The organism is Leuconostoc sp. XM4 (assembly GCF_055698815.1).
Genome location: NZ_CP134507.1, coordinates 665,819 through 781,161 on the forward strand (window position 1 = coordinate 665,819; position 115,343 = coordinate 781,161).

Sequence of the window (115,343 nt, forward strand, 5' to 3'; positions counted from 1 at the left end):
ATGGGGGTTCAGGTTTAACGCCGAGTGCTCCTTTTCAGGAACCAACGGCTGTTGAGGCATTGTGGCATGTTGCTCCGAATGTTGAGCGTCCTAGGGTGTCTTCTGATTTAGTAATTGTTAATTATGGCACAAACGACTATAATTATGGTGCAACGGTGCAAGATTTTTGTTTTGGGTTACGGGTGTACTTGCTTGAGCTAATTAAACGTTTCCATGATGCCAAGATAGTGCTCCTAGTGCCTTTCAACGGTGCGTTTAAAAAAGTTTTTGAGCAAGAGATAAAACGCTTCGATTGTTTTGTTTTATTGGATACTACGCCGTGGAAAATTTCGCCACAACAAGTGCATCCGAATATTTTGGAGCACGAGCGCGTGGCAAAACTACTTTTAGGAGGATTGATTTAAGATGGTATATGCAGCAGATGAACAACGTTACGAAAAGTTACCTTATCGCCGAGTTAGTGATTCTGGTCTTATTTTACCGGCAGTTTCGTTTGGATTGTGGCGTAATTTAGGTGATCAAATGCCACTTGAAAATTCCAGGAATGTGATTTTAAAAGCGTTTGATAGTGGTATCTTTAGTTTTGATAACGCATCAAATTATGGGCCAAGCAATGGCACAGCCGAAGTGACATTTGGAAATGTTTATCGTAATGATTTAAAACCTTATCGTGATGAATTGGTGATTACGACGAAAGCCGGTTATCATATGTGGCCTGGACCATTAGGCGAATTTTCTGGCAAGAAAACATTAGTTGCCGCGCTGGATTTGAGCTTACAACGGATGGGACTAGATTATGTTGATATCTTTTATGCACACCGTTGGGATCCAAACACACGTTTAGAGGAAACTGCTCGTGCGTTAGACTTGATTGTAAAACAGGGTAAGGCGCTTTATGTTGGTGTTTCGAACTACACTGCCGAGCAAACAAAAGCAATCACTAAAATATTCGATGAACTTGGTACACCATTTATTGGTAACCAAGTATCTTATAACATGTTGAACCGCACAGCTGAAAAGGATGGTCTTTTGGATGTCTTGGATCAAAATCATGCGGGTCTTGTAGCCTATGGACCACTTGCTGAAGGCTTATTGACTGATCGTTATCTGAAAGAAATTCCTGCTGATTATCCAATCCATCCAACAAACCAATTCTTATTTAAGAACGGTAAGGATGCCTTAATTGCCAAGCTAAATGCTTTAAATGCAATTGCGCAAGGCCGTGGACAAAAATTGTCACAAATGGCGCTAGCTTGGTTATTAAAGGATGAACGCGTTGCAACAGTCGTCATTGGTGCAAGTAAGGTTGAACATTTAGTTGACAACTTAAAGTTTTCCGATAATTTAGATTTCTCTGCGGCTGAACTTAAAGAGATCCAAGCTATTTTAGACAAATAAATACTGAATGTATCAGGAATCAGTTTTGTACTGGTTCTTTTTTGTTGTCCAAAAAGAAACCGTTTACAATCCAAACGTTCGACAAATTTTGTCAGATCGTGAAAATACTTATCAAAAAACGAACTATATCTTTATTTATTATAAAAATATAATTTAAAAACATACAAAATTGTCAATATAATTGTTAAACTATAGTTATTAACAAACAAAGAGGCCAGTCATGACAAAAGTTTTGATTATCGGTTCTGGTGCACGTGAGCATGCGCTAGCACAGACATTTTTAAAAAGTCCACAAGTAGATGAAGTCATTGTTACACCCGGAAATGATGGGATGACAGATGACCATTTACGACGAGTTGAGATTCCAGTGACGAATTTAATTGAACTAAGGGATTTTGCAAACCAAGAACACGTTGATCTAACGTTTGTTGGCAATGAAGAGCCGTTGACACTAGGTATCGTTGACGTATTCACAGAAGCCTCCTTAAAAATATTTGGTCCAACAAAAAAAGCAGCTCAACTTGAAGGTTCTAAATCATTTACGAAGAACATTCTTCAAAAGTACAATATTCCAACTGCGCAATCAATGACCGTAACTTCTTTTAATGAAGCGAATCAAGCTATTGCAAAATTTGGTTTTCCAATTGTTTTTAAGCTAGATGGATTGGCTTTGGGCAAAGGGGTCACTATTATTGAAAATGCCGCTGATGCTCAAGAATATTTGGAAAAGTTATACACGCAAAATGTTGATGTCAAATTGGTTATTGAGGAATATCTGAAAGGAGTCGAGTTTTCTGTATTTACATTAGTGGGTCAAAACGGTGCAATGACTCATGCGCCTTTAGCACAAGACCATAAACGTCGTTTTGATGGTGATGAAGGACCTAACACCGGTGGAATGGGGGCTTATAGCCCAGTGAAATGGATTTCAGATCAAATTCGTCAGGAAACTATTGAAACTTTAGTTAATCCAACAGTGAAAGCAATGGTTGAAGAGCACGCGTCATTTACTGGTGTCTTATATACAGGCGTCATGTTAACTGAAGAAGGTCCTAAAGTCATTGAATTCAATGTACGCTTTGGTGACCCTGAGGCACAAGTAGTATTACCTCAATTTGAGGGTGATTTTTATCAATTAATTTTGCAGCTATTGTCAGGTGAAAAACCAGCGTCACATTGGCAAGAGGAAGAAGTGTATGTTGGGGTTGTTCTAGCAGCGAAGGGTTATCCTGAACGTCCTCAAAAAGGAGCAATCGTTCCTCAAATCCCATTAGTGACTAATTATGCTGGCGTCAAATTGGCGAACACGGTGTTGCATTCAAATGGCGGGCGTGTAGCCACTGTTATTGCTCATGACAAAAATGTGAAATTGGCACAAGAAAAAGTTTATAATGTATTAGATAAGACACCGATGGATTTACAATATCGTCACGATATTGCTTATCAAGCTGTTCAAAAATTATAAAGGGAAACAAACATGCAAACAGATATTGAAATTGCCCAATCCGTTGAAATAAAACCAATTACCGAAATTGCTACTGCTGCAGGGCTGCAGGCTAATGAAATTGAACCCTATGGATACGATAAAGCAAAAATTAATTTGGATCCATCTATCGTGCGTAAGCAAGAATTGGGTAAGTTGATTTTGGTTACGTCAATTAATCCAACTCCCGCCGGCGAAGGAAAATCAACAGTAACGGTTGGTTTGGCTGACGCGCTAAATTTGGCCGATAAAAAGACGATGATTGCGCTACGTGAACCCTCCTTGGGGCCTGTGATGGGGCTTAAAGGTGGCGCAACTGGTGGTGGCTTTGCACAAGTCGTTCCAATGGCTGATATTAATTTACATTTTACTGGAGACTTCCATGCATTAACATCAGCTCATGATACACTTGCTGCATTATTAGATAATAGTATTCACCAAGGAAATCCATTAAATATTGATCCACGTCGTATTTTGTGGAAACGCGTAGTAGATATTAATGATCGTGAATTGCGTCATGTCACTGTCGGATTAGGTGGACCAACTTCAGGTGTTCCGCGTGAAGATGGTTTTGACATTACTGTAGCTTCTGAATTGATGGCTATTTTAACACTCTCAACTGATTTAATGGATATGAAAGAGCGTATCAAGCGTATTGTTGTTGGTTATACCTACAGCAAAGAACCAGTGACTGTTGCTGATTTAGGTGTTGCTGGCGCCTTAACTGTTTTGTTGAAGGACGCTATCAAACCCAATCTTGTCCAAACACTGGCACACACACCGGCAATTATTCACGGTGGTCCATTTGCTAACATCGCTCAAGGAACTAACTCTATTTTGGCAACCAAAACAGCTCTGAAATTAGCAGATTATGTTGTAACGGAGGCGGGATTTGGTGCAGACTTGGGTGGCGAGAAGTTTCTAGATGTTAAGGTGCCGTTGCTTGGTAAAACGCCAGATACAATTGTTATTGTCGCTACCGTACGTGCTTTGAAACACCATGGTGGCGTTGCATTATCAAATTTGAATAATGAAGATGTCACTGCGCTCAGGAACGGCTTAGAAAATTTAGGTCAACACCTGACAGCGATGAATCGTTATGGCGTACCAGTGTTGGTAGCCATTAATCGCTTCACCTCGGATACGGAAGCAGAGTTACAGGTTATTAAAGACTACGTCCAACAATTTGGCGCAATAGCTTATACAACAGAAGTTTGGGCAAAAGGCGGTGCAGGGGCACAAGAGTTGGCTGCAGCTGTCATTAAAAAATCAGCTCAAGAAGCAGATTTTACACCACTATATCAAGCTGACGATTCAGCTATTGATAAACTAAATACTATCGTGCAAACAATATACGGTGGGACGGGTGTTGAATTATCAACTAAGGCACAAAAACAATTACAAGATTTTGAAAAATATGGTTGGGACAAGTTGCCAATTATTATGGCAAAAACGCAGTATTCATTTACAGATGATGCTAAAAAACTTGGGGCACCTAAAGATTTCAAAATTTATATCCGTGAATTCGTACCAAAACTTGGGGCTGGATTTTTAGTCGCATTAACGGGAAACATCATGACAATGCCTGGATTACCAAAACATCCAGCGGCATTGGATATTGATATTGATGAGAATGGTACAATTACTGGTTTGTTTTAGACTAAAAAATGGCCTTTTGGCCATTTTTTTATTACTTATTTTCTGGCTCGACATGGATTTCAACGTCAAAAATTTGGTACGCTTCAAATAATTTTTTTTCAATAAGTTTTGTGATGGCATGACTTTCTGCCACAGTCAGTTGTGGGTTCATTGTTACGACAATATCCAGGGCAATGTTTTCACTATAAGATCGACCTCTTATCTCTTTTACAGCGATGACACCAGGAATTCTGTTAACTGTCAAACGATACTGATCCAGTGTATGCTGATCAAAACCATCTGAAAGCATAAACACACTGTTTTTAAAAATATCAACTGCCATGTTAAGGATTAATAGAGAAATAATGATTGCCCCAGTAGCATCAAGCCATGAAAAATGAAATGAGGATGCGAGGATTGCCAACGTGGTGGCTATACTAGTAAAAATATCACTGAGGTTGTCCTTAGCAGCTGCAAGCAAAGCTGTGCTATGTACGTTTTTGGCCAACTTCTGGTTGTGTAAGTACAAAAAGCTAAGTAGGATGGCTGAAATAATGCCAACAATTGCGCTGAGGGGGCTAGGTGTGACTATTTGACCACTTAGGATATTTCTAAAAGCACTAAATAGAACTTGTAACGCAACGATTAACATAATTATTGAAGTAATCATGCTGGCGATGTTTTCTGATTTCCAGTGACCGTATTGGTGGTTTTTATCAGGTGGTCGGCGCGAAAAATGAAGCCCAATCAGCACCGTTAGTGACGCTAAAATGTCAGTTGAATTATTGAATCCATCAGCGATTAAGGCTTCCGAATGACCAATATTTCCAACTAGCAATTTCATAATAGTGATCAGACTATAGGCAGTAAGGCTGATAATAGCGCCACCTTCAGCGGCTTTAAGTTGTTCATAGCGTTTATTGAGCATTTTGGTACCTGCATATCAATGATAGATACATGTGCAAGAGTTCACTTTTATTATACAATGAAATACAGTTGTTCCACCAAATTTGACTTTCATTTTTGGTGGAGAATAAGCTCCTTTTAACGTTGTGCTTGAACCGTGTTAAACGAACAATATAAAGGTGTGTTATACTATATTTATGAAAACAGGAACAGTAAAAATTTGGCAAAAAGAACGTGGATATGGATACATTACACCCGATGAAGGTGGAGATGATGTCTTTGTTCATTTTAATGGTATTGATATGGATGGCTTTAAGTCATTGATTCAAGGCGAAAAAGTAGCGTACGTACTGGTACAAGGGTATAAGTCTTATCAAGCAGCCCAGGTTCGTCCACTTTCGGTTGAGGCAGCAGACGTTTAATGGTGGCATATCGTGAGACAGTAACATCGTCTAAGATAATTTATGAGGGGCCAATCTTCAGCGTTGAAACGCAAGATGTTGATCTTTATAATGGAAAAAAAGCTAAAAGAGATATTGTTCGGCACGTGCCTGCAATTGGCGTTTTAGCTTTTGTTGATGATGAACATATTATTTTAGAGAAACAATGGCGTGCCACAATTGGTGATTTTATTTTGGAAATTCCCGCTGGAAAATTGGATCAACGTGATTTTGACGAACCTCATCATGCAGTTGAGCGTGAACTAAATGAAGAATTACGTATGGCAGCGGGTTCTATTGAAAAAGCGTTAGGTTTTGTTGAAACAGTTGGTTTTTCTGATGCTTATATGCATTTATATGTTGCGAGAAATTTAACACCCATTGAACAAGATCAACAATTACCACGCGATTTAGGGGAGACAATGGATTTAGTAACCATGTCTTTTAGTGAAGTGAAATCGTTGTTTGATTCAGGAAAATTAATTGATCAAAAAACTGTCACAGCCTTTTTGTATTGGAATTACTTGCGGGGTTAATTTATGGATAAAATGTCACGTAAAGCAGCCAAAAAAGAGCAAAAGGCGCGTGAAAAAGAACGTATCAAAGTTGAAAAAGACTACGCTAGAAAACATCCAACTCAAGTTGAAATTGTCCAGCCAGAAACTCGAGAAGAGATGCGGTTAACACGTAAAGGACGTTATGAATTAGGGTCAGATGGTAAGCTAACAGCGAAAGGCAAATCAAAACGCTTAACGCATCGTTACAATGTAATTATTATTATTTTGATTTTATTAATTATTGCAACGTACGCTGCCTTTTTTTTAATTAACTAGTAAATTTGGAGAAAAAAATGAAAATAGGAATTATCACGCCAATGGCGGAGGAAAAGATTGCATTGTCTGCAATTCTTGAAAATACAGAAACAAGACAGCACGGCAGCACAACGATTACTTCAGGAACTTATAAAAATCATGAAGTAATGCTCACTGAGTCTGGTATTGGTAAAGTGGCTGCAGGTTCTGCTGCTACAGTGATGATTGATAATTTTAATCCTGATTTGATTGTTAACACTGGTTCTGCTGGTGCATTAGACCCCGATTTAAAAATAGGGGATGAAGTTATTGGCACACGTATTGCGTATTCAGATGTTGATGTGACAGCATTCGGATATGCTTATGGTCAATTGCCAAACAAGCCCTTATATTACGAAGCTGATCCAGCAGTGGTTGCTGATTTTAAGAATTTGACAGCGGGCAAAGAAGGCTTAATTGTTTCTGGTGATCAATTTGTTCAAGATGATGGTAAAAAGAAAATTTTGTCCCATTTTCCAGAGGCATTAGTTGCTGAGATGGAAGCAGCAGCGGTAGCACAAGTTGCTACACAGTTTGGAACCCCATTTATTGTATTACGTGGTGTTTCCGATTTAGCTAATGGAGAATCTAATATTGTCTTTGATGATTTCGTAGTTGAAGCTGGTAAGGCTTCAGCCCAGTTATTAATCAACTATATGGATCAAAAGAACTAAGCCGACAGGCTTTTTTTTGTACTGTGAAGTCAGTGCAGTGCTAGATATAGCTGATTTCTATGGTAGTTGGTATAGAGGTTAGTGTGCAAGCAAGTTAAGAATAATGTAAAATAGAAAATATATTAAATTTAAGGAATATAATAAAATGATTACTTCATATAACCAAAAATCTTGTGGGGACATACTTGTTGTTACACTTGCTCCTAACGCGGAAAAACAAATTGTGACTACTGTCGGAAACGTGACACGAATAAGTAATGCTGAAACAGGTCAGGCCACTGGGTTTAACATTGCTAATGTAGGTGCCGAATTAGGGATTATTGGAGAAAATGGTCAAATATTCTTAAACGAAGAGCAAATAAATATTCTTAACGCCAACATCAAATCAGCTGGATTTGATGAAATTATGAAGGTTTCACCTTCAAAACTTGTTATTGGTTTCGTTGAAAACCTTTCGAATCATCCAGATTCAGATCATTTACATATCACACAAACAAAAGTTAGTGACCAAAAAAGCCTTCAAATTGTCTCTGGATCGCCAAATATGAAAACAGGGATTAAAGTTGTGGTAGCTCAGCCTGGAACTATGATGCCTTCAGGCGCCTTGATATGGGATGGTGCATTACGCGGTGTGCCATCTTCAGGGATGATTGTTTCTGGACGAGAGTTACATTTACCGGGCGCTCCTGAAAAACCAGGTGCCTTGGTTTTACCAAATGATTTTGGTGAAATTGGCGATGTGTTTGACTTCGAAAAGGGTGCAACGCTCTATACAGATGGATTAGTTGATACAAATTATTAAGACAGGGGAAGTACAGCTCGTGTTGATCAATTGATTAATGCAGCTGAAAGTGTTGATAAGATGGTAGATAAAATTAGAAACGCACCTCATGTTTATCGAATATTCAATGATGAAAGTACAAAGTATCGGAAATTGGTGTTTGAGTTGCGAAAAGGTGAGTTACAGTATTTCACGTTTGTGATGGAGATCGTAAAAAAATGAGTAAAAAATATTATTTTATTGGCATCAAAGGTACTGGAATGGGACCGTTAGCACAAATTTTGCATGACCAAGGAAATGAGGTGCTTGGTTCAGATATTGATACGTACACATATACGCAAGCTCCATTAGAGGCAGCAGGTATTAAAATATTAACATTTGATGCAAGAAATATAGATGCCAATCAAGATGCTATTTTTGTGAGGGGAAACGCTTTTAATAATGATCAAATTGAAGTGGCTCGGGCATTAGAAATTGGTGTAACCATGGTTTCGTATCCAGAAGCTGTTCAAGAACAAATATCACAAACTACATCCATAGCAGTTGCAGGAGCCCACGGCAAAACGTCCACAACCGGATTACTAGCTCACGTGTTGAAGAATATTGCTCCTACCTCATATCTTATCGGAGATGGTACAGGACGAGGCGTGCCTAACTCACAATTTTTTGTTGTTGAGGCAGATGAATATCGTCGTCATTTTAAAGATTATGCCCCGGATTATGCGATTTTAACAAATATTGATTTTGATCATCCTGATTATTATACTGGCATTGAAGATGTAACGTCTGCATTTGCTGATTTTGCTAATAATGTTAAAAAGGCTATTTTTGCTTGGGGTGATGATGAGCACTTGCGTTCTTTGAAACCCTCAGCAGATGTTTACTACTATGGCGTCAATCCAGAAAGAGATGATTTTGTAGCGACTAATATTCACAAATCAACTCAGGGGTCGCATTTTGACGTTGTTTTTCGTGGTAAAGACTTAGGCGAATTTGCCGTTCCTTTATTTGGGCAACATGGTATTTTAAATGCGTTAGCAGTGATTGCTGTATCTTATATGGAAGAGGTTGACCTTGATTTAATTCGTCAATATTTGCTGACCTATCAGGGGGTTAAACGTCGTTTTAGTGAAAAGCAAATTGCTGATATTACAGTGATTGATGATTATGCTCACCATCCAACAGAAATTACAGCGACATTAGACGCGGCACGCCAAAAGTATCCCAATAAAAAAATTATTGCCATTTTCCAACCGCATACTTTTTCACGCGTAATTGCGTATAAAGACGAATTTGCTAGCAGTTTAGAAGCGGCAGATCAAGTTTATCTAGCCAATATTTTTGGCTCTGCACGAGAACAAGCCGGAACGATTACTTCCAAGGACTTAGGATCTGAAATTAGTAAGTTTGGTGGCATCATTGAAGAAAACGACATGAGTCTGTTAATGCCATATGAAAATGCTGTAATGGTCTTTATGGGCGCTGGTGACATTGAAAAATATGAATTTGCTTATGAAAAGCTACTTGGCCAATTGAGAACAGACTTGACTTAATATCTATTTAATGTGATTTCTGTTATAATTGATATAACCAGAATTGTTTAGAATACTGGAGGTAAATAGTAATGGATAATTTTAATATGAACGCTCGTCGTGATGTGACGGGTGTAGATGAGGGAATGCGCGCATTCTTTAAACAGACATATAGCTTTATGGGTATAGCAGTTTTACTTACCGCAGTGACAGGCTTTATAGTACAAAACTTTTTTTTGGAACAAGTTGCTAAGTTGCTTGTAGGTAATGTTATTGGTCTTTTGGCACTGTTGGGTATTCAGATGTTGATTATAACGATGATTGGTCGTGCAACTTTTAAAAATCCTGCTCGTGCTTTTGGCTTGTTGATGGCTTTTGCAGTGGTTGAAGGTTTGACGCTTGGTGTCTTGTTAGCTGTTTATACAGGAGCTTCTGTGATGATGGCTTTCGTTTCTGCATCCGCGGTTTTCGGTGGAATGGCAGCTTATGGTGTTTTCACAAAACGTGATTTAACGGGACTAGGTTCGATTTTGTTTGGTCTGTTAATCGGTTTGCTGATAGCATCAATTGCTAATATGTTTTTCTATAGTGGAATCGTTTCGCTATTGCTCTCATGGGCTAGTGTCGTTGTCTTTTCCTTATTTACAGCATATGATAATCAGAACTTGAAGGTAATGTATTCACAATTTGCTGGTCAAGCAGATACAACAGGACTTGCAGTAAATGGCGCCTTGAGATTATACCTAGACTTTGTCAATATTTTCTTCGCGCTGTTACGCATCTTCGGCGTTGTTAGTGGTTCACGCGACTAATGAAGAAGACCCATATGGGTCTTTTTTTTGTGAAAAAAATTTAGTTATAAACTAGAAACAAAAATTTTAATTTTAAAAAAATAATCACGTATAATGAAATAGTTGGTAAAATATGAAAATTATTGTTGAGGAATATTATGAATTTGAATCGGAGAAAAAGCATTATTTTGGTGTCAATTATCTTGGTATTACTGGCTATTGTTTTTGTGCAAGCAGCACGTTATTATCATGATACATATGTAACAGAAGTCGGCTATGCCAAAACATCTGCACATGTTCCTAAAAAAGAAAAAACTACAGATGATAACGGGAAGGTTATTGCTCATTCACATAGTTATATATACAAATTTCATTTTGTTACCAAAAAAGGTGAAAGAAAGACACTCAATTATGAATTAAGTGGTGAAAATGTAAGGCCATTGAAAAAGAATAGTTTTGTTAAAGCCGATATTAGTGATAAACGGGTAGTAAAAGGTCCATACATCATTAGTAAGTCAACAATTCCAGATAATATTATTCATAAGCTGAAATAATACTTTTGAACACTTTCACAAATACTGACTAGTATAGTCCATTGCTTTCAAAATGTTATCGTTTTAAAATATTGTATGTGATTTTCAACTCTACCGAAAAATGCACACTCTTGAATGTGGGATCACATGCTTACCTATTGTGTGGCTCTTTTTTATTTAGTTAAAATGACTAACGTTTGACAAATAAAATGTTTCAGGTAAAATAAATCTTATGCGCAAATTTAAGGGAGAGAGTATTTTTATGACATTTACAAGACTACTAAGGGTAGCTGGAGCAGTATTTTCACTGTTTTTCATCAGCACTTCACCTGTGCTGGCGGGGACTGTGACATCAAATGAGTATCAACAATATTATCACCATAATATTGAGCAAGGGCTTATGAATGACGTACAAAGTATTTGGCAGGATTCATCGGGATACTACCATATTTACTATTTAGCTGATTTGAATTATAAGCATGATGACGATGGCACGGAATGGTATCATGTTAAGACAAAAGATTTCGTACATTACGAGAAACTAGGTATCGCTATTCCAAAGTTTCAAAATAAATGGGAAGCAGTTGCGACTGGATCAGTAATTAAAAACACGAATAAGTTCTTTTCTGATTTGCCAAAAAAAGCAATCATCGCTTATTTCACTAGTTATACACCAACGGGACAAAAACAATATGTGGCTTATTCTATCGATAATGGTGTGACCTATCAACCTTATTCTGACGGAGCCATTATGTCTGCATCATCTGCAAAAGCTCACTTTAGAGATCCATACGTCTTTTTCAATAAAGAAACGAAAAAAATGACGATGTATCTTGCTGAAGACGATAAAATTGGTGTTTATACTAGTGGCGATGGTAAAAACTTCAACTATGTAGGTGCTACACCATTGAACAGCGGTGCTTTAAATGGTAAGGATCTGGGATTGATTGAATGCCCAAATCTAAAAACAATGTGTGATACAACTACGGGGACAACTAAAACGGTGATGTTTTTCGGTGCTAATGGCTACAATTACGGTCAGACTAGTGGTTCTTATTATATGGTTGGGCACCTTGATGATAATGGTGTATTTGTTGCTGAACAGCAACCAAAGCGTGTTGATGATGGTTCAGATTATTATGCTAGTAACTATTTTCAAACATCGGATAACACGAATATATTGTCAATTGGTTGGTTAGGTAATTGGGAGTATTCATGCAAAAAAATAGTTGATGCGAATAATGAACAATCATATAAGTTGGGATCATTATCGTTAGCGCACCAATTGAATTTAACCAAAGTTAATGGTGAGTACACAATGACATCTTCACTGGTTAAGCCCTATGATAGTTTGACAAAAACAGTTAAAGATACGATTAATACAAGTCAATTATCTAAAGATAACGAGGGCTATTATCAACTATTGGATACCCAACGCTGGACAAGTCAAAACTTCTATGTACAAATGACAAATAAAAAGAAGGAAACTGTCTGTGGAAACATTCATTTGTCATTCAAGCAAAAGGATTCAACCATTGACTTAAATTATAATGCAGATACCGGATATTACACGGTATCACGACAAACAAAAAATATCGCTGATAGTGATGCAAATACTGAATATAATAAAAAATTTGTCGAACAAAGCGGTGTCGTTAATCCAAATGTGTTCAAGCTACATGTATACACGGATAAAACAAGTGTTGAGTTTGAATTTGAAAATAGCGGACGCACTTATTCATTATTAAAGTATTCGACAGAAGAAAATTTATTATTTAATATTGAAACTGACAGTGAGAACGACTTGTTTTATTCGATGAGCAATATTGATAATAAATAATCTTTGCTAATTAGCAGCATTTTTAACTAAATAAAAAAGCACGTAGAACTTTTAGCTGGTGAATTTGGCTAAAAGTTTTTTATCTTTTTGACTAGTAACAACATAAAATGCGTGCAAAAACTGGTTCATAAGAAATTACTATACTTAAGTGATATATCAACGTGTGTTACACTTAATATAGATAAATATAAGATGGGACATTAAGATGACCAATAAAAAACTATTACTTATTGATGGCAATTCGCTGGCTTTTAGAGCTTTTTATGCGATGTACAATCAGTTAGATCGTATGATCTCGCATGAAGGATTGCATACAAATGCATTAGTGGCTTTTAATAACTTTTTAGATAAAATTGTAGATCCAATGGCTCCAGATTTAGCATTAGTGGCTTGGGATGCTGGTTCTGGAAAAGAAACGCATCGTGGGAAGTTATTTCCTGAATATAAGGATGGCCGTTCTAAAGTACCAGAGGAATTTAAAGAACAGTTTCCATATTTACGTGAAATGGTTATGTTGCATGGATTGCGGAATTATGAACAGGCTGGATTAGAAGCTGACGATATCATTGGAACTTATTCACGTATGGGTGAAGCAGCAGGGTATTCTGTCATTATTGTAACTGGCGATCAAGACTTGACGCAATTAGCCACGGAAAACGTTACTGTAAACGTGACTAAAAAAGGTGTAACAGATATTGAAAGCTATACACCAGCTTATATAAAAGAAAAATTTGGGCTTACACCGGATCAAATTATTGATAAGAAGGCGTTAACGGGCGATACATCTGATAATTACCCTGGTGTTACAAAGGTCGGTGAAAAGACAGCATTAAAACTTCTTGCCGAATATAATAACATTGATAATTTGTATGATAATATCGATAAACTGAAGCAGTCAAAAATGAAGGACAATTTGATCAATGATCGTGAATTAGCCTTCCAAGCACGTGAATTAGCTACAATTTTAACTGATGCTAACTTACCTTTACCGCTTGAAGAAATGGAATATAGAGGTGTCGATTTTGAGAAGATTATTCCATTCTATGAAAATTTGGATTTCAAACAACATTTAGCGAAAATAAAAGCATTACGTAAATCTGGGCAGCTTGAGAATACAAAAGAATTTGATAATGGTATAAATTTTGTCGAATTAAAAGAAAATAATTTAAGAGCAATTGCGATGCTAGGTGATAAGATATCAGTTCATATTGAATTTGTGGGTGATAATTATCACGAGGGTGAAATGATTGGTTTCGCCATTGGTAATCCAGAAGTTGGCTACTATGCTAGTCGTGACATCTCCTTGTTACAAACTGAAGAGTTGAAGTCGGTGATTGAGAATGAGCAGATTTTAAAAAATGTTTTCAATGTTAAAGCACAGCTTGTATTATTTAAGCGACTTGGTTTGGCACTTAAGGGCGTGAATTTTGATTTTATACTGGTTGCATATTTGCTTGATACGGTAGCTAATGATAATGTTTTGTCCACTTTGGCACAGCGTTTTGATGTTTATTTGGCACCTGATGAAGATATTTATGGTAAAGGCGCCAAATTCACTGTGCCAACCGATACCAATCTTTTATTGTCGCACATTGCTCATAAAGCGGATGGACTTTTCAAATTAGAAAAACCAGCGTTCACAGAATTAAAGCAACACGAACAAACGCACCTATATACGGACATTGAGCTACCATTAGCGTTTGTTTTAGCTGATATGGAATATCAAGGGATTAAGGTCAATCCTGAATACTTACGAAATAAAGGCAAAGATTTATCCGAACGAATAGCTGATATTCAATCAGCCATCTATATTGAAGCTGGTGAAGAGTTTAATCTAAACTCACCAAAACAATTAGGGGTATTGTTGTTTGAAAAAATGGGTTTACCTGTAATTAAAAAAACAAAGACAGGCTACTCAACGGCTGTGGATGTTTTAGAAAAACTAGCACCGCAAGCGCCTATAGTTGACCATATTTTGCAGTATCGTCAGCTGGCGAAACTAAAATCAACTTACATTGACGGCCTGCTTTCAGTTATATATCCTAAGGACAGCAAGATTCACACACGATTTTTGCAGACTTTGACACAAACTGGTCGATTGTCATCAGTTGATCCTAATTTGCAGAATATTCCAATGCGTTCAGAAGAAGGGCGCTTAATCCGAACAGCATTTGTTCCTAGCCATCCGAATTGGCAAATATTTGGTGCCGATTATTCTCAAATTGAATTACGTGTTTTGGCCCATGTTACGGGTGATAAAAACATGCAAAAAGCCTTTCTAAATGGCGAAGATATCCATGCCGAAACAGCTCGAGCTGTCTTTGGCTTAGCCGATGATGCAGTAGTTGATCCACTTAAGCGTCGTACGGCTAAAGCTGTGAATTTTGGTATTGTGTATGGTATTTCGGATTATGGATTGGCTAATAATTTGGGGATTTCACGTGCCGAGGCGAAACGTTTTATTGATACTTATTTCCAAGAGTTCCCTCAAATTCATGAATGGATGAATACAATTAAGACTTTTGCACATGAACATGGTTATGTAGAAACAATTGCCCATAGGCGACGTTATTTGCCAGATATTCAAGCAAAGAACTTTAATTTAAGGTCATTCGCTGAACGCACTGCGATGAACTCGCCCATCCAGGGTTCAGCAGCAGATATTATCAAAATTGCGATGATAAAGGTTAACGAGGCTTTACGAGAGAATAATTTACAGGCGAGAATGTTGCTTCAAGTACACGATGAATTGATTTTTGAAACCCCCGTAGACGAAATTGATGAATTGACCGAAGTTGTTACGAATGTTATGGATTCAGCCGTTGCATTAGATGTACCATTGAAAGTTGATGCACATCATGGTGACACTTGGTACGATGCAAAGTAGGGATCACAAGAATTCAGGTGAGGACGGATTATTATGATGATAAAATTGCCTTCAGTATTAGCAGTGGCGTCTAGTGGCGACATGACAGTATGGCAGATCATGCAAAAAATAGGGATATATGTTGCAATTTTTGTGATGATCTTTTTGTTAGTTGCTGCTAGTCAACTCGTAATTTCTAGACTGCGTCATAAGAAGTTTAGTCATCATCATTTGTTTTATGATGCACTGTTTGTTACAAGTTTCATCTCGTTGCTTGTCCTTGGAGGTTCTTACTTATACCAAAAAAATGTGGCGGGCATCAAAACAGTTATTTTGAAACCAATTCATGAACAAGAACGCAAAACGGCTAATAAAAAAGCATCAGAAGATACAACTTCGCGCGCCCTGATTCGAAAAATGGTTATGCGAAATGCAACAAAAAATTTTGAGAAACAAGGATTTGTATCAATTCCAAGTACAAATATTTTATTGCCAATTTATAATGATGCCTATAGTGATGAAGGACTGAACCTTGGTGCAAATTACGCGAATAAATCTGAAAAAGATCCGGAGGGGAAACAAAAGCCAGTTATGGGACAAGGAAACTATGGGTTGGCAGCCCACAATTTTAATGATGGTCAGACTGGATTTAGCGCGTTGCAACAGACAACCAATAATGATTCACCGTATTTGCAAGATGGCAAGGTGAAGGGTTCATCATGGTTAAACGGGAAAAGCGTTTTGTTGGCTAATAGCAAGGGGATTTACCAATACGAAATTACTAGCCAAAATACAGTTGCATCAACAGAGGTATCAGTGTTAAACCCAACTAAGAAAGCACAGTTAACAATTATTAGTTGCCTTTTCCCATCAACGGCATATCGAATTATTACACATGCTGAATTGAAAAAAACATATACGTGGCATAATGCACCCGAAAAATTGGTTAGTGAATTTAATTTGAAAGTACGCAATACTAATGCCCGTGTGAGTTGGTGGAATCCAGGAATAGAAGAAGGCGCAAATGGTGATGCTGGTGGAACAAAATAAATTGAATTGACTGAATAAAAATGGTTTCAGATAATGAAACCATTTTTTGATAAATAAAATTCATTACCATTTATTTATACAGTGAACAGCGCTATAATAAGCGAAAGCATAAAAATAGTGTCAAAAACTTTTCATTACATAGGAATAAAAATGATAGATAAACAAAAACGTAAGGATACCTCACTAATATTTAAGCGACAATTTTTCGATGTGAAAGCACAAGAATATTTGCCTATTTCTGCTGATGAATTATTATCTCAGCACTTGCTAATTACTGGTGTTACTGGTAGCGGAAAGTCTTCGACTGCGCTAACCATTATAGAAGAACTCAAAAAGAATCAGCAGAATGTTATTGTATTAGATCCAACAGGTGAATTCCGTACAATACCAAATGTACAGCGTATCGTGTTGGGGGATGATGGTTTCTTTGATGTTACTCACTTGACGAGTGATCAAATTGCTCATCTATTAAATATTACAGATGAATCGCTGCTAGCCAATTTACCCGCTGCAATTGAAAGTTTGCAAATACAAAACAATGTTGTAGCAAAACCAGGAATCTATAAAAAGATCAATAGAAGCCAAATTGAACATGATAACCTAGTGGAGCAGCTTAAAATTAAGGATAAATACTTTGATTTAAGCTTGCTGGCTAATCAGTTGCAAGAAGAATTTATTACGCCTTATGTTGATGAGCGTGCTGATTTTTCATTATTAGGACAAATTTATGATAAGGAAGCCATTGCCAAAGCATGGTCAAGTCTTGCTCAATTAAAACAAACCTTAAAAAATAAACAAATACGTACTTTATTGTTAAGATCAACGAAACAAGAAATTGTGCACTATGATGTCGATTATTTACTGCGATTGTTTATAACACGTCGGGCGACGAAACAGAGTTTGATCATCGATTTATCTTTGTTTAGTCACGAACAAAAATTAAATCAAGTACTTGTTGAAATTCTGACTCTGCAGATGATGAGCATAGCAAAACTTAATGGACTAAGCTTTCCTGTAACAATCTTTATTGATGAAGCACATCGATACTTGTCTAATGATGGTCATGGCAATTACGGCATCTTTTCGTTAATTCGTGAGGGACGAAAACTAGGATTGGATTTGATGCTGAGTACACAAAGCCCATTAGATGTTCCTGTTGAGTTACTCGGGCAATTTGGTAGCTTTATCGTGCAGCGATTAAACACACGAAATGAAATGAAAAACTTATTAATCATCAAAGAGGACCTAATTGACCAAGTAGCACATTTAGCAACTGGGGAGGCGCTTTTAAAAACAATTGGTCGCCAGGAGTTGAAAAAGGTCAAAGTGGAACTGAGTACAATTAGCCATCAAACCGAAAATATTCCATTTGGTCTATAACTAAACTTAATGTTAGAAAACCTGACACATAATTTGCAAAGGTTATTAATTTCGTTTAGAATAAAAGTATCTTAAGCGGAGGTATTGTGATGAGCGAACGCGAATTGAGACGTAATTTATCAATTTTACCAATTGGTACTGTACGCGAGCTCACGTTATTGACTGATCGTCAGATTAGATACTATGAACAACAGAAATTAATTGCGCCGGGTCGCGGCAAAGGTGGCCAGAGACGTTTTTCATTAAATGATGTTGATCGTTTGCTCGAAATTCGTGATTTCTTGGATGCTGGAGACTCTATCAAGGATATTCAAGAAATTTTTGCCAAGCAACGCCGTAAAGCACAAGAAAAACAAGATTCAGAAGCAGCACTACGCCGTTCACTACAAAAAGAATTCGCCCAACTTGGACGATTCGGGGCTCATTAAGAAAGGACAATCATGGCTCGCAAAACTTTTACCAAAGAAGAAATTAAGCAAATCGTGGCAGACGAAAACGTGGAGTTTATCCGCGTAACATTTACAGACGTCTTGGGCGCTATTAAAAATGTCGAAGTGCCCACATCACAGTTAGATAAAGTGTTAGATAATGATTTGATGTTTGACGGTTCATCTATCGAAGGATTTGTGCGTATTAATGAATCAGATATGTATCTATATCCTGATTTGTCCACATTCATGATTTTCCCATGGGCGACTGACGGACACGGCGGTAAGGTGGCACGATTAATTGCTGATATTTATACAGCGGATCGTGAACCATTTGCTGGCGACCCTCGTCACGCACTACGTACTGTGTTAACAGAAGCACGTGAAGCTGGATTTACTTCATTTAATGTTGGTACTGAGCCTGAATTCTTTTTGTTCAAGCTTGATGAAAAAGGAAACCCAACCACTGAATTGAATGATAAGGGTGGCTACTTTGATTTGGCACCTTTGGATATGGGTGAAAATGTTCGTCGTGAAATCGTCTTGACATTGGAAAAGATGGGCTTTGAAATCGAAGCAGCTCACCACGAAGTTGCTGAAGGTCAACACGAAGTTGATTTTAAGTATGCATCAGCATTGGAAGCGGCAGATAACATTCAGACATTTAAGCTCGTTGTTAAAACAATTGCGCGTAAGAATGGTTACTTTGCAACATTCATGCCAAAACCAGTTGCTGGCATTAATGGTTCAGGTATGCACACAAACATGTCTTTGTTTACTAAAGAAGGCAATGCATTTGAAGATGTTTCTGATGAAATGGGACTTTCAAAAGCAGCTTATAACTTCTTGGGTGGTGTTTTGGAACACGCTACAGCCTTTACAGCTTTGGCAAATCCAACCGTTAACTCATATAAGCGTTTGACGCCTGGCTTTGAAGCACCAGTTTATGTTGCTTGGTCAGCTTCAAACCGTTCACCAATGGTACGTGTTCCAGCATCACGTGGGCAATCAACACGTTTGGAACTGCGTTCAGTAGATCCAACGGCCAACCCTTACACATCTCTTGCAGCAATTCTTGCTTCAGGATTAGATGGTATTAAGCGTGAGTTGGAACCATTGGCTTCAGTTGATAAAAACATTTATTTGATGGATGAAATTGAACGTGAGCGTGCCGGTATTACGGATTTGCCAGACACATTGTTGGCGGCAGTTCGTGAACTTGCAGCTGATGACGTTGTCCGTGCAGCGATTGGTGAACATATTGCTGACAAATTTATTGAAGCAAAGAAGATTGAATATACATCATATCGTCAGTATGTTTCTCAATGGGAAACAGATTCATATTTAGAAAAGTATTAATCTCGTAGAAGCAGAAATGCTTCTTTTTTATTGCTCAAAATTTTAGACGAACGTTCAGTTTTAATGTTTTTGTAAACGCATACATCGCTAACGTTCGGATAAAAACAAATAAATGTCAAAAACGTTCGTTATATACGAACTCTTTTTTGATTATTGTGAATTTTCTTATTTTAAAACGAACACAAATGTATAAAAATCTGTTAAATTGTAATTGTAAACGAACGATAACCTTGCAAATCACAAAAATTGTACACATTGGAGAAAAATATGCCTCAAGTTGCAGTTGTCATGGGATCAACTAGTGATTGGTCCAGCATGAAAAAAACGACAGAAATTTTGGATATATTAGGTGTTACTTACGAAAAACACGTCATTTCAGCGCATCGCATGCCTCAAGAATTACAAGCATTTGGCACACAAGCAAGAGACAATAAGATTCAAGTAATTATTGCTGGTGCCGGCGGCGCAGCTCATTTGCCTGGTATGCTGGCAGCTAATACAACGCTACCAGTCATCGGCGTGCCGATGCAATCACGGGCACTAAATGGACTGGATTCTTTACTCTCTATTGTTCAAATGCCAGCGGGGGTTCCCGTTGCAACAGTTGCAATAGGTGATGCAGGTGCAAAAAATGCGGCAATTCTAGCTGCACAAATTATTGCTTTAAATGATAATGACGTATTGCAGGCCTTGAATGAATATCGAGAACGCCAAACAAAGACTTCTATTGAAAGCGAGGCAGAATTGATATGACGGGAGTAATTTTACCGCCGGCAACGATTGGTATTATTGGTGGTGGCCAACTTGGTCAAATGATGGCTCTTTCTGCAAAAGAAATGGGGTACCGTGTCGGAATTTTGGATCCCACGAAAGGCTCTCCAGCTGGGCAAGTATCAGATTTTCAGATAGTTGCTGATTATGATGATGTCGAAGCATTAAATGAATTATCACGACGAAGTGAAGTGTTAACATATGAATTTGAAAATGTTGATCGAGATGCATTGAATGAGCAAAGCGATGCAGAATTGCCGCAAGGTACAGAACTACTAAGAATTACAAGCGATCGCATTACTGAAAAAAAGTTTATTCGGGATGATGCTAAAGTACCAGTCACAAATTTCATTGAAGTAAATTCACCCGAAGATTTACGAAAGGTAACTTTACCAGCTATCTTAAAAACAGTGAGTGGAGGATATGATGGCCACGGTCAGTGGTCAATTAATACAGTGCAAGATATTGTTAATATTGAAAAAGATTTTCCAGATACGCAATTAATTTTAGAACAAGTTGTGAATTTTAAACAAGAGCTAAGTATTATGGTTTCACGTTCCCAAGATGGGCAAATTGTGACCTGGCCGATTGTCGAAAATGTTCATGAAAATCACATTTTAAAAACGACAACAGCACCTGCTGACATCTCATTGACACTCAAGAATAAAATTGAAGCAATTGCTGAGAATATCGCTGAGTCACTTAAATTGCGTGGCGTACTTGGTATTGAGTTATTTGTCGCTGACGAGGAAGTATGGGTTAACGAATTAGCACCGCGACCACATAATTCTGGACATTATAGTATTGAAGCGACAAATGTATCACAGTTTGAAGGACATGTTAGAAGTATTGTCGGTCTACCTATACCAAAAATTGAGTTGCAAAGCCCTGCTACAATGTTAAATTTGTTGGGCGATGAGTTAACACAAGCTAGAGAAGATTTAATTCATCATCCTGAGTGGCATTTTCACGATTATGGTAAATTGGCTGTTAAACTTAATCGTAAAATGGGACATATTACGGTACTAGGAACAGAAAATGGTCGAAAATTAAAAGAATGGGGTGACTTGCATGAGCAGCGCAACTGAATACGAAGACAAAACAGTGACTCGCGGAGAACTGAAATATCAAGGCAAGGCGAAACAAGTTTATTTCACAGATAATCCTACAATTTTGTGGGTTCATTATATGGATCAAGCAACAGCTTTAAATGGTAAGGTACATGAAAATATACCAGAAAAAGGCCAATTGAATAGTGCAATTTCGCATATATTATTTGAACATTTAACACGTCAGGGCATTGAAAATCATTATCTTTCTTCGGTTTCTGAAACAGACGAATTGGACTTAGCCCTTGAGATTTTGCCCATTGAAGTGGTTACGCGAAACTACGCATCAGGGCATTTTGTAAGTAAATTTAACGCAACGCCAATGCAAAAATTAACACCAGTTGTTCAAGAATTTTACTATAAATCAGACGAGCTGGATGATCCCTTCATGAATGATTCTCAAATTTTAGCTCTTGGTTTTGCCACATTATCTGAACTCACAAAATTACGTGCTTATGCCCAAGAAGTTAATCAAGCGCTCACAGAAATATTTGATGAAATTAATATTAACTTAGTCGACTTTAAATTAGAATATGGTCGTGATAGTGAGGGAAAGTTAATCTTGGCTGATGAATTGTCACCAGATAATATGCGTTTGGTCGACCAAAAAACAGGTAAGTCACTTGATAAAGATGTGTTTCGAAAACATGCTGGTGATGTTACTGTTGGTTATCGTGATGTTCTATCACGTTTAGAAAATTTGGAGAAATAATATGTACTTAGCAAAAATATATGTCACATACAAGCCATCAATCCTTGATCCACAAGGTGAAGTGATTAAAGCTGCGTTAAATCGTATGGATTATAGCGGAATCGAGCAAGTATCACAAGGAAAATATTTTGAAATTAAGCTGAAAGCGACCGATGTTGATGCTGCTACTTCAGAAGTTGAAAGTTTCACTGATGCCCTATTAATCAATCAAAATACCGAAACCTACCGCTTTGATTTATCTTTGGTAGATGAGGACGAGGTACTATCATGAAAGCTGCGGTTATTAGTTTTCCAGGATCAAATTGTGATTTTGACATGTTACATGCATTGCAAGAATTTGGTGTTGACGCAGAAATTGTTTCTGCAAAACATAATAATTTGAAAGCATATGATGCAATCTTTTTACCAGGGGGTTTTTCATACGGAGATTATTTGCGTACAGGAGCGATTGCCCGTTTTTCACCAATCATGAGTGCTGTGACACAGGCGGCTAATGATGGCAAGCTTATTGTTGGCATTTGTAATGGATTTCAAATTTTGACAGAAGCTGGTTTGCTACCTGGACAACTATTAACAAATAAAAAACCAGGATTTATTTGCGATGAGATAGCACTTTCAATTGCAAATCCAAACACCGCTTATACAAATGCTTATGATTCTGAAGAAATAATTAATATTCCTGTGGCACATGCAGAAGGAAATTATTATGCCGATGCAGAAACATTGACGAAACTTGAAGAGGATAATCTGATTGTTTTCCGATATGTGGATAATCCCAATGGATCAGCACATGATATAGCGGGGATTATGAATGAAAATGGTAACGTCTTTGGTATGATGCCACACCCAGAGCGTGCAGTTGATGCAGTGACTGGTAACGAAGATGGTAAGAACTTTTTCAAAAGTATTTTGAGCGGCATTCTAGCAGGAGCCTAATATAATGACAACAAATGAATTATCACCCGAAGAAGTACGTGACAGTAAAATTTATATAGAGTGGGGGCTTACAGAACAGGAATATGATTTGATTGTTAAGGAGTTAAAGCGTCTACCTAATTTTACTGAAACAGGCATTTTTTCAGGAATGTGGTCGGAACACGTTTCTTATAAGAAATCAAAGCCAATTTTGCGCAAATTCTGGTCATCCAACGAACGTGTTTTACAGGGACCAGGTGAAGGGGCTGGAATTTTAGACATTGGTGACAATCAAGCAGTTGTTTTTAAGGCTGAAAGTCATAATCATCCTTCATTTGTTGAACCGTATGAGGGGGCAGCAACCGGAGTTGGCGGTATCTTACGTGATATTTTTTCAATGGGTGCCCAACCTATTGCTGTACTGGATTCGCTACGTTTTGGTGAATTGGACAATGCGCATACAAAACATATTGTTGACGGTGTCATAGCAGGAATTGCGGGATACGGTAATGCGATTGGTATTCCCACAGTGGGAGGCGAAATTGGTTTCGATGGCGTTTACGCTGGCAATCCATTGGTAAATGTTATGGCTGTTGGCTTGATGGACCAAAATGCTATGCAAGTTGGACAAGCTAAAGGCATAGGAAATTCAATTATCTATGTTGGTGCTAAAACTGGTCGTGATGGTATTAATGGCGCCTCATTTGCTTCTGCTGAGTTCTCAAGTGCAGAAAAATCTGATCGTTCGGCTGTTCAAGTTGGCGATCCATTCTTGGAAAAGTTGGTGATGGACGCAACGCTCCAAGCAATACGTGAACATTCTGATATTATTGTTGGCATTCAAGATATGGGTGCAGCTGGACTCCTATCCTCGAGTTCTGAAATGGCTGCTAAAGCAGGCATGGGTATTCACTTGAACTTGGATATGGTCCCTCAACGTGAAACAGGAATGACGCCATATGAACTAATGTTGTCAGAGTCGCAAGAACGCATGGTGCTGGTTGTTAAAAAGGGTGAAGAACAAGCTATTATTGACTTGTTCCAATCGGCTGATTTAGATGCTGTAATCATTGGTCAAGTTACCGATGATGGTCGTTATCGATTAAACTTTAAAAATGAAGTAGTTGCAGATGTGCCTGTTGATTTCTTAACGCATGCGCCAAAGCAAGACTTACCAATGATTGAACCGGCAAGATTGGCGAACTTTACAGATGAACAATTTGAGCCAGACATGGGTAACGTCAAAGAAACAATATTAACATTACTCGCACAACCAACAATTGCTTCTAAAGCATCGTTGTTCCGACACTTTGATTCTCAAGTGCGCGCTGATACGGTTATTAAGCCTGGTGGAGATGCGGCGTTGATTCGTATTCGTGATACGCAAAAGGCATTAGCGATGACAACAGATGTCAATGCTCGTTATTTATATCTCAATCCACGTGTGGGTGCCAAAATGGCAGTTGCTGAAGCGGCTAGAAATATTGTATCCACAGGGGCAAAGCCAATTGGCATCACAGATGGCTTGAACTTTGGTTCACCGGATAATCCAGAAGTTTATTATGAGTTGGATCAAGCTGTTGCTGGGATTAATGACGTGGCTAAACAGCTTGACACACCAATTATTTCTGGAAACGTGTCTCTTTACAACGAAACAGATGGGCAAGCAATTTATCCCACACCAATGATTGGCATGGTTGGTTTGCTTGAAGATATCACAAAAGCAACACGAACGGCATTTCAAAAAGCAGGCGATAACATTTATCTTGTAGGGCGAACGAAAGATAGCTTTAACGGTTCAGAAATTCAAAAGATGCAAACAGGACATATTGCCGGTCAATTATTTGATTTTAATGATGAGGACGAGTTAGCAGCGCAACAGGTCATTCTAGATGTCACTGATCAACGTCTGCTTAATAGTGCGCATGATTTATCTGAAGGTGGATTAATCGTTGGTCTTCTTGAGAGCGCCTTTGCTGGAAATCTTGGTTTTGATATCTCGGTAGACTTAGCCGATAAGTATTTATTTTCGGAAACACCAAGTCGTTTTGTAGTCAGTGTGTCACCTGAAAATAGGACAACATTTGAATCACTAGCCGGTGACCGAGTAATAAAATTAGGTGTGGTTACAGCAGATGATACGATTAATATTACAACGACAACAAGCGATATTCAATTGTCATTAAGCGAAACGAAGAAAATCTACCAGGAGAGTATCGCATGGAAACTAAACGCGGAGTAACGATGATGAACGAACAAAAAAATGAAACATCACGTCTTAATGTGCGTAGTTTGAATGAAGAATGTGGCATTTTTGGCGTCTGGGGTCGATCCGATGCGGCGCAATTAACATACTATGGACTACATGCATTACAACATCGTGGTCAAGAGGGTGCTGGTATTGTTGCTAACAATAATGGTCATTTGTGGCAAGAACGTGGTTTAGGTCTATTGAGTGATGTTTTTCGAGATACATCTCGCATTGAAGCATTAGCTGGGAAAAGTGCTATTGGTCATGTGCGTTATGCCACAGCTGGATCTAATGGGTTAGAAAATATCCAACCTTTGATGGTGAATTTTCATGACATGCAAATCTCATTAGCGCACAATGGTAATTTGACAAATGCCCTTACATTACGTGAAAATTTGGAAGAAGAAGGGGCCATTTTTCAATCATCTTCTGATTCTGAAATTTTATTGCATTTAATTCGCCGATCTAAAGCAGACAAATTTATTGATAAACTAAAAGAAGCTTTAAACATTGTACATGGTGGATTTGCGTTCTTGCTATTGACGCCACATGGAATGTTTGCTGCGTTGGATCCACACGCGTTTCGACCTTTTGTCATTGGTCAAATGCCGGATGGCCACTACATTGTTACATCTGAAACAGCTGCTATTGAAGTTGTTGGTGCCAAGTTCGTACGCGATGTACAACCTGGCGAACTAATCGCGATCGACGACAATGGTTTAACCATCGATACATATACTGATAAAACCACTTTAAATATTGACTCGATGGAATATATCTATTTTGCTCGCCCTGATTCAATGATTTATGGTGTGAATGTACACAAGGCACGTAAGCGGATGGGGGCAGCTTTAGCAGCAGAACAGCCGGTTCCGGAAGCAGACATTGTTGTTGGCATTCCGAACTCTAGTTTGAGTGCAGCCGCTGGGTTTGCTGAAGCCAGTGGTTTACCAAATGAGATGGGGTTAGTAAAAAATCAATACATTGCGCGTACATTTATTGAACCAACACAAGATAAAAGAGAACGAGCCGTTCGTATGAAATTAAGCGCTGTTCGTGACGTTGTTGTTGATAAAAATGTCGTTTTGATAGATGACTCAATTGTTCGTGGAACAACATCTATGTTTATCGTGCGAATGCTGAAAGAAGCTGGTGCTAAATCAGTTCATGTAAGAATTGCGAGTCCTATATTTAAATTTCCGTCATTTTATGGTATTGATATGCAAACAACAGAAGAACTGATGGGCGCAAATCATTCATTGCTTGAAATGACAAAAATGATTGAAGCTGATTCACTTGGATTTTTGTCAGTTGATGCACTGGTTAAGGCAATTGACTTACCATATGATGGAGAAGGAACTGGGCTAACGACCGCTTACTTTGATGGGCATTATCCAAGTCCAATTTATGATTATAAAGCCAGTTTAGACCAATTTGTTCGTTCTGGAGAAGTTGATTTCGTTCCTGAACCAGTAACCACTTATCATCCCCGTCAAGTGGCTTCATTGCGACATCAGGAGCTTTTGTCAGATGGCACTATCCATTTAGATTCACAAACAATTCAGGGGGTGGAAATATGAGTGAGAAAAATGCGTATCAGAAAGCTGGCGTCGATATCAAGGCTGGAGAACGTGCTGTTGATTTAATGAAAGATGCAGTTGCAGATACATATAATGACCAAGTGCTTGACGGTATTGGTGGTTTTGGCGCTGCATTTGCTTTAGGAAAAGGATACACTGATCCGGTTTTGATTTCAGGCGCTGATGGGGTAGGAACAAAACTACTGTTGGCTATCGCTGCGGATAAACATGATACAATTGGACAAGATTTAGTAGCGATGGTGGCTAATGATATCTTAGCTCAGGGCGCAAAGCCAGCTTTCTTACTGGATTATTTAGCTGTGGACAAGATGAGACCAGAAGTTGTTGCTGAAATTGTCACTGGCATTGCCAAAGCCGCCAAAACATCAAATATGTCTCTAATTGGTGGTGAAAGTGCTGAACTACCAGGATTGTACGCGGAAAAACATTATGACTTAGCAGCTTTTGCTGTTGGTATTGCAGAGCGGCAACAATTATTGTCTGCAAAAAATGTCTCTGAAGGAGATGTTTTGATTGGTTTGCCATCTTCTGGAATTCACTCTAACGGCTATTCGCTAGTACGTCAGGTTTTTGGTGTTCAGTCGGATGACGACTTTAATCAATTATCTCCTGAGACCAAGGCAACCTTACTGACTCCAACATCTTTATATGCTCAATCTGTTTGGCCGCTTGTTGCAGCCAACCTTGTGCAGTCCATGGCGCATATTACTGGTGGAGGAATCATAGAGAACTTACCTCGAGCATTGCCCGATAATGTTTCTGCTGAAATAAGCTGGGGTTCATGGCCGATTTTGCCTATTTTCCACGAACTACAAGCTAAAGGACATTTATCTTTAGAAGATATGCTATTGACGTTCAATAATGGATTAGGTATGATTCTGATTGTAAAGCCACAAAAATTAGCAGATGCAATGACCTTATTAACTCATCAAAATCAAACAGCCTACGTGCTTGGTAAAATAACGCCTGCTCAGAACGATCGAGTTGTCTTTACAGGTAATGAACCATGGTGAGAAAAGTAAATTTAGCAGTTTTTGCGTCTGGTACGGGGACCAACTTTCAAGCATTAAATGATGCTATTTTACAAAGAAATCTGAATGCTGAAATCGTACGTTTGATTGTTGATAAATCAACTGCTGGTGCCCTGAATTTAGCAAAATTATTCGGTATTCCTGCTACAGCAATCAAATATTCTAATTATGAAACGAAGACCGAAGCGGAACAGGTCATTATTAATCAACTTAAAACAGATCAAGTTGATGGTATTTTATTGGCTGGTTATATGCGTATTTTGACGCCAAAGTTAATCGATGCCTATTCAGGGAAGATTATTAATCTCCATCCGGCCATGCTGCCTAAATTTCCGGGACGACACAGCATCCTAGATGCCTTTGAAGCCGGTGTTTCAGAGACCGGTGTAACCGTTCATTTTGTGGATAATGGCATTGATACCGGTGAGATAATTGCTCAAGAAGCTGTCCCAATTTTGGTGAATGATACCATTGATTTACTTGAGACACGTATTCATAATGTTGAACATGTGCTGTATCCCAACACACTTGCAAAGTTAATAGATGAAGGAGTATTTTTAAAATGACACGAGCATTACTTAGCGTTTCTGATAAAAGTGGTTTAATCCCTTTTGCCAAAAATTTAGTTGAATTAGGTTATGAATTGGTATCTACTGGCGGTACTCATAAAGTGTTGGTCGATGCCGGTTTAGATGTTATTTCAATTGATGAAGTAACTGATTTTCCAGAAATGTTGGATGGCCGTGTAAAAACTTTACATCCTCGTGTCCATGCTGGTTTACTTGCTCGTCGTGACTTACCAGAGCACATGGCTAAATTAGCAGAATTTGATATCACACCGATTGATATGGTAGTTGTTAATTTATATCCCTTCAAATCAACCATCCAAAAAGAAGGTGTTACTGAGGAGGAAGCAATTGAAAACATTGATATTGGTGGACCCTCAATGTTACGTTCTGCAGCTAAAAATTTTGCATCAGTTTTGCCAATTGTGGATCCAAAAGATTATGATGTTGTTGCCAATAAGCTAAAAGCTGGTGAAGTGGATCGTGAATATCGTAAGTCATTAGCCGCAAAAGTGTTTCAACATACTGCCAGTTATGATGCCTTGATTGCCAATTATTTGACGGAAACATCATTTCCTGAAAATCTAACATTAGCTTACGAAAAATTTGATGATATGCGTTACGGTGAAAATCCTCATCAATCGGCAGCTGCCTATAAGACAGCCTTACCTGAATCTTATTCAGTTTTGAATGCTGATATTTTACATGGTAAGCAATTGTCATATAATAATATTCGTGATGCTGATGCTGCCCTTAGAATAATTGCTGAATATGAAGAAACGACAGTTGTTACAGTTAAGCACATGAATCCAGCTGGAATAGGGCAGGGACAAACTTTGGAAGCTGCTTGGGATCAAGCTTTTGCTGCTGATGATATTTCAATTTTTGGTGGTATTGTTGCGCTTAATCGTGAAGTTGACGCAGCAACTGCCGAAAAGATGCATGCCATTTTCCTTGAGATTATTATTGCACCAAGCTTCACACCGGAAGCATATGAAATTCTAGCAGCTAAGAAAAACCTTCGTTTGCTAACATTACCATTTACAACAAGTATTCCACAAAAATTGGAAGTCACTTCCGTATTAGGTGGGGTGGTTGTACAAGAGCGTGATTTGGTTGGTGAGTCTGAAAATAATTTTACCGTGGTTTCAAAAGCACAGCCTACTAAAGAACAGTTACAGGCAATGATTTTTGCTCAAAAAGTAGTGAAACATGTGAAGTCAAATGCTATTGTTGTCGCTCGTAATGGTCAAACATTGGGTATCGGTGCAGGACAGCCGAATCGTATTGATTCAGTTGTTTACTCAATCCAAAAGGCAGAAAAAAAGCCAGGGTTTGATGAAGCAGTATTAGCTTCAGATGCATTTTTCCCAATGGATGATTCTGTTCAGTATGCAGCAGAACATGGTATTAAAGCGATTGTTGAGCCTGGTGGATCTATAAAAGACAAGGATTCAATTGCCAAGGCTGATGAATTGGGCGTTGTCTTAATCTTCAGTGGAACACGTCACTTTAAGCATTAAAATACTGACAAAAAGCGCTGTTTAGAGCGCTTTTTTAGTTGAATCACATTATTTTTTTAGGTATACTTATCTATACGAACAAATATTCGCTTAGGAGATTATATGAAATTTATTCATGCAGGTGATGTGCATCTTGGCAATCCTTTTTCTGGTCTGGATAAACAGTTGCCATTTACTCTAAAAAAAACAGTTCAAACAGCAACAATTAAGGCATTTGAGCAATTAATTGATGATGCTATTTCTGCTGAGGTTGATTTTATCTTATTCCCAGGAGATTTATATAATTCAGCGGAGAATAGTCCATTTATTCAAGAAGTAGTGAGCAAACAATTCAAACGACTTTCAGATGTGAACATTGATGTTTTTTTAAGTTTTGGGAATCATGACTTTGAAGCAGATACGAGAAATCATCTGCCCTGGCCAAACAATATCCACGTTTTTCATCAAGAAGTAGAAACAAAAATTAAAATACTTCATTCTGGAGAAAAAGTTGCGCTGACGGGCTTTAGTTACCAAACCCAACGTCAAACTGAAAAAATCATTGATGATTTTCCTAGCAAGGGAGATACTGACTATCAAATAGGCTTGTATCATGGTGCACTTGGTGTGGCTGGTGATCCTTATGCTCCTTTTTCCTTGAGTGATATGTTGCAAAAGAACTATGATTATTGGGCTTTGGGTCACATTCATATACGTCAGACGCTAAATGAGCAGCCGTTTATTGGTTATTCTGGTGTTTTACAGGGCTTAAATCGTAAAGAAACCGGGGACAAAGGTTATTACTTGGTTCACTCTGAGAATCAACGTTTAATTCCAGAATTTAAAAATATTGCACCAATTAATTGGAATAGTACGACGATTTCGTCAATGACAGATGAGACTGACCTAATTGATCAAATTATCAGTCTCAAAAATGACAAAATAACTTTTTGGTCAATCACTATAACTGCTCAGATTGATGCAACCATTATTGAAAGAATTAATAGCGGTGTGACATTAGACAAACTACGTGATCAATTACCAACTAACATGTGGGTCGTTCGTTTAAGTGTTGCTAATGCTAGACAATTATCATTAGTTTCTGACAATATTGATCAACAATACTGGACGGGGGCGCTTGACAAGGTGTTTGAAGAGTCTAACATAACTGATTACTTGCCAAGTCAAGTTCCTGTATTTATTCGTGAGCATTTCATGAGTGATGATGGTCAGGAAGAACTTCAAAATGCTATGGAACAATTAATCGCAGAAAGGCGACAAAACAATGAAGATTAAACGCTTAGAAATTAGCGGATTTGGCCGTTGGTCGCAAGAAGCTTTTGATTTATCGGATGGTTTGCAGGTTATTTTCGGACAAAATGAGTCGGGAAAAACAACCCTAAGAGCATTTATTGTAGGTGTCTTGTTTGGCTTTCCAACGAAAAAAAATGGTCATAATGTTTACGATCCAAAGGACGGAAGCCAATACGGTGGTAGCCTAATTTTAGAAACCGATGAGGGTGATGTCAAAATTACGCGTTTGAATCGTACCAAAACAACTTTGACAATTACACGCTTAATTAATCAAACGGAAATTATTGATCCAGAAAAGTGGTTGAAACAAAAATTATCACCACTTACAAGAGAAGCATTTGACGATATTTTTAATTTTAACCAAGAAGACCTAACCCGAATATCTCAAATCAAATCAGTGGATTTTCAAAAGTTGCTACTAAATATTGGTGCTGTAGGGAGCACCGGTTGGTTAGATGTCATGGCTGAATTTGATAAGTCTGCTGATAAACTATTTGCTCCGCGGGCAAATAAAAGGCCTTTAAATATTGCCATTAAAGAATATGAAAATGCCACGGAAGAATTACATCAAAAAAGTGCTGAATTAGATGACTTTATGTTGGCAGAACAAGCACTAACTGATTTAGAAAGTGAGCAACATGAGCAAGAAGAAAAAATTCTTACTGCTAGTCAACAACTACAAGAAACACAACAGTTAGTACAACAATACCAATTGTTTGAATCAGCTAAAAAAATAGAAATCGAAAATGTACCCTCTGTTGATGAAAAGCAGGTCGTGCAAGCACGACGATTACAAATTGAAATTGACTCTTTGAATGATAATATTTTGCGGCATAATGAAGCGTTAAAAAATATTGAAGTGCCTCATGAAGTGAGTGATGACAACACCGACCAAATGGTTTTGACAAAAGCACAAGTAGCGCAACGAAATTTGGCAGTGAATACTGAGAAGCGAACTAATTTGCTAAAGCAGAAGGAACAAATTGAAGCTCAGTTTGAGGGGGATGTGCCGAAAGGATTAACAGACAGTGAATTGCAAAGTTTATCCTCTTCAAATGTGTATTTGCTGTCAACTGGTGCGTTAATTTTAATCTTATTCGTTAGTATTTTTATAATGCACTGGCCTGCCCTGTGGATGATTATTTTGTCACTAATTGTAACCGCAGGTCTCTTCTATAAGCGACAGAAGAAAAATCAAATACGCCAAATGATTCAAAAGGCTTACAGCCCCCTTAATATACAAAACATTAAGAAGATACAGCCTGAGGTGGATCAATATGAACAACAAAAAATGGATATTCAAAGCTTAAATGAACAAATTGAAGGCCAATATGACAGTCTTATTCAAATGATACAGCCAATTGCATTGAAGCTTGATATTCAGATTCTTTCAGATTCGTTAGAATTAACCATTGCGCAATTAATAAGTGTTCAACAACAAGAAAGTCTTTCAGAGCAAAGTAAGCGAAGTATGTATGTGCAACAGCAAAATCAAATTGTCACTGAAATACAACAACAACAGGAAAAGTTGTCTGAGAAGTTGAACGAACAGAAAACAATTTTTAAAGAATATCATGTCACAGATTTGCACGAACTGCAAAACACATTAGATCAATATAATAAAAATGAACAATTAAAGCAGCGCTATCAAGATATCATGAACCAAATTGATGAAAGTACGCGCCAAGAACTGTTAAAGTATGATAATGAAACTCAACTGCTTGAACAGAAGGAAAAACAACAAAAATACTTAACGATACTACAAAAACATGCCTTTGAATTGCAGAGCGACATTGCACATTATAAAGCGCAGCAAGAGCAAAGAACTAGTAACGATCAGTTCATGATGTTACAACAAGATCTTGCTAACCAAAAAACAGAACTGACACAACAATTTGGCGAATATTTAGCAAAAAAAATGAGCGTAAAATGGATAAATCAAGCCTTGCAAGATGCATCTCAAAATCGCTTTCCAAAGATGCAGCAGTTAGCAACGGACTATTTTCAAAAACTGACAGCCGGTCGATATGTAAACATTCAATTCGATAAAAATACGTTGCAGGTCGTGAGAAATGATCGACAAAAGTTTAGTGTAGTAGAATTATCTACCGGGACGCAAGAACAACTATATGTGGCTTTTCGTTTAGCATTAAGCCAAGTTATTAAGGATATTATTAATATGCCTATTCTAATAGATGATGGCTTTGTTAATTTTGATTTAAGTCGCAAACAAAATGTTATAGCATTATTAACTGATATTGGACGGAATCAGCAAGTTATCTATTGGACAGCTGCTATTCATAACGAACACTTCGACAAAGTGATAGAATTATAACTAATTAAGCTGGTAAGGGGCCATGAGATGAACAAATTATTAGCAGAGTATCAAGATACAGAGCATATTGATAATTTTGCATTAATCAAAGCTGCAGAGGTACGTTTAACGAAAACAGGGAAAACTTATATCAGTATACTGTTTTCGGATCGCTCAGGAGATCTGCCTGGTAATCTTTGGGATGCTACTGATGAACAAATTAAGACTTTGATTCCTGGGAAAGTTGTTAGCTTACAAGGCGTTAGGGGATCATATCGTGATCAGCCTCAGATACAAATTACTCACGTCAGACTAACTGAAGCTGGGGAACCTGATAGTCCTTCAGATTTTATGACTCATGCGCCAGTTAAAGAAGCCGAAATGAGCGAAGAACTTAGTGATTTTATCTTGTCAATTGCTAATCCTACCTGGAATCGATTAGTTAGAAAGTTATTTACGCAATATAATGATTTGTTTTTAAAATATCCTGCCGCAAAGATGAATCATCACGCATTTGGAGGCGGACTGGCTTTTCACTCTTTGTCGATTGCTAAACTAGCAAAAAATCTTGTTTTACAATATCCGCAACTTAATCAGGATTTGCTGATTTCTGGTGCCTTGCTGCATGACTTGGGGAAAGTGATCGAACTTTCTGGACCAATTGCTACACAATATACATTGGCAGGAAACTTAATTGGCCATATTACGTTAATTGATGAGCAAATCGTTTTGGCAGCAAATGAGTTACATTTTGATTTGCAGAGTGAAGAAATGATTATTTTACGTCATGTGGTTCTAGCACATCATGGTTTGCTAGAGTTTGGATCGCCCGTTCGTCCGGCACTAATGGAAGCAGAAGTTCTCCATCAACTTGATGAGCTGGATGCGGGGATTCAAATGATGACGGGGGCTTTAGAAAAAACAAATTCAGGATCATTTTCCGATAAAGTATTTGGCTTAGACAATCGGAAGTTTTACAAAACAGAAGAGGATTTTTAACTGAAAAATTAGTAGCGTACCCCACTATAAACGTTTGAATAAGAAAAAAGCAAAGGCACAAAATCCAATTTGGATAATCAACACTGTGCTGACAAATGCAAGTAAGTGAACATCATTCAGACGAAATGACACATAAATTAGTAATAATAAAACTGAAAAAATGATGATATAAAACCCTGGCATAAATTTCTCCTTATTTATTGTGATCCTATTTTAAATTATTATAAGATGCAATAGTTATATGAATTTTAAATGATCATAAGACGTCTATCACTTGAGTTTTAATTGTCTATTTAGTAATGAATTTAAGTTAAAGTATAGTACTCAAATACTAATGTTATATTTTTGAACGTCTCTCATATCAGTGCTACAATAAATGAAATATAAATATTTGTAATTTGACGAGAAGGAAGAAACTCATGACTATTAAAAACCCGTTAGTAATTGTATCTTTTGATGCTATGGGTGCTGAAGATATTGCAGAGCACATTGATTTGATGCCTAATGTTGCTGCTTTAATCGCTCGGGGAACCCATGTAAAAAAAGTTGAAGGCATTTATCCAACGCTAACTTATCCTTCACATACAACTATTATGACTGGTGTTTATCCCGCCAAGCATGGTATTGTAAACAATACAAAAATCCAGCCGGAGTTAGGGGATTCACCAGACTGGTTTTGGTACGCGCGGGACATCAAGACACCAACTTTATTTGATTTGGCACACAACAAGGGATTAAAAACAGCCGCTTTTTTATGGCCGGTTTCAGCCAAAGCGCCAATTACATGGAATATCGCTGAAATTTTTCCTAACCGAATTTGGACCAACCAATATTTTGTGTCGTTTCATGCTAGTTCACCCTATTTTTTATTTGATATGAATAGAAAATTTGGTAAGTTTCGAAAAGGAATTGCACAACCACAGTTAGACCAATTTATTACAAAAGCCGCAGCAGACACAATTAAACACAAGAAGCCAGATATGACAGCTATTCATCTAGTTGATATGGACTCGCATCGGCACAAATATGGGGTGCGTTCTAAGCAAGCTTATGAGGCTTTAAAAAGATTAGATGGCAACCTTGGTGATATTATTCAAGCGACGAAAGATGCAGGTGCTTTTGAGCAAACCAATTTCGTTGTTTTAGGTGATCATTTTCAAATTGACGTTGCAAATATGATCCATTTAAACAAGTTATTTGCCATTAATGATTGGCTCACTGTAACTGACAAAGGGCTGATTGCAAATGATTGGCGAGTGTTAGCCAAAACAACTGATGGGTCTACGTATATTTATATAAAAGATCTTTCATTAGTGGATGAGGTGCGTGCTATTGTACAGCAAGTACCTGGTATCGAAATGATTTATACTTCTGCAGATATTATCAAGTGGCACATTGATCCAGAAGCCACTTTTATTGTTGAAGCGCAAAACGGTTTTTTCTTTACAGATGAAGTTGATCGGCCAGTAGTTGTGGAACCCACAGATGAGAAGGAATTAGGTCAAAGCGATCGCTATAAAGCAGTACATGGATTCAGACCGGATAAAGTAGGCTATCAGACTACCCTTGTGATGGCCGGACCAGATATTGCGCATGGCACAATTGAAGAAGCGAGCTTAGTAGATGAAGCGCCCACTATGGCACAATTACTTGATGTGAAATTCGAAAATGTCTTAGACGGTATACCGCTCACCAAAGCGTTTAAATGAAAATATCTTTTTTGGAGATTGATTGTGGATAAAAAAATGGATAAAAGCGAGTTAAAAGTTACAACGCGCTACAAGACAGTGTTAAAAAGTCTGGACAACACATGGCGTATTCTTGATGAAGGTAGGGTAGCTGTACTAAAAGAGGTGTTGATGTGGTTAGGGCATCCTGACAAATCGTTAAAAATTATCCATATTGCTGGGACTAATGGTAAAGGGTCAACAGGCACAATGTTGGGATCAATTTTAAAGGCCAATGGATACACCTATGGTCATTTTTCAAGTCCTTCTATCATGGACGATCGTGAACAAATTCGTATTAATGGGGAAATGATATCCAAAAGTGATTTTTTAAAATATTATGATCAATTAGTCGTTCTTTTTAAACATCACAATGTGCCACTTTATTATTTATCTTATTTTGAGTATTTTACGATTATTTCATTGCTGGCATTTGTTGACAAAAAAGTGAATTTGGTTATTTTTGAAACGGGGTTAGGTGGCCTTTGGGATGCCACTAATGCGATTGAGCCACCAATGTTAACTGTTTTTACTAAAATTAGCATTGACCATCAAAATTTGTTGGGACATAATATCGCCGAAATTGCTGAAAACAAGGCTGCTATTATCAAACCGGGTACATGGGTAATCGACTATCCGGGACAAGATATTGAAGCCAAAAAGGTATTAAAAGCGCGAACAGAAAAAGTTGGCGCACGTTGGTTCGAACATAAGCGAGATGAAATCATTATAGCTAATACCTCACCATCTGGTCTTGATTTGATTATTAATGGCAAGAGCGGTTATTTCTTAAGTATGGCGGGTGCTTTTCAGGTTCATAATTTCAGTATCGTATTGAAAACGAAAGCGGCATTGATCGAAAAAGGATATCAATTTGATACCGAAAAGACTCGCAATGGCATTGCTAATGTAAAAATGTTGGGACGGATGAATTATCATGCTGATAAAAACATTTTGTTTGATGCTGCTCATAATGTTGATGGCATTCAGGGATTAGTCTCTGCATTAAATTCTTGGCATTTAAAAATTAAGCCGACTTTGATTCTAGGTGTTCTCAAGGACAAAGATTATCATGAGATGTTGGATGAAATTATACCATTTGTTCAGCGCGTCATTACCGTTACACCGAATAACAAAACACGAGCGTTATCTGCAGACGAATTGGCAACTGATATCTTATCGAACTATCCAAGTATTGAGGTTGAGATTGCTAATGATGCTTCGGCAGCCATCTCACTTGCAATGCGTGTTCGTGAGTCTTCTCAGGCATTGATTGTCGTTACTGGATCATTCTACACTTTAAGTGCGATTCATAGGGAGGGACGTATTTAGAGCCATTTCAAAAATGATGATGCTTAGTAGCAGATCAAATTGATCATTTATTCACTTTTTTAGGTTGTCAATATTTTGTGAAAATGTCTTTCTCATGTTAAAATGGGAGAGATATTTTTATGAGTATGAAACTTTATGAGGCAAAATAATGTCAGAATTAAAACCAAATTTTTTCTGGGACGAAGTCATTGAAAAAGTACAAAATAATCACGAGAGCAAACAACCTTTTTTTAGTATGGCACCAATGGAAGCCGTAACTGATACTGTTTTTAGACGTGTTGTCGCCAAAGCAGCGGCACCGGATGTTTATTATACTGAGTTTACCAATGCTAGTTCGATGGTTCATCCTAAAGCTAAGTTTTCTGTTCAGGGTCGCTTAGCAGTCGCTGAAGGCGAACAACAGCCCGTGGCACAGATATGGGGATCAAGACCCAAAGAAATAGCTGGGTCAATAGAGGTTTTAGCAGACATGGGCTATCAGGCTGTTGATATTAATATGGGTTGCCCAGATGGCACAGTGATTAAAAATAGTTCTGGATCTGATTTGATCAGGCATCCTGATTTAGCTGAAGAAATTATTGTTGCCGCTCAAAGCGGTAGTTTGCCGGTTTCAGTAAAAACGCGGCTTGGTTTTTATAAACCAGAAGAATTTAGAGAGTGGTTACCAATTATTTTACGGCATCAGGTAGCAGTTCTGACTGTCCATCTACGGTCTCGTAAAGAGATGTCTAAAGCACCAGCTCATTATGAACATATTGATGAAATACTGGCAATGCGTGACGAAATAGCACCCAACACGTTAATCCAAATTAATGGTGATATTAAAACTAGAGCACAGGGAATAGCATTAGTCCAAGAACACCCAGGTATTGATGGGATTATGATTGGTCGAGGAATTTTTGAAAATCCGTATGCTTTTGAAAAGGAACCGCGCCAACATACACTAGAAGAATCAATTGCGTTGTTGAATCTACAATTAGACTTATTTGATGAAGTTAGTGAAACGGTAACAACGAAACACTTTGAGGCTTTGAAAAGATACTTTAAAATTTATTTGCGTGGATTCGCCCATGCTTCAGCATTACGTCAAATGTTGATGGATACACATACAACGACTGAGGTTCGAGAAATTTTAACCCGGGAATTAGCCAAGGTCTATGCTGCAGTGGCTGACGATAAGCATATCTACCGTGACAATGCTGCTGCCAGTGCTGATATGGCCTTGTCAGTGAATAAGCAAAAATAAGAAGGCATTTGAAAGTTTGTGCGACTATTGCACAGCTTTTTTAGTATAATGAAATTATGAGATTAACAACTGAAACAATTCAAAATTTATTAGTGGACCATAATCTATTATTAGATGCACCAGACGTTGATATGACGTTTGATTTCTTACACTATGATACCCGAGAAGTACAAAAAAATACTTTATTTGTTATTAAGGGCGCCTTCAAAAGAGCTTACTTGGATAATGTACATGGTATTACAGGATTAATTACAGAAACAAAAATTGATGTTGATTTACCGCAGTGGCAAGTAACGAATGTTCAAAAGGCTTTATCCTTGTTATCAATGGCTTTTTTTGACTATCCGCAGGAGCGGCTCTGGATTGGTGCTTTTACAGGTACCAAAGGTAAAACGACTGCTGCTTATTTTGCCTATACAATGCTGAAAGAGGCAACTAATAATCATACAGCCTTATTTTCTACAGTTGATCGTATTACTGGTCCGCAAGCATCCGACAAGAAAAAGTCTGATTTAACAACACCTGAGTCATATGAATTGTTTAAAGATATGCGTCAAGTTGTTGATAATGGTATGACTCACCTTGTGATGGAGGTGAGTTCACAAGCATATCTTAAAAATCGTGTTTATGGACTACGCTATGATGTGGGCGCCTTCTTGAATATCTCCCCAGATCATATTGGCCCTAATGAGCACCCAACATTTGAAGATTATTTGGCACACAAGTTGATGTTACTAGATCACTCAGATGAGGTGATTGTCAACGCTGAAACAGACCATTTTGATACTATTTACACCTATGCTAAAAAAACACATCATAAGGTCTACACATACAGCCGTCAAATGTTTACTTCTGAAGAAAGTGCCATTCATGAAAGTAGGTTCACTGTTGTTAAGAGTGAATTCAACGAAATGCTTGGTTCGTATCGTTTAAATGTTCCAGGAGACTTCAATGAGTCAAACGCAATGGCAGCAATGATGTTGGTTTCTTTTGCTGGTGTTAAGCATCAAGCCATGGTAAAAGGATTAGATGAAGTGTTTATTCCCGGCCGGATGCTTAGTTTGCCAATTAATGGACATGGGGTTGCTTTTGTTGATTATGCTCATAATTTTGTCTCCATGCAGGCCTTACTTAGCTTTGCGCAGGCCCAGTATCCAAATGGTAGAGTGCTTGTTGTAGTTGGCTCCCCAGGTAATAAAGGTGTTTCGAGACGTGCTGATTTTGGACACGTAGTGAGCGATTTGGCTGATGTAGTTTATTTAACCGCTGATGATCCACAATTTGAAAACCCATTGGATATTGCACATGAGATTGCTGCGCATATCAATAATGATAAATTAGAGGTGCATTATGAAATGAATCGTATTGCAGCCATTCATGAAGCAATTTCTGCTGCAAATGAAAATGATATTGTTATTGTTGCTGGCAAGGGTGAAGATCCTTATCAAAAAATAGATGGTGTTGATGTGCCTTACATTGGCGATTACGCCGTTGTAAAACAATTTAGAGATCAGATAAAGAACCCGTAAGGGTTCTTTTTTGCGCTGTAAACTTTAAAATGTATCATTTTTTTGGTCAAACTAGTGGTACAATGAAGTTGTAGAGTGTAAGCGGTTACAATAAGGAGCTGATAATATGCAATTTATTAATTACTTTAATCAAGATGCCTATACCAACATCGCCATGGATGCTTGGTTACTGAAAAATTTAAAACCAAAAAAGCCGGTTTTTGCATTATGGCAGAACAAAAAAGCAGTGATTATTGGTGAAAATCAAAACACTTTTTCGGAGGTAAATCAGGCGTATATAGAGTCACAAAATGTTCAAGTTGTTCGTCGTGTTTCAGGAGGGGGCGCAGTTTATCATGATTTAGGAAACATTTGTTTTACATTTTTTGTTCCAGTTGCTACTAGTGCTAGTGTTGATTTTCATCAATTTGTTAAACCAATGGCGGATGCTTTGGAGTCACTTGGTATACATGTTGATATCTCCGGACGAAATGATTTAGAGATTGCGGGGAAAAAGGTTTCTGGGAATGCCCAGAGATATGCCGGTGGCTATCTAATGCATCATGGCACACTGCTCTGGGACACTGATGTGGATGCTATGGTACGTTCTCTTAATGTGGCTGACGAAAAGTTCATATCTAAGGCGGCTAAATCAGTTCGTGCTCGTGTTGGCAATATCAAAGACTATGCACCTGAAGGGTTAACAATTAGTACATTTATTGATCAGTTGAAATACTATTTAACAGATGAGGGCAAAGATACGGAATATGTGTTGAGTGAAGCACAAAAGGCTTCTATCAAAAAGCTGCGCGATGAAAAGTTTTCACAGTGGGCCTGGAATTACGGAAAAAGCCCACAGTTTATGTATAACAATCATGCTAAATATGATGGTGGTGCAATTGATGTACAAATCGATGTTAAAAATGGTGATATTACAGATGTAAACTTTACAGGAGACTTTTTAGGGGTTAGAGATTGGCGTGAAATAAAATCAGAATTAATCGGTATTCCATTTACTCGCGATGCAATTGCCGAAGTACTTGACAGAAATAAAGATGGTCAATACTTTGGCAGCATCACAAATGATGAGCTTTTAGAAACATTCTTTCAGAAAGATGAGGTAAAAATAAATGGCTGACATAACAGCAACAAATAAGCAAGTACTTGACTTTAATCATCAGCTTACTGCACAAGCAGATAGTTTCCCAACATTAAGTGTATTAGACAATACTGGAAAAATTGTTGATGATGAAGCTTTCGAGCGTGCTGAGTTATCTAATGAAGACTTAATCAATATTATAAAACGCATGATTTTAAGTCGGCAGTTAGATATTCGTTCAACAAAACTAGCTAAGCAGGGGCGGTTTGGATTTTTTGCACCAACAGCTGGTCAAGAAGCCTCACAGATGGCCTCCTCTTATGCTTTTAATGATGATGACTGGCTAATGCCGGGTTATCGTGACATCCCCCAAATTGTTGTGAAGGGATGGCCAATTTGGAAAGCGATTTTGTGGTCACGTGGGCATGTTTTAGGTAATGTATATACTACTGAAGACGACAAACCAGTAAATTCGTGGATGCCACAAATTATCATTGGTGCTCAGTATGTGGAGGCGGCCGGCATTGCGTTAGGGTTGAAGAAACGTGGAAAAAACGCGGTCGTGTATGCTTATACAGGTGATGGTGGTACATCACAAGGCGATTTTTATGAGGGCATAAATTTCGCCGGAGCGTATAACGCTAATGCAGTGTTCTTCGTTCAGAACAATGGTTACGCTATTTCTACACCACGCGCTTTGCAAACAGCAGCACCGCATTTAGCTGCAAAAGGTTGGGCGGCTGGATTACCAAGCCTGGTAGTGGACGGGAACGATCCAATCGCTGTTTATTTGGCTTCTAAAGAGGCTCGTGCATGGGCGGCAAACGGCAATGGCCCTGTGCTGATTGAAACGATTACTAATCGTTTGGAGGCTCATTCGACAGCTGGAGATGATCCGCTACGTTACCGAACGAAAGATGATATTGGAGAATGGTGGAAAAAAGAACCGCTTATTCGCATGCGCAAGTTATTGCAGGATCAGGGTATTTGGAACGAAGAACAAGAAGACGATTATGTAAAAGAAGTCAATCAACTGATTGATGATCAAATTAAGATTGCAGATAGTGTCGAGAAACAAAAAATTTCTAACTTTATTAAAAATACACTCGAAGTCCCAAGTCAAGCAATGAAAGAGCAAATAGCTAAGTTTGAAAGCGAGGGAAAGTAACATGGCTGTGAAAAGTTATATCGATGCCATCCGTGAAGCGATGGACTTGGCATTGGAAAAAGATGATGATGTGATTATCTTTGGTGAAGACGTTGGAAAAAATGGTGGTGTTTTCCGTGCCACTGATGGTCTTCAAGCTAAATACGGCGAAGATCGTGTGTTTAATACGCCTTTAGCAGAATCAGGTATAGGTGGCATGGCAATTGGTTTGACTACTCAAGATTATCGACCAATTATGGAAATTCAATTCTTTGGCTTTGTGTTTGAAGTAATGGATTCGATAGCAGGTCAAATGGCACGAAATCGTTTCCGGTTTAATGGTACGCGTAACATGCCAATTGTTGTCCGTTCGCCTTATGGTGGCGGAACTAAAACACCAGAAATGCATGCTGATAATTTAGAGGGCATGGTAGCACAAATTCCTGGTATCCGAGTTGTGATGCCGGCAAATCCTGCTGACGCAAAGGGGCTGCTACTAAGTTCTATTGCGTCCAATGATCCAGTTGTATTTCTAGAAAATTTACATTTGTATAGATCATTGAAAGGTGAAGTGCCGGAAGGATACTACACGACACCATTAGATAAAGCTGCGATTGCACGCGAGGGAGATGATGTATCAATCATTTCGTATGGCGGTGGTGTTCCTGTTGCCTTGAAGGCAGCTGAGGAATTATCTAAGAACGGTATTTCAGCTGAGGTGCTAGATCTTCGTACAGTTTCACCATTAGATATTCAATCAATCGGAGAAACCGTTGCTAAAACAGGTCGTGTGGTTGTTGTGCAAGAAGCGCAGCGAATGGCAGGTATTGGCGCTGCTATTATGAGTGAAATTTCTGAACGATTTATTTTGAGTTTAAAAGCACCTATCGGTCGAGTAGCTGCACCAGACTCTGTTTATCCATTTGGACAAGCAGAAAACGATTGGATGATTAAGTCTGACGATGTTGTGGCCAAAGTAGTGGAGGTTGTAAATTATGACTGAGATTTTTAAGATGCCAGATATTGGCGAAGGTATGGCGGAGGGAGATATTACTTCTTGGTTGGTTAAAGTTGGTGATACGATAGCGGCTGATGATCCAGTCGCAGAAGTACAAAATGATAAATTGATGCAAGAAATTTTGTCTCCGTATGGTGGTAAAGTTACAAAACTTTTTGTTGATGCCGGAACAACAGTTGAGGTTGGCGATCCATTAATTGAGTTTGATGGAGACGGCAGCAGTGAAAATGACTCTGATAACGGTCATGTAGCGCAACCAAGTATTTCTTCGAACGTAGTGGAGACAGAGCAAAGCACCCCAAAAAACACAGCTCCTAAGGAAACTAGCACTGTTCAAGTAGTAAACGGTCATGTGCTGGCAATGCCATCAGTACGTCATTTGGCTCATGAGAAAAATATAGATTTAACACAAGTACCAGCTACTGGTCGCCATGGTCATGTTACATTAGCAGACGTTGAAAATTTCCAGGGATCAGACAATTCAGCACCCACTCAAACGCAAACATCAACCACATCTCAAACAGAGTCGTCTGCAGCTGTTCATGAGGAACCAGCATTACCATTGCGTGAAGGGCGTCAACCAATGGCACCAGTACGTAAAGCGATAGCTAGAGCGATGGATAGGCAAGCAGCTATTCCAACAGTAACGAATTTTGATTCTGTTGATGTTAGAAAATTGGTTGGCCACCGTAAGGCGTTTAAGGAAATGGCTCGAGATGACAAAGGCATACGTTTAACATACCTAGCCTATGCTGTTAAAGCGTTGGCAGCTGTAGCTAAGAAATTCCCAGAATTAAATGCTAGTGTTGACATGAAGGCGCAAGAAATTGTTTATCACGATGATGTTAACATGGGTATCGCTGTGGATGCGCCAGCTGGGTTGTTTGTACCAGTCATTAAGAATGCAGATCGAAAGTCTATTTTCACAATTGCGCAAGAAATAACTGATCTTGCTGAAGCAGTTCGTGATGGATCAATTACACCTGCCCAAATGCAGGGCGGAACAATCACAATTTCTAACCTTGGTTCGGCCCGAGGTACTTGGTTTACACCAATTATTAACGGTAAAGAAGTAGCAATATTGGGATTAGGTTCGATCTTAAAGGAACCGATTGTCAATGACGATGGAGAGCTAGCCGTGGGCCAAAACATGAAATTATCATTGACCTATGATCATCGTTTGATTGATGGCATGCTAGGACAATCGGCCCTTAATTATTTGAAGCAGCTATTGTCTGACCCAGCCTATATGTTGATGGAGGTGTAATTATGGTTGTTGGTGCACAAGCACGTGAAATTGATACAGTAGTCATTGGATCTGGTCCTGGTGGTTATGTTGCTGCTATTCGGGCTGCTGAACTTGGACAAAAAGTTGTTATTATCGAGCGTGATAATATTGGTGGTGTGTGCTTAAATATTGGTTGTATTCCATCAAAGGCATTAATTAATGTGGGTCATAGATACCGTGAAGCAACTGAGGAGACTCCGTTTGGATTACTCACTTCTGGAGCCACACTTGACTGGCAACAGACACAAGATTGGAAACAAAATAAGGTGGTACACACGCTAACTTCTGGTGTAGAGATGCTATTAAAAAAGCATCATGTTGAAATTGTTAAAGGAGAGGCAGTGTTCAATGACAACGAGACCTTGAATGTTTTACAAGAGGATGGTCATGAACTATTGCAGTTTAACAATGCAATAATTGCTACAGGTTCGAGGCCAATTGAAATTCCAACTATTCCGTTTGGTGAACGCATCGTTGATTCTACTGGTGCTTTAGGTTTTACTGAAATACCAAAAAGATTAATTATTGTTGGTGGTGGCGTTATTGGATCTGAGATTGGCGGTGCCTATGCTAATTTAGGAGCGCAAGTAACCATTATTGAGGGTTTGGATCACACACTGAACGGTTTTGATGCGGAAATGACGAAACCAGTATTAGATGATTTTAAAGCTCATGGTGGTACGGTTGTGACATCCGCAATGGCTAAGGAAGCAACACAGACTGCTAAGGAAGTGACGTTGACCTACGAGGCAGACGGTAAGGAGCAAAGTATTACGGGCGATTATCTCTTAGTAGCTGTGGGACGTCGTGCCAATACAGACGGTTTGGGATTGAACAATACCGATATCAAAGTAGACAGCAAAGGCTTGATTACAACAAGCGATACAATGAAAACGAGTGTACCGCATATATATGCCATTGGAGACGTTGTCGCAGGTCCGCAGTTGGCTCATAAAGCTAGTTTTGAAGGAAAAATAGCTGCTGCAGCCATCGCAGAAGATGCGCAGGCGCGTGATTTACATTATTCACTACCTTCTGTAGCCTATACGCAGTATGAATTAGCAACAACTGGTGAAACGCCTGAGTCAGTCAAAGTAAATCATTTGGATGCAAAAATTTCAAAGTTCCCGTTTGCCGGTAATGGTCGAGCCATTTCTATGGATCAAGCTGTTGGTTTTGTACGGCTGATTAGTGATAAGAGTAGTAATGCCTTAATTGGCGCACAGATTGTTGGTCCCTCTGCATCAGACCTGATTTCCGAGCTGTCCTTAGCGATTGAAAATGGTTTGACAACGAAGGATATTTCATTGACAATACATCCACATCCGACACTCGGTGAAGCAATTATGGATGCAGCTGAGTTAGCCGATGGGCTACCAATCCATATTTAAGTACAAAGTTGTGATGAGTTTAAGAATTGAAGATGTTGGGGGTAAACAATGTCAACATTTATAACAAATGATGACGTAAAACTGAATTACAATATATACGGCGACGGGCAACCAATTATTTTAGTTGCAGGTTATTCAGGCAATCAGGCTACGTGGGCGGCACAAATAGAACCGCTTAAACAGGCTGGGTTTCAGGTGATTACTTATGATCGTCGCAATCATGGTGAAAGTCAAACGGTTGATTATGGCATGCGTATGTCAAGACATGGGCAAGATTTAGCCGAGTTGATCGCAGCGCTTCATCTCAATCAAGTAATTCTTGTAGGACATTCAATGGGTGCAAGTACAATTTGGTCCTATTTGTCGCTGTATGGCGAAGCAGATGTCAAAGCTATTATTACGGAAGATCAAATTCCCAAGATTTTAAGGGATGAAACTTGGTCTCTGGGGATTTTTAATGCAGATATAACAATGATATGGACGGCGGCAGAAAAGTTGCCACATACTAAATTAACACATGCTAAAATTTCAAGTGACATCAAACGTAAACTTGCAGCGGCTTATCATCCCTTTAACTTTAAATATAATGAACCGTTATTAGTAAACAGTTTTATCGAAGATTGGCGTGACATTGTTAAACGTGAACGCGTACCACATTTATTCTTGGCGGGTAAACATTCTCCGTTATGGCCAGCTGACCACGTTTATGATTTGAAGGCTATGTCTACATTCGGTGAAGAACACATATTTGAAGAAGCGGGACATATTCCACATATTGAAGAACCAGAAAATTTCAATCAAGTGACCATCAACTTTTTAAAACGCATCGATGATTATTAGACTGATAATAACAGATTATGACATTAATTTGTTTTAATGGTAACATGAGATTGTTCGGGTTACGTACTATAAATAGTACTAGCTTGTGCTTTCTTTTTTATGTCTAAAATAAAATTTATAATATCCCTGAAGTTCGTGAGAGAATACTTATGAAGAAAATAAAATTAAATACACTTTTTAAATGGGCAGTCGCCTTGTTTATTTACAATCTCGTTGCCAAAATAATCATTTATTTTGCTCAAAAAACGTTACCGGACTTTTATCGAGTTGATACGAGTAGTTTAGCTTCACTGACCGACTCAACTTCAAAATACTTAGGATCTTTATTGGGAATAATTGCGGTTTATATTGTCCTTTGGTTTATGTTCGCAGGTATTGTATTATACTTTCTTCGGCGTTCGTGGGGAGAAAAAAGCGAAAAGCGTTTTACTAGGCAGTTGTTGTCTTACAAATTACATACTTCAATCGCGGCATTTATTATTTTGATGGTCCCGTTAGTTGAATTTGGTTTAAAAGTGCCATTTGCTCAATATCTTGCATTACCCAAAACTTTTGTTGATATGGTGAGTGGATTTTGGGCAAATACAATTTTCACAGCGTGTTATCTTGTACTGATTTTATTGTTAATTAAATTCAGACACATTAGTTATTTTGCGATTTATCAAGATTATTCCTTATTGAATGCTATCAAGATATCTGTAAGAGAAGGCATGGCCTCGGCAATACAGTTATTCTTAAAATCAATAATTCGTTTGGTGGTAGCAAGTGGCATTGGTTTTGCGTTATTATATTTTTTGCAGCTATTTGCTGATACTTTTTTTGACGTAAATAATAGACGCCTCATTGCTAATATCTTACTTGCCATTACAAGTGGATTAATGTATGTTATTACTGCATATATCTTAAACCTGTATGTCACTCTTTTGACAACCGACCACAAGAAAGATGCTGAAAAAAAATTGAATGGCTCTTCGATATTTTTGCAAGGACTCATACTCATAGTCATTGGGGCAGGCAGTACTTTAATTTCCGGTAATTATTTTATATCGCCAAGAGAAAAATATTTAGTGATTGCACATAAAGGTGTTTCATATCCTAATGCCGTCCCAAACTCGTTAATTGCTTTGAAAAGAACTATTGCTACTCATCCTGATTACATTGAAATTGACATTCAACCCACAAAAGATGGCGTATATGTTCTGACACACAATACTAAAGTAAAAACAGTCTCGGGGGAAACGCTTGACATATCAAAAACAAATTGGTCGACTCTGAAAACCAAAAAAGTTACAGAAGATGGGCATCAATTTTATTTAACTAGCTTTTCGAAATATATTGATTTGGCGAATAACAAAAAACAAAAATTATTAGTAGAATTGAAGTTGAATCAAACGATAACAGATGAGCAATTAAAACAATTTGTAGCCAAATATGGCAAGCAAATGAAGGAAAATAAAAGCGAAATTCAATCAATGAACCAAAACGTTATTAAGCGAATATATCAATACACTAGTTTAACTACAGGATTATTATCACCCCTTAAAAATACAGTTGATGGAAATAAAATTAGTAAATTCTATGCTATAGAATATTCAAAGGTTGATGCACATTTATCCAGCCAAATTAGACAGCATAACAAAGATTTGTATAGTTGGACAGTTAACGACAAGCTTGATGTTGAAACGGCCTATATGATAGGTGTCAATGGCGTGATTACCGATAAGCCACGAGAGACACGGACGATTTTAGAAAATATCAGTGAAAAGTTGACTTATCGTAGAGCATTTATTTCTATGATTTTGAATCAGCAAAGTGATATTTAATTCAATCTTTTTGAGTTCGTGCAAAATAATTATGTATGCCCGTGAGGGCTTTTTTGTTAACGTAATGATTTACGATATCCTGCCGCTTGGGCGTCTGCTTCACTATTAAAATAAACAGCGTTGCTACTGTTCATATAGTAGCCAGCTTGACCAGGAACATGATAAATATGTGATTTTGAATTTCCGATAATTTGTTGACTTTCACCAGTGTATGTTTGTGTTGCTGCAGATTGATTCTGTGCTGCTTGTGCTTGTGCAGCTGAAGCTGCTGCTGCAGAATTAGCTGCCGCTTGAGATGACGCGGCGGCTGCCTGTGATACACTAGCTTCACTTGCAGCTTTTTGTGCAGCAGCTATTGAAGATTGTTCTGCTTCGGAACTAGCTTTGGCAGATGACACTGCTTCAGAACTGGCTCTGGCAGATGAAGAAGCTGCCGCGGAGCTAGCTTCTTCTGCAGCTTCTTTTTGAGCGGCTAAGTCAGCTTTTTTGTGTAATGTATTTTTGGCCGTTCCATCAGCATAATTAATAATTGCGTTTGAACTGTCATTATTTAGGTAAACTACTGTTGCACCGTCATTGCCATCTTCTTCACGGTATGATTTAAGACTAATCTTAACTTTCTCTCCAGAGTTAGAATATCCTATGTAAGATAGGCGAATCTGTCGTGGCAAGAGTTCATTGCCACTATACATTGGTGTAACTTGATAATCTAAACGGCTTGATTTGTGGTGCTTAAGCCATTTTGTGAGACCTCTTTCATAATAAAGCATAGCTTTTTTGTTACTGGCATTCGATTTTTTAAGTGCGCCAGTATTTAGGTAAGCTGTCTCTGGAACTAAGTTTTTTGCTTCATCATTTAAACCGCTGAATTGATAGCCAATAAGATGTCCGCGATTGAATAGCCATGACTTACCAATAGATGCGTTGGCTTTTTTATATTTGAATTTATAATTGTGCCAACCAACAGGATTGTAGTTTAGTTTTGTCGCTTGTTTTGCAGTTGGTTCTTCAGCATAATTGAGCTGAATATGAGCATCAACCGCACGCTTTTGACTATCTTGATCAGCTAGAACAAGTTGTTTTTCGTTTTTGAAACTAAGAGGATGCTGCTCAGCACCACTTAGTTTGTCCTTTTGATAACTATCAGCAGCAACACCCAAAGCAGGGTATATCGTACTAGTGGCAACCACTAACACTGCACTGATAGTTACTTTTTTTAGTAACTTTAACATAATAAATTCTCTCCCGAACAGTTTAGCGTGGATATTTGGCACGTATTGAACAATCATTTTTTAGTATTATTAAAAAATAAGAACAAATTTTTTACTTTTAAGCGTGAGTTACCATACTTTTTTAATTATAATACTTCTAAAGTATGATATGCAAATATACTTGTACAGACCAGTTGTTCGATATGTAAACTTAAAACATTTATATCATAAAAGGCATTGACGGAACTTGAAATGCTGATATAATAAATTTGTAAGCGTTTTCTTATGTTGAGGATTCGTTTACACATCAATAATTTTCTGACAACGAGTCAGATGCTCCTTAAATATGTATGCTGAAATGTGTACAATAAATAAGATGTGGTCACGGAAAACCATATCTTATTTTTTCAATATTTATGTTTTTCAAGTTTAATTTATTATGTTTTGATGATATAATTTAAACTGGTTGTGACCTACGATAGTTTCGAAAATATCATGATGTAAAATTACCAATTTTATTTCAAAGTACTATTGTGGGGCATTACTGTCTGGACCATTAGCTCAGTTGGTTAGAGCAAACGGCTCATAACCGTTCGGTCGTTGGTTCGAGTCCAACATGGTCCATCTATTTACTTTAATTTTAGTAGGAGCTTGTCTTCTAATTGTCTTTCTGATATCGATTTTTTAATAGGCACCAATCAATAAAAACGAAATAGGCTAAGAACAACCAAACGGAGTATTTTGGTTGTTTTTATTTGCTACTATTTTAAGTGAAAGGAGGATATGCTAATGAGTCGAGATATTGATTACGATGTACTGAGAAAAAATCAGCAAGAAAACCGTGCCAATGCTTATTTGAATAAAGGCTTGCGATTATTTGGTGCTGCGCCTATGGTAACTATGGGGGTAGCCACTAAAGGTTATATGACCGAGAGTGGTTTTTATTCAGACAAGCATTGATAATAGGGAAAAAAAGTCAGCCAGGTTGGTTTCTGGTTGGTTTTTATTTTCACAAAAAGTAGATGATGAATTAAGTCTAAAGCATATTAAACATCAAGATTAATCCAAAAATGAGAACTAGCCATTAAAAGCGTATAATATGAAGTAAATGAGAAGGAGGATGGATGATGTCAGACATATTTTTAAAAAAACTACGCAATATTATTGGGTTTGACGCTATTGTGTCAATTATTTTTGGTGCTCTGATACTTTTTTGGCCAACGCACAGTGCTTCAGTAGTAGCCGCTTTGATTGGGTTAGCTTTTATTGCGATAGGTATATCGCACATAGCATCCGTATTCGATAGAAAAGATGAAGACGGTTGGGCTCGTGTGGGTAACTTGGTTATTGGGGCTGTCTACTTTATCGCTGGCGTATTCACCTTTATAAACTTGTATGCAGCAACTACCTACTTGTTTATAATTGTCGGCTTGCTTGTTGGTATGACATGGATACTGGAAGGAATTATTGAATTTGGGTCACTGAAGTATTACACACAAAAAGGGTGGGCGATGTTTTCAGCTCTCATCAGTATTATTGGTGGAATCGCGTTATTGTTTGCGCCTTTGCTCAGTGCAATCTTCCTTTGGCAATTACTTGGGGCCTCTTTACTGGTACTAGGTATTATTAAACTGTTGCATTTCTTTGCTTGGAAAAGGTAAAACTTATTTTCCAATTACAACGCCGTCTGCTTAGATTAATTCTGGACAGACGGTTTTGTGTTATAATCAAATCAATTTTAAATTATAAAGTCTTAAACAATTTGATTAGTGACTGATGTAACAGAAAATACTATATTTAAACATAAAAGATTGCGAGGAAATTTACTTTGGCAGAAACCAAAACAGCAACAAAAAAGAAAAAAGCAGCACCACGGAAGAAATCTAAAATCAAGAAAAATCTAGTTATTGTTGAAAGTCCATCGAAAGCAAAAACAATTGAAAAGTATTTAGGTCGCAACTATAAAGTAGTTGCTAGCCTTGGTCATATACGTGATCTGCCTAAATCCACCTTAGGTGTTGATGTCGAAAACGATTATAATCCTAAGTATATTAATATTCGTGGAAAAGGCGATGTTATTAAGGGATTACGCAAGGAAGCAAAAGCCGCAAAAGCCGTTTATCTGGCTTCCGATCCGGATCGTGAAGGTGAAGCAATAGCTTGGCATTTGCAGCATATTTTGGATTTAAATCCTGAACAACCTAATCGAGTTGTTTTCAATGAAATCACAAAAGATACGATTAAAAATTCCTTTAAAACACCGCGTGTTATTAATCAAGATCTTGTTGATGCACAGCAAGCACGTCGTATTCTTGATCGATTAGTAGGTTATTCAATATCACCGATTCTTTGGAAAACCGTGAAGCGTGGGTTGTCGGCTGGCCGTGTGCAGTCTGTGGCCTTAGGCTTGATCATTGCGCGTGAACGTGAGATACAGGCTTTTCAGCCAGAAGAATATTGGACGCTAGATTCTATGTTTAAAAAGAATCGCACCAAATTCAAATCAATATTCTACGGATTTGATGGAAAAAAGCAGCCATTGCCAGACAATGACAGTGTGCAAGATGTGTTGAAGCGGATTAACAAAGATGGTGATTTTGATATTGTTAAGGTGGATACGAAGCAACGCAAGCGCCAACCTCAACCACCATTTACGACGTCAACAATGCAACAAACAGCCAATACACAGTTAAAATTTAGAACGCGTAAAACAATGATGGCTGCACAGCAACTATATGAAGGTATTAATCTGGGTAAGGGGTTAGGTCAAGTAGGATTAATTACTTATATGCGTACAGATTCGACGCGTATTTCATCTGTTGCAAAGAATGCTGCAGCACAATTTATTCACGATACATGGGGTGAAGAATACTCACAGCATAAGCCAGTGCAAGGAAAGCTACAGGAGGGAGCTCAAGATGCGCATGAGGCCATACGACCATCTGATGTCAATCGGACGCCAGAGTCTATCAAAGATAAACTAACCCCTGATCAATTTAAGCTATACTCTTTGATCTGGTCCCGATTTGTTGCTAGCCAAATGACACCAGAAATTTTAGATACAATGGCTGTGACAATTGAACAAAACGGCGTTATCTTTAGAGCTAACGGTTCTAAAACAAATTTTGAAGGATTTACAAAGGCCTATCCAACAGCAAAAAAGAAAGATAATGTTTTGCCTTCGTTGAGCGAAGGGGACAAGGTGAGTTTGGCAAATACAGATCCTGAACAACACTTCACTTTGCCACCAGCACGCTATTCTGAAGCAACGCTAATTAAAGCCTTAGAGGAAAATGGCGTAGGGCGTCCATCAACTTACGCACCAACTCTAGATACAATTCAACGGCGGAACTATGTTCGTATTGATGCTCGTAAGTTTGTGCCAACTGAACTGGGAGAAATTGTTCAAACGATTGTCGAAGAAAGTTTTCCTGACGTGACAAACATGAAGTTCACGGCTGCGGTTGAACATGAGCTAGATGAGGTCGAAACGGGTAACAAGCACTGGGTACCAGTCATTGATTCATTCTTTAAACCCTTTCAAAAGGAAGTCGAGAAAGCTGAGACATCTCTTGAAAAGATTATTATGCATGATGAACTGGCGGGGATGGATTGCGAGGTTTGTGGTGCGCCCATGCTAGTCAAAATGGGTCGTTATGGCAAGTTCTATGCCTGTGCACGTTTCCCCGATTGTCGTAATACAAAAGCAATTGTTCAGGAAATCGGTTTGCTATGTCCAAAGTGCCATAAAGGACAAATTGTTCAGCGAAAAACTAAACGTGGACGAACGTTTTATGGTTGCCAAAGATATCCCGATTGTGACTTTGTAACTTGGGATAAACCTACGGAAAAGACATTAGCTGACGGTACAACACCAAAAGATGATGAGAAAAAAGAACCAGTCAAAAAATAAAAGCCACAATTTTATATTGTGGCTTTTATTTTAATTTGAATATTGATTTTTTGGGACGAAGATAAGAAAAACCTTCGCCAAGCTGTTCTTGCGTTGTAAATATGGAAACAAAAGCTTTTGGATCAACCTGATCAACAATGCGCCGGACTGTGCTGACTTCTGAAGGGTCAACTACGGCATAAACAACACGTTGATCTCGATGAGAGTAGCCTCCTTCAGCTTTAAGCAAACTAGTACCACGATCAAGTTCATCCATAATAGCATGTGACATTTCTTCTGGATACTGTGTAAAGATCATAAAGGACCTTGCATCATAAGCGCCGCGTTGCGTCATGCTAACAACTTGTGAAAATACAAATGAAGCAATCAGTGTGTACATCATGTGAACAATATCAATATAAACAAGTGATAACAGTAAAACACAGGCATCTAGGATAAACATTGTCCGTCCGATAGGAATGCTAAATTTTTGCTCTACAATACGAGCGACAACGTCACTGCCGCCTGATGTGCCACCAAAGCGGAATACAATGCCTAAACCAAATCCGGCAATTATCCCGGCAATTATTCCAGCAATCAGCATATCATGATGAAGTGCAGGCGGAGTGGGCACAACTTGCCACAACCAAAGCCAAAATGATAGGGATGCAATGCCCCAAATAGTGTAAATCAGTGCACGACGCCCTAAAATACGATAGCCAATAAAAAGTAAAGGGAAATTTAATAGTAAGTTAGTATAAGCAGGATTCCAATTAAAAAGTGCACGCAAAATTAGTGTGATACCAGAAATGCCGCCTTCGGCTAAGTCATTAGGAATGTTAACATTAATTAACCCCCAGCCATACATTCCAGTACCAATTGCAATCATAATTAAGTCTCTAATAGAAATACGTTCTAGATTAGTTGTTTCCATAGTCAAAACCTCGTAATATCTCGTAAAATTAATCATACCATATATATGGTAGGAAATTTATCGCTTTATTTGATATAATAGTTAGTGATTAGAGGTTAATATGGCAGATTATAATAATTATAAACGACCACAATTTTATAAAAAAAAGCATCCAGTACGTAATTTTTTTATCGTGCTTGTAATTTTAATTGTTGTAGCGTTGAGTATTTTTATCTACATGAATTATTCAACAGCACAAAAAACAACCACACCAATTGAACAGAAAACTAGTACAAACAGTACAATCGAAGAAAATTCTGATTCAACATCTGAAGATAGCAGTTCTTCGGATGAAAGTGAATCAAGTGATTCTGAGTCATCGTCAAGTGAATCAAGCTCGTCGTCATCTTCAAGTAGCTCAAGTTCATCATCTTCAAGCAGTTCAAGTAGTGCCGCTGATTCAGCGCAATTAAAGGGCAAAAAGATTAGTGAAGCTATTGCATGGGCTAAAGAAAATAGGCGTACTTATTCATGGAACATTACATCAGGTGGAAATGATGCCGTTGTGACGCAGATTACAGATGATGGACAGAATATTAGTTTTACAGCATCAGCTGATCAATAATGGTTAAGAAGTTACTAACAATCGCTGGCTCTGATTCACTTTCAGGTGGTGGAATTCAGGCTGATTTAGCTACATTTAATGAATTTGGATACTTTGGGTTAAGTGTGATCACAAGTATTGTGACCGTAACAAACGACAATTTTAAAATTTATCCAACTGATTTAAAAATTATTCAAGCACAACTTGATTCAACGTTAGCATCAGATGATATTGCTGCGATTAAAGTTGGCTTACTGCCCACAGTTGACATTATTGATCTAGTTGCTGAGTATTTAAAAAAAGTCGATGTACCTGTTATTGTTGATCCCGTGATGGTGTTCAAAGAAACGGATAGTACAAATACTGATTTTTTGGTACAAGAAATAAAAAATCAGTTATTACCATTAGCCACAGTCGCAACTCCAAATTTAGATGAGGCACAATTATTGTCTGGTGTAACGATTCAGAGTGTAGACGATATGAAAGCTGCAGCAAAAGTTATTGGTAGTTTTGGAGTCGAGAGTGTTGTAGTTAAAAGTGGCGCGCGACTCGCTGGTAATCAAACATTCGATCTTTTGTTTCACAATAACAACTATACAATATTTGAACAGAAAAAAGTGATGTCAAATATCCCCATGAACAACGGCGCTGGCTGTACTTTTTCATCCAGCATTGCAGCTAACATCGTAACGTCCAGTGTTACGGATGCTGTAGCGGATGCAAAAGCATTTGTACTTGCGGGCATTGAAAATGGTGTGATAATAAATGAAAATTTTGAAGTAGGCAATGTCTGGCAGGCCGCTAGGCGTCTGCGCAACAACTAAAGTAAAAGCGACAGATCAACATCTGTTGCTTTTTATATGTTAAAGGCACATGTGAAATGGTAATCATAGACGAATTGATACAATATCGACGCACACTGAGGTCGATGGATCGCAGTTTATTAAATCAAATGTTGGATAATGTTCAAGTTGCTGCATTCTTTGAAACTAGTGATAAAAAAAGCACAATGTATGCATTTGGACAAAAAAAAATATGGTCAAAAATGCCAGATAAAACAGATTCGATTGTTTTTGGTGCCAGCTCTTTTGATGATCAGTTAGAAGCAGGAATCATGAAGGGTTTTTGGTTTGAGCCTGAATTTTTAGTTTTATTGCAAGATAATCAATTACTATCTAGTACTACAGCTATTGACGATTATTTAATGCAACTTAGTCAATTAAAAAAACCACAAGCACCGCAAATTATCGATGAAAGTGCTGAGACTGATTGGCAAGCAAGGGTGCAGACTTTAATTAATGAGTTGAGTGTTAATCGAAGTTTAAAAAAGGTGGTTTTTAGTCGGCAACAGCAAATAACCTTATCAGCAAAATTGGTTTTGTCTAAAGTTATACCAGCACTGCAAAAACAGCAAGATGTTTATCATGCGGCCCTCAAAAGGGATACTGAACTATTTATAACTGCCACACCAGAGCGACTGGTTAAAATAAATGATAACCAAGTAGAAACAGCAGCTGTGGCCGGTACAATTCGTCGCGGACAGATAGACCTAGAAGATGTTAAACTGGGTAAAGAGTTATTGAATAGCGAAAAGAACAATCAAGAGCATCGTTATGTTGTGGATAATATTGTTCAGCAATTGGGTAGTTTAACTAATCAATTGCATGTGCCAAATAAGCCTTTCTTGTTGAAAAATAAGCAGGTTCAACATCTTTATACGCCAATCCAAGGCACATTAGCTACCAACATTTCTATTAAAGATGTTGTCGGAAAATTACATCCAACCCCAGCTTTGGGCGGTTTACCAAGAAAAAATGCCTTGGTATATATTCGTAATTATGAATTGCATCCCCGAGGATTATTTGCATCCCCAATAGGATATTTTACAAAAAATAATTTCGGAGAATTCGTTGTCGCTATTAGATCAATGTATGTTAATGGGCGAAATGCTCGTCTGTTTGCAGGCGCTGGTATTGTTGCTGAATCAGATAGCCAACAAGAATATTACGAAACAACTTTAAAGTTTCAACCAATGCTTGAGTTACTGGAGGAACTATCAAATGACGGACACACTAACTTTTAATACAAAGCACCTACTAGAGGCACTATTTGAAAGTGGCATTCGACATTTTATTGTGTCTCCTGGATCCAGAAGTACACCGATAGCATTACTTTTAGCAGAATACGCAGAACAAAATAATGAAATTAAATTATTTGTTGATGTTGATGAACGGTCAGCTGGCTTTTTTGCTTTAGGAATCGCCAAAACACTTTTAGAACCTGTTGTTCTGCTAGGAACATCTGGCACTGCAATTGCAGAGTATATGCCAGCAGTGGCTGAAGCGTATGCTGCGAACATACCATTAGTCGTATTATCGACTGATCGACCCCAAGAATTGCAGTTCAATGGGGCGCCACAGACTATACCGCAAAGCAACTTGTTTGGACAATTAACAAAGCAAGCAGTTTTAATACGTTTGCAAGATATGCACAGCGATGTGACAGAGTATATTGATTTCATAGTACAAAAAGTGGTTAACTTATCTATTACTGCACCACGTGGCCCTATTCAAATTAATTTACCACTTCGTAAGCCATTAATGCCTATATTAGCTCGCCAAGATGAGGTGCATGTTCAACGAGTAGTTTTTGACAAGCAATCCGTGCAATATCGTTTACCACCAATAACGGCAAAAAGATTATTAATATTGGCTGGTCCAAATGTTTTGAATAGTTATGACGATAGTTTGAAAAAGTTCGCTATTAAAAATAATGTACCTGTCATTGCCGATGTTCTGAGTCAAAGCAGACACACATATACAATTCATGGCATAGATGTTTTACTTCAGGCACATAAGATTAATGCTGATTTGAAGCCTGATTTAGTTGTTCGGTTTGGTAAAACGCCAGTGTCTGCACGTGTATTACAGTGGCTAAAAGAGGAAAATATTTTAACTTGGCATGTTGATGAAGATGCTGGTGTAGATCATACAAGGCATATTGCACGAGCAATCAAGATGGCGCCACATGATTTCCTGGAAAGCATGCATTTGACGCTGTCTAAAAATCAGATTGATTTTAATCAAAAGTGGTTGTCTTTGCCTAAAGTAATAAAAACTCGTAACGAAATGAATATTATAACTGCTTTGGATGATGCTGTTCCAGATGACACGCATATTTTTGTGGCTAACAGTATGCCAATACGTGACATGGATAACTTTTTTACTGGAAACCATACGCAGCGCATTTATGCAAACCGTGGAGCTAACGGCATTGATGGTGTGATATCGAGTGCATTGGGCATGAGCGCAGTGGTTAAGCAGCGGAGTGTTTTGTTGACAGGTGATTTGACGCTGTTTCATGATATGAATGGTTTAATGATGGCTAAAAACTATCAGTTACCGTTAGATATTATCGTAATTAATAACAACGGTGGGGGCATTTTCTCATTTCTACCACAGGCCGGTGCGCCAAAGTATTTTGAACAATTATTTGGCACGCCGTTAAATATAGACATTAAAAAAATCGCTGATTTATATGATATAGACTATCATCAATTGAATGTTCCAGAAGCATTAAGCCAAATTCTACAGACACCTTCAAAAACGACAAGACTGATTGAATATAAAAGTGATCGTCAGAGGAATAGAGATGACCATCGTGAAGTATTGGAGATGTTAAAATGATTATTGACGTCAATAATTATCCTTATCAGGCTTACCTGACGAAAAATAATGATGAAAATCAAAAGTGGCTATTATTACATGGCTTTATGGGCTCTCATTGTGATTTTAATCATATTATTGATCATTTACCGGGACAAGTACTGACTTTGGACTTACTGGGGTTTGGTGGTCATACAACGTCGGTTGAAGTTACCAGATTTGAAATGGCTCATCAAATACAAGATTTAGCGATTATATTGAATCAATTGCACTGGAAAAATATTAACCTACTAGGCTACTCGATGGGCGGTCGGTTAGCTTTAGGCTTTACCAAGGTGCACAGTGAGTTGGTAAAACGATTATACTTAGAGAGCACAACTGCTGGACTGAAGACTGCTCAAGAACGTCATGAACGGCGTGTTTCTGATTACAAAAAGGCTGAAAAAATCCAGCAAAACTTTGAAACATTTGTTACGGACTGGGAGCAGATGCCACTATTTGCTACACAACAACATGTTAGTCCAGAGCAAAAGAAGTTTATGCATCAACAACGGATAAATCAGAATCCAATCAACGTTGCGAACTCACTCCGATATATGGGTAGTGGTGTGCAACCAAATTATTGGCCTTGTTTGCAATCATTACATACACCCACACAAGTTATTGTAGGAGAACAAGATATTAAATTTAACCTTATTGCCGAAGAAATGACAAACTTACTGCCAAATGCCAAAATAAGCATAGTGCCCAATGCTGGACATAATGCGCATTTTGAGCAACCAGCAGCATTTATTGAGGTACTCGATGTATCAAATTAAAAAAATAACTTTAATACCTATTGCACTGACTATGTTGCAAGCCTTTGAAACTGCGCATCACACCATTAGCGAACGACCATTAACTATTGTCACCGTTGAACTATTGAACGAAGATAGTGGTGAGATAGCTGTAGGTTATGGTGAAGTTCAGTCGTTTGCAGACTTCTCGTATACGCTTGAAAATCAATCTGTCAGTCGAGAAATTTTAAAAACAGTTTTGTTACCACAAATTCGAAGATTCTCTTTTAGTAATCCCCAATCGTTTTCGATACGTTTGAATCAACTGACGCCATTTGCTTCATTCGCTAAGGCAGGTTTAGAAATGGCTGTTTGGGACGCGATTGGTAAACTAACGCATCAATCTCTACAACAAATGATTCATGGCCAAGGGGGAACAGTTCCAGTCGGAATCGCTGTCGGTATGGCAGATAGTATTGATGAAGCATTAACGCAAGGATATCAGAGAATTAAGCTTAAAATTGATGCTCATGTAGTTGACTTTGAAAATTTGAACCGGCTGTTAAAAAAATATCCTGAACAACAATTTTCAATTGATGCAAACAGTAGCTTTACAGATGAAAATATTGCACAAATTAACAGGTTACCTGAAAATGTTGGGTTCATTGAACAACCACTTGGTGAAAATGATTTTGTACAGCATGCGGTACTCCAAGCTCATACAAGTAAAATCATTAGTTTAGACGAATCAATTAATAATCTTAACGATGTTGCTACGATGTTGAAATGTCGTTCGGCGAAAGCTTTGACAATTAAACAGGGCAAGATTGGTGGTATTTCCAACGCTTTGACGGCTATTCAACTTGTTGATAAGCCATGGGTTGGCGGCATGCTAACTAGTGGTTTAGGTAGAAGCGTCGATATAGCAATTAGTAGTTTACCTAAAATTGCTTTCCCAGGAGATATTTCAGATAGCAGGCGCTATTTTGAACGTGATATTATTGAGGAACGTTTACGCGTGAATAATGGGATTATATCAGTGCCAAGGAATTACGGCATTGGCGTGACAGTAGATTTAAATGCGATTTCAGATCTGCAAACGGAACAAATGTTTACAATTACTGATTAAAAACGAGGTTATTATGGAAACGAACTATGCGCAACAAATGCTTGATGCTCTCTCAAGTGGGCAACTAGATGATGCAAAAAAATTTTTTGCACAATCATTACGAAAAGATAGTGATGATTTAATTTATAGTTTAGCTGAGGAGTTATATGCTCTTGGGTTTTTGAACCAGTCACGTCGTGCCTATAAAAAATTATTAGAAAAATACCCTGATGAGGATGAACTTCGTACGGCATTAGCTGATATTGCGATAGAAGATGGTGAGATTGATGAAGCGCAAGACTATTTAGCGCAAATTAAGCCTGATTCACCTTCATACTTACAGGCTTTACTCGTTAAGGCAGATGTCTATCAGTCTGAGGGATTAACGGAATCTGCAGAACACAGTCTATTGCAGGCAGAAAGAATATCCCCAGATGAAGATGTGATTCAATTTGCCTTAGCTGAATTTTATTATGCTAATCAAAGTTATCCCAAGGCGGTTCCACGCTATCGTGCGTTGTTGAAAAAAGGCAAACGAGAAATTAGTCGAGTTGATATTGTAGCGCGTATTGGTATGGCGTATGCTCAAGTGGGTAATTATGAGCATGCGGTTGGTTATTTAGAACAAATTAAACCAGAACAAATGACATTAGATACACGATTCCAATTGGCAGTTCTGTATCAAGAAAACAAACGAACCCGAGAAGCGATTGATTTGTTTAATGGTGTATTGGAAGTGGACCCTAAATATACGTCTATTTATCCGATATTGGGACAAGCGTATGAACAAGAACAACAACTTGAGGACGCTTACCGAGTTTATCAAGAAGGATTAGCTCAAGATGAGACCAATACAGTATTATATCGTCTAGCAGGGTTGGCAGCAGAAAAACTTGGAGATGATGCTAAAGCTAAAGCATATTATCAAAATGCTTTGGCGTTAGATGATACAGATGTGACGTCAATAATTATTTTGTCTGCTTTGCTATTAAAGCAACGAGAATTCGAAGCAGACATTCAGTTGTTAGAGAAACATATTCAAGAAGATGTTATTGATCCGGAATTTTACTGGCATTTGGCGCGCGCCTATTATCAGGCAGGCAAGGAAGATCAAGCTACTAAATATTGGGAAATGGCTTTACCCTTTTTCCAAGAGAATACTTCATTTTTGCGTGATATTATTGATTGGTACCATGAAGAAGGTGAACGTCAAGGTGAGATTGATATGATGGTCAGATATTTAAATATCGAACCAGAAGATGCTGATATGCAAATGCGATTAGAAAATGCAAAATATTAAAGATACGCAAATGCTGCTATTTTGGTAAAATAGACTCATATGAAAATTACACAATTACCTCAAGAATTTATAGATGCACAACCAATATTAACAAAGTTAGAAGATGCTGGATTTGAAGCTTATTTTGTTGGTGGTTCGGTACGTGATACTATGCTTGGAAAAACGATTCATGATGTTGATATTGCAAGTAGCGCTTTTCCAGAAGAAGTTAAATCATTGTTCCATAATACTGTGGATACGGGCATTCAACACGGGACAGTGATGGTTTTGGACCATGGGACAGGATATGAAATTACGACTTTTCGTGTCGAGTCAACTTACACAGATTTTAGGCGACCTGATCATGTCACTTTTGTACGTAGCCTCGAAGAGGATCTTAAAAGACGTGATTTCACAATTAATGCTTTGGCAATGCGGCACGACGGTGAGGTATTAGATCTCTTTGATGGTCTAGAGGACATGAAAAAAGGCGTTATTCGAGCCGTTGGTGATGCCGAAAAACGCTTCACAGAAGATGCCCTGAGAATGATGCGTGCCCTGAGATTTAGCGCCCAACTTGGTTTTAACATTGAAGCTGATACTCAAAAAGCATTGGTAGATTTGGCACCGAACTTGGCTAAAATCGCGGTTGAACGAGTTCGAGTTGAATTTGAAAAATTATTGTTAGGTAGTCAAGCATCGCAGAGTTTAGAACTGGCCCTGCGCGATCAGGTCATGAATTATTTACCAGGTCCGCACATTGAAGATTGGTCAAGTATTATAGATGATTTAAATAAAGACCAGGCTACAAATTATACCGTGGCTTGGGCACATATATTATCAAGAACGCAATTTGATGACAAGAAACGTCGTCAATTTATGTACGATTGGAAAATGAGTCGTAACGTGATGAAAACGGTCAACGCAATTGTTCCTATTGTGCATAATCCAAAGAAATCAACTGTATTTGATATATACCAAGTTTTAGCTTATCAGGAAGAATTGCTTGAAGTTTTGTCACTAACTGGTAGTCAGCCCGAGACAATTCAGAGAATAAGTCATATAATAGAGATGTTACCGATTACAAAAGCTGCTGATCTTAACATTAGTGGCGGTGAATTGATCCGTTCTGGTATTTTAACACCTGGGCCTTTATTGGGGCGTGTGCTTAAAAAAATTGAGTACGCAGTCGTTGTTGGTGATATTTTAAATGATCACGACGCACTTGAAAAGTTTGCAAAGGAGTACGTAAATGACCAAAATTAAAATGGTATGGGCTGAAGATCGTCAACATGCAATTGGAAAAGATGGTGGTATACCTTGGCATATGCCTGATGATCTCAAACTGTTTAGAGATGAAACAGTCAATACCCTAATGATTATGGGGCGCCCAACGTGGCTTAGCATTGGGCGGCCATTGCCTAAACGAACAACTGTAGTTATGACTAGGCAAGAAGACTGGACACCAAGTTATCCAGAAGTAAAAGTTATTCATTCCATTGAAGAAGCCAAAAATTTGATAGCTAAGGAAGAGCGAGATATTACGATTGCTGGTGGCGCAGCAGTTTACCGTGAATTTATGCCCTATGCAACAGATTTAGTTATAACGCGAGTTGACGGTGTGATTGATGGCGATACTTTTGTTGATGAGGTGAATTTAACACAATTTCAACTAAAGTCCAGTGAACCACATGCTAAAGATGATAATCATGATTACGCATTCGTTGTCGAACGCTACGAACGCATATAAGGAAAAAATATGTCAAATATTAAAATCGTTACAGATTCAGCTGTAGCATTAACTCCAGAAGAAATTACCAAATACGATATCAAAATTGTGCCGCTATCAGTACAAATCGATGGTACAGTCTATGAAGATGGTGTCACTATTCAGCGCGATGAATTTCTTGAAAAGATGATTGAAAGTAAGAGCCTTCCTCAAACATCGCAGCCATCAATCGGCACATTTCAAGCTGTTTATGATGATATTCATCAGAAATTTCCAGATTCCGAAATTTTAAGTCTCCATTTATCATCAGGGCTGTCAGGAACTGTCCGCGCTGCTGAACAAGCAGCCGCATTGACAAGTGCTAAGATTACAACATTTGACACATTAGCGGCTGACCGTGCGCAAGCATTTGTTGTCTTACAAGCGGCAAAAATGGCGTCCCAAGGGGCTACGATGGCTGAAATATTACCAGCGGTTGAAAAAGCTCGTGATGAGTCGCATATTTTTTTGAGTTTTACTTCTTTGACAAATATGGTTGCCGGTGGTCGCTTGAGTAAAACACAAGGAATTATCGGTAATTTGCTAAACATTAAGGTCGGTGCTGGTGTAACAAAAAATGATGGCACGGTTGAAGTACTGCTCAAAGGCCGAGGCATGAAAACTATTGCTAAATTCAACAATAATGTTATTGCTAAGATGCAAGAGTATAAGGAAGTATTGTCAATAGGTATCTCTCACGCAGGAATTCCAGAGGAAGCAGCTCAAATTGCAGCACGCTTAAAAGCAATTTGGCCTGACATTGAAATTCCAGTTTTAAATACAACACCAATTATTTCTACTCATACAGGCGTAGGCGCATTAGCAATTTTGTACCGAGCACGCTAAAATAAAAACCCCAGAATTTTATTTCTGGGGTTTTATTGTTGCATTAAAATTGGTACACTTAAAAAGCATTTATCAAAATCGGCAATCGTGCCGGACTGGTTCGGAAAATCCCAGAATAAAAAACCAAGTGTGATTGTATTGTATCAATAAAATCACATATGACAGAAAGGAAAGATAAAATGCAAAAAGTTATAATTGACACGGATCCAGGAATTGATGATAGTTTAGCACTTTTGGTCGCATTAAAATCACCAGAGCTTGATGTTATCGCCATTACTGTTGTCGAGGGAAATGTCCCTACAAAAATCGGTGTTCAGAATACTCTCAAAGTGCTTGAAGAGGTAGGAAGGACTGATGTTCCTGTCTTTGAAGGGGCACATGAACCCTTGCAACATGAGTACATCAGTGCACAGGATACCCACGGATTGGATGGGTTAGGACAAAGTAATATTGCTGTCCCAATGATAGAGGCCAGCACAATAAGTGCCCACTCAGCATACAATCAGTTACTCACCAATCATAATGATGTTTGGGTACTGGCTTTGGGACCGTTGACAAATATTGCGCTAGCCATGCAAGAAAATCCCAAGGTTTGGCAAAATATGTCGCGCCTAATCATTATGGGTGGATCCTATCTTTCGAATGGAAATACCTCACCAGTTGCTGAATACAACTTCTGGGTAGATCCGAATGCAGCTGATTATGTTTTGAAAAATAGTCCTATTGTAGCTGAAATTGTCCCATTAGATGTTACTCGAAAAATGTTACTGACACCAAATATCTTGTCATTAATGCAGCGATTGAATCCTGAGCAATCAATATTTATCACAAAAATCATTAAGTTTTATTTTGATTTTCATTGGCAACAAGAACACGTGTTGGGGGCGGTTATTAATGATCCACTTGTGATTATTCATGCATTATATCCTGAGTATACTCGTGGCATTAGTAAATATGTCACTGTAGTAACAGAAGGTGTAGCCCTCGGACAAAGCATAGTTGATATAGCTGATTTTTGGAAAAAAGAAGCGAACGCAGTGATTTTAACAGAGGTGGATTCTTTGCATGTTATGGCGGAAATCATAGCTCGCCTATTGGAAATTTCGTCAGCAACCATATTGACTGAATTAACCAATATTGCCACAGATCTTGAGGTATTATCATGAAAAAGCTATCTACTCAGCGTATCACGTTAATTGCCTTATTTATTGTGATTAATATTGTTGGTGGTCACATTGCTTTACTTGCCAAGTTACCAGTTTACTTAGACACGATTGGTACGCTTTTAGGCGCATCTTTTTTTGGTCCAGTTGGTGGCGTAGTCGTTGGTATTTTGACAGCATTAATAAACGGTACAACAGGTGACCTTTTTTCAATTTACTACATGCCTAGCCAAATTGTTACCGCTCTTGTGGCAGGATTAATTTACAGAAAAGTCAGCGCTACGGATGTTAAAAATATTTGGTGGTCAGCTTTGATCATATCCGTACCGGCGACAATTGTGAGTTCAGTAATTACCGTCATTCTTTTTCACGGCATTACTTCTTCTGGGTCAAGCACGATTGTACAGGTGCTTCACGGTCTTGGGGTCAACCAAACACTTTCTGTTTTTCTAGTACAGATTGGAACGGATTATCTCGATCGCCTGATTGGCGTGTATGTTGTAGCCGTAGTATATAGTGTTATCGTATCACGCGTTCATTTAATTTAAATATCACTTTATAAAATAAAAAAATAAAGAACGAGGAATACTTGTTCTTTGTACATAATGGTCATTTACGCTATAATGGTTACCAGTTAAGTTTCAGGAGAATTGCACATGCGAAAGTTTGCCATCAGTTTAATAACCATCTTATTGATTGGCATTGGGGCATTTTATGGCATCAAAACTTGGGAAAATCAAAAAAATGATTTAAATCAACCTCAAAAATCGGTGCAAAAAGTATCACATATTAATTTAGTTGCCCTTGGGGACTCATTAACAGAGGGTGTTGGAGACGAAAAAAATATGAAGGGGTATTCTGGGCGCATTGCTAAAAAAATTCGTGCACAATACAACGTTAGTGTCACTGTTAGTAATTTTGGTAAAGCAGGGGATCGATCTGACCAAATCAAAAAAAGATTGGATACGCAACAAAAATTTCAAAAACGATTACAAAAAGCTAATGTGATTGTAATGACCTCTGGTGGTAATGATTTGCAACAATTGCTTTTGAAAAATGTTTTGGCAACGTCTCCAAAGACGTTGTCAGCTGCCGTTAAAGCAGGGCAACAATCTTATCAACAAAAGTTATCTGCTTTGATAAAGGATATTCGCTCTTATAATTCTGATGCACCAATATTTATATTTGGAAATTATAATCCTTTATATGTTCATTTTGCCGATCGATCTGATTTTAATGACGACGTTAAGCTATTTAATAACATTAATGCTCAAGCTGCCAAAGAAGCTGGCAATGCATATTTTGTCAGTATTTTCAATTTAACGTATGGTCAATTTAAAACAACAACGCAACGAGAAGGGCTCATTAAGGAATCAGCTAACTCAAATAGCAGTTCAAATTCGAATGCTGCCATGACAGCCGTATTGACGGGTCAAAAGAATGTTAACAACGCATGGATTAGTACGGAAGACAATTACCACCCTAATAATAAGGGCTATAATTACATGACAACACAGTTATTTAACAAAATGAAAAAGGAAACAAAGCAATGGCTGATCAAACAATAGCTAGATCAAATAAAATAGTCAAAAAGAAAAAGCCAATTTGGTTCTGGCTTTTTTGGGGTCTAATATCTATATTATTGGTAGGTGGAATCTGGCTTTTCAATGAAGCTAGCGGACCAGTAAAAATTAAGGACAATGTATCCAAGATCAGTAAATCAGACGCGACGTTTGATGTATCCTTAAATAAAAAACAAATCAATGCCTTAGTTGCTCATTATCTTAATGATACAGATAACAGTGGCTATACTTTTAAAATTGGGGATGACGTGATGATGTATGGTAGCGCCAAACTTTTGGGCCAAAAATTTAATTTTGGCATGGCGCTAGATGCCAAATTAACGCCTAATGGGAACATCGTTATGCAGGCGAAATCTTTAGCAATTGGTAACCTATCGTTGCCAATTAAAACTGTAATGAGTTACGTCAGATCAAGTTACGATGCGCCTGAATACGTCACAATCGTACCGAAGAAGAAGCAAATATTCATTGATATGAGTAAGTTACCCACAACGCAGGGCATTAAATTTAAAGCAAAGGTCATTAATATAAAAGCAGATCAGTTTGTTTTCCAAGGAGGTCTTGCTAATGAGAAAAAGTGATCGTTCATTTTACAATTGGTTAATGACGAATCGTAATTCTATGGCAGCCAATGAAGTGCAACAATTTGCAAACAATGCCTTTTTAGATTCGTCATTTCCAAAACAAAGTAGTGATTTTGATGAATTGTCAAAGTACTTAGAAGAGAATACAACCTATTTAATGAGTATGACAACATTTGATGAAGCGTGGTCACTATACAACGCTGAGCGTTAATGTTAGAAAGGATATATGTTTAATGGCACAAATAATTCAATGGTTCCCAGGCCATATGGCCAAAGCCTTCCGTTTGATGCGGGAAAATTTAAAACTAGTCGACGTTGTTTTTGAGCTGGTTGATTCCCGTATTCCCGAAAGCTCACGTAATCCGGAAGTGGATAAGTTAATCGGCAATAAACCCCGTTTGTTAATTATGACTAAAGCTGATTTGGCAGATCCTGATCAAACACGGGCATGGAAAAAACATTTTGAAGCACAAGGATACACAGTACTTGTGCTCGACACGCGTGACCCAAGAACTCCGCAATTAGTGACTAAAGCAGCCCGACGAGCAGTTGAAGCAAAAAAAGCAGCACAACTAGCAAAAGGTATCCAAGATCAGCCTATTCGTGCCATGATTTCTGGGGTGCCAAATGTCGGTAAGTCAACATTATTGAATCACTTGGTAATGAAAAATGTTGCGCCAACGGCGGATCGACCAGGTGTAACGAAGAAAATTGCTTGGCTAAAAACACCAACAAAATTAGAATTACTGGATTCTCCTGGGGTGCTCTGGCCAAAGTTTGAAGATCAAAACATCGGCATGAAATTAGCATTAACAGGAGCGGTGAAAGATACAATCTTTGCCAAAGATGATGCTGCGCTATTTTTGATCAACTTTTTTCGAGAATATCGACCAGAGGCCATTATTGAGCGATATCATTTGAACGACAATATTTTTGATCAAGAAAATGTAGATGTTTTATTATCCATCACAAGCAAATTAGGATTCAAAGACGATTATGACAAGGCCAGTGAACGAATACTAAATGATCTTAGAAAAAATAAACTAGGGGCGTTTACACTTGATTTAATTGAGACGAAAAATGACTGACACAATTGCAAATATTAAATTACAACTCAAAAACACATCTCCTAATGACGAGCAGTTGCTAATTTGGCAACAAGATCAGCGTGTTGGTGTACAAAATGCATTGAAGGCTTGGCAAAAAAAGCAAGTGATGTTGCAGGAAAAACGCGAGCATTTTTTATCTCGTTTTGATATTGAGCGTCAGTACTGGATGCAAGGCTACGACTTAATTGCTGGCGTGGATGAAGTTGGTCGGGGGCCTTTAGCTGGCCCAGTTGTTGCGGCAGCTGTTATTTTACCGCATGATTTTGATGTTTTAGATGTCATAGATTCTAAGCAACTGTCTGCAAAAAAAAGAGACGAGTTGTACGACAAAATTATAGAAAAAGCAATTTCTATAGGTGTTGGCAGCGTCGAAGCCTCAATTATTGATGAAATTAATATTTATGAAGCAGCACGTGTTGCGATGACCGAAGCAGTCAACCAGTTGGCTCCCGTACCTGAAGCTTTATTAATAGATGCTATGCGGTTAGATTTAGATTTGCCGCAAGAATTTTTAATTAAAGGAGATGCACGAAGTAATTCTATAGGTGCAGCCAGTATTATTGCAAAGGTCACACGTGATCGCCTAATGGCTTCTTATGGTTTAAAATATCCTGGTTATGGTTTCGAAAAAAACGCTGGATACGGTACAAAAGAACATCTTGAGGGTATAAAAAAAATCGGCATTACACCGATTCATCGTAAAACATTTGCACCCATTAAAGATATATTATGATGCACTGTAATATGACTAAGAGACTGATTGCCATCATCCAGTCTTTTTTTTTGATTACAATTGTGTTAAAGTGTGTCCGCTCAGCATTTTCGGTAAATCCATGTGAGGCCATAGCTTCTGCTAAACGAGTTGACCACCGGAGTGAGACCAAAATAGCTTTGAAAAATAATTGTGGTGAGTAAAATGTTAAAGATTCACCACGCATTAAAGCTGCCGTTCGGATAGTCTGGACTTCTTGTTTAACACGGGGCACAAAGGATAATGCACCGCGAAGACCGTAGACAAAAGTGGTTGGCACACGAAATTTTTGTTCGAGTGTGTCTAGAAGCAAGATTATGTCAGTTGTAAACGAAAAAGCCGCTCCTAGGAATATGTAGGCAACAATTCGAGTCATCATGATAATTGCCATTTCATGGGAACCAAAAGTTGTAAATGATGTCCATGCACCTAAGACAGGCAAGATAGGCATGGCAATTAATAGCAAATAACGTTTCCAAGACAGTTTTGAAAAAACAAGATAAATACCAGCAATAATCGCTACAACAACATTGACTTGATAATTAAGGACAAAAGTTAGTTCGATGCTTACGATAAGTATAAGTAGAAATTTAACACTTGGATTCATAAAAAATGCTCCATATATTGTAAAGTTCGATTAGATAGATGCAAATGATAATCAATGATTGGGCGTAGCTGATCTAGTTGGTGGCTAATAATAATAAAACGTTGCCGTCCATTATCTGCGATTTCTCGTAAAATTTCGCCTACAACCCGAACGGAATCTGTGTCCAGACCAGCAATAGGTTCGTCTAACAATAATATTGGTGTGCCAACAATTAACATCACCAAGAGTTGAACTTTTTTCTTTTGCCCGCCAGAGAGCTGATAAACGACATGATCTTGTAGCCCATCCAAATTTAAGCGCTCTAAGTAACGAGTAATTACGTTTTCGGACCATTTTTCTGGTTGTTGCGCATGTTGCATGCTCAACGCGATTTCCTCACGAATCGTCATTCGTAAAAACTGCCGTTCTGCATTTTGAAAGATCAATGCTACTTGTTTTGCATATTTAGCAGCATTAAATTTTTTGATATTTTGATCTATATACAAAATGTCACCTTGGTAGGATTTTAGTCGAGTTAGCGCATTGAAAAGGGATGACTTGCCTGTGCCATTTGCTCCAGTAAAGAGCGTAATTCCACCGGGAGCCAAAGGTAAATCAGAAATACTAATTAATTGACGTTGCCCCACTAAAAGTTCAAAATTTTTTAATTGCAAAACACCTTCTTTAGGTAATTGCAGGTGGACATTTTGTTCTGATAAAATACGATTCTGAAAGTTACTAACAGTTGCTACTTTTTTGTGGTGTATTTCCCACACATGATCAACAAGTGGTTCGTACCCATGTAAATCATGATCAGTGATTAATATAGTGGTTTGTCCCTGTATTTGTAAATCTTTCAATTTAGCTAATAGGTCTTGGCGAGATTGGCTATCAATATTTGCAAAAGGTTCGTCTAATAATAAGAAATCACTTTGCATTGCAACAATGATAGCCAATGCAACTTTTTGTTTTTCACCACCTGATAAGGTGTCAATGTCTTGATGAGTTAAGTCTGAAATACCAACAAATTCTAAAGCGTGCGTTGCACGTTGCTTGATATCAGAAGGATGAACTTGCAAGTTTTCTAAAGTGAAAACCAATTCATCCAGTGGTGTTTTCATAACAAATTGGGTGTCTGGATCTTGAAATAAAAAACCGACGACTTTGGTTTTCTCGTTAGCCGGTAATGTGGTAACTGCTTGATCATTAACAAGTACTTCACCTTTTAGTTGCGGATATAATCCTGCAAATATTCGGAGAAGGGTTGATTTTCCAGAGCCAGAGGGACCAATTAGCAGGTTAAAACTATTGTGAGATATTGACATGGTGGTATCATCAAGTATTTTTGTATTGCCATATGACAAACTGATATGTTTTAAATGAGTAACCATAATAATTCCCTATGTACGCGGAAATTCCGCTTATTTATATTTATCTGTTTTCTTTGCAATGGTTAAAACATCAGAATCTGTAGCCATGTTTATTTTGCTGTATACCATGACAGGGATGTCACTAATTTCTGCTGCAACCTTGGGCAAATTTTTTAAAATATCCATTAGTTGATCGTAATCACCTTCGAGAGTTGATTCGAAAGCACCTACCTGATAGTTGACACCACTCTTGTCAATATAAGCAATCACATGATCAACTATGCGAATGACTTCTTCTGTGTCAGCTGTCATCGGCAATACTTGGACCGCAATACTTGATATCATGAGACCACCTCGTTTTTATTGACCTCTAGGATACCTGATTTAGCAACTAATTTTTGTGTGAAGTAAACGATAACTCCTGCAAAAATAGCTGCTGAAATGAGGCGAGTAATAAATAATCCAATCAACAAACCAAATGAGTAGTCAGCATAACCATTACGGAACAGGTCCCAAATAAACGTCACAATGGTAACTGTGATAACAGACATTGACAAACTCGTTTTGTCCCAACGACGGTAGCCAAATACAGCAAATCCAAGTTCGGTACCAAACCCTTGAATTAATGCAGAAACAACGTTCATGACACCCCATTGAGAGCCAAACACCATTTCAATTGTGCCGCCAAGTGTTTCACCTATAATTGATGCGCCAGGACGACGTAAGATGAACCCAGCCATCGGACCAGCCATTAGCCAAGGACCCAATGTTGCATCATTAGCATATGCGCTTAATCCAAATGGTGTTAAAAAGGCAGCGATGACATTATAACCAAATGCCCAAGCCCAAAATATAAATCCAAAAAAAACACCGATTAGTGCGATGAAGATAACATCGCGAAGTGACCATTTGTTTGCAGACATTTGCAAAACCTCCTAAAATTTCCGATATTAACCAATAGGTGCATGAGCTATACAACTGCTTACATGACTTATTGGTTAATAATTGATGTAACCGAAATCACCGCAAAATCGGGTGTAATTAGAAAAAGCCAGACTTCACAAGGAAGACTGGCTTGAAAAATTGTGGTCATGATCTCAATGCAGAAACGCTACTTAACAAACTTGTGTTATTTCATCATCATATATTATAGTGATAACGTTACAAAACATAGTACCGTCAAGATATGTCAGTTCATTAATACATTTTCAAGTAAATCTCCCTACGCTAGTATTAACTAGATCAGGTGTGATGGGTTTTATCTCAGCGCGACGGCACCCCAGATTTTGGTGTTTTCAGTTATTTGTGAAAAGCTCACGCCTAGAGTGTAACACAAGACAAATTATCGTGCAAACTATTCGTATGCAATAGAATTTAATCCCAAAATCATGTTATATTTTCTAACATTCTAATGTTTTTAATTATGAAATTTGAGTATGATGTAACTTGTGGTCTTTATTAATTAAAAGTACATGATATCAGCGAGATATTGACTTATTTGTTATACTAAAATGAGTAAAAAAAACAACTCTAAGGATAGAAAATGGACAGTATTCATCTTTCACCACGGCTTGCAGCTGTGGCTTCATTTGTACCCAAAGGCGCAAGGGTAGCCGATATTGGCTCTGATCACGCCTATTTACCTGCTAATCTATTAATCAATAACAAAATATCGTTTGCGATTGCTGGTGAGGTTGCTAAAGGACCTTACGAAAATGCGCAGCACGAAATTGTTCGAAGAGCGTTAACCACACAACTTGAGGCGAGATTGGCGAATGGATTAGCGGCAATTAAAGATGAGGATCATATTGACACGGTCACAATCGCTGGTGTGGGTGGTGTCTTAATTACAGATATATTAGAAGCGGGATTTTCAAGAGCAAAACGTTTTGAAACGCTTATACTACAACCTAATACTGATGAGCACATTGTGCGAACATGGCTAAACAACCATCAGTATAAAATTAACGACGAGGTTATTGAACAAGAGGATAACCACTTTTATGAAATTATGATTGCAACAAAGGGCACCCAAAGTTTATCAAGCCTCGATAAAAAATTTGGTCCTGTCTTGCGAAAGAGAAAAACGTCAGTTTTTGTTGCTAAATGGCAGAAAGAATTGGATCGTATCGACACAATTTTTGAAAATCTTGAATTTGCTGGAAAAGCTGATTCACCCATTTATCAAGATTGGAAAAAAAAATATCAGCAAATTCAGGAGGTTATCAAGTGATTGCACAAGAGTTAATTGACAAGATTGAACTTTTTGCGCCGAAACAATTAGCTGAGGAGGGTGACCCCACGGGACTGCAAATTGGTGATCCTAAGCAGCCTGTACATCGAGTAATGACAGCCCTTGATGTTCGTCCAGAAGTAGTTCAAGAAGCAATCGATAATCAGGTCGATTTTATATGGGCACACCATGAGGTCATGTTCTTCCCGGCGAAAAGTCTAGACTTATCACAGCCTCAAAATCGAATGTATGCAGATTTGATTCAACACCATATCGTTGTTTATGCTTCACATACTAATATGGACAGTGCACAAGGTGGCATGAATGATTGGTTGGCCGAAGCACTTGGCATTCAAGATGTAGTGCCTTTAGTACCAAATGTAGATAAGAAAACTGGTCTTGGCAGGATCGGACAATTAGAGCAACCAATTTCTGTACAAGAATACGCTGTGAAAATTCGTGATTTGTTTCATGTTCAAGCAGTGCGTGTTATTGCTAACGATGTGACAAAGCCAATTCAAAAGATCGCTGTGCTAGGTGGAGATGGTGGCCGTTGGTGGCGGGTTGCGCAACAAGCAGGAGCTGATGCCTACGTCACAGCCGATGTCTACTATCACGTTGGGCATGACATCTTGGCTTCAAATTTTATTGTGATTGATCCTGATCATCATATGGAAGCTATTGCTAACGAAAAAATGGTTGATAAGGTCAAAGAATGGTTTGGTGACACTGTTGATGTAGTTGCTACAAAAATCAATACAGATCCATACAAATATATTTAGTTAACGGTTAAAACAGTGAGCAAATGCTCAAAAAGGAGTAATATATGACAAAGTATCCTGAATTGACAGAACGTTTTTTGAAGTATGTAAAGGTAGATACACAATCTGATGAGAACTCAGAAACAGTGCCGTCATCACCTAAAGAGGTCGCTTTTTTGGCAGATTTAGCTGAGGAGTTAAAAGCTATTGGTCTTGAAAATGTACGCACCATGAAGGATGGTTATGTGTTTGCGGAATTATCAAGCAATATTGATGACAGTGCTGTGCCTACAATTGGCTTTATTGCACACGTTGATACTGCAGATTTTAATGGAGCGAACATTAACCCACAAATTATTGAAAATTACGACGGCAAATCGTCAATTAAGTTGGGAAATAGTGGTTACGAATTGACAACTAACGAATTTCCTAGCTTAAAAAAATATGCGAGACATACTCTAATTACAACTGATGGCACAACACTATTAGGTGCTGATGATAAAGCTGGAGATGCTGAAATCATTACGGCAGCTCAGTATTTAATTGCACATCCAGAGATCAAGCATGGTGATTTGCGATTTGCTTTTGGACCAGATGAAGAGATTGGTATTGGTGCCGATCATTTTGATGTTGAAGCATTTGGTGCTGACTTCGCTTATACAATGGATGGCGGACCGTTAGGCGAGCTTGAATGGGAGACATTTAATGCTGCGAGCGCCGTTATCACAATTCAGGGACGAAATGTTCATCCAGGAACTGCAAAAGATACAATGGTTAATGCCATTCAACTAGCATTTGATTTCCATGAACAACTTCCTGTCCATGATCGCCCAGAAAATACTGAAGGAACAGAAGGATTTTGGCATCTTCTAGCAGTTGACGGTAATCCTGAAGAAGCAACCCTGCGATATATTGTTCGTGATCATGATCGAAATATATTTGAAGAACGTAAGCAAAGATTATTAGATATTGCTGATGCCTTTAATCAGAAATTAGGGGAAAAGCGTATTAAAGTTGTATTGAAAGATCAATACTATAATATGGGTGAAATCTTGAAAGATGATATGCGTTCAGTTAATTTGGCTGAAAAAGCGATGAATAACTTAGAGATTAAACCAATTATTGAGCCTGTCCGTGGCGGTACCGATGGTTCAAAAATAACTTTCCTAGGGCTACCAACACCAAATATTTTTGCCGGTGGCGAAAATATGCATGGCCGTTTTGAATATGTTTCTACAACTGTTATGGAACAGGCAACAGACGTCATTTTAGAAATTGTAAAACTTGCACAAGAAAAATAACTTTTAGATAAACAAAAAAAGAGCTCAACTGAGCTCTTTTTTAATCTTGTGATTTATTCTTCAGACGCAACTTCTTTTGGTGCAGCTGATCCTGAAATTGCTGGAATTGCAACTAGCGCAACTTCACCAACAATGACAGCAATGACAGCAACAGTAACAAAATCATAAGTACCAGAATTCAATTGGGATACAATATAACCCAAAATCTCACCAAATATTGCCGACCAAATTGCTACCATAATGTATTTCATGATTTTTACCTCTTTACTGTCATTATAATACACCTTTTTTCACAAATGGCAAGTTTTTAAGGGAATTTAAACAAGAAAATAGAAAATGTCTAATCTGTGATTTTACGGAACCCTAATATTTGTTAAAATTAACGACTTTTCTGTGATTTTTCTGTATAATTAAAGAAAACGGATGTTCGTATAAGGAGTTGAAATGTACGCACCGCTTCAAATTTTAAGCAGTTATAGCTTATTAAAAAATCCAAATACAATTGAACAAATTGTCCAAACGGCAAAGACTCGTGGTTATGAAGCCATTGCACTGGCTGATGTTAATGTAATGTACGGGGCGATAGACTGGTTTCGACAAACAAAAAAGCATGGGATTAAACCTTTATTTGGCTTGACATTAATGGTCAACGGACTTGTGAATACTGCCACGCTATTTCCAGTCGTACTATTAGCTGAGAATCAAGTAGGCTACCAAAATCTAATGTGGCTATCATCAGCCAAGATGACTAGTCAAGGAGATTTTCAGTGGGAAACAATGGTTAAACACTTAGACGGTATAAACATTGTTTTTCCAACTGACAGTGAGCTCGTTCAGCTCATCTCTTCAGGGTATGAGGAAGTTAATAATTATTGGCACCAACTCCTCACCCTTGTTGACGAGCACCATTCTTTTATTGGTATTAATTCGCAAATGGCACCGCAGATACAAGAGAGGTTAGCACAATTTAGCGAACGTACTGGTGGTCATATGATTGCTTTAGATGATATTGATTATCTTAACTCAGATGATGCTTTCACCACTCAAGTTTTAAAAGCAATTGATGCAAATGTTAAATTGGACGATATTAAAATTTTGGCTCAACAACAAGGCTCACATATTTTAAGAGATTTAGCTGTCGTTCAGCAAGAATACCAAGGTACAGAAATACTAAAGACAGCCTATATTAATAACGAATTATTGGTATCAAAAAGCAATGTCAGCATTGAATTTAAAGATACAGCTTTACCACCCTTTGAAACACCATCTGGCGTGACCAACGCACAGTTTTTAGAAACGATTGCTGTCAGTGGATTAAAAAAACGATTGCAAGGACATAACGTGAGTTTGAACTTGTACGAAGAAAGATTGCAGCACGAATTAAAAACCATTGAAGTGTTAGGATTTAGCGATTACTTCCTGATTGTTTGGGACATTGTTAACTTCGCACATAAAAATCACATTCAAACTGGACCAGGACGTGGCTCTGTCGCTGGATCTTTGGTTGCGTACAGTTTACAAATTACCGATGTAGATCCCTTGCAATTTAACTTGCTATTTGAACGTTTTCTAAATGATGAGCGAGTGCAAATGCCTGATATTGATATTGATTGGCCACCAAGCAAACGTGAAGAACTATTCACCTACCTTCATCAAAAGTACGGGAAAAGAAATTTTGGTCAAATTATTACATTTGGTACTTTAGCTTCTAAACAAGCTCTACGCGATGTTGGTAGGGTGTTTGGATTACCAACCCCGACATTGAGCAAGTTGAGTGCTAGTATACCTGAAGGAAAAAATGGACGTAAGGTGTCCATTGATGATGCGCTTAAAGCACCACAATTACAGAATGCCCTTCGTGATATTGATAATGGTAGATTGTTATTACAAACGGCGTTGAAAATTGAAGGCTTACCAAAAAATTACTCTACACATGCGGCAGGAATTGTACTTAGTGCGAATCCTTTGGTACAAACATTACCTGTGCAATCTGGTACGGAGGGACGCTTATTAACACAATTTGAAAAAGATCCGGTTGAACAATTAGGGTTACTTAAAATTGATATTCTAGGACTACAAAATTTAGCCATTTTAAGCCAGGCACTCTATTATGCTCAAAAAGAGCTACCAGAAGGGTTTGATATTACCAAAATTGCTTTAGATGATGCCAAAACCTTAGCATTATTTGCTAAAGGTGACACAAATGGGGTTTTCCAATTTGAATCTGCAGGCATTAAAAATGTGTTGCGAAAGCTGAAGCCAGCCACCTTTGAACATATTGTGGCTGTTAACGCGCTTTATCGTCCTGGTCCTGCACAAAATATTGATAAGTTTATCGCTCGACGCCATGGTAAAGAAGCAGTGACGATCCCAGACCCTAGTTTGAAATCTATTTTGGCGCCCACTTTTGGTATCATTGTATATCAAGAGCAAGTTATGCTAGTTGCGGAATCATATGCTGGATTCACGCTAGGTGAGGCGGATGTTTTACGAAGTGCCATGTCGAAGAAAAAAGTCGACAAAATGCAGAAATTGCATGAACAATTTATTAAAGGCGCTTTAAAAAATGAGCATGATCAAAAACAAGCAGAACTTATTTTTTCTTATATTGATGAATTCGCTAATTATGGTTTTAATCGTTCTCACGCAGTTGCTTATAGTAAATTGGCTTTTGAGCTAGCCTATCTAAAGGCACATTATCCAGTTGCTTTTTTTACAGCTCTATTAAATGCAAATCTGGGTGAGCAGAAAAAAGTGCAACAATATGTTTCTGAAGCCAAAATACGCGGAATTGTAGTATTAGCGCCAGATGTCAACAAGTCATATAAGTTTTGGACATCTATCGAAAACCAATTACAAATGGGTTTGAATAATATCCGTGGTGTTCGTACAGACTTTGTGACTAGTGTATTGGAAGAGCGACAGAATAATGGTTCATTTCAAACAATCCAGTCCTTTGTAAGACGTTTGCCAGATAAAATGCGTAAACGAGAAGTGTTAGAGCAGCTAGTATATGCTGGTGCACTTGATTCGTTTGGCTATAATCGACGCGAACTAATCGAAAATATAGCGAGTTTGATTGAAGGTGCAAGCTTTGGTAACTTAATTTTGGAAGAAACGAAAATTAAGAAGTATGATGATTTTGCTTTGTCTGATCGTCTGAAAAAAGAAAAAGAAGTCATTGGCGTAAATTTATCAGGTCATCCTTTAGATACATATGTTGATTTCATTTTGGAAAATGGTTTTAGTCAAATAGGAAATGTCGTACAGCCCAGTCAGGTTGAAAAAATAATCGCAATTGTCGACAGTATTCGCCAGATCCGCACTAAAAAAGGGGATGACATGGCTTTCGTGAAAGTCTCTGATACCACTGGAGAAATTAGTGTAACTATATTCCCACAACTATTTAAAAAAATAAGCAATTTTCTAAAGCCCGGAACGATATTGAGTATTGCTGGTAAATCAGAGCGTGATATGCGGAATGAAATCGCTATTGTGGCTAATCATATTAATTTAGCGCCAGAACCCCAGCGCGTTCAACCTATTCAAGGGACCTGGTTTCTTCAGCTTGACGAAAAGCATGACACACCGCAAAGACGTGAGGAAATCAGCCAAATCATGAAAAAACATCATGGCCATAATCCAGTGGTGATTCACTGGCAAAAAGATGGTAAAAATCAAAAACTTGATCAAGAATTTTGGATGACTAGTGAAACCGTTATCATGCGCGAATTAGCAGCTTTACTAGGTAGTGAGAATATTATTTTTAAACAAACTTACTAATAATATGACTTGTACAAATGGGTCATAATGTATAAAATAGAGATTGGGTAGAGTTGCACAAGCAACAACCAAGATAACTAAGGAGCTATTTAACCATGAAAAAGACGAAAATCGTCTCAACACTTGGTCCGTCATCATCTGATGTCGAAACAATCGTAAAGTTAATCCAAGCGGGCGCCAACGTATTCCGTTTTAACTTTTCACACGGTGATCACGAAGAACATTTGGGTCGTATGAATGCTGTTCACGAAGCCGAAAAGATTACTGGTAAGACAGTTGGTATTTTGTTGGACACTAAGGGTGCTGAAATCCGTACAACAAAGCAAGCTGACGGCAAGATCGAATTCCATACAGGTGACACATTGCGTATTGCAATGGATGAAAACCTTGAAGGAACGAAAGAAAAAATCGCCGTTACATACGCTGGTTTGTTCGATGATGTTAAAGAAGGTGGACAAGTCTTGTTTGATGATGGGTTGCTTGGTACAACTGTTATCGAAAAAGATTCAGCCACTCGCGAATTGGTTGTTCGCGTTGATAATGATGGTATTTTGGGATCACGTAAGGGTGTTAACGCACCTGGTGTTTCAATTAACTTGCCAGGTATTACTGAAAAAGATGCTGATGACATCCGTTTTGGTTTGGATCACGAAATCAACTATATTGCTGCTTCATTCGTTCGTAAGCCTGAAGATGTGCTTGAAATTCGTGGACTATTGAAGGAAAAGAACATGGAACATGTTCAAATTATTCCTAAGATTGAATCACAAGAAGGTATTGACAACCTTGATGCAATTTTGGAAGTTTCAGATGCCTTGATGGTACCACGCGGTGACATGGGTGTTGAAATTCCTGCTGAAAACGTGCCTTTGGTTCAAAAAGACATGATTCGCAAGATGAACAAGGCAGGTTTACCTGTTATTACTGCTACACAAATGCTTGACTCAATGGAAGAAAACCCACGTCCTACGCGTGCCGAAGCTTCCGATGTTGCCAACGCTGTGTTTGATGGTACTGATGCAACAATGTTATCAGGTGAATCAGCTAACGGAGACTATCCAGTTGAATCTGTTGCCACAATGGCTGCTATCGACGAAAAAGCTGAAACTTCATTGCGCGAAAACGGTCGTCATGAGGATATTTTCTTCGATGAGACTGATTCAACGGAAGCTGTTGCAGCATCTGTTGCTCGTATCGCACGCAATGTGAACGCTAAGGCTGTTGTTGTATCAACTAACTCTGGTTACACTGCACGTATGGTTTCAAAGCACCGTCCTGATGTTAACATTTTGGCCGTTACTTATTCAGAACGCGTACAACGTGGTTTGACATTGAACTATGGTGTTGTTCCAGTAGTTTATGATGCACCAAAGACTATTGACGAAATGGTTGACTTAGCTAAGAAGGCCGTAAAAGACCAAGGATTGGCTAATTCAGGTGATACTATTGTTATTGCAGCAGGTGTACCAATGTCACAATCAGGTACAACAAACATGTTGACTGTTCAAACAGTATAATAATTCTAGTTTATACTTGTAAAAAAGACTATAATGATTTGATTATTCAAATCACTATAGTTTTTTTTAATTTAATGTAAGAAAAGCTACCACAGTTTAATACTAAAATTTAACGAACTGCTAATATTAAATTAATAATAAAAAAACAAGTAGGAGTGATTTAATGAACAGTGGTGATTTAGCATGGGTTTTAGTTTCAGCTGCATTAGTCTGGGTAATGACACCTGGATTAGCCTTGTTCTACGGTGGCTTAGGTGAGCGTAGGAACTTGTTACACACGATGTTTATTCCAGTTATGATTATTGGAATTGCTTCGTTAGTATGGTTTGTTGTTGGATATACGTTATCATTTGGTGGTAGTGGAAATGTGATTGGTAATTTTAAACATTTGTTCTTAACGAATGTTTCATTCACGCATTCTACTAAAGATTTAACAATTCCTGACGGTGCATTTGCCCTGTTCCAAGGTATGTTTCCGATAATAACAGCCGCAATTATTACTGGATCCGTCATTGGTCGAGTTAGAATTAAAGCATTGCTCGTATTTATTGCACTTTGGTTGATTTTCATTTACTCACCGTTAGCGCACATGGTTTGGGGCGGTGGCTTCTTGGCTCAGTTAGGCGCAATTGATTTTGCTGGTGGAACTGTTGTTCATATTTCTAGTGGTGTAACTGGATTGGTGCTGGCTTTGATGATTGGACATCGTCATATTGACAAGCACATACCTGTACGACCTTCTTATGTTTTGATTGGTGGCGCTTTGTTATGGGTTGGATGGTTTGGTTTCAACTCTGGGTCAGCTCTTGCAGCAAATGGCACAGCTGTTCTAGCATTAGTTAACACGTGGTTAGCATCAGCGGCAGCTGTATTGACTTGGGGTCTTGTTGAATATAAGTATCATGGACGTGCTACATTATCCGGTATTACTAGTGGTGGTGTTGCTGGTCTAGTTGCTATTACGCCTGCTGCTGGTTTTGTGGCACCATGGGCAGCTGTAGTGATGGGACTCTTAGCTGGTTTTATAGGCTTTGCTGGTATCACATTTGTTAAAAATAGTTTTGGATATGATGATACATTAGATGCTTTTGGTATTCATGGTATTGGCGGCGCCGTGGGTGCAATATTGACAGGTGTATTTGCTGATAAAAGTGTTGGCGGTGTTGCTGGTCTAATCAACGGGAATATATCATTGGTTGGTAAGCAGTTAGTCGCAATTTTATTTACTATCGCATTTGCTGCGATTGGCACATATGTTTTAGCTAAAATAACAGAACTCATTGCTGCACCACTGCGTTTGACAGCTGATGAAGAAGCTGAAGGTTATGACGCAATTATGCATGATTTGACTGTGGAATAAAGGACAATGGTCCTTTTTATTTTGCCTGATATTTAGTGCATAAACTACCATCAATCACGGCAATATGGTAGAATAAAGGAAACATATAAAGGGGATTTGCTTTTTGACAGCACAAGTTCAGCAAATTTTTACATTTGAAAATGTGGAGCAACAGACTAAGTTGCTTGGCGTTAATGATAATTTTTTACAGTTAATCGAAGAAGGATTAACTGTGCGACTTCATGCTCGTGGTGACCAAATGACCATCTCAGGTGATGAGGATAAAGTGCCATTAGCTAAAGCTGTACTACGCGAATTAACTAGATTAATTAAGCATCAAATTAATATATCCGATACTGACGTTGTGAGTGCAATAACAATGGCACAGCGTGGAACATTGGAATATTTTGGTGACCTATACTCTGAAGTACTAATTCGTGATAATAAAGGGCGTTCCGTTCACGTTAAAAATTTTGGTCAACGCCAGTACGTCCAATCAATTCGTAAAAATGATGTCACGTTCGGCATCGGACCGGCTGGAACAGGAAAGACTTTTTTAGCAGTTGTTATGGCAATATCAGCCTTGAAGCGTGGTGACGTCGAAAGAATTATTATCACACGTCCTGCTGTTGAAGCAGGTGAGTCACTAGGATTTCTTCCAGGTGATCTGAAAGAAAAAGTAGATCCATATATGCGTCCTATTTACGATGCTATGAATGCATTAATTGGCGCGGAACAGACCCAGCGGTTAATGGAGCGTGGTGTGGTCGAAATTGCGCCACTGGCCTATATGCGTGGTCGAACATTGGATGATGCATTTATTATTCTAGATGAAGCACAAAATACAACGAATCAACAAATGAAAATGTTCCTAACGCGTTTTGGATTTGGCTCAAAAATGATTATTAATGGTGACATCTCTCAAATCGATTTGCCATATGGTGCAAAATCCGGGCTCATTTCGGTCCAACGTATTTTGAAAGACGTGAATCATGTATCGTTTATTCATTTTGGTAGTGCCGATGTGGTTCGTCATCCGGTTGTCGGTCTAATAGTTGGTGCCTATGAAGCAGCTGAGAAAAAATTAGCCGAATTAAAAAAGGAGCAAATTAACTAATGGATTTGGCTATTATTGACCAAACAAAAGCTGGTGTTAATCAATATCATCAGGATCTGGTTCGTTGTGTACTAGATTATGCTGGCAAATATTTGGAATTGCCAGATAATACAGAAATGTCTGTAACATTTATGAACAATGAAGAAATTCATCAATACAATAAAAAATATCGTGGTATAGACAAACCCACTGACGTCATTAGTTTCGCAATTGAGGAAGACGGTGATGATCTTCCGGTTTTACCAGACGAATTGATGGATGCCGAGTTAGCGAAAAATATTGGTGATATCCTGGTTTCTGTGGATATTATTAATTCTCAGGCAGAGTACTTGGGGCATAGCTATGAACGTGAGTTAGGCTTCCTAGTGGTGCATGGCTTCTTACATTTGAATGGATATGATCATATGTTAGGCGATGCAGAAGAAAAAGAAATGTTTGATTTACAACGAGAGATTTTAGATAATTATGGCCTCAAAAGATAAAAAGCTAGAAGGTGCGCCTAAAGACTACAATAAAAAAGTACAACGAAACAGTACATTTTTTCGAGCCATGAGAAACTCTTTGCACGGTATTTGGCTGATACTAGTCAGAGAACGCAACATGCGAATACATATCTTGCTAGGATTTCTCATTTTGCTTGTGGGCTTACATCTTGGCTTAAACCGTGCAGATTGGTTGTGGGTTGCGGTCGCAGTATTTACAGTGATATCGAGTGAGTTTTTGAACACGATTATTGAAGCTGTGGTTGATTTGGTTGTCGAAAAAAGATATCATCCACTTGCCGGGCTGGCAAAAGATGTCGCTGCTGGTGGCGTTTTAGTTGCCGTGGGTTTTGAAATTATTATCTTATTGATTGTATTTCAACCTTATGTTTGGCGGCATTTTGGTATTGTTACCAATTTTTCACAATTTATTCATGACTTTAGTAAATAAAACACATACAGGAGAATGCGGTCAAAGACCGTATATATATTATGACAGAATCTACTTTTAAATCAGGATTTGTGGCGATTATTGGTCGTCCAAATGTTGGTAAATCGACGCTTTTGAACCGCATCGTTGGCGAAAAAATTGCCATTATGTCAGATAAAGCACAAACTACCCGTAATAAAATACAAGGCATCTATACAACGGATGATGCACAAGTTGTGTTCATTGACACGCCAGGTGTACATAAACCACAAAATTCACTCGGTGATTTTATGGTAAAATCTGCATTTTCTGCGCTTCATGAGGCAGATGCAATCTGGTTTGTGGTAGATGCTTCAATGGCACGTGGTCGTGGTGACGATTTCATTATTGACCGGTTACAAGAAGTTAAAAATACACCAATTTATTTACTAATTAACAAAGTTGATTTATTAGCGCCAAATGACTTGCTTGATGTTATTGCTAGCTATCAGAATGATGCGCCTGAGTGGGCTGAGGTATTTCCAATTTCTGCCACAGAGGGTGATAATGTTCCAGAGTTGTTGGACAATATTGTGTCTCACTTGGATGAAGGGCCTCAATATTTCGATGCAGACCAATTAACTGATCACCCTGAACGTTTTGTTATTGGAGAATTAATTCGCGAAAAGGTATTGCAGTTAACACGTCAAGAGGTACCACATTCAGTTGCTGTCGTTATCGACAAAATTGCTCGTGAAAATGAAGAAAAAATTCATATTCAGGCATCAATTATTGTTGAACGACCAACACAGAAGAATATCATCATTGGTAAACAGGGTGCGATGATCAAAGATATTGGTACGAGGGCGCGCAAGGACATTGAACGCTTACTCGGGGACAAAGTTTTCCTTGAAACTTGGGTTAAGGTTGAGCCTCGCTGGCGTGACCGACCACAAGCTTTGCAGACATTAGGATATCGTCAAGAAGATTACTAAAATGATGTTGTATCAAAGCACCGTGTTGTCATAAAGAAAAATTTTGGCGATTGATTTAGTGGAGTCATTATGGCAATTATTCGTGGCATTGTATTGTATACACGACAATATAAAGATAATGATTTATTAGTTCGCATACTAACGGAAACGTACGGCATGCGAACTTTTTTGGCGCGAGGTGCAAAGAAAGCTACTTCTAAACTCTCAGCTGGTACACAACCTTACACAATTGTAACTTTTGATGGTGCTCTACCGAAACGAGAAACCGGACTAGGTTACATGAATGATGTTCAAGATATAAAAGTATATTCACGGCTTATCGAAGATATCGAAGCAAATGCCTATGCTGCGCTGATCGCTAGTTTAATTGATGCTTCCTTTGAAGAAGGGGAAAAGATAACACGTTGGTATAATCAACTTTATGTCGCGCTACAGAAACTAGATGAGGGACTCGATCCTCAAATTATTGCTAATATTTTTGAAATTCAATTACTTGTTCCTCTAGGGGTGGCGCCAAACTTAAGGGCTGATCCGATTACAGGTCAAGTAGATGGGAAATTTGATTATTCTGAAAAGTACAATGGCATTATTTCAGAACATCATTTTAATCTGGACGATCAGCGATTAATGCTTGATCAAAAAACTGTGTTTTATTTACGTCAATTTAGCGTCATTGATATGCGCCAAGTACATGACATCAAAATGTCAGCAATCACCAAACGTGGTTTGCAACGTGTAATTGACTATATTTACGAAAAACAAGTTGGTTTGAAGCCACGTGCAAAATCATTTATTGAGCAAATGCATTCGTGGCAAAATACGTTAGTTAATTTTAGAAGGAATAAGTAATCATGAAAAAAATTTTGGTTTTGCATACCGGTGGTACAATTTCTATGCATGAAGATGCTGATGGCGATGTCGAAACAGGATCTGAAAATCCTTTAGTTCAAGCGAAGGTTACCTTTCCAAATATCGAACTAGAAGTTGAAAACATTTTTAATTTACCAAGTGAACATATTGGTCCGTCTCATATGCTACAATTGCAAAAACGTATCTCTGAAGCCAAAAATGATTTTGATGGTGTGGTCATTACTCATGGTACTGATACCTTGGAAGAGACAGCATTCTTTCTGGATAGCACATTAAAAGTTTCGTTTCCTATTGTTATAACGGGAGCAATGCGTTCATCCAATGAACTTGGTTCAGATGGTTTGTACAATTATCAATCTGCGCTACGTGTAGCGGCAGATGATACATCCAAAAACCGTGGTGTGATAGTTGTGATGAATGATGAAATACATGCCGCTCGATTTGTAACTAAAACACACACTACTAATGTGGCAACGTTTGCGTCACCACTTAGTGGCACGATGGGGCTACTAACGAAACGACAAATTATTTACTTTTATGACTTGCCACAACGAGAAGTATTACCAGATGTAGATATTAACAAAAATATCCCTGTTTTAAAGGCATATGCTGGTATGGATGGCCAATTATTGAAACTTTTGGCTGATGCCAATATTGACGGCATTATTATTGAAGCACTTGGCGCTGGTAATTTATCTCGTGAAGCAGCTCGCGGAGTAGCATATTTATTAGCGAAAAATACGCCAGTAGTCATTGTGTCAAGAAGCTTCAATGGTGTTGCAGCACCAGTATATGATTATTTAGGTGGCGGTGTTCAATTAGAGAAATCTGGAGCAATCTTTGCGTCCAGTATTAATGGCCCTAAAGCGCGACTAAAGCTATTAATCGGATTATCAAACAACTTAAGTAAAGAACATCTGGAAACGTATTTACACGGTATTTAATACATTATGAGAAAAATCTATTTCGTGCGCCATAGCGTACGTGATGCTAAAATTAAAGACGATTATTCGGCACCATTAACGATAGAAGGGAAGCAGTTGGCCCATGATTTGGTGGGTTATTTTGTAGACAAAAATATTAAGGCTATCTATTCATCACCTTATCAGCGTGCGTTGCAGACTATTGAACCAACAGCAACTACACTGGGTATAGAAATTAATTTGAATGCTGCATTGCGTGAACGGCAAACTAATGACCAAATAGATTGGCAAAATCATTTAGAAAAGCTGTGGCAAAATTTTTATTTTAAAACCGCTGGGGAAGAATCTTTAGCAACTGTGCAACAAAGAATGAAAACAGCTTTTTATCAAATTATTGATGAATCTTCTGGTGAAATAATTATTACAAGTCATGGGACGGCATTAAGCTTATTGTTCCATTACTTAACAAGTGGTTATTTCAATTTTATAGACTGGCAAAAAATGGAAATGCCGGATGTATATATTGGCCTTTTTGATGAAAATAATCAATGCATCAGTTTAACAAAAGAGGCGTATTAACTTTAATAGTTAATACGCCTCTTTTTAATGTCATTTAAAGATATTTGTATAGATTGCTTCTACAGCACTATCAGATAAGTCAGGCTGAATTCCTAACATAATCGAAATTTCGCTCGCTCCTTGGTTAACCATTTGTAGACTGATATTACGCTCCTTCAGGGGCGCGACAATCTCCGTCAAGGCACCAACACGATTACGCATTCCTTCACCAACAACCATTATAATACCGTAGCTTGGAATCCACTTTAATGTATCAGGTTTAATTTCAGCAGCAATATCGCTTAACATGTTATCAACTTGCTCTTGTGTTAACATTGTTTTATCAAAAATAATTGTCAAATCATCAATACCAGAAGGCATATGTTCGTAAGAAATATTGTGACGCTTCAAAATCTCAAGAATACGAAGGGTAAAACCAACTTGTTTATTCAATAAGTACCGATGTAAGTATAGGGCAGCAAAACGGTTGGAGTTGGCAATACCAGTTACAGGACGTGTTTGCTGAACCTCTGTAGGTGGTACGATAAATGTTCCAGGGGCATCGGGATCATTGGTATTTTTGATGTTTATACGAATACCACCTTGAATGGCTGGAATAATGGCTTCATCATGGAATACAGCAAAACCAGCATAAGATAACTCGCGCATCTCATCGTATGTCATTTGTTGGATAGCTGCTGGATGTTCGACAATTGAAGGATTAACAGCATAGATAGCACTGACATCGGTAAAGTTTTCATATAAATCAGCTCGTAGTCCGCGTGCCATAATAGCACCAGTTATGTCTGAACCACCACGTGAAAATGTAGCCATGTCGCCATTCTTAGTGTAGCCAAAGAAGCCAGGGACAATGAGTCGTTCAGAAGTTGACAGGTCTAACTCGCCGATTGTGGTATAAGAAGCGGTATCAAATGTTGCTGATCGCGCATTATCATCCACGACCAATCCAATCTCTTTAGGATCCACAAAACGAGCTGGCATACCTAAATGGTTAAAGACTTTAGCAATCAATTGCGCATTTAAATATTCGCCGTGAGCAGCGAATGCTGCATATAAATAATCAAATGATCGGTAATGTTTTCTTGCTAGATGTTCAATTTGTTCATCGAGGTCAGCTAGTTCATAATCTGGTAACTCAAAGTATTCACCAATAGAGTGATAGCGATGTTTAATCGTTTCAATAATTTCAGTGGTATCTTCGTCTGCAAGCGTAGCTTGCGCGTATGATATCAATAAATCGGTCACCTTCCGATCATCTTTGAATCGTTTACCAGGTGCTGAGACAACAACAACTTTTCGATCATCATCAGCACGAATGATATCGTAGACACGTTGCAGTTGTTGACCGTTAGCTAGTGAAGAACCACCAAATTTTGTAACTTTCATAATATGTAAGTGCTGGTAAGCACATATTCTCCTAATTATTTTTTGTAATTTGTAAACCAGTATAATCTGGTTCTAGTAATAATAGTTTTCCTGGCAAAGCCATGTTTGTCAGCACTTTTAATAACTTAGTTGCATTATCCTTTGATACGAGAGTGATAACAGTCGGACCCGCACCAGAAAGATAGGTGCCGATGATTTCTAGTTGATGGGCAGTATCACGAATAATTTTTAGGTGTGGTGCTAAATGAGCACGAGCCTGTTCATGAAATTGGTCCTTTTCAATTAAAACACGAGCTGTATTGAAATCACCGGCGTTCAATGCTGCGGTTAAAGTATTACTGATAGCGCTGGCAGCAACACTATCTTTAAATGTCATCTTAGCAGGCAATGCATTACGTGCTTCAGTTGTGAGCAGTTCGTAATTCGGAATGAAGGTGATGAAATTAATGTCTTTTGGTAAACTCAATGGTGCATGATAGACCTGCTCGCCATCGTAAAAGGCTGCTACACTACCTCCAAGTAACGCAGGAGCAACATTATCTGGATGACCTTCTAAAGCCGTCGCTTGCTTCAATAAAGCGTCATTACTCAATCGCATATCAGCCAGAACATTGGCCATTGCTAGACCAGCCAACAGCGCAGAAGATGATGAACCCAGTCCGCGTGCAAGTGGAATATCAGATTTTACAACAATACGATGAGGTGTCAAGTTTGGGGCTAATAAGAGTGCTGTTTTGACGATGAAGTTGTTAACATCACTGGGCATATTTGCACCGTAATCATGAATCACTTGCCATTCGGAGGTTTCTTCATACACTTCTAAGGTTAAGTATAGTTTTAAGGCCACGCCAAGAGAATCAAAGCCAGGGCCAATATTGGCGCTAGTAGCTGGTACAGTTATTTTAATCATGAGAAAATTTTATACTCCGCCGCTAAATTAATGCCATCAGCATTTCGGATTGTTGTACGAATAACATTGAGCTGCGCATCAGAGGCAGCGTGTGTCAGAGCAACTAATCGAGCAAAACCATTTTTTGCTGGGGTTTGCTTCAAATCAGTAAAACTTATTTTTGCGGAAGCAAACATACCGGTTACGGAATACATTGCTCCTGGCGTGTCAGCTACTTCTACAACAATAAAACGTCTTGCCACGCGCTGTGAAGGTTTAGCCAAATCTAGATCTTGGTTAAAAGTATTAAATGGTCTTCCTGGCGTATTCAGCGCTAGATTGGTAGCGACATTGGTTAAATCACTTAATACCGAATTAGCAGTAGGCATTTCACCAGCGCCTGGTCCATATAGCATCACTTCACCAACTGACTCACCATTAACTAAAACGGCATTGTTTTCATTGTTAACGGTCGCTAAGGGATGGTTAAACGAAACAAGGTGAGGGGAAACCTCAATACTGAGTGCATTACCAACTCTTTGGGCAACACCAAGCAATTTGATTGCGTAGCCAAAACCATGCGCATCGTTGATATCTGAATCCGTTAAGTCGGCAATACCAGTAATAGTTACGTCATCCATAACAGGTTGCACACCAAACGAAAAGTTAGACAAAATGATTAACTTGTATGCTGCGTCAAAACCTTCCACGTCATTTGTGGGATCAGATTCAGCAAAACCTTTGTCTTGAGCTAATTTAAGGGCTTCTGCATACGTTAAACCATTTGTAGCCATTTGCGTTAGAATAAAGTTACTTGTGCCGTTAATGATACCGGCGACACGTGAAATCTCATCTGCCGTAAAACTGCTTGAAAGCGTACGCAAGATAGGCACGCCACCGGCAACGGCAGCTTCATAATATAAATCAACACCATTCTGGTTGGCTAATTCAGCTAACTCTTGTCCACGACTTGCGATTAAATCTTTGTTTGCCGTGACAACATGCTTTTTTGCCATAAGTGCGCGTTTGATAATATCGTATGCATAATCAATTCCACCCATGACTTCTACTACAATTTGTATTTCGTCATTGCCTAAAATATCCTCAGGATTATCAGTGATTGGAAAATCTTGTGTAAAACCTGTGCGCGGTTTATTAAGATTATGTACGACGGCATGACGTACGACCAAATGAGATCCCGTGCGTTGGGTAATTTGATTAGCGTTTTGTTGTAAAATTTTTACGACACCACTTCCAACTGTGCCGAGACCAAAAAGACCGATGCCTATTTCCATGTGATATTCCCTTTATTTTGAGTATTTTATATATGTTCTTCTTATGATTTTATCATTATAATATCTAAAAATAAACAAATTTGTTATAATTGGATAAATTATAAAAAAAGGAATTTAGTTACTATGAATTATGTATCAACACGTGGACAGGCGCCTGCAGTTACATCTAGCCAAGCAATAATAAACGGTATTGCGCCAGATGGCGGTCTTTACGTTCCAGAAAAATGGCCAAAATTAAAATTAGATTGGAAAAATCTAAGCCAGCAAAGCTATCAAGAAATTGCCACGCAAGTATTTGATGCCTTTTTTGATGATTTTACAGTTCAGGAAATTGACCATATTATTTCAAAATCATATGGCAATCAATGGGATGCTGAGAGCATTGTGACCTTGCACAATGAAAACAAGTTGCACTATATTGAATTGTTTCATGGACCAACCTTAGCATTCAAAGATGTTGCACTACAGGCACTACCACATCTATTAACGACAGCTGCTAAAAAGCAGTCACTAAATGATAAAATTGTTATTTTAACAGCTACATCTGGCGATACAGGAACTGCTGCTATGAGCGGCTTTGCAAATGTTGAAAATACTGAAATAGTTGTTTTTTACCCAGAAGTTGGTGTTAGTGATATTCAGCGTCAACAGATGCAAACTGAAGAGGGACACAATGCTCATGTTACAGCAATAACTGGTAATTTTGATGATGCCCAAAAAGCTGTAAAATCTATTTTGAGCGATGAGAAATTAATTCAGGAATTATCAGAAAAGGGTATGCGTTTTTCATCAGCTAATTCAATTAATATTGGTCGATTAGTACCACAAATTGTGTATTACATTTATGCTTACGCCCAATTAGTAAAAAATGATGTGGTGGTACCAGGAGAAGAAATCAATATTGATGTGCCAACCGGAAACTTTGGTAATGTGCTTGCTTCATATTATGCCAGTCAGTTAGGATTACCAGTTCATCAGTTTACAGTTGCTTCGGATGAAAATAATGTATTAACTGATTTTTTCAACACTGGTATCTATGATCGTCAACGTGATTTTAAAGTCACAAATTCACCGGCAATGGATATCTTAGTATCAAGCAACTTGGAACGGTTGTTGTATTTTGCTAGTGGTCGTAATGATGAAGAAGTTCGCCAGTATATGAAGTCATTAGCTGAAAATGGTCAATATACCTTGACTGATAAAACGCGTAATTATTTGCAAAAATTCACAGCTAAATTTGCGACACAATCTCAAGTGGTTGATACGATTAAAGATGTCTTTGAAAATAGCGGTTACTTAATTGATCCGCATACGGCTGTTGGTCGCTTTGCTTACGAAGAAGAAACACATCAAACGTTACTTGCAGCAACAGCAAGTCCTTATAAGTTTCCACAAACAGTTTTGGCAGCATTGCAGGAAAAAAACGAAGGGGGCGTAGTGGATTTGCAAAAGCTAGCTGAACGAACAAATACAGTTATTCCAGCACAAGTAGCAACGTTATTTGATAAAACTATTGTACACACTAAAATCATCGAGCCTGCGATGATTATGCAATCTATTAAAGACGAACTATCTATCTGATAATTGTGGTATTGTTTGCTATATTATGACATTTTATGATTTAAATCGTTGATTTTTTAATGTATAATTAGGCTATATCAACCAAGGAGAATCAAATGTCATATCAAGAATTAGATCCTATTGTCTGGAGTGCGATTCAACAAGAAAGTGCGCGTCAAAACCGTACAATTGAATTAATCGCTTCTGAGAACTTTACATCGCAAGCCGTACGTGCCGCACAAGGTTCGGTGTTGACAAATAAGTATGCTGAAGGATACCCTTATAAGCGTTATTATGGTGGCACGGAGTACGTGGACGTTGTTGAACAGGTAGCCATCGATCGTTTAAAAGAACTTTTTGGTGCTGAATATGCTAACGTTCAGCCGCATTCTGGTTCCCAAGCGAATGCTGCTGCTTACATGGCATTTTTAAAGCCAGGTGACAAGATATTGGGTATGAGTCTTGACGCTGGTGGACACTTGACACATGGGGCCAAGGTCAGTTTCTCTGGAAAAGTTTATGAATCACATACTTATGGATTAAATTCGGAAACAGAAACCTTAGATTATGAAGCAATTGCCAAGCAAGCACGTGAAGTAAAACCACAGATGATTGTGGCCGGTGCTTCTGCATATTCACGAATCATTGAATTTGATAAGTTTCGTGCGATTGCTGACGAAGTGGGTGCCTATTTAATGGTTGATATGGCGCATATTGCCGGACTTGTAGCTGCTGGGCTACATCCCAATCCAGTAGGCATTGCAGATGTTGTTACATCAACAACACATAAAACATTGCGAGGTCCGCGTGGTGGGGTTATTCTATCACAGGAAAAGTATGCTAAGCAGCTTAATTCAGCTATTTTCCCTGGATCACAAGGTGGACCATTGGAACACATTATTGCAGGTAAAGCAATTGCCTTTGGAGAAGCTTTACAACCTAAATTTAAAGACTACGCACAACAAGTTATTAAAAATGCGCAAGCTATGGCAAAAGTTTTTAATGATACTGAAGATATTCGTGTTGTAGCTGGTGGCACTGACAACCATTTATTCAATTTGGACCTAACTAAAACAGCGTTAAATGGTAAACAAACACAGGAATTATTAGACACAGTTTCAATTACTACAAACAAAGAAGCTCTGCCAAATGAACAATTAAGTCCATTTGTTACATCTGGTATTCGTATTGGAACTGCAGCAATCACAACGCGTGGATTTGATGAAGATGATGCCACTAACGTAGCCGAATTGATTGTGACAGCCATCCATCATTATGATGATGAAAAAGTGCTCAAGCAAGTGAAACGTGAAGCTGAAGCATTAGCAATGACGCATCTATTTGAATAATTTAAAAGCTGGTAAAACCGGCTTTTTTTGGTGAAAAATGCAAACAAAATCAGAATTAAGAATTCAACAAAAAGCAGCTCTTGCTAGAGAAAATCTGATGAAGCGTAAAAGGGAAGAGGAGCAACTTTATGCACTACTTTTCCAGACGCCTGAATGGCAATCTGCTGATAGTATAGCAGTTACTTTGAGCATGGAGTTCGAATTAAATACGAGTCCGATTATTATTAAAGCCTGGGAAAAAAACAAGCGAGTTCTCGTACCAAAAATTATTAATCACAAAATGATTTTTGTGGAAATAGATTCAAATACACGTTATCAAACGGGGATGTTGAACATTAGAGAGCCACTAATAGATAACTATCAGGCCGTTGAACAACTGGATCTGGTAATTGTTCCTGGGTTAGCTTTTACTGTTAGCGGTAAACGTTTAGGTTTTGGGGCTGTATATTATGATCGCTTCTTAGAACACTACGCGGGGCATACAATCAGTGTAGCCTTATCGACGCAATTACTAGATGATTTACCAACAGAAAATCATGATCAAACTGTTCAACGTATTTTGTATGCAAAATAGCTAATTCCTTGGTGTAGCACTATCATCCATTTTTATCAATGTTTGACTTTTGGTAAATGTTTTCTTACAATACCAATATAGTAGGTAAAGGGGAAATTATGCTTGACAAAACAATTTATAAACAGATTTTTAAGTCTAGTTTCGACGCCCCAATCGACGTTGAATTTTGGGATGGGGAAAAGGTAAGTTACGGTCAAGGAGACCCAATTGCCACAATCATCCTTCACGAGGTCATACCGATCAAAGACATTATGGCACATGCCTCGCTCACTTTTGGTGAAGCGTACATGGATGGAAAAATTGAAATTAAAGGTAATCTACAACAGTTGGTTAAGATTGCGTATGATTCCAAAGAAAGTTTTTTGAATGGATCTAAGTTTTCTAAACTTATTCCTAAACACTCACACTCGGAGAATAAGAGTAAAGCAGACGTACAGAGCCATTATGATATTGGTAATGATTTTTATAACATGTGGTTGGATCCCACAATGACTTATTCTTGTGCTTACTTCGTTAGCGAAAAAGATACGCTTGAAGATGCACAATGGAACAAAGTACGCCACATTTTAAATAAACTTCATGCACAATCTGGTGAAACTTTATTAGACATCGGATGTGGCTGGGGCACATTACTGTTCACCGCAGCTAAAGAATACAACTTGGAAGCCACTGGTGTAACACTTAGTCAACAACAGTATGATTTTGTTTCTAATAAGATTAAAGAAGAAGGACTTGAAGGTCGAGTTCATGTTTATTTGGAAGACTATCGTGAGTTAAAAGATACTTATGACCATGTAACTTCTGTTGGTATGTTCGAACACGTCGGGAAAGAAAACTTAGGTGAATACTTCAACCAAGTGAACAACCTTCTCACAGAAAATGGTACAGCCTTAATTCACGGCATTACTGGGCAACATGACGGTGCAGGTGTTGATGCTTGGATCAATAAATACATTTTCCCAGGTGGTTATATCCCAAATATAGCGGAAAACGTGGGACACATTATTGATGCTTCTTTGCAGGTTGATGATATTGAACCGTTGCGTCGTCATTATCAGAAAACATTGGAAATTTGGACAGCTAATTTCCACAAAGTTGAAGAGGAAGTTATTTCAAAATATGGCGAACGTTTTTACAGGATGTGGGATTTATATTTGCAAGCTTGTGCAGGTTCATTTGAATCTGGAAATATTGATGTCGTTCAGTATTTGCTCACCAAAGGGCCTTCTGGTACAAACTTACCAATGACGCGTTCATATATTTATCATGCTGATGTTGCTAGCGGTGTGAAATAGCGTGTAATCTCGTTAGATTAGTAAAAAGCAGTCAACTATGATTAGAAGTTGACTGCTTTTTTATTGATTAAAATTCTTGATAAACTGCCGGATCTTGATTATTTGTCCTGCCATCAGGTTTTGTTAGATCGTTGATACGTTGCATATCAGATGAACTAATTTCAAAATCAAAAAGATCTAGATTACCTTTTTGTCTTGCATAACTACTTGCTTTAGGTATAGGCAATACGCCAAGAGATATTTCCCATTTCAACACGAGCTGACCAATATTCTTGTGGTATTTTTTAGCTAATTCAACTAAAACAGGGTCTTTCAAAATCGCACTTGCACGACCCAATGGGCTCCAAGCCTGTGTTAAAATATTTTGAGTGTTATTGTATTCACGCAATTCCTGTTGATTGAAATAAGGATGCAATTCAACTTGGTTAACAACTGGTAATATATTGGTTTCTTTTTTCAAACGTTCAATATGTTCAGGAAGAAAATTGCAAACACCGATTGATTTAACAAGACCAAACTTTTGCGCCTGAATGAGTGTGTGCCAAGCCTCTAGATAATGATCATCAATCGGGTTGGGCCAATGTAATAGGTACAAATCAAAGTAATCTAACTTACTTCGATACAAGGATTCTTGAATTAGATCAATTGAGTCTTGATAACTACTGTAATACTTCCCTGGAAGCTTTGAGGTGATGATTAATTCATCGCGATTGACATGCGATTGTTGTATAGCTTGTCCAACTGTACCTTCGTTCTGGTAATTAAAGGCAGTGTCGAATAGACGATAACCAGCATCAACTGCGGATAAAATTGATTGTGTTCCTGCAAAGCCATTTAATTTATATGTGCCGAAACCAATTTCTGGTAAGTGTTGACCATCGCTTAGTTCATGAAATGTCATAAATATAGACCTACTTTCTTCGTACTATAATCCCTATAGTAGGTCAAGAATTTAGGAGTTGCAAGAGAATGGTTTGCTCACTAGCAAACAAAAAAACATCATCTAAGTAATGTTTTTAAGTATTAGTATATTTTAATAATTAAAATACCAACCAACATGCCAATAACGCCAATTATTTGATAGATAGAAATTGATTGCTGTTTTGATTGAAATAACCCAAATTGTTGAATGAGCATGGCGCCAATCATAACGCCTAGTGTTGAAATACTAACCGTGAGACCTGGACCTAACGGTAGGATGAGAAGTGACATAAGGGTTACAAAAGCAGCACCAGCTAAACCAGCAAACCAAGATTGTGACAGACGGATACCAATGCGCAAATGACGCCAATTGTTGTTTTTCAAAAAAGCGAGCACGATCAATCCGATTATGAAGGCCCATAATGCGCTAACAGTCGGGCTTTGGATGTAATGACCTAGTTGACCATTAAAGGTAGACTGCACAGTGCATAAAATACCAGCGCTAAAAGCCCAGAGACGATTTAGCATTTGTGATTTTGAATGCTCACTACTTGCCAATTCTATAGCTGAATGTCGAGCCGATAACACCACGGCAATATAAGTGCCAGCTAAAAGAATGATGATACCAATGATGCGAGTCACTGAAACCATAACAACTGTTGTATTAAACCATCCAAAGGTTTCAAAAAACATACCGGATAAAATTTGCCCTAATGTTGGAAACATGACTGTTTCCACAGACCCAATTTTTGGGAAAAGAATAATACAACTTGTAATGAATACCAATCCGAAAAGACCACCTGTTGTCATCCATATTGGTGCTGAGAAGATAAGCTCTATTTTTGAAAAGTCACCCAGAACAACAGTCAGAATGAGCAATAAAAATGAACCAACTATATATGCCATAAAACAAGCAACGAAGGGAGATTTGAGCAAAAAACTTAACTGCGCGTTAACGGCATTTTGAGCAGCCAAAATTAAACCAGCTCCAATGGCAAGTGCAATATATATCATGTACATCAGTTTATCTCCACATGAGCTTGCTGTCGTTCTTTAATTTCTACTGTGTTATCGCCAATAATTATTCGATCACAAATATTTAAAAACAAACCGTGCTCAACAACGCCAACTTGGCTTTCAAGATATTCGGCGAGGGCATATGGATTGTTAATTGTGGTCATATGGCAATCAATAATGTAGTGACCAGCATCAGTGATAACGGGCTTGTTATTTCCGGGATGACGACGTAGCTTGGGAAATAGACCTTTATTGGCAAATTGTCGTAACAACTGACCGCTACCGTAGGGGATAACCTCTACGGGCAGCGGGAAAGAACCTAGCGTGTTGTGCACTTTACTGCGATCAACGATCCAGATATTTTTCTTTGAGTTTTTAGCTACTATTTTCTCCATCAGTAGGGCAGCTCCGCCACCTTTTATACCGTTAAGGTAGGAATCGACTTCATCTGAACCATCAACTGTAACATCAATATGGTCAATGGCATCAATGTCGACAATTGGAATATTTAATTCTGCGCATCGCTGACTAGTAATTGTTGAAGTGGTCACGCCGATGACGTTATATTGAGAAGCAGCTAAAGCATCTAAAAAATAAGAAACAGTTGAACCAGTTCCTAGTCCGATAATCATATCGGTCTGGATATAATTTAAAGCGGCGAGGGCTGCTTGTTTTTTTTGGAAATTTTTTTCATTCATGATAAGCCTAATTCCGCCATAGCAGCATTAGCAAGCAAACCAGCGTCAACGTCTTTTTTATTTGGAATCGAGGCTATTGCACCAGATCGGCTGACGGCTATTGAACTAGCAAAGCAACTACGTCGAATGACACTTGGTAGATTCGACAAGTTGTCGTCAATATTAGCTGAAAAAGTACCAATGAATGTGTCGCCAGCAGCAGTGGTATCAACGGCATTTACCTTGAAAACAGGTAAAATATCTGCCGACCCATTGACATGATAGTAAACACCATCACTGCCAAGTGTAACCACTACGTTGGAAAAACCTACTTTATTTAATTTGGAAGTGAGTGCCGTTAACGATGATTGTTTTGTGGTTGGCTCAGTGTGAGCTAGTGCCGCGGCTTCAGTTTCGTTTGGTATGATTAAATCAGTAGATGAAATAATATTTGAATCAAGATGTGACGTAATAGGTGCCGGATTTAATATAGTTAGTACGCCATTTTTCTTGGCGATATTAAACCCAGCAACAATGGCTTCAGTAGGTACTTCAAGCTGTGCAACGATTACATCAGCATTAGCAATTATATTGCGCGCTTTTTCCACATCGGCGCTGGTTAAATTCATATTTGCACCACCATATACCATAATCGTGTTATGTCCATCTGGCTCCAACATTATAGTGGCGGAACCAGTAAACTGGCTCTTTGTAAAAATATAATCCGTTGATATTCCTTCATCACTTAATAATTGTTTGAAGGCACGTCCACGGTCATCATCACCTACAGCACCGATCATTGTTACATCAGCTCCTTGACGAGCAGCTGCAACTGCCTGATTGGCACCTTTACCACCAAATGTACTTGCTTGATTGTTAACGGTGATGGTTTCTCCTTGGTTAGGTAATCTATCAATCATTTGAATAGTATCAATATTGAGACTACCGAGAACAACAACCTTATTTTTCATAATGATTACTCCTTAAAATATCAAAGTTGGTTAAACGTTTTACTAAATTAAGGGTTGATCACAGTGTACGTTATTTTAAAAATAATGTCAAGAAAAAAAGCAACCATAATGTCTTAATGGTTGTCTTTTGTATTTTTAACTGGCCCGGTCGATTCACGGATAACCAATTTAACATCGAAAAATTCAGTTTGCAAGGGGAGGTTAGGATGATCGAGACGTCGGATAATCATTTTTAAAGCCGTTTCACCAATTTCCCAAACAGGTTGTGCTATGGTAGTTAATGTAGGAATCATAAATTCTGCATAATCTGTATCATCATAACCAATGATGGAAATATCATCAGGGACTTTAATATCTTGATAGGCCAAACCACGCAAAACACCGATAGCCATTTCATCATTCAAAATGAATGCTGCTGTAGATTTACTTTGAATAAGTTGATGAACAGCTGCCAAACCGCCATGTTTTGACAAAGTAGTAGTAATGATTGCTTTTGGCGTTAAATTTGCTGTAGATAATGTGTCTAAGAAACCAGCTCGACGTTGCCGCATGTTATCGGTCAGATTATTTGGTAAAATTAAAGCGATATCTCGATGACCAAGTGACATTAAATGACTGGCTGCCATACTTCCGCCTGTAAATTCATTTGTTTGAACCATATCATGTGCATTTATATCGGCATTTTGATCAAGCACCAGATACGGTATATTACGTTTTTTTAAAAACGTATTAACTTCCGCTCGATTAGGGATGTGCCGGCCAAAAACTAATGCTTCTACGCCACGCTCAACCAAGGAAAAAATTGCATCTTGTAAACTTTCATCGGTTGACCCTAGAAATACTAAATTAACATCAGATGGCGCACTAGCTTGCATGCTTTGAATAATATCGGCAAAAAAAGGCATGCGGAAAGAAGGGACTATGATGCCAATCAAGCGTTTGTGCCTGCCCTTAAGATTTCTTGCAGCGCTGTTAGGAACATAGCCTAACTCATCTCGTGCTTGAAGTACTTTTTCAATCGTTGCCTCAGAAAAACGTTGGCCTTTGTTATTTAAAATTTGAGATACAGCAGCAATGGAAACGCCCGCTTTTTTGGCAACATCTTTTATTGAGATTTTGCGCATCACATTTTACTCCTTAGTTTAAAAACATTGTTCTTAAACTATTGTACCAGTAAAAAATAATTGAAAACGCTTCCATTTTCAAAAAGTTGGTGTTATAATGTTTTTGGTTAAACGTTTTACTAACTTGCATTTTGTTCAAGAGAGGAATAACTTATGTTTTTATTTGCTAATATTCTTGGTATTTTTGTTTTCATTGCCATTGCAGCTCTGTTTTCAAGAGATCGAAAAAATATTCAGTGGAAATCGGTCGGCATTGTGCTGGCACTGGAGATTTTGCTAGCCTGGTTTTTTACTCAATTCAAGGCCGGACAAATCGCTGTGCAAGCTGCAGCTGATGGTTTCAATTGGCTTGTTTCTGTGGCAACACAAGGAATTGCATTTGCGTTACCTGAATGGTTGACTTCCAATAATGGCGGGCCAAACTTTGTGACTTCTGCTTTGTTGCCAATTTTATTGGTTGTGCCCTTGTTTGATATTTTAACCTATATTGGTTTACTACCATGGCTCATTAAGTGGATTGGTAAGGGGCTCGCTTTTATAACTGGACAACCAAAATTTGAAGCATTCTTTTCGATTGAAATGATGTTTCTAGGAAATACAGAGGTCTTAGCTGTTTCAAAAGCACAACTAGATATGATGTCTGCGCGAAGAAACTTTACGCTCGCTATGATGTCGATGAGCTGTGTCACATCGGCCATTATTGGTTCGTATACTCAAATGGTTCCTGGTAAGTATGTTTTAACCGCCATCCCGCTTAATATATTAGGTGCTATTATCATCGCTACGATTTTAAATCCCACTAAAGTGACGCCTGAAGAAGATGTCATCGTCAGTGTTGCATCAGATAATGGTAAAAAGGAGCCTTTCTTTTCATTCTTAGGCGATTCAATTCTTGGTGCTGGAAAGTTGATTTTAATTATTACGGCTACTGTTATTGCGTTTGTTTCTTTGGCGGCACTGATCAATCAGTTGTTCAGTTTAACTGGGCTACACTGGTTAACATTAGAAAATATCTTTGGCGTAATCATGTTCCCATTTGCATGGTTACTGGGATTCAATGTTCAAGAGGCTTTCCAAATTGCGCAATACATGGGCACAAAATTGGTAACTAATGAGTTTGTTGTCATGGGTGAAGTTTCAAAATCAATTATGGCCGGTAAGGGACTCTTTGCAAATGAACATGCACGTATTGTTTTGACGGTTTTCCTTACTAGTTTTGCTAACTTTGGAACCCTGGGCATGATTATTGGTTGTTTCAAAGGCCTTGTCAGCAAAGAAAAAAATGATTACATTAGTGCACGAGTACCATACATGTTGTTGTCAGGGATATTAGTTTCATTATTGTCAGCTGCAACAGCAGGAATGTTCGTTTGGTAATCAAAAGAGAAGTTCTTAAAAGGAGAAATGATGATACCTATAATTTTAGACATGGATCCAGGAATTGATGATGCAGTTGCTCTATCGATTGCCCTCAGCAATTCTAGCATTGATATCAAGCTACTAACAAGTGTTGCTGGAAATGTTAGTGTTGACAAAACAACCAATAATTTATTAAAGTTGACAACATTTTTTCATCAAACGCAGATTCCGGTTGCAAAAGGTGCCGCTGCACCATTGAAAAAAGATTTCTCTGATGCTGCTTATATTCATGGCGAATCGGGTATGCCTGGATATGATTTTCCTCAAGTGACAAAAGAAGCAATTAAATTAGATGCAGTTACTGCAATGGCCGAAGAACTGGAGGCATCGATCGTGCCAATGACTATTGTTGCTACTGGATCATATACGAATATTGCATTGCTGATCCAAAAATATCCAAGTTTACTTCACAAGATTGAAAAATTTGTTTTGATGGGTGGCTCTTTGTCAGGAGGGAATGTGTCTTCAGTTGCAGAATTTAACGTGTTTACTGATCCAGATGCAGCCGACATTGTTTTCAAAAGTGGTGTGCCAATTGTTATGATTGGCCTTGATGTAACGCTCAAGGCGCTATTACCTTTTGAAACAATAGATGCTATTGGTAGTCAAGGGGAAGCAGGTGAAATGTTACAGAAAGTTATGACAGCTTATGGTGATACTGCAGAAGGTGGTAAGCCTATGCATGATGTCAATACAATTTGTTATCTATTAAATCCTGAATTTTATACAGTAAAAGATTACTGGGTTGATATTATTGTTTCTGGACCGGCTGCGGGCGCCACGATTGCCGACACGCAAAATCGATGGTCAGAAGGTCGATTGAATGCACAGGTGGCGGTTGATATTGACACAACAGCGTTTGAAAAGTGGTTTGTTGAACAAGTACCGAAAATGAATCAATATCGTAAAGAGGAAAATTAAAATGGCATCAACAAAAATGATTTTGGACTTGGATACTGGTGTTGATGATGCGCTAGCTTTGGCTTTAGCTGTGTGTGATCCACGAGTGGATTTAATTGGTGTGATTGCTTCTTACGGTAACACACTAATGAAAACTGCAGCACAAAATACATTAGATTTATTACATTTGTTACATGCTGACGAAGTACCTGTATACTTAGGCGAATCACAGGCTTCCACAGTTAATGATTTTGAGGTAATGCCTATATCGAAAGCTATTCATGGTGACAATGGTGTAGGAAATATTTTATTAGAAAAATCGCCGCGATCAATTGAAAAAGAAAGTGGCATTCAGTTCTTAATAAATATGGCTCATCAATACCAAGATGAATTAGTATATGTACCCACTGGACCATTGACGAATTTAGCCAAAGCATTACAAATTGATCCAAAGATTGCACAATTGATTGGGAATACTACATTAATGGGTGGTGCTTTAACGGTTCCTGGCAATGTTACACCATTTACAGAGGCAAATATTAACCAGGACCCGCAGGCCGCAGATCAAGTATTTACTGCTCAAGAACACTTGACAATGGTAGGTTTAGACGTGACCCTTCGTACGCTACTGACAAAGGCACACACAAAAAAGTGGCGTGACTTAGGAACTAAAGCTGGTCAAACATATGCTGATTTGATGGACTATTATATTGATGCTTATGATAATTTAGGTATTGATCACAGGGGAGCGGCCTTACATGATCCTTTAGCCGTTGCGGTAGCGATAGATCCAAGTTATGTTATGACAATTTCATTAAATATGCGCGTGACTCATGATCAAAAAACGAAAGATTATGGCCGAACGATTGGCGATCGGGAGCGGCTACTTGAACCGACAACGACAAAAGTGGCCGTTGGTGTAAAGTCTGAGCGCTTCATACATGACTTCATGGATTTTATGATTGCAGTTTTAAAAAATTAATAAAGTAGAAAGATGGCCATTACGATAAGTAATTTGTTGTAGTGGCAATCTTTTTTTGTTTAGTTATTATATAATAGTGAGGTAATTCAATATTTATCAGAGAGATAGGGTGAGTGCTTGTCATGAAAAACACATTGCAGAAAAACAACGTTAAATCCGATCAGAGTAAACATCAGTTAATGGTTTTAATTGGTGGAACAGTTTTGATTGGCATTGTCGTTGGCCTCAGTTCTCTTTTTTTAGGGCTTTTATTAGAGTATGTTGAACAATTATTTTTGAACTACGAAGAAACCGTTTGGCAACCAGCTCCAACCGGAACAATTCCTGTCCGCCGATTATTTTCAGTGCTTATCGGTAGTATGATTGCTGCCGTTATTTGGTGGTTTTTAAGAACAAAGACAAAACCAACGGTGGGGATTACTAAAGCATTGTCGGGAGAGAAGATGCCTTTTTGGCAAACTATCCTTCATGTCATGACACAAATATTTTATGTAGGTACTGGTGGTTCAGTGGGGCGTGAGCTCGCTCCTCGAGAAGCTGGCGCTATGCTTGCCCAAAAAGTAGGGTCGGTGTTTGAAAAATTTAGCCTGCCTCAGTTATCTAGTGATGATCGTAAATTACTAATTGCATCAGCCGCAGGCGCTGGTTTTGCAGGAATATACATTGCGCCAATAACAGGAATGTTTTTTTGTACTGAAATTTTATTAAAAAAAATGACGGTACGTACAGTTGCAGTCAGCTTAAGTATGTCAACGATTGCAATGCTTATTGGGTCAATCGCCAAAGGCTTTAAGCCATATTACTTAGTTGGGGATGCAAAATTGTCAGTAGCCACTTTGCTGGTGGTGTTAGTGATTGCACCATTATGTGGTATTGCTGGGGCATTATTTCGAAAGTTATGCCAATGGGCAGAAAAAAATCAAACCCGCAAGAATAACATTCTGTGGCAATTACCTATGATGGGATTGACCACGGGACTAATTTCCATAATATTCCCAGAAGTGATGGGCAATGGTCGGTCGTTAGCACAATTGGCTATCAACAGTGAAGGGTTTCTTTCTGTGAGTTTATTGCTATTGGGTGCTTTAACAAAAATGGTGGTGACTGTATTGACTATTCGATTTGGTGCTGCTGGAGGGACCTTGACCCCAGCAATTGCCATTGGGGCTGTTCTAGGAGCATTTATTGGTAGTTTTTTACTTTATTTGGTTCCAGGTATTCCAATGTGGGAAGTAGCTATACTAGGTGCTGCCACGTTACTTGCCGCCTCACAACAAGCACCGTTAATGGCCTTATTTATGATATTTGAAATTTGCCATTTGAATTATGCGATGTTATTACCACTTGGTCTGGGCGTTTTAATATCAATTGTTATCTCGCGAAAAGTATTGAGTCAGTTCAACTGATTTATATATGTTTATATTAAAAAAGACTGGAGGTTTTTCCAGTCTTTTTGGTACAAAGCAAATATCATTCTAATACATCATGAATGGTGACCACACCGACAACTTTTTTATCCTTATCCAAAACGACTAAGTTGGAAATATTATAGTTGGCCATTTTTCTCCAAGCTTCACGATTTCTTTTGTCTTCACTAATACTAATGAAGCCTTGTGTCATATAATCTTTTGCTGTTGATCCTTTGACTTTACTGATATTAAGGAACTTTTTTCGAATATCACCATCAGTAATAATACCAATCACATTTTCTTGTTCATCTTTGACTAAGGTAATACCTATTCCGTAGTCACTGATACGGTAGATTACCTCATTGATTGAGGTGTCGACATGAACATAGGGAATTTTAGTGTGCATTGAATTTTTAACGTTTTGAAGCAAAATTTTTCCAATGGAGCCGCCAGGATGGTACATCGCGAAGCTTTCACGATCAAACTCTTTGGCAGTTTCGATGGCAACGAGCAAGGCATCTCCCATGACAAGTGTGGCTGTTGTTGAGCTAGTTGGTGCTAACTTTGTGATATCGGCTTCTTCAGCAACATCAATTGAGAGCACAATATCTGTATTTTTTGCGAGAGTCGAATCTTCAGAACCTGTCATGGCTATAGTTGACAATTCATTGTTATGAATATTTTGTAGTGCTGACAGGGCTTGAAGTACTTCTTGTGTTTCACCACTGTTGGATATGAATATAACAACGTCATCAGATGATACACGTCCTAAATCACCATGATAAGCTGTCCCTGCATCAATATAGAAACTTGCCAAGCCTACTGAAGAAAATGAAGCAGCAATTTTATCAGCGATGATACCAGATTTTCCAATGCCGATAAATATAACGCGACCTTTAGTAGATAAAATTTTATCTACTGCTTCATCAAATGATTTACCCAGCGAGCTTTTGACGCGAGTCAGTGCTTCTATCTCAACATCAAATGTTTTCTTTGCGTCTTCATAATAAACCTTCATGATCATAAACCGCCTTCATCTTGAGATTTTGATGGAAGAGGTCGTTAGCTACCTCTAAGATTGGACGTATTTTAGAAAGGTATAATTGACTATCCTGATCAGAAATAGCCTTTGGTGGGTTGGGGTGTACTTCTGCAAAGATACCAGCGACACCAATCGTTAAGGCTGCGCGCATCAATGGGAATGCATAATCTCTATTACCACCCGAATGGTTACCATAACCACTAGGTATTTGGATAGAGTGAGTAGCATCGTAGATGATAGGAAAATTAGTCTCACGCATTTGAATAAGACTGGTCATATCAACTACGAGCTGATGATAACCAAACATACTACCACGCTCAGTAACTAAAATATGTTTGTTGGTTTCTTCGACCTTATGCACAGCACTTTGAATATCTTCTGGTGCCATGAATTGAGCTTTTTTAATATTGACGACACGACCAGTTTTGCCAGCGGCAATTAAGAGGTCAGTTTGTCGACTTAGATAGGCAGGAATCTGTAATACATCAGCGACCTTTGCAACTGGTTCACATTGGTAAGATTCGTGAACATCAGTAACGATAGGGACATTATAAGTCTCTTTTATCTTTTTCAAAATTTCAAGGCCATGAGCCATTCCCGCACCACGATCGGAATCAAGTGAACTACGATTGGCCTTATCGAATGATGATTTGAAAACAAAGTTGATGCCCAACTCGTCAGTAATTTCTTTTAACTTTTCGGCAACCTCAGCACATGTCTCATATGATTCAATTGCGCATGGACCAGCTAACAGCGTTAGCTTATCATCCGAAAAATTGTACTCTTGGAAAACTTCACTAATTTTTGTCATAATATATCTCCTTATATAGATACAAACGATGCACATATCCTCGCGGTATGTGCCACGAGCCCAAGTATTGAGTGAAGAAGCCTTGGTAAACTTATTGTAGCATTTTTGAATTTAGAAGTAGTAAAAAATGACTTTTCAAGTTTTAAGGAAACAAGCGAGAGCGACTGCTACTTTGGAACAAAGCAGTGGACTAAATAATAATTATGAGAGATAATAATTGTTAAGTAAATTTGATGAATAATGAAAGTGTAATACTATGACAGATGAAGAGACACAATACAAAAAAGGGTTGGATATCTTACAGAACAGCGAATTTCGTGTAACGAAACAACGCAAAGATCTCCTGAAATACTTATCAAAATTTGAATCACAATACGTCTCAGTGACTGATGTTGATAGTTTTATGCAACAACTGTATCCTAATGTTAGCCATACAACAACTTATCGTAATATCAAAGAATTCTCTGAGCTGGGCATCGTTGAACAACGTTCTGAAAATGGTCAGCTGAATGTCAAATTTCAATGTGACTTTGTTTCGCCACAACATGGCCACTTTTTTTGCCAAAATTGTCATCGGGTGATAAAAATAGATTCAAGTTTGTCTCCTGCATTAAAAGACTCATTGAAAGAATTTTTGGTATTAAACATAAAATTAGAATTGTTTGGTTTGTGTGACCGGTGTCAGCAAAATAACAAGAGAGCATGACATTAAGTTACCTTATTTATAAAAAAGAGCAGCTATATTGTAAAGATATAGTTGCTTTTTTTCTTTTAAAGTAATCATTACTTTTTGTTGACTTTAATAGTAATGATTACTATAATAAAAAAGAAATATTTTAACACTAAATATAAAGAGAAGGCAGTTCTTATGTTTCAAACTTAAACAAAACGTTTATCTCAACATAAATTTTAGAATAGATGAGAAAGTAGGAAATAGAATTATGAAACAAAAGTATTTTTTTGGCAGTTTGATTGGCGTTATTTTAACGCTCTTCATATTTGTTACTGGTAACAGCACAGTGAGAGCTGATACAAAAAATATCCAGGTAGTTTCCTCAGTTGATTTTTATGGTGAAGCAGCTGAAAAAGTGTTGGGTCAGTATGGTACGGTTAAATCGGTCATTACGAACCCTAATGTTGATCCACATGATTATGAACCAAGTGCCAAAGTTGCTACAGAAGTTTCCAAGGCTGATTTAGTTGTATACAATGGCATTGGTTATGATTCTTGGATGACTAAGCTAGCAAAAAATGCAAATGTTAAATCTGTTCGAGTTGGTGAAGATATTTTAGGAAAGAAAAACGGCGATAATCCTCACTTATGGTATCAAAGCCAAACCATGCCTAAACTCGCAAACTACTTGGCTGACAAGTTTTCAAAAATAGATCCTAAACATAAGGCTGCTTTTAAAGCAAACGCTAAAAAATACATCGCGAGCTTGGAACCTATTCAAACAAAAATAAAATCACTAAAAAAGAATTCAGATAATAAGTTAGTTGATGTAAGTGAACCGGTATTTGATTACGCTTTGGAAGAACTTGGATATTCTGAAAATAATACACATTTTTCTAAGTCTGTTGAAGATGGTACAGACCCATCACCAAAAGATATCAAGGCAATGCAAGATGATATTAAAAATAAAAAAATCAGCTTCTTTGTTCAAAATACGCAAGCAACCGACAAAACAGTTGGACAATTAGTAAAGTTAGCAAAGAAACATGATGTACCAGTATTAAATGTTACTGAAACGATGCCTAAGTGTAAAAACTACAAACAATGGATGTTAAGTCAGTATAAGCAGTTAGAAAAAATCCAAAAATCAGAACAGTAGTCATCATATGATTGAGAAAATTTTAGAAGTTAAACAGTTGGATGTTGAAGTGCCAGGAAGTCTATTAATTCAGCAACTTTCTTTTTCAACCTACTCAGGGGCATTATTATGCATCACCGGCGATAACGGGGTTGGCAAAACAACCCTAATTAATTATTTACTAAAGGCAGCAAGAGACAAAAATAGTTATCAATCAGAAATTCATTTGCACATTAAATTTGATGACATTCAATTAGTACCACAATTTAGAGATATTGATGCAGAGTATCCGCTTAGTGTAAAGGATTTTGTAGTGTTGAATTTGACGCATCCTCTTACGCCTTGGCTAACTCTTTCAGAAAAGAAGCACTTAGAAAAAATTATTTCTGTAACTAATTTAAACGAGATTAAGAATCGTGCTTTAGGTCGTGTTTCAGGTGGCGAAAAGCAGCGTGCCTACTTAGCACAAGCATTAATGGCAAATCCCAAGATGTTGATTTTAGATGAGAGTACCTCTAATTTGGATTATGAGTCACGGATTGATCTTTTGAAACTAGTTAAAAAAGTTATTGCACAAGAACAGTTAGCTGTTATTTTCATTACACATGATCCGGAGCTGGTTAGTTTGTTTGGTGATTATGAACTGCACATTAGTAATCACCACGGTGAAATGAACGAATTGCCTTCTTCTGCAGAAAGGGGTACGCATGTTTAATTATCCGTTTATGCAGTATGCGTTCATAGCAAGCTTTTTTATATCAATTATTTGTGCAGTTGTTGGTGTTTTCGTTGTGGCACGTAAAACATCCTTTTATGTCCATACTTTATCTGAAATTAGTTTTTCAGGTGCAAGTTTTGCTATTTTTGCCGGAATATCACCCATTGGCGGCATGCTATTATTTACGATACTAAGTTCAATATTTGTTTCTCTCGCAGGTAACCGGTTGAGTCAACGGGAATCTTCTATTAGTGTTTTTTCAGCAATATTCATTGGATTAGGCGTTTTATTTTTGTCGCTGTCGACTAAGCAGTCTAGTTATGCTACTAACATTTTATTTGGTAGTATTGTTGGTATTAGCCAAGAAAATTTATATGAGCTATTAGTTTTAATTATCGTTATTTTATTAATCACGCTATTAATGTATCGAAAGCTCAAGTATATATCTTTTGATACAATCGGTTCTGATTTGAATGCTAAAGGCACCGTCTGGATTTCTTTACTATTTTTAATACTAGTGGCATGCACTGTCAGTGTGACCGCGCAAATTGTTGGATCATTATTGATATTTTCTTTGTTAACGGTTCCTGCATCCTCTGCCAAATACATTGTTAGGTCTGTCCATCATATGATATTGCTTTCGTTTGTGTTTGCATTGTTTGGCACCTGGATGGGATTGTATTTGAGCTATATTAGTAATTGGCCTGTCAGCTTCTTTATCACTATTATTGAGGGTGCTATTTATTGCTTATCATTGCTATATTATAAAATAGACATGTTACATCGTTAATCATTGAGCGAGTATATTGTTTGCCATAAACATTTGCCTGAACTATAATTGCCATAACTAATATAGGAAGAACCACTAAAATTGGAGGAAATTTTATGACACAGCAATACGATTATGATGTTTTATATTTGGGTAGTGGGCATGGGACGTTTGATGGTGCAGTTCCACTTGCTCAATCAGGGGTCAAAGTCGGTATTATCGAAAAAGATTTGATTGGTGGTACATGTCCAAACTATGGTTGTAATGCTAAAATTACACTCGATGCTCCAGTTACTTTACTTCGTGAATCAGAGCGTTTCTCGGGCGTTGTTGCGGGTAACTTGAAAATTAACTGGAAAGAAAGTGTTGCGCACAAGCAAGAAGTGATTGACGAGTTGCCAGGGATGATTGGTGGACTTATCAAGAGTTCAGGGATTGATATTATTCAAGGATCAGGTGTTTTTCAAGATAATCATACTATTCTAGTAGATGGTCAGCCAAAAACAGCTGATAAAATTGTCATTTCAACTGGCTTACGTCCACATAGGCTTGATATTCCTGGTAGTGAGTTGGCCCATGATAGCCGTGAGTTTATGGATTTAACTGAATTACCCGACAAGATTGTTATTATAGGATCTGGCTACATTAGCATGGAGTTTGTAACAATTGCCAATGCTGCTGGTTCTGACGTTACAGTGCTGATGCACGGGGACAAAGCGCTTAAAGAATTTTATCAGCCATATGTCAACAAAGTAATTGATGACCTTAAGGAACGTGGGGTAAAGTTTGTTAAAAATGCTAAGGTTTCAAGTTTTGAAAAATCAGGTGATCAAGTTATCGTAAATTATGGTGATGATCAATCATTATCAGTTGGATGGGTGTTAGATGCGACTGGTCGCATCCCAAACACCGACAACCTAGGGTTATCAAAGATTGGCGTGAACTACAATGAAAAAGGTGTGATCGTTAACGAGTATTTGCAAACTAATGTTGATAACATATACGCATCAGGTGATGTTATTGATAAAATACAGCCTAAATTGACGCCAACAGCAATTTTTGAATCAACTTATTTGTTTAAGCGTTTTTCTGGGCAAAGCAGAGAACCTATCACATATCCTGTGATTCCATCAGTTGTATTTACATCTCCTAGAATTGCTAAAGTTGGAGTAACTGTTGAAGAGGCAAAAGAGAACAATTATCAAATTGAAGAGAATAATTTGGTTGGTGATTGGTATCGTAAGGTGAACAAGGAAACAATTAGTGAGAACACCTTAATTTTTGATGATGAACATCGATTGCTTGGTGCAACAGAAGTCAGTGAGCAAGCAGAAAATGTGATCAACACATTGCTGCCAGCCGTTGAATTTAAGTTTAACAAAGAAGAAATTGCTCGGCTAATTCACTTGTTCCCTTCAATCAGCGCCTCTACTTGGGATTTGTTATAAGCTAGTGGCAGCTTAAACTTTCTATGGTGCTGTGATCATAAAATAAAAAAGTATAATAAAAAACGCCAAAAAGATATTACTTATCCTTCTGGCGCTTTTTGTTTTTTCTTGCAAAACTGTTTGAGTTGGCAAATGTTAGTTTCCCGATACTGTACACTGTCGTTAATAGACTAATCAGCATCGTGAAATAATTACTGATATTTACTGTAACCGTAATTTTTAAATGGTTCAGTCCCTTAGGAATTTTTAATTTAAGAGCATGGCTGTTTGCAAGTTTTACTTTTTTGTGATTTAAAGTAACATTGTAATGAATGCCTGAGTATACAGCAATTGGTAGAGAATAGTATCCTTCCTTTGCCGTAGTGATCATGTACTCAGCACTATTATATGTTTGCGATTTTATTTTCAGGGAAGAAACACTTGCATTTTGTAAAGCAGTTATTCTAGATTGTAGTTGATGCTTATTGTTTGCGGGTAAATAATCAATTCCTATTGCGCTATTTTTAATGGTTTGGACATAGTTGTCTCTAGTTAGCCAAAACCGGTAACCATCTTTCGTGGTTTTGTTGTGATAAGTGTGAACCGCATTTAAACTGACTGCAACCAAAGCTAAGGTAATCACAAAATTAATGTCTTTGTATTTTAAAGGATACTGATCAAAATAATACATAACACTAATGGCTAGCAATAGGGAAGAAATGAACAATAATCGCCCCAAAAATTGAATCATATTGATCGGTGTACTGGTAAGGTTTTGCCAAGGTAACCAGTCAAAAGTGCTAAAAAATACGATAATTGTTGCAATTGTCCAATGGCGCCATAAACCAGATTTATTTGTAAACAACATAATCATTAGGAAAAACAATAAGAAGGTGTTAATTGGTCCCATGTTAAAGCTAGCGGAACGTTCAATGATACTATTATCAAGAAGAGCTTGCCAGTATTTTGTTGCATTTAACGGTACTAATTTTGGTGTTGGACTCATTAATAAATTGGAGGATAGCAGTGATCCGATGTTAGTGAGCGTATAAAAAGACGATAAAATCGCTAGAACAGCGGCTTTTGTGTAATTGATAACTTCTTTTCGTGTTAATTGATGACGCAAAATTCTGATAAAACAGAAAATAGCAATCATGATTGTTACAATGATTAGAGAAAGAATGTGACTGTTAGCGATGGCGCCCATACCGAATCCTAAGTATAGCCAACCATTTGCTAAATTATGCCATATTTTGAGACATCCCAGCAGTACTAGGGGTAAAAAAGCATAAGCCAGTGCTTCCCCAAGTGCATTGCGAGAATAAAGGACAGCCATATGATAAGAACTAAATTGGTATATTGTTACGCCGAGTATTTGAATCCATCTTTTATGTGTTATAAACTTAGCTAGTAGGAAAACGTTGAAAATTGTTAAAAAGTTTAAAATGATAAATCCAACCATTAATGCAACTATCGGATTATTAAACAATAATTTGGGGATTATAAAAATAGTGCTAGTTATCCATGGATACATACCGTTCATGGCAAGCCCAGTGTGGTGAAGGCCAATAAAATTTACAAGAGGGGGTAAAGAACCATGACTAAGCGCTTGTGTTATAGCGTCGTAGCGTGCCAAGTGAATATTACCATCGTAGCTCAATTTGAATGTGTTGTTGGTAAAAGCGGGTAACGTTGATAAGAGTGATGATACACAGATAATGACAAAAACAATGAAGTGATGCAACCATACTGGGGAATGACGTCTTAACATGATATATCCTTTTTTAGTTCGTTCTAAACTGATTTATACCTACCATAATAAAAACAAGGTCAAATAGCAACTATAAAAAGACTAAAATGTCATTATGTATAAATATGTTTAAAATTAATGTTCATTTTATGTTAAAACGATAGTATTTTTCTGGCGTCTAATCTTAGCCAAGAAATACATAAATAGGGGAAGTTATGTCAACATTTTTACAACAGGTTAAAAAACTATGGCCAATCGCCATTCTACTACTGTCGT

108 protein-coding genes, 1 tRNA gene and 1 riboswitch (2 of these 110 running past the window's edge) are annotated in these 115,343 nt (G+C 38.0%); of the genes, 90 read left to right on the top strand and 19 right to left on the bottom strand.

Annotation, left to right across the window (positions count from 1 at the left end; all coding sequences use genetic code 11):
* From RHP64_RS03440 to RHP64_RS03455, 4 genes are all read left to right on the top strand, one after another.
* Positions 1–404 carry the end of an SGNH/GDSL hydrolase family protein gene (locus RHP64_RS03440; RefSeq protein ID WP_014324486.1) on the top strand. The gene continues 487 nt to the left of window position 1, outside the view, so only the last 404 of its 891 coding nucleotides appear in the window; its start codon lies beyond the left edge, outside the window; its stop codon occupies positions 402–404.
* 1 nt (position 405) lies between these two features.
* On the top strand, positions 406–1,398 hold the full coding sequence (locus tag RHP64_RS03445) for an aldo/keto reductase (protein ID WP_011679495.1): 993 nt from the start codon (positions 406–408) through the stop codon (positions 1,396–1,398).
* A 220-nt stretch (positions 1,399–1,618) separates the two neighbouring features.
* On the top strand, positions 1,619–2,863 hold the full coding sequence (gene purD / locus RHP64_RS03450) for a phosphoribosylamine--glycine ligase (protein WP_025267911.1): 1,245 nt from the start codon (positions 1,619–1,621) through the stop codon (positions 2,861–2,863).
* 12 nt (positions 2,864–2,875) lie between these two features.
* Entirely contained in the window at positions 2,876–4,540 is a 1,665-nt protein-coding gene (locus RHP64_RS03455) for a formate--tetrahydrofolate ligase (RefSeq protein WP_025267912.1), read from the top strand.
* 31 nt (positions 4,541–4,571) lie between these two features.
* On the opposite strand, the gene RHP64_RS03460 is transcribed toward RHP64_RS03455, so the two are convergent.
* Positions 4,572–5,447, bottom strand: coding sequence for a cation diffusion facilitator family transporter (locus RHP64_RS03460; protein ID WP_025267913.1), 876 nt, complete (start codon positions 5,445–5,447; stop codon positions 4,572–4,574).
* Positions 5,448–5,622: 175 nt separating this feature from the next.
* Between RHP64_RS03460 and RHP64_RS03465 the strand changes: the two genes are divergently transcribed.
* The 38 genes from RHP64_RS03465 (at position 5,623) to RHP64_RS03650 (ending at position 49,454) form a co-directional block, all read left to right on the top strand.
* On the top strand, positions 5,623–5,847 hold the full coding sequence (locus RHP64_RS03465) for a cold-shock protein (protein ID WP_004164295.1): 225 nt from the start codon (positions 5,623–5,625) through the stop codon (positions 5,845–5,847).
* Complete coding sequence (locus RHP64_RS03470; protein ID WP_014324489.1) at positions 5,847–6,401, top strand: NUDIX hydrolase; 555 nt, start codon at positions 5,847–5,849, stop codon at positions 6,399–6,401. Before RHP64_RS03465 ends, RHP64_RS03470 begins: the two co-directional genes overlap by 1 nt.
* Positions 6,402–6,404: 3 nt before the next feature.
* The gene (locus RHP64_RS03475) at positions 6,405–6,698 is read left to right on the top strand and encodes a hypothetical protein (protein WP_014324490.1); all 294 of its coding nucleotides are present in this window, start codon (positions 6,405–6,407) and stop codon (positions 6,696–6,698) included.
* Between the two features lie 17 nt (positions 6,699–6,715).
* Positions 6,716–7,390 carry a 5'-methylthioadenosine/adenosylhomocysteine nucleosidase gene (locus RHP64_RS03480; RefSeq protein ID WP_011679500.1) on the top strand — a complete coding sequence of 225 codons (675 nt, stop codon included), beginning with the start codon at positions 6,716–6,718 and terminating at the stop codon, positions 7,388–7,390.
* 145 nt (positions 7,391–7,535) lie between these two features.
* Positions 7,536–8,192, top strand: coding sequence for a YtpR family tRNA-binding protein (gene ytpR / locus RHP64_RS03485; protein ID WP_004164291.1), 657 nt, complete (start codon positions 7,536–7,538; stop codon positions 8,190–8,192).
* Between the two features lie 197 nt (positions 8,193–8,389).
* Positions 8,390–9,724 carry a UDP-N-acetylmuramate--L-alanine ligase gene (gene murC / locus RHP64_RS03490; RefSeq protein ID WP_004164289.1) on the top strand — a complete coding sequence of 445 codons (1,335 nt, stop codon included), beginning with the start codon at positions 8,390–8,392 and terminating at the stop codon, positions 9,722–9,724.
* A gap of 71 nt (positions 9,725–9,795) precedes the next feature.
* The gene (locus RHP64_RS03495; protein ID WP_014324494.1) at positions 9,796–10,515 is read left to right on the top strand and encodes a Bax inhibitor-1/YccA family protein; all 720 of its coding nucleotides are present in this window, start codon (positions 9,796–9,798) and stop codon (positions 10,513–10,515) included.
* Positions 10,516–10,652: 137 nt separating this feature from the next.
* On the top strand, positions 10,653–11,048 hold the full coding sequence (locus RHP64_RS03500; protein ID WP_025267916.1) for a DUF1093 domain-containing protein: 396 nt from the start codon (positions 10,653–10,655) through the stop codon (positions 11,046–11,048).
* A gap of 241 nt (positions 11,049–11,289) precedes the next feature.
* The gene (locus RHP64_RS03505) at positions 11,290–12,867 is read left to right on the top strand and encodes a glycoside hydrolase family 32 protein (RefSeq protein ID WP_025267917.1); all 1,578 of its coding nucleotides are present in this window, start codon (positions 11,290–11,292) and stop codon (positions 12,865–12,867) included.
* Between the two features lie 205 nt (positions 12,868–13,072).
* Positions 13,073–15,754: a DNA polymerase I gene (gene polA / locus RHP64_RS03510; protein ID WP_025267918.1), complete on the top strand. Its 2,682-nt coding sequence runs from the start codon at positions 13,073–13,075 to the stop codon at positions 15,752–15,754.
* A gap of 33 nt (positions 15,755–15,787) precedes the next feature.
* On the top strand, positions 15,788–16,783 hold the full coding sequence (locus RHP64_RS03515) for a class A sortase (RefSeq protein WP_080675392.1): 996 nt from the start codon (positions 15,788–15,790) through the stop codon (positions 16,781–16,783).
* A gap of 150 nt (positions 16,784–16,933) precedes the next feature.
* Positions 16,934–18,163 (top strand): ATP-binding protein, encoded by a 1,230-nt coding sequence (locus RHP64_RS03520; RefSeq protein WP_025267920.1) that lies wholly within the window; start codon positions 16,934–16,936, stop codon positions 18,161–18,163.
* 89 nt (positions 18,164–18,252) lie between these two features.
* Positions 18,253–18,591 carry a MerR family transcriptional regulator gene (locus tag RHP64_RS03525; protein ID WP_010289022.1) on the top strand — a complete coding sequence of 113 codons (339 nt, stop codon included), beginning with the start codon at positions 18,253–18,255 and terminating at the stop codon, positions 18,589–18,591.
* A 12-nt stretch (positions 18,592–18,603) separates the two neighbouring features.
* Positions 18,604–19,950, top strand: a complete 1,347-nt coding sequence (gene glnA, locus RHP64_RS03530; RefSeq protein WP_011679509.1) for a type I glutamate--ammonia ligase — start codon at positions 18,604–18,606, stop codon at positions 19,948–19,950.
* Between the two features lie 267 nt (positions 19,951–20,217).
* Positions 20,218–20,703 carry a 5-(carboxyamino)imidazole ribonucleotide mutase gene (purE, locus tag RHP64_RS03535; RefSeq protein ID WP_025267921.1) on the top strand — a complete coding sequence of 162 codons (486 nt, stop codon included), beginning with the start codon at positions 20,218–20,220 and terminating at the stop codon, positions 20,701–20,703.
* Positions 20,700–21,809: a 5-(carboxyamino)imidazole ribonucleotide synthase gene (purK, locus tag RHP64_RS03540; RefSeq protein WP_025267922.1), complete on the top strand. Its 1,110-nt coding sequence runs from the start codon at positions 20,700–20,702 to the stop codon at positions 21,807–21,809. The genes purE and purK overlap by 4 nt, the downstream gene beginning before the upstream one ends.
* Positions 21,793–22,542, top strand: a complete 750-nt coding sequence (locus tag RHP64_RS03545) for a phosphoribosylaminoimidazolesuccinocarboxamide synthase (RefSeq protein ID WP_038534119.1) — start codon at positions 21,793–21,795, stop codon at positions 22,540–22,542. Before purK ends, RHP64_RS03545 begins: the two co-directional genes overlap by 17 nt.
* A gap of 1 nt (position 22,543) precedes the next feature.
* Positions 22,544–22,813, top strand: coding sequence for a phosphoribosylformylglycinamidine synthase subunit PurS (purS, locus tag RHP64_RS03550; protein WP_004164272.1), 270 nt, complete (start codon positions 22,544–22,546; stop codon positions 22,811–22,813).
* Positions 22,810–23,478, top strand: a complete 669-nt coding sequence (purQ, locus tag RHP64_RS03555; RefSeq protein ID WP_011679512.1) for a phosphoribosylformylglycinamidine synthase subunit PurQ — start codon at positions 22,810–22,812, stop codon at positions 23,476–23,478. Before purS ends, purQ begins: the two co-directional genes overlap by 4 nt.
* 4 nt (positions 23,479–23,482) lie before the next feature.
* Complete coding sequence (purL, locus tag RHP64_RS03560; RefSeq protein ID WP_025267924.1) at positions 23,483–25,699, top strand: phosphoribosylformylglycinamidine synthase subunit PurL; 2,217 nt, start codon at positions 23,483–23,485, stop codon at positions 25,697–25,699.
* Positions 25,678–27,288, top strand: a complete 1,611-nt coding sequence (purF, locus tag RHP64_RS03565; RefSeq protein WP_025267925.1) for an amidophosphoribosyltransferase — start codon at positions 25,678–25,680, stop codon at positions 27,286–27,288. Before purL ends, purF begins: the two co-directional genes overlap by 22 nt.
* Complete coding sequence (purM, locus tag RHP64_RS03570) at positions 27,285–28,322, top strand: phosphoribosylformylglycinamidine cyclo-ligase (protein ID WP_025267926.1); 1,038 nt, start codon at positions 27,285–27,287, stop codon at positions 28,320–28,322. Before purF ends, purM begins: the two co-directional genes overlap by 4 nt.
* On the top strand, positions 28,316–28,906 hold the full coding sequence (gene purN / locus RHP64_RS03575) for a phosphoribosylglycinamide formyltransferase (protein WP_025267927.1): 591 nt from the start codon (positions 28,316–28,318) through the stop codon (positions 28,904–28,906). Before purM ends, purN begins: the two co-directional genes overlap by 7 nt.
* Positions 28,903–30,429 (top strand): bifunctional phosphoribosylaminoimidazolecarboxamide formyltransferase/IMP cyclohydrolase, encoded by a 1,527-nt coding sequence (gene purH / locus RHP64_RS03580; RefSeq protein WP_025267928.1) that lies wholly within the window; start codon positions 28,903–28,905, stop codon positions 30,427–30,429. The genes purN and purH overlap by 4 nt, the downstream gene beginning before the upstream one ends.
* Before the next feature lie 102 nt (positions 30,430–30,531).
* The gene (locus RHP64_RS03585) at positions 30,532–31,704 is read left to right on the top strand and encodes a metallophosphoesterase family protein (protein ID WP_025267929.1); all 1,173 of its coding nucleotides are present in this window, start codon (positions 30,532–30,534) and stop codon (positions 31,702–31,704) included.
* Positions 31,694–34,057, top strand: a complete 2,364-nt coding sequence (locus RHP64_RS03590; RefSeq protein WP_025267930.1) for an ATP-binding protein — start codon at positions 31,694–31,696, stop codon at positions 34,055–34,057. The genes RHP64_RS03585 and RHP64_RS03590 overlap by 11 nt, the downstream gene beginning before the upstream one ends.
* Positions 34,058–34,084: 27 nt before the next feature.
* On the top strand, positions 34,085–35,035 hold the full coding sequence (locus tag RHP64_RS03595) for a 3'-5' exoribonuclease YhaM family protein (RefSeq protein WP_025267931.1): 951 nt from the start codon (positions 34,085–34,087) through the stop codon (positions 35,033–35,035).
* Positions 35,036–35,454: 419 nt separating this feature from the next.
* The gene (locus RHP64_RS03600) at positions 35,455–36,744 is read left to right on the top strand and encodes an alkaline phosphatase family protein (RefSeq protein WP_025267932.1); all 1,290 of its coding nucleotides are present in this window, start codon (positions 35,455–35,457) and stop codon (positions 36,742–36,744) included.
* Between the two features lie 36 nt (positions 36,745–36,780).
* Positions 36,781–38,094: a bifunctional folylpolyglutamate synthase/dihydrofolate synthase gene (locus RHP64_RS03605; RefSeq protein ID WP_153245357.1), complete on the top strand. Its 1,314-nt coding sequence runs from the start codon at positions 36,781–36,783 to the stop codon at positions 38,092–38,094.
* Between the two features lie 148 nt (positions 38,095–38,242).
* A complete protein-coding gene (locus RHP64_RS03610; RefSeq protein WP_011679523.1) occupies positions 38,243–39,340 on the top strand; it encodes a tRNA dihydrouridine synthase in 1,098 nt (365 codons plus the stop codon).
* A gap of 56 nt (positions 39,341–39,396) precedes the next feature.
* The gene (gene murE, locus RHP64_RS03615) at positions 39,397–40,869 is read left to right on the top strand and encodes a UDP-N-acetylmuramyl-tripeptide synthetase (RefSeq protein WP_025267933.1); all 1,473 of its coding nucleotides are present in this window, start codon (positions 39,397–39,399) and stop codon (positions 40,867–40,869) included.
* 106 nt (positions 40,870–40,975) lie between these two features.
* Entirely contained in the window at positions 40,976–41,986 is a 1,011-nt protein-coding gene (locus RHP64_RS03620; RefSeq protein WP_011679525.1) for a lipoate--protein ligase, read from the top strand.
* Positions 41,979–43,115, top strand: a complete 1,137-nt coding sequence (locus tag RHP64_RS03625; RefSeq protein WP_014324512.1) for a thiamine pyrophosphate-dependent dehydrogenase E1 component subunit alpha — start codon at positions 41,979–41,981, stop codon at positions 43,113–43,115. The genes RHP64_RS03620 and RHP64_RS03625 overlap by 8 nt, the downstream gene beginning before the upstream one ends.
* Position 43,116: 1 nt before the next feature.
* Positions 43,117–44,097 (top strand): alpha-ketoacid dehydrogenase subunit beta, encoded by a 981-nt coding sequence (locus tag RHP64_RS03630; protein ID WP_011679527.1) that lies wholly within the window; start codon positions 43,117–43,119, stop codon positions 44,095–44,097.
* A complete protein-coding gene (locus RHP64_RS03635) occupies positions 44,090–45,379 on the top strand; it encodes a dihydrolipoamide acetyltransferase family protein (RefSeq protein WP_025267934.1) in 1,290 nt (429 codons plus the stop codon). The genes RHP64_RS03630 and RHP64_RS03635 overlap by 8 nt, the downstream gene beginning before the upstream one ends.
* Before the next feature lie 2 nt (positions 45,380–45,381).
* Positions 45,382–46,791 (top strand): dihydrolipoyl dehydrogenase, encoded by a 1,410-nt coding sequence (lpdA, locus tag RHP64_RS03640; RefSeq protein ID WP_025267935.1) that lies wholly within the window; start codon positions 45,382–45,384, stop codon positions 46,789–46,791.
* Between the two features lie 48 nt (positions 46,792–46,839).
* The gene (locus RHP64_RS03645) at positions 46,840–47,631 is read left to right on the top strand and encodes an alpha/beta fold hydrolase (RefSeq protein ID WP_025267936.1); all 792 of its coding nucleotides are present in this window, start codon (positions 46,840–46,842) and stop codon (positions 47,629–47,631) included.
* 149 nt (positions 47,632–47,780) lie between these two features.
* Positions 47,781–49,454, top strand: a complete 1,674-nt coding sequence (locus RHP64_RS03650; protein WP_061514802.1) for a glycerophosphodiester phosphodiesterase family protein — start codon at positions 47,781–47,783, stop codon at positions 49,452–49,454.
* Positions 49,455–49,510: 56 nt separating this feature from the next.
* Here RHP64_RS03650 and RHP64_RS03655 read toward each other — a convergent pair whose 3' ends face one another.
* On the bottom strand, positions 49,511–50,686 hold the full coding sequence (locus RHP64_RS03655) for a DNA/RNA non-specific endonuclease (RefSeq protein ID WP_011679532.1): 1,176 nt from the start codon (positions 50,684–50,686) through the stop codon (positions 49,511–49,513).
* A gap of 529 nt (positions 50,687–51,215) precedes the next feature.
* Here RHP64_RS03655 and RHP64_RS03660 point away from each other — a divergent pair.
* From RHP64_RS03660 to topA, 4 genes are all read left to right on the top strand, one after another.
* A tRNA-Ile gene (locus tag RHP64_RS03660) sits at positions 51,216–51,289 on the top strand.
* A 165-nt stretch (positions 51,290–51,454) separates the two neighbouring features.
* Positions 51,455–51,625 carry a hypothetical protein gene (locus tag RHP64_RS03665; protein ID WP_011679533.1) on the top strand — a complete coding sequence of 57 codons (171 nt, stop codon included), beginning with the start codon at positions 51,455–51,457 and terminating at the stop codon, positions 51,623–51,625.
* A 167-nt stretch (positions 51,626–51,792) separates the two neighbouring features.
* Positions 51,793–52,326 (top strand): HdeD family acid-resistance protein, encoded by a 534-nt coding sequence (locus RHP64_RS03670; protein ID WP_038534120.1) that lies wholly within the window; start codon positions 51,793–51,795, stop codon positions 52,324–52,326.
* 167 nt (positions 52,327–52,493) lie between these two features.
* A complete protein-coding gene (gene topA / locus RHP64_RS03675; protein WP_025267939.1) occupies positions 52,494–54,578 on the top strand; it encodes a type I DNA topoisomerase in 2,085 nt (694 codons plus the stop codon).
* Positions 54,579–54,603: 25 nt separating this feature from the next.
* Here topA and RHP64_RS03680 read toward each other — a convergent pair whose 3' ends face one another.
* Positions 54,604–55,491 (bottom strand): YitT family protein, encoded by an 888-nt coding sequence (locus RHP64_RS03680; RefSeq protein WP_025267940.1) that lies wholly within the window; start codon positions 55,489–55,491, stop codon positions 54,604–54,606.
* 100 nt (positions 55,492–55,591) lie between these two features.
* Here RHP64_RS03680 and RHP64_RS03685 point away from each other — a divergent pair, with 100 nt between their 5' ends.
* The 17 genes from RHP64_RS03685 to RHP64_RS03765 all read left to right on the top strand — a co-directional run bounded on the left by RHP64_RS03685 (position 55,592) and on the right by RHP64_RS03765 (position 70,688).
* A complete protein-coding gene (locus RHP64_RS03685) occupies positions 55,592–56,095 on the top strand; it encodes a hypothetical protein (RefSeq protein WP_011679536.1) in 504 nt (167 codons plus the stop codon).
* Entirely contained in the window at positions 56,095–56,898 is an 804-nt protein-coding gene (locus RHP64_RS03690; protein ID WP_014324521.1) for a bifunctional hydroxymethylpyrimidine kinase/phosphomethylpyrimidine kinase, read from the top strand. Before RHP64_RS03685 ends, RHP64_RS03690 begins: the two co-directional genes overlap by 1 nt.
* Positions 56,899–57,002: 104 nt before the next feature.
* Positions 57,003–58,157, top strand: a complete 1,155-nt coding sequence (locus RHP64_RS03695; protein WP_038534121.1) for an isochorismate synthase — start codon at positions 57,003–57,005, stop codon at positions 58,155–58,157.
* On the top strand, positions 58,135–59,760 hold the full coding sequence (gene menD, locus RHP64_RS03700) for a 2-succinyl-5-enolpyruvyl-6-hydroxy-3-cyclohexene-1-carboxylic-acid synthase (RefSeq protein ID WP_025267943.1): 1,626 nt from the start codon (positions 58,135–58,137) through the stop codon (positions 59,758–59,760). The genes RHP64_RS03695 and menD overlap by 23 nt, the downstream gene beginning before the upstream one ends.
* Positions 59,757–60,557, top strand: a complete 801-nt coding sequence (gene menH / locus RHP64_RS03705) for a 2-succinyl-6-hydroxy-2,4-cyclohexadiene-1-carboxylate synthase (protein ID WP_011679540.1) — start codon at positions 59,757–59,759, stop codon at positions 60,555–60,557. The genes menD and menH overlap by 4 nt, the downstream gene beginning before the upstream one ends.
* Positions 60,544–61,644, top strand: coding sequence for an o-succinylbenzoate synthase (gene menC / locus RHP64_RS03710; RefSeq protein WP_025267944.1), 1,101 nt, complete (start codon positions 60,544–60,546; stop codon positions 61,642–61,644). The genes menH and menC overlap by 14 nt, the downstream gene beginning before the upstream one ends.
* Positions 61,645–61,657: 13 nt before the next feature.
* The gene (locus tag RHP64_RS03715; RefSeq protein WP_025267945.1) at positions 61,658–62,923 is read left to right on the top strand and encodes a tetratricopeptide repeat protein; all 1,266 of its coding nucleotides are present in this window, start codon (positions 61,658–61,660) and stop codon (positions 62,921–62,923) included.
* A 39-nt stretch (positions 62,924–62,962) separates the two neighbouring features.
* Positions 62,963–64,168, top strand: coding sequence for a CCA tRNA nucleotidyltransferase (locus RHP64_RS03720; protein ID WP_011679543.1), 1,206 nt, complete (start codon positions 62,963–62,965; stop codon positions 64,166–64,168).
* Positions 64,155–64,652, top strand: coding sequence for a dihydrofolate reductase (locus tag RHP64_RS03725; protein WP_025267946.1), 498 nt, complete (start codon positions 64,155–64,157; stop codon positions 64,650–64,652). The genes RHP64_RS03720 and RHP64_RS03725 overlap by 14 nt, the downstream gene beginning before the upstream one ends.
* Positions 64,653–64,661: 9 nt before the next feature.
* Complete coding sequence (locus RHP64_RS03730) at positions 64,662–65,516, top strand: DegV family protein (RefSeq protein WP_004164228.1); 855 nt, start codon at positions 64,662–64,664, stop codon at positions 65,514–65,516.
* 179 nt (positions 65,517–65,695) lie between these two features.
* Positions 65,696–66,682, top strand: coding sequence for a nucleoside hydrolase (locus RHP64_RS03735; protein ID WP_014324529.1), 987 nt, complete (start codon positions 65,696–65,698; stop codon positions 66,680–66,682).
* Positions 66,679–67,227, top strand: coding sequence for an ECF transporter S component (locus tag RHP64_RS03740; RefSeq protein ID WP_014324530.1), 549 nt, complete (start codon positions 66,679–66,681; stop codon positions 67,225–67,227). Before RHP64_RS03735 ends, RHP64_RS03740 begins: the two co-directional genes overlap by 4 nt.
* A gap of 108 nt (positions 67,228–67,335) precedes the next feature.
* On the top strand, positions 67,336–68,247 hold the full coding sequence (locus tag RHP64_RS03745) for an SGNH/GDSL hydrolase family protein (RefSeq protein WP_025267947.1): 912 nt from the start codon (positions 67,336–67,338) through the stop codon (positions 68,245–68,247).
* Entirely contained in the window at positions 68,229–68,843 is a 615-nt protein-coding gene (locus RHP64_RS03750; protein WP_011679548.1) for a YpmS family protein, read from the top strand. Before RHP64_RS03745 ends, RHP64_RS03750 begins: the two co-directional genes overlap by 19 nt.
* Positions 68,830–69,057: a YozE family protein gene (locus RHP64_RS03755; protein WP_004164222.1), complete on the top strand. Its 228-nt coding sequence runs from the start codon at positions 68,830–68,832 to the stop codon at positions 69,055–69,057. Before RHP64_RS03750 ends, RHP64_RS03755 begins: the two co-directional genes overlap by 14 nt.
* A 22-nt stretch (positions 69,058–69,079) precedes the next feature.
* Positions 69,080–69,934 carry a ribosome biogenesis GTPase YlqF gene (ylqF, locus tag RHP64_RS03760; protein ID WP_011679549.1) on the top strand — a complete coding sequence of 285 codons (855 nt, stop codon included), beginning with the start codon at positions 69,080–69,082 and terminating at the stop codon, positions 69,932–69,934.
* Complete coding sequence (locus RHP64_RS03765; protein ID WP_061514806.1) at positions 69,927–70,688, top strand: ribonuclease HII; 762 nt, start codon at positions 69,927–69,929, stop codon at positions 70,686–70,688. Before ylqF ends, RHP64_RS03765 begins: the two co-directional genes overlap by 8 nt.
* Here RHP64_RS03765 and RHP64_RS03770 read toward each other — a convergent pair.
* The 4 genes from RHP64_RS03770 to RHP64_RS03785 are packed head-to-tail and all read right to left on the bottom strand — an operon-like array spanning position 70,672 to position 73,585.
* Positions 70,672–71,313, bottom strand: a complete 642-nt coding sequence (locus RHP64_RS03770; protein WP_025267949.1) for an energy-coupling factor transporter transmembrane component T family protein — start codon at positions 71,311–71,313, stop codon at positions 70,672–70,674. The genes RHP64_RS03765 and RHP64_RS03770 overlap by 17 nt on opposite strands.
* On the bottom strand, positions 71,310–72,683 hold the full coding sequence (locus RHP64_RS03775) for an ATP-binding cassette domain-containing protein (protein WP_025267950.1): 1,374 nt from the start codon (positions 72,681–72,683) through the stop codon (positions 71,310–71,312). Before RHP64_RS03775 ends, RHP64_RS03770 begins: the two co-directional genes overlap by 4 nt.
* Positions 72,684–72,713: 30 nt before the next feature.
* Complete coding sequence (locus RHP64_RS03780) at positions 72,714–73,007, bottom strand: thiamine-binding protein (protein ID WP_010282020.1); 294 nt, start codon at positions 73,005–73,007, stop codon at positions 72,714–72,716.
* Positions 73,004–73,585, bottom strand: coding sequence for an ECF transporter S component (locus RHP64_RS03785; RefSeq protein ID WP_004164215.1), 582 nt, complete (start codon positions 73,583–73,585; stop codon positions 73,004–73,006). Before RHP64_RS03785 ends, RHP64_RS03780 begins: the two co-directional genes overlap by 4 nt.
* 279 nt (positions 73,586–73,864) lie before the next feature.
* A riboswitch (TPP riboswitch) is annotated at positions 73,865–73,954 on the bottom strand.
* A 251-nt stretch (positions 73,955–74,205) separates the two neighbouring features.
* On the opposite strand from RHP64_RS03785, the gene RHP64_RS03790 reads away from it, so the two are divergent.
* From RHP64_RS03790 to pepT, 3 genes are read left to right on the top strand one after another with little or no spacing between them, the layout of a single operon-like run.
* Complete coding sequence (locus RHP64_RS03790; RefSeq protein WP_462785062.1) at positions 74,206–74,895, top strand: tRNA (adenine(22)-N(1))-methyltransferase; 690 nt, start codon at positions 74,206–74,208, stop codon at positions 74,893–74,895.
* Positions 74,892–75,677, top strand: a complete 786-nt coding sequence (locus RHP64_RS03795; RefSeq protein ID WP_025267952.1) for a Nif3-like dinuclear metal center hexameric protein — start codon at positions 74,892–74,894, stop codon at positions 75,675–75,677. The genes RHP64_RS03790 and RHP64_RS03795 overlap by 4 nt, the downstream gene beginning before the upstream one ends.
* A gap of 44 nt (positions 75,678–75,721) precedes the next feature.
* A complete protein-coding gene (gene pepT, locus RHP64_RS03800) occupies positions 75,722–76,957 on the top strand; it encodes a peptidase T (RefSeq protein WP_025267953.1) in 1,236 nt (411 codons plus the stop codon).
* Positions 76,958–77,010: 53 nt separating this feature from the next.
* On the opposite strand, the gene RHP64_RS03805 is transcribed toward pepT, so the two are convergent.
* Positions 77,011–77,208 (bottom strand): YjzD family protein, encoded by a 198-nt coding sequence (locus RHP64_RS03805; protein ID WP_010289296.1) that lies wholly within the window; start codon positions 77,206–77,208, stop codon positions 77,011–77,013.
* Between the two features lie 193 nt (positions 77,209–77,401).
* Between RHP64_RS03805 and RHP64_RS03810 the strand changes: the two genes are divergently transcribed.
* The 10 genes from RHP64_RS03810 to RHP64_RS03855 all read left to right on the top strand — a co-directional run bounded on the left by RHP64_RS03810 (position 77,402) and on the right by RHP64_RS03855 (position 88,971).
* Positions 77,402–80,740 carry a DNA polymerase III subunit alpha gene (locus tag RHP64_RS03810; protein ID WP_462785063.1) on the top strand — a complete coding sequence of 1,113 codons (3,339 nt, stop codon included), beginning with the start codon at positions 77,402–77,404 and terminating at the stop codon, positions 80,738–80,740.
* 95 nt (positions 80,741–80,835) lie between these two features.
* Entirely contained in the window at positions 80,836–82,257 is a 1,422-nt protein-coding gene (pyk, locus tag RHP64_RS03815) for a pyruvate kinase (protein ID WP_011679557.1), read from the top strand.
* A 163-nt stretch (positions 82,258–82,420) separates the two neighbouring features.
* Positions 82,421–83,617, top strand: coding sequence for an ammonium transporter (locus tag RHP64_RS03820; protein ID WP_010287422.1), 1,197 nt, complete (start codon positions 82,421–82,423; stop codon positions 83,615–83,617).
* A 103-nt stretch (positions 83,618–83,720) separates the two neighbouring features.
* The gene (locus RHP64_RS03825; RefSeq protein ID WP_014324541.1) at positions 83,721–84,713 is read left to right on the top strand and encodes a PhoH family protein; all 993 of its coding nucleotides are present in this window, start codon (positions 83,721–83,723) and stop codon (positions 84,711–84,713) included.
* Complete coding sequence (gene ybeY / locus RHP64_RS03830) at positions 84,713–85,195, top strand: rRNA maturation RNase YbeY (protein WP_011679559.1); 483 nt, start codon at positions 84,713–84,715, stop codon at positions 85,193–85,195. The genes RHP64_RS03825 and ybeY overlap by 1 nt, the downstream gene beginning before the upstream one ends.
* The gene (locus RHP64_RS03835) at positions 85,179–85,646 is read left to right on the top strand and encodes a diacylglycerol kinase family protein (RefSeq protein WP_010284749.1); all 468 of its coding nucleotides are present in this window, start codon (positions 85,179–85,181) and stop codon (positions 85,644–85,646) included. The genes ybeY and RHP64_RS03835 overlap by 17 nt, the downstream gene beginning before the upstream one ends.
* Before the next feature lie 41 nt (positions 85,647–85,687).
* Positions 85,688–86,599 carry a GTPase Era gene (gene era, locus RHP64_RS03840; protein ID WP_011679560.1) on the top strand — a complete coding sequence of 304 codons (912 nt, stop codon included), beginning with the start codon at positions 85,688–85,690 and terminating at the stop codon, positions 86,597–86,599.
* Between the two features lie 69 nt (positions 86,600–86,668).
* On the top strand, positions 86,669–87,448 hold the full coding sequence (gene recO, locus RHP64_RS03845; RefSeq protein ID WP_011679561.1) for a DNA repair protein RecO: 780 nt from the start codon (positions 86,669–86,671) through the stop codon (positions 87,446–87,448).
* A 2-nt stretch (positions 87,449–87,450) separates the two neighbouring features.
* Positions 87,451–88,413 (top strand): asparaginase, encoded by a 963-nt coding sequence (locus RHP64_RS03850; protein WP_025267956.1) that lies wholly within the window; start codon positions 87,451–87,453, stop codon positions 88,411–88,413.
* A 6-nt stretch (positions 88,414–88,419) separates the two neighbouring features.
* On the top strand, positions 88,420–88,971 hold the full coding sequence (locus RHP64_RS03855) for a histidine phosphatase family protein (RefSeq protein ID WP_025267957.1): 552 nt from the start codon (positions 88,420–88,422) through the stop codon (positions 88,969–88,971).
* Between the two features lie 30 nt (positions 88,972–89,001).
* On the opposite strand, the gene RHP64_RS03860 is transcribed toward RHP64_RS03855, so the two are convergent.
* From RHP64_RS03860 to RHP64_RS03870, 3 genes are read right to left on the bottom strand one after another with little or no spacing between them, the layout of a single operon-like run.
* Complete coding sequence (locus tag RHP64_RS03860) at positions 89,002–90,357, bottom strand: aspartate kinase (protein WP_025267958.1); 1,356 nt, start codon at positions 90,355–90,357, stop codon at positions 89,002–89,004.
* Between the two features lie 31 nt (positions 90,358–90,388).
* Positions 90,389–91,267, bottom strand: a complete 879-nt coding sequence (gene thrB / locus RHP64_RS03865) for a homoserine kinase (protein WP_014324545.1) — start codon at positions 91,265–91,267, stop codon at positions 90,389–90,391.
* A complete protein-coding gene (locus tag RHP64_RS03870; protein WP_004164184.1) occupies positions 91,264–92,541 on the bottom strand; it encodes a homoserine dehydrogenase in 1,278 nt (425 codons plus the stop codon). Before RHP64_RS03870 ends, thrB begins: the two co-directional genes overlap by 4 nt.
* Before the next feature lie 123 nt (positions 92,542–92,664).
* Here RHP64_RS03870 and thrC point away from each other — a divergent pair, with 123 nt between their 5' ends.
* From thrC to RHP64_RS03890, 4 genes are all read left to right on the top strand, one after another.
* A complete protein-coding gene (gene thrC, locus RHP64_RS03875) occupies positions 92,665–94,122 on the top strand; it encodes a threonine synthase (RefSeq protein WP_025267959.1) in 1,458 nt (485 codons plus the stop codon).
* Between the two features lie 95 nt (positions 94,123–94,217).
* On the top strand, positions 94,218–95,450 hold the full coding sequence (gene glyA / locus RHP64_RS03880) for a serine hydroxymethyltransferase (RefSeq protein WP_011679566.1): 1,233 nt from the start codon (positions 94,218–94,220) through the stop codon (positions 95,448–95,450).
* Positions 95,451–95,487: 37 nt separating this feature from the next.
* Positions 95,488–96,024, top strand: coding sequence for a 5-formyltetrahydrofolate cyclo-ligase (locus tag RHP64_RS03885; protein ID WP_462785064.1), 537 nt, complete (start codon positions 95,488–95,490; stop codon positions 96,022–96,024).
* Positions 96,025–96,122: 98 nt separating this feature from the next.
* A complete protein-coding gene (locus RHP64_RS03890; protein ID WP_025267960.1) occupies positions 96,123–97,319 on the top strand; it encodes an SAM-dependent methyltransferase in 1,197 nt (398 codons plus the stop codon).
* Positions 97,320–97,386: 67 nt separating this feature from the next.
* On the opposite strand, the gene RHP64_RS03895 is transcribed toward RHP64_RS03890, so the two are convergent.
* From RHP64_RS03895 to rbsR, 5 genes are all read right to left on the bottom strand, one after another.
* A complete protein-coding gene (locus RHP64_RS03895; RefSeq protein WP_011679569.1) occupies positions 97,387–98,220 on the bottom strand; it encodes an aldo/keto reductase in 834 nt (277 codons plus the stop codon).
* Between the two features lie 122 nt (positions 98,221–98,342).
* Complete coding sequence (locus RHP64_RS03900; RefSeq protein WP_025267961.1) at positions 98,343–99,260, bottom strand: DMT family transporter; 918 nt, start codon at positions 99,258–99,260, stop codon at positions 98,343–98,345.
* Positions 99,260–99,955, bottom strand: a complete 696-nt coding sequence (rpiA, locus tag RHP64_RS03905; protein WP_025267962.1) for a ribose-5-phosphate isomerase RpiA — start codon at positions 99,953–99,955, stop codon at positions 99,260–99,262. The genes RHP64_RS03900 and rpiA overlap by 1 nt, the downstream gene beginning before the upstream one ends.
* Positions 99,952–100,905 (bottom strand): ribokinase, encoded by a 954-nt coding sequence (gene rbsK / locus RHP64_RS03910; RefSeq protein ID WP_462785065.1) that lies wholly within the window; start codon positions 100,903–100,905, stop codon positions 99,952–99,954. Before rbsK ends, rpiA begins: the two co-directional genes overlap by 4 nt.
* Positions 100,906–101,018: 113 nt before the next feature.
* The gene (gene rbsR, locus RHP64_RS03915; protein WP_025267964.1) at positions 101,019–102,029 is read right to left on the bottom strand and encodes a ribose utilization transcriptional repressor RbsR; all 1,011 of its coding nucleotides are present in this window, start codon (positions 102,027–102,029) and stop codon (positions 101,019–101,021) included.
* A 153-nt stretch (positions 102,030–102,182) separates the two neighbouring features.
* Here rbsR and RHP64_RS03920 point away from each other — a divergent pair, with 153 nt between their 5' ends.
* The 4 genes from RHP64_RS03920 (at position 102,183) to RHP64_RS03935 (ending at position 106,736) form a co-directional block, all read left to right on the top strand.
* Positions 102,183–103,406 (top strand): NupC/NupG family nucleoside CNT transporter, encoded by a 1,224-nt coding sequence (locus RHP64_RS03920; RefSeq protein ID WP_014324551.1) that lies wholly within the window; start codon positions 102,183–102,185, stop codon positions 103,404–103,406.
* 30 nt (positions 103,407–103,436) lie between these two features.
* A complete protein-coding gene (gene rihC, locus RHP64_RS03925; RefSeq protein WP_025267965.1) occupies positions 103,437–104,369 on the top strand; it encodes a ribonucleoside hydrolase RihC in 933 nt (310 codons plus the stop codon).
* A 1-nt stretch (position 104,370) separates the two neighbouring features.
* Positions 104,371–105,330: a nucleoside hydrolase gene (locus tag RHP64_RS03930; RefSeq protein WP_025267966.1), complete on the top strand. Its 960-nt coding sequence runs from the start codon at positions 104,371–104,373 to the stop codon at positions 105,328–105,330.
* A gap of 122 nt (positions 105,331–105,452) precedes the next feature.
* Positions 105,453–106,736 (top strand): chloride channel protein, encoded by a 1,284-nt coding sequence (locus tag RHP64_RS03935; RefSeq protein WP_025267967.1) that lies wholly within the window; start codon positions 105,453–105,455, stop codon positions 106,734–106,736.
* 64 nt (positions 106,737–106,800) lie between these two features.
* On the opposite strand, the gene RHP64_RS03940 is transcribed toward RHP64_RS03935, so the two are convergent.
* Both RHP64_RS03940 and kdsA read right to left on the bottom strand, forming a co-directional pair.
* Complete coding sequence (locus RHP64_RS03940; protein ID WP_025267968.1) at positions 106,801–107,757, bottom strand: KpsF/GutQ family sugar-phosphate isomerase; 957 nt, start codon at positions 107,755–107,757, stop codon at positions 106,801–106,803.
* Positions 107,741–108,592 carry a 3-deoxy-8-phosphooctulonate synthase gene (gene kdsA, locus RHP64_RS03945; protein WP_011679578.1) on the bottom strand — a complete coding sequence of 284 codons (852 nt, stop codon included), beginning with the start codon at positions 108,590–108,592 and terminating at the stop codon, positions 107,741–107,743. Before kdsA ends, RHP64_RS03940 begins: the two co-directional genes overlap by 17 nt.
* Before the next feature lie 256 nt (positions 108,593–108,848).
* On the opposite strand from kdsA, the gene RHP64_RS03950 reads away from it, so the two are divergent.
* From RHP64_RS03950 to RHP64_RS03970, 5 genes are all read left to right on the top strand, one after another.
* On the top strand, positions 108,849–109,298 hold the full coding sequence (locus RHP64_RS03950) for a Fur family transcriptional regulator (RefSeq protein WP_025267969.1): 450 nt from the start codon (positions 108,849–108,851) through the stop codon (positions 109,296–109,298).
* 235 nt (positions 109,299–109,533) lie between these two features.
* Positions 109,534–110,424 (top strand): metal ABC transporter solute-binding protein, encoded by an 891-nt coding sequence (locus RHP64_RS03955; RefSeq protein ID WP_061514807.1) that lies wholly within the window; start codon positions 109,534–109,536, stop codon positions 110,422–110,424.
* Positions 110,425–110,431: 7 nt separating this feature from the next.
* A complete protein-coding gene (locus tag RHP64_RS03960; RefSeq protein ID WP_025267970.1) occupies positions 110,432–111,118 on the top strand; it encodes an ATP-binding cassette domain-containing protein in 687 nt (228 codons plus the stop codon).
* The gene (locus tag RHP64_RS03965) at positions 111,111–111,911 is read left to right on the top strand and encodes a metal ABC transporter permease (RefSeq protein WP_014324559.1); all 801 of its coding nucleotides are present in this window, start codon (positions 111,111–111,113) and stop codon (positions 111,909–111,911) included. Before RHP64_RS03960 ends, RHP64_RS03965 begins: the two co-directional genes overlap by 8 nt.
* Positions 111,912–112,006: 95 nt before the next feature.
* Positions 112,007–113,338, top strand: a complete 1,332-nt coding sequence (locus RHP64_RS03970) for a dihydrolipoyl dehydrogenase family protein (RefSeq protein WP_061514808.1) — start codon at positions 112,007–112,009, stop codon at positions 113,336–113,338.
* 76 nt (positions 113,339–113,414) lie between these two features.
* Here the strand turns inward: RHP64_RS03970 and RHP64_RS03975 are convergent, their stop codons facing one another.
* A complete protein-coding gene (locus RHP64_RS03975) occupies positions 113,415–115,088 on the bottom strand; it encodes a hypothetical protein (RefSeq protein WP_061514809.1) in 1,674 nt (557 codons plus the stop codon).
* A 194-nt stretch (positions 115,089–115,282) separates the two neighbouring features.
* On the opposite strand from RHP64_RS03975, the gene RHP64_RS03980 reads away from it, so the two are divergent.
* A protein-coding gene (locus RHP64_RS03980) for a hypothetical protein (protein ID WP_061514810.1) crosses the window boundary here: on the top strand, positions 115,283–115,343 show its 5' portion. Its footprint extends 1,640 nt past the window's final position; the window shows 61 of its 1,701 coding nt (coding positions 1–61); the start codon lies at positions 115,283–115,285; its stop codon lies off the right edge, out of view.

Excerpts from the sequence above, each read along its gene's own strand:
- RHP64_RS03445 (WP_011679495.1), top strand. The coding sequence starts at position 406 with ATGGTATATGCAGCAGATGAACAACGTTACGAAAAGTTACCTTATCGC.
- purD (WP_025267911.1), top strand. The coding sequence starts at position 1,619 with ATGACAAAAGTTTTGATTATCGGTTCTGGTGCACGTGAGCATGCGCTA.
- RHP64_RS03455 (WP_025267912.1), top strand. The coding sequence starts at position 2,876 with ATGCAAACAGATATTGAAATTGCCCAATCCGTTGAAATAAAACCAATT.
- RHP64_RS03460 (WP_025267913.1), bottom strand. The coding sequence starts at position 5,447 with ATGCTCAATAAACGCTATGAACAACTTAAAGCCGCTGAAGGTGGCGCT.
- RHP64_RS03465 (WP_004164295.1), top strand. The coding sequence starts at position 5,623 with ATGAAAACAGGAACAGTAAAAATTTGGCAAAAAGAACGTGGATATGGA.
- RHP64_RS03470 (WP_014324489.1), top strand. The coding sequence starts at position 5,847 with ATGGTGGCATATCGTGAGACAGTAACATCGTCTAAGATAATTTATGAG.
- RHP64_RS03475 (WP_014324490.1), top strand. The coding sequence starts at position 6,405 with ATGGATAAAATGTCACGTAAAGCAGCCAAAAAAGAGCAAAAGGCGCGT.
- RHP64_RS03480 (WP_011679500.1), top strand. The coding sequence starts at position 6,716 with ATGAAAATAGGAATTATCACGCCAATGGCGGAGGAAAAGATTGCATTG.
- ytpR (WP_004164291.1), top strand. The coding sequence starts at position 7,536 with ATGATTACTTCATATAACCAAAAATCTTGTGGGGACATACTTGTTGTT.
- murC (WP_004164289.1), top strand. The coding sequence starts at position 8,390 with ATGAGTAAAAAATATTATTTTATTGGCATCAAAGGTACTGGAATGGGA.
- RHP64_RS03495 (WP_014324494.1), top strand. The coding sequence starts at position 9,796 with ATGGATAATTTTAATATGAACGCTCGTCGTGATGTGACGGGTGTAGAT.
- RHP64_RS03500 (WP_025267916.1), top strand. The coding sequence starts at position 10,653 with ATGAATTTGAATCGGAGAAAAAGCATTATTTTGGTGTCAATTATCTTG.
- RHP64_RS03505 (WP_025267917.1), top strand. The coding sequence starts at position 11,290 with ATGACATTTACAAGACTACTAAGGGTAGCTGGAGCAGTATTTTCACTG.
- polA (WP_025267918.1), top strand. The coding sequence starts at position 13,073 with ATGACCAATAAAAAACTATTACTTATTGATGGCAATTCGCTGGCTTTT.
- RHP64_RS03515 (WP_080675392.1), top strand. The coding sequence starts at position 15,788 with ATGATGATAAAATTGCCTTCAGTATTAGCAGTGGCGTCTAGTGGCGAC.
- RHP64_RS03520 (WP_025267920.1), top strand. The coding sequence starts at position 16,934 with ATGATAGATAAACAAAAACGTAAGGATACCTCACTAATATTTAAGCGA.
- RHP64_RS03525 (WP_010289022.1), top strand. The coding sequence starts at position 18,253 with ATGAGCGAACGCGAATTGAGACGTAATTTATCAATTTTACCAATTGGT.
- glnA (WP_011679509.1), top strand. The coding sequence starts at position 18,604 with ATGGCTCGCAAAACTTTTACCAAAGAAGAAATTAAGCAAATCGTGGCA.
- purE (WP_025267921.1), top strand. The coding sequence starts at position 20,218 with ATGCCTCAAGTTGCAGTTGTCATGGGATCAACTAGTGATTGGTCCAGC.
- purK (WP_025267922.1), top strand. The coding sequence starts at position 20,700 with ATGACGGGAGTAATTTTACCGCCGGCAACGATTGGTATTATTGGTGGT.
- RHP64_RS03545 (WP_038534119.1), top strand. The coding sequence starts at position 21,793 with ATGAGCAGCGCAACTGAATACGAAGACAAAACAGTGACTCGCGGAGAA.
- purS (WP_004164272.1), top strand. The coding sequence starts at position 22,544 with ATGTACTTAGCAAAAATATATGTCACATACAAGCCATCAATCCTTGAT.
- purQ (WP_011679512.1), top strand. The coding sequence starts at position 22,810 with ATGAAAGCTGCGGTTATTAGTTTTCCAGGATCAAATTGTGATTTTGAC.
- purL (WP_025267924.1), top strand. The coding sequence starts at position 23,483 with ATGACAACAAATGAATTATCACCCGAAGAAGTACGTGACAGTAAAATT.
- purF (WP_025267925.1), top strand. The coding sequence starts at position 25,678 with ATGGAAACTAAACGCGGAGTAACGATGATGAACGAACAAAAAAATGAA.
- purM (WP_025267926.1), top strand. The coding sequence starts at position 27,285 with ATGAGTGAGAAAAATGCGTATCAGAAAGCTGGCGTCGATATCAAGGCT.
- purN (WP_025267927.1), top strand. The coding sequence starts at position 28,316 with ATGGTGAGAAAAGTAAATTTAGCAGTTTTTGCGTCTGGTACGGGGACC.
- purH (WP_025267928.1), top strand. The coding sequence starts at position 28,903 with ATGACACGAGCATTACTTAGCGTTTCTGATAAAAGTGGTTTAATCCCT.
- RHP64_RS03585 (WP_025267929.1), top strand. The coding sequence starts at position 30,532 with ATGAAATTTATTCATGCAGGTGATGTGCATCTTGGCAATCCTTTTTCT.
- RHP64_RS03590 (WP_025267930.1), top strand. The coding sequence starts at position 31,694 with ATGAAGATTAAACGCTTAGAAATTAGCGGATTTGGCCGTTGGTCGCAA.
- RHP64_RS03595 (WP_025267931.1), top strand. The coding sequence starts at position 34,085 with ATGAACAAATTATTAGCAGAGTATCAAGATACAGAGCATATTGATAAT.
- RHP64_RS03600 (WP_025267932.1), top strand. The coding sequence starts at position 35,455 with ATGACTATTAAAAACCCGTTAGTAATTGTATCTTTTGATGCTATGGGT.
- RHP64_RS03605 (WP_153245357.1), top strand. The coding sequence starts at position 36,781 with ATGGATAAAAGCGAGTTAAAAGTTACAACGCGCTACAAGACAGTGTTA.
- RHP64_RS03610 (WP_011679523.1), top strand. The coding sequence starts at position 38,243 with ATGTCAGAATTAAAACCAAATTTTTTCTGGGACGAAGTCATTGAAAAA.
- murE (WP_025267933.1), top strand. The coding sequence starts at position 39,397 with ATGAGATTAACAACTGAAACAATTCAAAATTTATTAGTGGACCATAAT.
- RHP64_RS03620 (WP_011679525.1), top strand. The coding sequence starts at position 40,976 with ATGCAATTTATTAATTACTTTAATCAAGATGCCTATACCAACATCGCC.
- RHP64_RS03625 (WP_014324512.1), top strand. The coding sequence starts at position 41,979 with ATGGCTGACATAACAGCAACAAATAAGCAAGTACTTGACTTTAATCAT.
- RHP64_RS03630 (WP_011679527.1), top strand. The coding sequence starts at position 43,117 with ATGGCTGTGAAAAGTTATATCGATGCCATCCGTGAAGCGATGGACTTG.
- RHP64_RS03635 (WP_025267934.1), top strand. The coding sequence starts at position 44,090 with ATGACTGAGATTTTTAAGATGCCAGATATTGGCGAAGGTATGGCGGAG.
- lpdA (WP_025267935.1), top strand. The coding sequence starts at position 45,382 with ATGGTTGTTGGTGCACAAGCACGTGAAATTGATACAGTAGTCATTGGA.
- RHP64_RS03645 (WP_025267936.1), top strand. The coding sequence starts at position 46,840 with ATGTCAACATTTATAACAAATGATGACGTAAAACTGAATTACAATATA.
- RHP64_RS03650 (WP_061514802.1), top strand. The coding sequence starts at position 47,781 with ATGAAGAAAATAAAATTAAATACACTTTTTAAATGGGCAGTCGCCTTG.
- RHP64_RS03655 (WP_011679532.1), bottom strand. The coding sequence starts at position 50,686 with ATGTTAAAGTTACTAAAAAAAGTAACTATCAGTGCAGTGTTAGTGGTT.
- RHP64_RS03665 (WP_011679533.1), top strand. The coding sequence starts at position 51,455 with ATGAGTCGAGATATTGATTACGATGTACTGAGAAAAAATCAGCAAGAA.
- RHP64_RS03670 (WP_038534120.1), top strand. The coding sequence starts at position 51,793 with ATGTCAGACATATTTTTAAAAAAACTACGCAATATTATTGGGTTTGAC.
- RHP64_RS03680 (WP_025267940.1), bottom strand. The coding sequence starts at position 55,491 with ATGGAAACAACTAATCTAGAACGTATTTCTATTAGAGACTTAATTATG.
- RHP64_RS03685 (WP_011679536.1), top strand. The coding sequence starts at position 55,592 with ATGGCAGATTATAATAATTATAAACGACCACAATTTTATAAAAAAAAG.
- RHP64_RS03690 (WP_014324521.1), top strand. The coding sequence starts at position 56,095 with ATGGTTAAGAAGTTACTAACAATCGCTGGCTCTGATTCACTTTCAGGT.
- RHP64_RS03695 (WP_038534121.1), top strand. The coding sequence starts at position 57,003 with ATGGATCGCAGTTTATTAAATCAAATGTTGGATAATGTTCAAGTTGCT.
- menD (WP_025267943.1), top strand. The coding sequence starts at position 58,135 with ATGACGGACACACTAACTTTTAATACAAAGCACCTACTAGAGGCACTA.
- menH (WP_011679540.1), top strand. The coding sequence starts at position 59,757 with ATGATTATTGACGTCAATAATTATCCTTATCAGGCTTACCTGACGAAA.
- menC (WP_025267944.1), top strand. The coding sequence starts at position 60,544 with ATGTATCAAATTAAAAAAATAACTTTAATACCTATTGCACTGACTATG.
- RHP64_RS03715 (WP_025267945.1), top strand. The coding sequence starts at position 61,658 with ATGGAAACGAACTATGCGCAACAAATGCTTGATGCTCTCTCAAGTGGG.
- RHP64_RS03720 (WP_011679543.1), top strand. The coding sequence starts at position 62,963 with ATGAAAATTACACAATTACCTCAAGAATTTATAGATGCACAACCAATA.
- RHP64_RS03725 (WP_025267946.1), top strand. The coding sequence starts at position 64,155 with ATGACCAAAATTAAAATGGTATGGGCTGAAGATCGTCAACATGCAATT.
- RHP64_RS03730 (WP_004164228.1), top strand. The coding sequence starts at position 64,662 with ATGTCAAATATTAAAATCGTTACAGATTCAGCTGTAGCATTAACTCCA.
- RHP64_RS03735 (WP_014324529.1), top strand. The coding sequence starts at position 65,696 with ATGCAAAAAGTTATAATTGACACGGATCCAGGAATTGATGATAGTTTA.
- RHP64_RS03740 (WP_014324530.1), top strand. The coding sequence starts at position 66,679 with ATGAAAAAGCTATCTACTCAGCGTATCACGTTAATTGCCTTATTTATT.
- RHP64_RS03745 (WP_025267947.1), top strand. The coding sequence starts at position 67,336 with ATGCGAAAGTTTGCCATCAGTTTAATAACCATCTTATTGATTGGCATT.
- RHP64_RS03750 (WP_011679548.1), top strand. The coding sequence starts at position 68,229 with ATGGCTGATCAAACAATAGCTAGATCAAATAAAATAGTCAAAAAGAAA.
- RHP64_RS03755 (WP_004164222.1), top strand. The coding sequence starts at position 68,830 with ATGAGAAAAAGTGATCGTTCATTTTACAATTGGTTAATGACGAATCGT.
- ylqF (WP_011679549.1), top strand. The coding sequence starts at position 69,080 with ATGGCACAAATAATTCAATGGTTCCCAGGCCATATGGCCAAAGCCTTC.
- RHP64_RS03765 (WP_061514806.1), top strand. The coding sequence starts at position 69,927 with ATGACTGACACAATTGCAAATATTAAATTACAACTCAAAAACACATCT.
- RHP64_RS03770 (WP_025267949.1), bottom strand. The coding sequence starts at position 71,313 with ATGAATCCAAGTGTTAAATTTCTACTTATACTTATCGTAAGCATCGAA.
- RHP64_RS03775 (WP_025267950.1), bottom strand. The coding sequence starts at position 72,683 with ATGGTTACTCATTTAAAACATATCAGTTTGTCATATGGCAATACAAAA.
- RHP64_RS03780 (WP_010282020.1), bottom strand. The coding sequence starts at position 73,007 with ATGATATCAAGTATTGCGGTCCAAGTATTGCCGATGACAGCTGACACA.
- RHP64_RS03785 (WP_004164215.1), bottom strand. The coding sequence starts at position 73,585 with ATGTCTGCAAACAAATGGTCACTTCGCGATGTTATCTTCATCGCACTA.
- RHP64_RS03790 (WP_462785062.1), top strand. The coding sequence starts at position 74,206 with ATGGACAGTATTCATCTTTCACCACGGCTTGCAGCTGTGGCTTCATTT.
- pepT (WP_025267953.1), top strand. The coding sequence starts at position 75,722 with ATGACAAAGTATCCTGAATTGACAGAACGTTTTTTGAAGTATGTAAAG.
- RHP64_RS03805 (WP_010289296.1), bottom strand. The coding sequence starts at position 77,208 with ATGAAATACATTATGGTAGCAATTTGGTCGGCAATATTTGGTGAGATT.
- RHP64_RS03810 (WP_462785063.1), top strand. The coding sequence starts at position 77,402 with ATGTACGCACCGCTTCAAATTTTAAGCAGTTATAGCTTATTAAAAAAT.
- pyk (WP_011679557.1), top strand. The coding sequence starts at position 80,836 with ATGAAAAAGACGAAAATCGTCTCAACACTTGGTCCGTCATCATCTGAT.
- RHP64_RS03820 (WP_010287422.1), top strand. The coding sequence starts at position 82,421 with ATGAACAGTGGTGATTTAGCATGGGTTTTAGTTTCAGCTGCATTAGTC.
- ybeY (WP_011679559.1), top strand. The coding sequence starts at position 84,713 with ATGGATTTGGCTATTATTGACCAAACAAAAGCTGGTGTTAATCAATAT.
- RHP64_RS03835 (WP_010284749.1), top strand. The coding sequence starts at position 85,179 with ATGGCCTCAAAAGATAAAAAGCTAGAAGGTGCGCCTAAAGACTACAAT.
- era (WP_011679560.1), top strand. The coding sequence starts at position 85,688 with ATGACAGAATCTACTTTTAAATCAGGATTTGTGGCGATTATTGGTCGT.
- recO (WP_011679561.1), top strand. The coding sequence starts at position 86,669 with ATGGCAATTATTCGTGGCATTGTATTGTATACACGACAATATAAAGAT.
- RHP64_RS03850 (WP_025267956.1), top strand. The coding sequence starts at position 87,451 with ATGAAAAAAATTTTGGTTTTGCATACCGGTGGTACAATTTCTATGCAT.
- RHP64_RS03855 (WP_025267957.1), top strand. The coding sequence starts at position 88,420 with ATGAGAAAAATCTATTTCGTGCGCCATAGCGTACGTGATGCTAAAATT.
- RHP64_RS03860 (WP_025267958.1), bottom strand. The coding sequence starts at position 90,357 with ATGAAAGTTACAAAATTTGGTGGTTCTTCACTAGCTAACGGTCAACAA.
- thrB (WP_014324545.1), bottom strand. The coding sequence starts at position 91,267 with ATGATTAAAATAACTGTACCAGCTACTAGCGCCAATATTGGCCCTGGC.
- RHP64_RS03870 (WP_004164184.1), bottom strand. The coding sequence starts at position 92,541 with ATGGAAATAGGCATCGGTCTTTTTGGTCTCGGCACAGTTGGAAGTGGT.
- thrC (WP_025267959.1), top strand. The coding sequence starts at position 92,665 with ATGAATTATGTATCAACACGTGGACAGGCGCCTGCAGTTACATCTAGC.
- glyA (WP_011679566.1), top strand. The coding sequence starts at position 94,218 with ATGTCATATCAAGAATTAGATCCTATTGTCTGGAGTGCGATTCAACAA.
- RHP64_RS03885 (WP_462785064.1), top strand. The coding sequence starts at position 95,488 with ATGCAAACAAAATCAGAATTAAGAATTCAACAAAAAGCAGCTCTTGCT.
- RHP64_RS03890 (WP_025267960.1), top strand. The coding sequence starts at position 96,123 with ATGCTTGACAAAACAATTTATAAACAGATTTTTAAGTCTAGTTTCGAC.
- RHP64_RS03895 (WP_011679569.1), bottom strand. The coding sequence starts at position 98,220 with ATGACATTTCATGAACTAAGCGATGGTCAACACTTACCAGAAATTGGT.
- RHP64_RS03900 (WP_025267961.1), bottom strand. The coding sequence starts at position 99,260 with ATGTACATGATATATATTGCACTTGCCATTGGAGCTGGTTTAATTTTG.
- rpiA (WP_025267962.1), bottom strand. The coding sequence starts at position 99,955 with ATGAATGAAAAAAATTTCCAAAAAAAACAAGCAGCCCTCGCCGCTTTA.
- rbsK (WP_462785065.1), bottom strand. The coding sequence starts at position 100,905 with ATGAAAAATAAGGTTGTTGTTCTCGGTAGTCTCAATATTGATACTATT.
- rbsR (WP_025267964.1), bottom strand. The coding sequence starts at position 102,029 with ATGCGCAAAATCTCAATAAAAGATGTTGCCAAAAAAGCGGGCGTTTCC.
- RHP64_RS03920 (WP_014324551.1), top strand. The coding sequence starts at position 102,183 with ATGTTTTTATTTGCTAATATTCTTGGTATTTTTGTTTTCATTGCCATT.
- rihC (WP_025267965.1), top strand. The coding sequence starts at position 103,437 with ATGATACCTATAATTTTAGACATGGATCCAGGAATTGATGATGCAGTT.
- RHP64_RS03930 (WP_025267966.1), top strand. The coding sequence starts at position 104,371 with ATGGCATCAACAAAAATGATTTTGGACTTGGATACTGGTGTTGATGAT.
- RHP64_RS03935 (WP_025267967.1), top strand. The coding sequence starts at position 105,453 with ATGAAAAACACATTGCAGAAAAACAACGTTAAATCCGATCAGAGTAAA.
- RHP64_RS03940 (WP_025267968.1), bottom strand. The coding sequence starts at position 107,757 with ATGAAGGTTTATTATGAAGACGCAAAGAAAACATTTGATGTTGAGATA.
- kdsA (WP_011679578.1), bottom strand. The coding sequence starts at position 108,592 with ATGACAAAAATTAGTGAAGTTTTCCAAGAGTACAATTTTTCGGATGAT.
- RHP64_RS03950 (WP_025267969.1), top strand. The coding sequence starts at position 108,849 with ATGACAGATGAAGAGACACAATACAAAAAAGGGTTGGATATCTTACAG.
- RHP64_RS03955 (WP_061514807.1), top strand. The coding sequence starts at position 109,534 with ATGAAACAAAAGTATTTTTTTGGCAGTTTGATTGGCGTTATTTTAACG.
- RHP64_RS03960 (WP_025267970.1), top strand. The coding sequence starts at position 110,432 with ATGATTGAGAAAATTTTAGAAGTTAAACAGTTGGATGTTGAAGTGCCA.
- RHP64_RS03965 (WP_014324559.1), top strand. The coding sequence starts at position 111,111 with ATGTTTAATTATCCGTTTATGCAGTATGCGTTCATAGCAAGCTTTTTT.
- RHP64_RS03970 (WP_061514808.1), top strand. The coding sequence starts at position 112,007 with ATGACACAGCAATACGATTATGATGTTTTATATTTGGGTAGTGGGCAT.
- RHP64_RS03975 (WP_061514809.1), bottom strand. The coding sequence starts at position 115,088 with ATGTTAAGACGTCATTCCCCAGTATGGTTGCATCACTTCATTGTTTTT.